Source organism: Mycobacterium sp. NGS54 (assembly GCF_059812465.1).
In genome coordinates, this window is the sequence record NZ_JCALCS010000002.1 from 625,542 (window position 1) to 733,496 (window position 107,955).

General features: G+C 69.5%; 119 protein-coding genes, 1 pseudogene and 1 riboswitch (2 of these 121 running past the window's edge). Of the genes and pseudogenes, 47 read left to right on the forward strand and 73 right to left on the reverse strand.

What is annotated here, in order from left to right; translation table 11 throughout:
* Positions 1-39: the 5' end (the start) of a hypothetical protein gene (locus AC5Y5E_RS07645; RefSeq protein ID WP_499902373.1), read on the reverse strand. The gene continues 111 nt to the left of window position 1, outside the view; the window shows 39 of its 150 coding nt (coding positions 1-39); the start codon lies at positions 37-39; the stop codon falls past the left edge of the window.
* Between the two features lie 54 nt (positions 40-93).
* Here AC5Y5E_RS07645 and AC5Y5E_RS07650 point away from each other — a divergent pair, with 54 nt between their 5' ends.
* Positions 94-291 (forward strand): helix-turn-helix domain-containing protein, encoded by a 198-nt coding sequence (locus tag AC5Y5E_RS07650; protein ID WP_499902374.1) that lies wholly within the window; start codon positions 94-96, stop codon positions 289-291.
* Here the strand turns inward: AC5Y5E_RS07650 and AC5Y5E_RS07655 are convergent.
* The 4 genes from AC5Y5E_RS07655 to AC5Y5E_RS07670 all read right to left on the reverse strand — a co-directional run bounded on the left by AC5Y5E_RS07655 (position 236) and on the right by AC5Y5E_RS07670 (position 3,596).
* Positions 236-1,414, reverse strand: coding sequence for a tyrosine-type recombinase/integrase (locus AC5Y5E_RS07655; protein ID WP_499902375.1), 1,179 nt, complete (start codon positions 1,412-1,414; stop codon positions 236-238). The two genes, AC5Y5E_RS07650 and AC5Y5E_RS07655, sit on opposite strands and share 56 nt — an antisense overlap.
* A gap of 296 nt (positions 1,415-1,710) precedes the next feature.
* The gene (locus tag AC5Y5E_RS07660) at positions 1,711-2,571 is read right to left on the reverse strand and encodes a zeta toxin family protein (RefSeq protein ID WP_499902376.1); all 861 of its coding nucleotides are present in this window, start codon (positions 2,569-2,571) and stop codon (positions 1,711-1,713) included.
* A gap of 61 nt (positions 2,572-2,632) precedes the next feature.
* Complete coding sequence (locus AC5Y5E_RS07665; RefSeq protein ID WP_499902377.1) at positions 2,633-3,085, reverse strand: hypothetical protein; 453 nt, start codon at positions 3,083-3,085, stop codon at positions 2,633-2,635.
* Positions 3,086-3,254: 169 nt separating this feature from the next.
* Positions 3,255-3,596 carry a hypothetical protein gene (locus AC5Y5E_RS07670; protein ID WP_499902378.1) on the reverse strand — a complete coding sequence of 114 codons (342 nt, stop codon included), beginning with the start codon at positions 3,594-3,596 and terminating at the stop codon, positions 3,255-3,257.
* A 171-nt stretch (positions 3,597-3,767) separates the two neighbouring features.
* On the opposite strand from AC5Y5E_RS07670, the gene AC5Y5E_RS07675 reads away from it, so the two are divergent.
* Positions 3,768-4,157: an Rv1352/Rv1906c domain-containing protein gene (locus AC5Y5E_RS07675; protein ID WP_499902379.1), complete on the forward strand. Its 390-nt coding sequence runs from the start codon at positions 3,768-3,770 to the stop codon at positions 4,155-4,157.
* Between the two features lie 21 nt (positions 4,158-4,178).
* Here AC5Y5E_RS07675 and AC5Y5E_RS07680 read toward each other — a convergent pair whose 3' ends face one another.
* The 6 genes from AC5Y5E_RS07680 to AC5Y5E_RS07705 all read right to left on the reverse strand — a co-directional run bounded on the left by AC5Y5E_RS07680 (position 4,179) and on the right by AC5Y5E_RS07705 (position 7,540).
* Positions 4,179-4,463 (reverse strand): hypothetical protein, encoded by a 285-nt coding sequence (locus AC5Y5E_RS07680; protein ID WP_499902380.1) that lies wholly within the window; start codon positions 4,461-4,463, stop codon positions 4,179-4,181.
* Between the two features lie 76 nt (positions 4,464-4,539).
* Positions 4,540-5,040, reverse strand: coding sequence for an Rv2253 family sensor-like surface protein (locus AC5Y5E_RS07685; protein ID WP_499902381.1), 501 nt, complete (start codon positions 5,038-5,040; stop codon positions 4,540-4,542).
* A 96-nt stretch (positions 5,041-5,136) separates the two neighbouring features.
* Positions 5,137-5,484 carry a DUF732 domain-containing protein gene (locus AC5Y5E_RS07690; protein ID WP_499902382.1) on the reverse strand — a complete coding sequence of 116 codons (348 nt, stop codon included), beginning with the start codon at positions 5,482-5,484 and terminating at the stop codon, positions 5,137-5,139.
* Between the two features lie 108 nt (positions 5,485-5,592).
* Positions 5,593-5,895 (reverse strand): hypothetical protein, encoded by a 303-nt coding sequence (locus AC5Y5E_RS07695; protein WP_499902383.1) that lies wholly within the window; start codon positions 5,893-5,895, stop codon positions 5,593-5,595.
* 138 nt (positions 5,896-6,033) lie between these two features.
* Entirely contained in the window at positions 6,034-6,321 is a 288-nt protein-coding gene (locus AC5Y5E_RS07700; protein WP_499902384.1) for a hypothetical protein, read from the reverse strand.
* A gap of 52 nt (positions 6,322-6,373) precedes the next feature.
* A complete protein-coding gene (locus tag AC5Y5E_RS07705) occupies positions 6,374-7,540 on the reverse strand; it encodes a glycosyltransferase (protein ID WP_499902385.1) in 1,167 nt (388 codons plus the stop codon).
* A gap of 50 nt (positions 7,541-7,590) precedes the next feature.
* On the opposite strand from AC5Y5E_RS07705, the gene AC5Y5E_RS07710 reads away from it, so the two are divergent.
* The gene (locus AC5Y5E_RS07710; protein WP_499902386.1) at positions 7,591-8,511 is read left to right on the forward strand and encodes a cation diffusion facilitator family transporter; all 921 of its coding nucleotides are present in this window, start codon (positions 7,591-7,593) and stop codon (positions 8,509-8,511) included.
* On the opposite strand, the gene AC5Y5E_RS07715 is transcribed toward AC5Y5E_RS07710, so the two are convergent.
* The 4 genes from AC5Y5E_RS07715 to AC5Y5E_RS07730 all read right to left on the reverse strand — a co-directional run bounded on the left by AC5Y5E_RS07715 (position 8,508) and on the right by AC5Y5E_RS07730 (position 11,565).
* A complete protein-coding gene (locus tag AC5Y5E_RS07715; protein WP_499902387.1) occupies positions 8,508-9,458 on the reverse strand; it encodes an alpha/beta fold hydrolase in 951 nt (316 codons plus the stop codon). The two genes, AC5Y5E_RS07710 and AC5Y5E_RS07715, sit on opposite strands and share 4 nt — an antisense overlap.
* An 8-nt stretch (positions 9,459-9,466) precedes the next feature.
* Positions 9,467-10,114 carry a hypothetical protein gene (locus tag AC5Y5E_RS07720; RefSeq protein WP_499902388.1) on the reverse strand — a complete coding sequence of 216 codons (648 nt, stop codon included), beginning with the start codon at positions 10,112-10,114 and terminating at the stop codon, positions 9,467-9,469.
* 124 nt (positions 10,115-10,238) lie between these two features.
* Positions 10,239-10,598 (reverse strand): DUF732 domain-containing protein, encoded by a 360-nt coding sequence (locus AC5Y5E_RS07725; protein ID WP_499902389.1) that lies wholly within the window; start codon positions 10,596-10,598, stop codon positions 10,239-10,241.
* A gap of 49 nt (positions 10,599-10,647) precedes the next feature.
* Positions 10,648-11,565, reverse strand: a complete 918-nt coding sequence (locus AC5Y5E_RS07730) for a cytochrome c oxidase assembly protein (protein WP_499902390.1) — start codon at positions 11,563-11,565, stop codon at positions 10,648-10,650.
* 399 nt (positions 11,566-11,964) lie between these two features.
* Here AC5Y5E_RS07730 and AC5Y5E_RS07735 point away from each other — a divergent pair, with 399 nt between their 5' ends.
* From AC5Y5E_RS07735 to AC5Y5E_RS07745, 3 genes are all read left to right on the forward strand, one after another.
* Positions 11,965-12,483, forward strand: coding sequence for a DUF5994 family protein (locus AC5Y5E_RS07735; RefSeq protein WP_499902391.1), 519 nt, complete (start codon positions 11,965-11,967; stop codon positions 12,481-12,483).
* Positions 12,480-12,677, forward strand: coding sequence for a hypothetical protein (locus AC5Y5E_RS07740; RefSeq protein WP_499902392.1), 198 nt, complete (start codon positions 12,480-12,482; stop codon positions 12,675-12,677). Before AC5Y5E_RS07735 ends, AC5Y5E_RS07740 begins: the two co-directional genes overlap by 4 nt.
* Before the next feature lie 355 nt (positions 12,678-13,032).
* Entirely contained in the window at positions 13,033-13,836 is an 804-nt protein-coding gene (locus AC5Y5E_RS07745; protein WP_499902393.1) for a transglutaminase-like domain-containing protein, read from the forward strand.
* Positions 13,837-13,906: 70 nt separating this feature from the next.
* On the opposite strand, the gene AC5Y5E_RS07750 is transcribed toward AC5Y5E_RS07745, so the two are convergent.
* The 3 genes from AC5Y5E_RS07750 to AC5Y5E_RS07760 form a co-directional block, all read right to left on the reverse strand.
* On the reverse strand, positions 13,907-15,541 hold the full coding sequence (locus tag AC5Y5E_RS07750; protein WP_499902394.1) for a fatty acyl-AMP ligase: 1,635 nt from the start codon (positions 15,539-15,541) through the stop codon (positions 13,907-13,909).
* A gap of 233 nt (positions 15,542-15,774) precedes the next feature.
* Positions 15,775-17,265 (reverse strand): alanine/glycine:cation symporter family protein, encoded by a 1,491-nt coding sequence (locus AC5Y5E_RS07755; RefSeq protein ID WP_499902395.1) that lies wholly within the window; start codon positions 17,263-17,265, stop codon positions 15,775-15,777.
* Positions 17,266-17,368: 103 nt separating this feature from the next.
* Complete coding sequence (locus tag AC5Y5E_RS07760; protein WP_499902396.1) at positions 17,369-17,698, reverse strand: DUF732 domain-containing protein; 330 nt, start codon at positions 17,696-17,698, stop codon at positions 17,369-17,371.
* A 106-nt stretch (positions 17,699-17,804) separates the two neighbouring features.
* Between AC5Y5E_RS07760 and AC5Y5E_RS07765 the strand changes: the two genes are divergently transcribed.
* The 3 genes from AC5Y5E_RS07765 to AC5Y5E_RS07775 are packed head-to-tail and all read left to right on the forward strand — an operon-like array spanning position 17,805 to position 19,582.
* Positions 17,805-18,542 (forward strand): Clp protease N-terminal domain-containing protein, encoded by a 738-nt coding sequence (locus AC5Y5E_RS07765; RefSeq protein ID WP_499902397.1) that lies wholly within the window; start codon positions 17,805-17,807, stop codon positions 18,540-18,542.
* A 21-nt stretch (positions 18,543-18,563) separates the two neighbouring features.
* Complete coding sequence (locus AC5Y5E_RS07770; RefSeq protein WP_499902398.1) at positions 18,564-19,073, forward strand: hypothetical protein; 510 nt, start codon at positions 18,564-18,566, stop codon at positions 19,071-19,073.
* The gene (locus AC5Y5E_RS07775) at positions 19,061-19,582 is read left to right on the forward strand and encodes a GNAT family N-acetyltransferase (protein WP_499902399.1); all 522 of its coding nucleotides are present in this window, start codon (positions 19,061-19,063) and stop codon (positions 19,580-19,582) included. Before AC5Y5E_RS07770 ends, AC5Y5E_RS07775 begins: the two co-directional genes overlap by 13 nt.
* On the opposite strand, the gene zapE is transcribed toward AC5Y5E_RS07775, so the two are convergent.
* Positions 19,539-20,615, reverse strand: coding sequence for a cell division protein ZapE (gene zapE / locus AC5Y5E_RS07780; protein ID WP_499902400.1), 1,077 nt, complete (start codon positions 20,613-20,615; stop codon positions 19,539-19,541). The two genes, AC5Y5E_RS07775 and zapE, sit on opposite strands and share 44 nt — an antisense overlap.
* On the opposite strand from zapE, the gene AC5Y5E_RS07785 reads away from it, so the two are divergent.
* The 4 genes from AC5Y5E_RS07785 to msrB are packed head-to-tail and all read left to right on the forward strand — an operon-like array spanning position 20,614 to position 24,659.
* Complete coding sequence (locus AC5Y5E_RS07785) at positions 20,614-21,369, forward strand: pyrimidine reductase family protein (protein WP_499902401.1); 756 nt, start codon at positions 20,614-20,616, stop codon at positions 21,367-21,369. The genes zapE and AC5Y5E_RS07785 overlap by 2 nt on opposite strands.
* Positions 21,366-22,943: an alpha/beta fold hydrolase gene (locus tag AC5Y5E_RS07790; protein ID WP_499902632.1), complete on the forward strand. Its 1,578-nt coding sequence runs from the start codon at positions 21,366-21,368 to the stop codon at positions 22,941-22,943. Before AC5Y5E_RS07785 ends, AC5Y5E_RS07790 begins: the two co-directional genes overlap by 4 nt.
* 4 nt (positions 22,944-22,947) lie before the next feature.
* Entirely contained in the window at positions 22,948-24,252 is a 1,305-nt protein-coding gene (gene aftC / locus AC5Y5E_RS07795) for an arabinofuranan 3-O-arabinosyltransferase (RefSeq protein ID WP_499902402.1), read from the forward strand.
* Positions 24,249-24,659: a peptide-methionine (R)-S-oxide reductase MsrB gene (gene msrB / locus AC5Y5E_RS07800; protein ID WP_067006504.1), complete on the forward strand. Its 411-nt coding sequence runs from the start codon at positions 24,249-24,251 to the stop codon at positions 24,657-24,659. Before aftC ends, msrB begins: the two co-directional genes overlap by 4 nt.
* Before the next feature lie 169 nt (positions 24,660-24,828).
* Here msrB and AC5Y5E_RS07805 read toward each other — a convergent pair whose 3' ends face one another.
* Positions 24,829-26,319 (reverse strand): PE family protein, encoded by a 1,491-nt coding sequence (locus AC5Y5E_RS07805; RefSeq protein WP_499902403.1) that lies wholly within the window; start codon positions 26,317-26,319, stop codon positions 24,829-24,831.
* A 198-nt stretch (positions 26,320-26,517) separates the two neighbouring features.
* Here AC5Y5E_RS07805 and AC5Y5E_RS07810 point away from each other — a divergent pair, with 198 nt between their 5' ends.
* A complete protein-coding gene (locus AC5Y5E_RS07810; protein ID WP_499902404.1) occupies positions 26,518-27,798 on the forward strand; it encodes an amidohydrolase family protein in 1,281 nt (426 codons plus the stop codon).
* On the opposite strand, the gene AC5Y5E_RS07815 is transcribed toward AC5Y5E_RS07810, so the two are convergent.
* The 4 genes from AC5Y5E_RS07815 to hemE all read right to left on the reverse strand — a co-directional run bounded on the left by AC5Y5E_RS07815 (position 27,795) and on the right by hemE (position 31,755).
* Positions 27,795-28,544 carry a class I SAM-dependent methyltransferase gene (locus AC5Y5E_RS07815; protein WP_499902405.1) on the reverse strand — a complete coding sequence of 250 codons (750 nt, stop codon included), beginning with the start codon at positions 28,542-28,544 and terminating at the stop codon, positions 27,795-27,797. The genes AC5Y5E_RS07810 and AC5Y5E_RS07815 overlap by 4 nt on opposite strands.
* 81 nt (positions 28,545-28,625) lie before the next feature.
* On the reverse strand, positions 28,626-29,321 hold the full coding sequence (gene hemQ, locus AC5Y5E_RS07820) for a hydrogen peroxide-dependent heme synthase (protein WP_499902406.1): 696 nt from the start codon (positions 29,319-29,321) through the stop codon (positions 28,626-28,628).
* Positions 29,322-29,326: 5 nt separating this feature from the next.
* On the reverse strand, positions 29,327-30,685 hold the full coding sequence (locus AC5Y5E_RS07825; protein ID WP_499902407.1) for a protoporphyrinogen oxidase: 1,359 nt from the start codon (positions 30,683-30,685) through the stop codon (positions 29,327-29,329).
* On the reverse strand, positions 30,682-31,755 hold the full coding sequence (gene hemE / locus AC5Y5E_RS07830) for a uroporphyrinogen decarboxylase (RefSeq protein WP_499902408.1): 1,074 nt from the start codon (positions 31,753-31,755) through the stop codon (positions 30,682-30,684). The genes AC5Y5E_RS07825 and hemE overlap by 4 nt, the downstream gene beginning before the upstream one ends.
* Positions 31,756-31,812: 57 nt before the next feature.
* Here hemE and AC5Y5E_RS07835 point away from each other — a divergent pair, with 57 nt between their 5' ends.
* From AC5Y5E_RS07835 to AC5Y5E_RS07845, 3 genes are all read left to right on the forward strand, one after another.
* Positions 31,813-32,619, forward strand: coding sequence for an enoyl-CoA hydratase/isomerase family protein (locus AC5Y5E_RS07835; RefSeq protein ID WP_499902409.1), 807 nt, complete (start codon positions 31,813-31,815; stop codon positions 32,617-32,619).
* Positions 32,620-32,717: 98 nt separating this feature from the next.
* Entirely contained in the window at positions 32,718-33,320 is a 603-nt protein-coding gene (locus tag AC5Y5E_RS07840) for a DUF3000 domain-containing protein (RefSeq protein WP_499902410.1), read from the forward strand.
* Position 33,321: 1 nt separating this feature from the next.
* Positions 33,322-34,605: an HRDC domain-containing protein gene (locus AC5Y5E_RS07845; protein WP_499902411.1), complete on the forward strand. Its 1,284-nt coding sequence runs from the start codon at positions 33,322-33,324 to the stop codon at positions 34,603-34,605.
* 15 nt (positions 34,606-34,620) lie between these two features.
* Here the strand turns inward: AC5Y5E_RS07845 and dxs are convergent, their stop codons facing one another.
* Positions 34,621-36,546: a 1-deoxy-D-xylulose-5-phosphate synthase gene (gene dxs / locus AC5Y5E_RS07850; protein ID WP_499902412.1), complete on the reverse strand. Its 1,926-nt coding sequence runs from the start codon at positions 36,544-36,546 to the stop codon at positions 34,621-34,623.
* Between the two features lie 53 nt (positions 36,547-36,599).
* Between dxs and AC5Y5E_RS07855 the strand changes: the two genes are divergently transcribed.
* Positions 36,600-37,043: a CBS domain-containing protein gene (locus tag AC5Y5E_RS07855; protein ID WP_499902413.1), complete on the forward strand. Its 444-nt coding sequence runs from the start codon at positions 36,600-36,602 to the stop codon at positions 37,041-37,043.
* Between the two features lie 24 nt (positions 37,044-37,067).
* Positions 37,068-38,357: an ArsB/NhaD family transporter gene (locus tag AC5Y5E_RS07860; RefSeq protein WP_499902414.1), complete on the forward strand. Its 1,290-nt coding sequence runs from the start codon at positions 37,068-37,070 to the stop codon at positions 38,355-38,357.
* An 81-nt stretch (positions 38,358-38,438) separates the two neighbouring features.
* On the opposite strand, the gene AC5Y5E_RS07865 is transcribed toward AC5Y5E_RS07860, so the two are convergent.
* The gene (locus AC5Y5E_RS07865) at positions 38,439-39,665 is read right to left on the reverse strand and encodes a class I SAM-dependent RNA methyltransferase (RefSeq protein ID WP_499902633.1); all 1,227 of its coding nucleotides are present in this window, start codon (positions 39,663-39,665) and stop codon (positions 38,439-38,441) included.
* A complete protein-coding gene (locus AC5Y5E_RS07870) occupies positions 39,662-41,656 on the reverse strand; it encodes an APC family permease (RefSeq protein WP_499902415.1) in 1,995 nt (664 codons plus the stop codon). The genes AC5Y5E_RS07865 and AC5Y5E_RS07870 overlap by 4 nt, the downstream gene beginning before the upstream one ends.
* 90 nt (positions 41,657-41,746) lie before the next feature.
* Between AC5Y5E_RS07870 and AC5Y5E_RS07875 the strand changes: the two genes are divergently transcribed.
* The gene (locus AC5Y5E_RS07875; RefSeq protein WP_499902416.1) at positions 41,747-42,430 is read left to right on the forward strand and encodes a potassium channel family protein; all 684 of its coding nucleotides are present in this window, start codon (positions 41,747-41,749) and stop codon (positions 42,428-42,430) included.
* The gene (locus AC5Y5E_RS07880; RefSeq protein ID WP_499902417.1) at positions 42,427-43,101 is read left to right on the forward strand and encodes a potassium channel family protein; all 675 of its coding nucleotides are present in this window, start codon (positions 42,427-42,429) and stop codon (positions 43,099-43,101) included. The genes AC5Y5E_RS07875 and AC5Y5E_RS07880 overlap by 4 nt, the downstream gene beginning before the upstream one ends.
* A gap of 139 nt (positions 43,102-43,240) precedes the next feature.
* On the opposite strand, the gene AC5Y5E_RS07885 is transcribed toward AC5Y5E_RS07880, so the two are convergent.
* On the reverse strand, positions 43,241-43,870 hold the full coding sequence (locus tag AC5Y5E_RS07885; protein ID WP_499902418.1) for a DUF3159 domain-containing protein: 630 nt from the start codon (positions 43,868-43,870) through the stop codon (positions 43,241-43,243).
* On the reverse strand, positions 43,867-44,235 hold the full coding sequence (locus AC5Y5E_RS07890; RefSeq protein ID WP_499879717.1) for an OB-fold nucleic acid binding domain-containing protein: 369 nt from the start codon (positions 44,233-44,235) through the stop codon (positions 43,867-43,869). Before AC5Y5E_RS07890 ends, AC5Y5E_RS07885 begins: the two co-directional genes overlap by 4 nt.
* Before the next feature lie 135 nt (positions 44,236-44,370).
* Here AC5Y5E_RS07890 and AC5Y5E_RS07895 point away from each other — a divergent pair, with 135 nt between their 5' ends.
* Positions 44,371-45,069: an alpha/beta hydrolase gene (locus AC5Y5E_RS07895; RefSeq protein WP_499902419.1), complete on the forward strand. Its 699-nt coding sequence runs from the start codon at positions 44,371-44,373 to the stop codon at positions 45,067-45,069.
* A gap of 58 nt (positions 45,070-45,127) precedes the next feature.
* Here the strand turns inward: AC5Y5E_RS07895 and AC5Y5E_RS07900 are convergent, their stop codons facing one another.
* A complete protein-coding gene (locus AC5Y5E_RS07900; protein ID WP_499902420.1) occupies positions 45,128-45,859 on the reverse strand; it encodes a DUF3710 domain-containing protein in 732 nt (243 codons plus the stop codon).
* Complete coding sequence (gene dut, locus AC5Y5E_RS07905; protein ID WP_499902421.1) at positions 45,859-46,323, reverse strand: dUTP diphosphatase; 465 nt, start codon at positions 46,321-46,323, stop codon at positions 45,859-45,861. The genes AC5Y5E_RS07900 and dut overlap by 1 nt, the downstream gene beginning before the upstream one ends.
* 25 nt (positions 46,324-46,348) lie before the next feature.
* Between dut and AC5Y5E_RS07910 the strand changes: the two genes are divergently transcribed.
* Positions 46,349-46,834, forward strand: a complete 486-nt coding sequence (locus AC5Y5E_RS07910) for a DUF3093 domain-containing protein (protein ID WP_499902422.1) — start codon at positions 46,349-46,351, stop codon at positions 46,832-46,834.
* 4 nt (positions 46,835-46,838) lie between these two features.
* On the opposite strand, the gene AC5Y5E_RS07915 is transcribed toward AC5Y5E_RS07910, so the two are convergent.
* Entirely contained in the window at positions 46,839-47,141 is a 303-nt protein-coding gene (locus AC5Y5E_RS07915) for a DUF4193 domain-containing protein (RefSeq protein ID WP_003919098.1), read from the reverse strand.
* 171 nt (positions 47,142-47,312) lie between these two features.
* On the opposite strand from AC5Y5E_RS07915, the gene cei reads away from it, so the two are divergent.
* Positions 47,313-47,963 (forward strand): envelope integrity protein Cei, encoded by a 651-nt coding sequence (gene cei / locus AC5Y5E_RS07920; RefSeq protein ID WP_499902423.1) that lies wholly within the window; start codon positions 47,313-47,315, stop codon positions 47,961-47,963.
* Positions 47,964-47,968: 5 nt separating this feature from the next.
* Here cei and AC5Y5E_RS07925 read toward each other — a convergent pair whose 3' ends face one another.
* On the reverse strand, positions 47,969-48,847 hold the full coding sequence (locus AC5Y5E_RS07925) for an inositol monophosphatase family protein (RefSeq protein ID WP_499902424.1): 879 nt from the start codon (positions 48,845-48,847) through the stop codon (positions 47,969-47,971).
* Positions 48,848-48,950: 103 nt separating this feature from the next.
* Here AC5Y5E_RS07925 and ppgK point away from each other — a divergent pair, with 103 nt between their 5' ends.
* Positions 48,951-49,757, forward strand: a complete 807-nt coding sequence (gene ppgK, locus AC5Y5E_RS07930; protein ID WP_499902425.1) for a polyphosphate--glucose phosphotransferase — start codon at positions 48,951-48,953, stop codon at positions 49,755-49,757.
* 178 nt (positions 49,758-49,935) lie between these two features.
* Entirely contained in the window at positions 49,936-51,477 is a 1,542-nt protein-coding gene (locus tag AC5Y5E_RS07935) for an RNA polymerase sigma factor (protein ID WP_499902426.1), read from the forward strand.
* On the opposite strand, the gene AC5Y5E_RS07940 is transcribed toward AC5Y5E_RS07935, so the two are convergent.
* From AC5Y5E_RS07940 to AC5Y5E_RS07950, 3 genes are read right to left on the reverse strand one after another with little or no spacing between them, the layout of a single operon-like run.
* Positions 51,474-54,119: an FAD/NAD(P)-binding protein gene (locus AC5Y5E_RS07940; protein ID WP_499902427.1), complete on the reverse strand. Its 2,646-nt coding sequence runs from the start codon at positions 54,117-54,119 to the stop codon at positions 51,474-51,476. The two genes, AC5Y5E_RS07935 and AC5Y5E_RS07940, sit on opposite strands and share 4 nt — an antisense overlap.
* A gap of 28 nt (positions 54,120-54,147) precedes the next feature.
* Positions 54,148-54,570 (reverse strand): nuclear transport factor 2 family protein, encoded by a 423-nt coding sequence (locus tag AC5Y5E_RS07945; RefSeq protein ID WP_499902428.1) that lies wholly within the window; start codon positions 54,568-54,570, stop codon positions 54,148-54,150.
* A complete protein-coding gene (locus AC5Y5E_RS07950; RefSeq protein ID WP_499902429.1) occupies positions 54,567-54,719 on the reverse strand; it encodes a hypothetical protein in 153 nt (50 codons plus the stop codon). The genes AC5Y5E_RS07945 and AC5Y5E_RS07950 overlap by 4 nt, the downstream gene beginning before the upstream one ends.
* A gap of 74 nt (positions 54,720-54,793) precedes the next feature.
* Here AC5Y5E_RS07950 and AC5Y5E_RS07955 point away from each other — a divergent pair, with 74 nt between their 5' ends.
* A complete protein-coding gene (locus AC5Y5E_RS07955) occupies positions 54,794-55,216 on the forward strand; it encodes a RidA family protein (RefSeq protein ID WP_499902430.1) in 423 nt (140 codons plus the stop codon).
* Here AC5Y5E_RS07955 and AC5Y5E_RS07960 read toward each other — a convergent pair.
* A complete protein-coding gene (locus tag AC5Y5E_RS07960) occupies positions 55,156-55,536 on the reverse strand; it encodes a DUF952 domain-containing protein (protein WP_499902431.1) in 381 nt (126 codons plus the stop codon). The two genes, AC5Y5E_RS07955 and AC5Y5E_RS07960, sit on opposite strands and share 61 nt — an antisense overlap.
* A 108-nt stretch (positions 55,537-55,644) precedes the next feature.
* Between AC5Y5E_RS07960 and AC5Y5E_RS07965 the strand changes: the two genes are divergently transcribed.
* Both AC5Y5E_RS07965 and AC5Y5E_RS07970 read left to right on the forward strand, forming a co-directional pair.
* On the forward strand, positions 55,645-55,830 hold the full coding sequence (locus AC5Y5E_RS07965; protein WP_067006660.1) for a DUF7455 domain-containing protein: 186 nt from the start codon (positions 55,645-55,647) through the stop codon (positions 55,828-55,830).
* A 65-nt stretch (positions 55,831-55,895) separates the two neighbouring features.
* Positions 55,896-56,882 carry a YihY/virulence factor BrkB family protein gene (locus AC5Y5E_RS07970; protein WP_499902432.1) on the forward strand — a complete coding sequence of 329 codons (987 nt, stop codon included), beginning with the start codon at positions 55,896-55,898 and terminating at the stop codon, positions 56,880-56,882.
* Here AC5Y5E_RS07970 and AC5Y5E_RS07975 read toward each other — a convergent pair whose 3' ends face one another.
* The gene (locus AC5Y5E_RS07975) at positions 56,883-57,122 is read right to left on the reverse strand and encodes a DUF3039 domain-containing protein (RefSeq protein ID WP_067156931.1); all 240 of its coding nucleotides are present in this window, start codon (positions 57,120-57,122) and stop codon (positions 56,883-56,885) included.
* A gap of 45 nt (positions 57,123-57,167) precedes the next feature.
* On the opposite strand from AC5Y5E_RS07975, the gene AC5Y5E_RS07980 reads away from it, so the two are divergent.
* From AC5Y5E_RS07980 to AC5Y5E_RS07990, 3 genes and pseudogenes are all read left to right on the forward strand, one after another.
* Positions 57,168-57,569, forward strand: coding sequence for a DUF3099 domain-containing protein (locus tag AC5Y5E_RS07980; RefSeq protein ID WP_499902433.1), 402 nt, complete (start codon positions 57,168-57,170; stop codon positions 57,567-57,569).
* Positions 57,570-57,715: 146 nt separating this feature from the next.
* A pseudogene (locus tag AC5Y5E_RS07985) lies at positions 57,716-58,678 on the forward strand (sigma-70 family RNA polymerase sigma factor); the annotation flags it as partial.
* A gap of 138 nt (positions 58,679-58,816) precedes the next feature.
* Positions 58,817-59,512, forward strand: a complete 696-nt coding sequence (locus AC5Y5E_RS07990; RefSeq protein ID WP_499902434.1) for an iron-dependent transcriptional repressor DtxR — start codon at positions 58,817-58,819, stop codon at positions 59,510-59,512.
* A 29-nt stretch (positions 59,513-59,541) separates the two neighbouring features.
* Here AC5Y5E_RS07990 and AC5Y5E_RS07995 read toward each other — a convergent pair whose 3' ends face one another.
* Positions 59,542-60,597, reverse strand: coding sequence for a DUF4192 domain-containing protein (locus AC5Y5E_RS07995; protein ID WP_499902435.1), 1,056 nt, complete (start codon positions 60,595-60,597; stop codon positions 59,542-59,544).
* Between the two features lie 114 nt (positions 60,598-60,711).
* Between AC5Y5E_RS07995 and sthA the strand changes: the two genes are divergently transcribed.
* On the forward strand, positions 60,712-62,118 hold the full coding sequence (gene sthA / locus AC5Y5E_RS08000) for a Si-specific NAD(P)(+) transhydrogenase (protein WP_499902634.1): 1,407 nt from the start codon (positions 60,712-60,714) through the stop codon (positions 62,116-62,118).
* A gap of 1 nt (position 62,119) precedes the next feature.
* On the opposite strand, the gene AC5Y5E_RS08005 is transcribed toward sthA, so the two are convergent.
* Positions 62,120-62,947, reverse strand: a complete 828-nt coding sequence (locus AC5Y5E_RS08005) for a trypsin-like serine peptidase (protein ID WP_499902436.1) — start codon at positions 62,945-62,947, stop codon at positions 62,120-62,122.
* A 215-nt stretch (positions 62,948-63,162) separates the two neighbouring features.
* Here AC5Y5E_RS08005 and AC5Y5E_RS08010 point away from each other — a divergent pair, with 215 nt between their 5' ends.
* From AC5Y5E_RS08010 to AC5Y5E_RS08020, 3 genes are read left to right on the forward strand one after another with little or no spacing between them, the layout of a single operon-like run.
* Positions 63,163-64,134 (forward strand): proteasome assembly chaperone family protein, encoded by a 972-nt coding sequence (locus AC5Y5E_RS08010; protein ID WP_499902437.1) that lies wholly within the window; start codon positions 63,163-63,165, stop codon positions 64,132-64,134.
* 46 nt (positions 64,135-64,180) lie between these two features.
* Positions 64,181-65,212, forward strand: coding sequence for an alpha/beta fold hydrolase (locus AC5Y5E_RS08015; protein WP_499902438.1), 1,032 nt, complete (start codon positions 64,181-64,183; stop codon positions 65,210-65,212).
* 33 nt (positions 65,213-65,245) lie between these two features.
* A complete protein-coding gene (locus tag AC5Y5E_RS08020; RefSeq protein ID WP_499902439.1) occupies positions 65,246-65,941 on the forward strand; it encodes a PhzF family phenazine biosynthesis protein in 696 nt (231 codons plus the stop codon).
* A gap of 2 nt (positions 65,942-65,943) precedes the next feature.
* On the opposite strand, the gene AC5Y5E_RS08025 is transcribed toward AC5Y5E_RS08020, so the two are convergent.
* The 3 genes from AC5Y5E_RS08025 to AC5Y5E_RS08035 form a co-directional block, all read right to left on the reverse strand.
* Complete coding sequence (locus tag AC5Y5E_RS08025; protein WP_499902440.1) at positions 65,944-66,429, reverse strand: peroxynitrite isomerase; 486 nt, start codon at positions 66,427-66,429, stop codon at positions 65,944-65,946.
* Positions 66,430-66,439: 10 nt separating this feature from the next.
* A complete protein-coding gene (nrdR, locus tag AC5Y5E_RS08030; RefSeq protein ID WP_067156947.1) occupies positions 66,440-66,919 on the reverse strand; it encodes a transcriptional regulator NrdR in 480 nt (159 codons plus the stop codon).
* Between the two features lie 66 nt (positions 66,920-66,985).
* Positions 66,986-67,480, reverse strand: coding sequence for a LysM peptidoglycan-binding domain-containing protein (locus AC5Y5E_RS08035; RefSeq protein ID WP_499902441.1), 495 nt, complete (start codon positions 67,478-67,480; stop codon positions 66,986-66,988).
* A gap of 303 nt (positions 67,481-67,783) precedes the next feature.
* On the opposite strand from AC5Y5E_RS08035, the gene lexA reads away from it, so the two are divergent.
* Complete coding sequence (gene lexA, locus AC5Y5E_RS08040) at positions 67,784-68,470, forward strand: transcriptional repressor LexA (protein ID WP_499902442.1); 687 nt, start codon at positions 67,784-67,786, stop codon at positions 68,468-68,470.
* 8 nt (positions 68,471-68,478) lie between these two features.
* Here the strand turns inward: lexA and AC5Y5E_RS08045 are convergent, their stop codons facing one another.
* From AC5Y5E_RS08045 to AC5Y5E_RS08075, 7 genes are all read right to left on the reverse strand, one after another.
* Positions 68,479-70,692 (reverse strand): LGFP repeat-containing protein, encoded by a 2,214-nt coding sequence (locus tag AC5Y5E_RS08045; protein WP_499902443.1) that lies wholly within the window; start codon positions 70,690-70,692, stop codon positions 68,479-68,481.
* Positions 70,693-71,072: 380 nt separating this feature from the next.
* On the reverse strand, positions 71,073-72,233 hold the full coding sequence (locus AC5Y5E_RS08050; protein ID WP_499902444.1) for an acyl-CoA dehydrogenase family protein: 1,161 nt from the start codon (positions 72,231-72,233) through the stop codon (positions 71,073-71,075).
* 100 nt (positions 72,234-72,333) lie between these two features.
* Positions 72,334-73,761 carry a GTPase HflX gene (gene hflX, locus AC5Y5E_RS08055; protein ID WP_499902445.1) on the reverse strand — a complete coding sequence of 476 codons (1,428 nt, stop codon included), beginning with the start codon at positions 73,759-73,761 and terminating at the stop codon, positions 72,334-72,336.
* A gap of 46 nt (positions 73,762-73,807) precedes the next feature.
* Positions 73,808-74,680, reverse strand: a complete 873-nt coding sequence (gene dapF, locus AC5Y5E_RS08060; protein ID WP_499902446.1) for a diaminopimelate epimerase — start codon at positions 74,678-74,680, stop codon at positions 73,808-73,810.
* A 5-nt stretch (positions 74,681-74,685) separates the two neighbouring features.
* Complete coding sequence (gene miaA / locus AC5Y5E_RS08065; protein WP_499902447.1) at positions 74,686-75,606, reverse strand: tRNA (adenosine(37)-N6)-dimethylallyltransferase MiaA; 921 nt, start codon at positions 75,604-75,606, stop codon at positions 74,686-74,688.
* Complete coding sequence (locus AC5Y5E_RS08070) at positions 75,603-76,286, reverse strand: class III extradiol ring-cleavage dioxygenase family protein (RefSeq protein WP_499902448.1); 684 nt, start codon at positions 76,284-76,286, stop codon at positions 75,603-75,605. The genes miaA and AC5Y5E_RS08070 overlap by 4 nt, the downstream gene beginning before the upstream one ends.
* Positions 76,287-76,306: 20 nt before the next feature.
* Positions 76,307-77,260 carry a DMT family transporter gene (locus AC5Y5E_RS08075; protein WP_499902449.1) on the reverse strand — a complete coding sequence of 318 codons (954 nt, stop codon included), beginning with the start codon at positions 77,258-77,260 and terminating at the stop codon, positions 76,307-76,309.
* A gap of 446 nt (positions 77,261-77,706) precedes the next feature.
* Here AC5Y5E_RS08075 and AC5Y5E_RS08080 point away from each other — a divergent pair, with 446 nt between their 5' ends.
* Positions 77,707-79,038 carry a DUF349 domain-containing protein gene (locus tag AC5Y5E_RS08080; protein ID WP_499902450.1) on the forward strand — a complete coding sequence of 444 codons (1,332 nt, stop codon included), beginning with the start codon at positions 77,707-77,709 and terminating at the stop codon, positions 79,036-79,038.
* Here the strand turns inward: AC5Y5E_RS08080 and AC5Y5E_RS08085 are convergent.
* Genes AC5Y5E_RS08085 through recA form a run of 4 tightly spaced genes read right to left on the reverse strand, consistent with a single transcriptional unit; the run spans position 79,035 to position 82,708 of the window.
* Positions 79,035-79,649 (reverse strand): Rv2732c family membrane protein, encoded by a 615-nt coding sequence (locus tag AC5Y5E_RS08085; protein WP_499902451.1) that lies wholly within the window; start codon positions 79,647-79,649, stop codon positions 79,035-79,037. The genes AC5Y5E_RS08080 and AC5Y5E_RS08085 overlap by 4 nt on opposite strands.
* Complete coding sequence (miaB, locus tag AC5Y5E_RS08090; protein ID WP_499902452.1) at positions 79,637-81,127, reverse strand: tRNA (N6-isopentenyl adenosine(37)-C2)-methylthiotransferase MiaB; 1,491 nt, start codon at positions 81,125-81,127, stop codon at positions 79,637-79,639. Before miaB ends, AC5Y5E_RS08085 begins: the two co-directional genes overlap by 13 nt.
* A gap of 44 nt (positions 81,128-81,171) precedes the next feature.
* On the reverse strand, positions 81,172-81,687 hold the full coding sequence (recX, locus tag AC5Y5E_RS08095) for a recombination regulator RecX (RefSeq protein WP_499902635.1): 516 nt from the start codon (positions 81,685-81,687) through the stop codon (positions 81,172-81,174).
* Positions 81,659-82,708, reverse strand: a complete 1,050-nt coding sequence (recA, locus tag AC5Y5E_RS08100; RefSeq protein ID WP_499902453.1) for a recombinase RecA — start codon at positions 82,706-82,708, stop codon at positions 81,659-81,661. Before recA ends, recX begins: the two co-directional genes overlap by 29 nt.
* Positions 82,709-82,873: 165 nt before the next feature.
* A riboswitch (cobalamin riboswitch) is annotated at positions 82,874-83,004 on the forward strand.
* A gap of 40 nt (positions 83,005-83,044) precedes the next feature.
* Here recA and AC5Y5E_RS08105 point away from each other — a divergent pair.
* The gene (locus AC5Y5E_RS08105) at positions 83,045-83,722 is read left to right on the forward strand and encodes a (2Fe-2S)-binding protein (RefSeq protein WP_499902454.1); all 678 of its coding nucleotides are present in this window, start codon (positions 83,045-83,047) and stop codon (positions 83,720-83,722) included.
* A 102-nt stretch (positions 83,723-83,824) separates the two neighbouring features.
* Here AC5Y5E_RS08105 and AC5Y5E_RS08110 read toward each other — a convergent pair whose 3' ends face one another.
* The gene (locus AC5Y5E_RS08110; RefSeq protein ID WP_499902455.1) at positions 83,825-84,019 is read right to left on the reverse strand and encodes a DUF3046 domain-containing protein; all 195 of its coding nucleotides are present in this window, start codon (positions 84,017-84,019) and stop codon (positions 83,825-83,827) included.
* A gap of 23 nt (positions 84,020-84,042) precedes the next feature.
* Positions 84,043-85,209: a glycosyltransferase gene (locus AC5Y5E_RS08115; protein ID WP_499902456.1), complete on the reverse strand. Its 1,167-nt coding sequence runs from the start codon at positions 85,207-85,209 to the stop codon at positions 84,043-84,045.
* Between the two features lie 63 nt (positions 85,210-85,272).
* Between AC5Y5E_RS08115 and AC5Y5E_RS08120 the strand changes: the two genes are divergently transcribed.
* Positions 85,273-85,704: a limonene-1,2-epoxide hydrolase gene (locus AC5Y5E_RS08120; protein WP_499902457.1), complete on the forward strand. Its 432-nt coding sequence runs from the start codon at positions 85,273-85,275 to the stop codon at positions 85,702-85,704.
* Between the two features lie 2 nt (positions 85,705-85,706).
* On the forward strand, positions 85,707-86,102 hold the full coding sequence (locus tag AC5Y5E_RS08125) for a DUF5313 domain-containing protein (RefSeq protein WP_499902458.1): 396 nt from the start codon (positions 85,707-85,709) through the stop codon (positions 86,100-86,102).
* On the opposite strand, the gene pspM is transcribed toward AC5Y5E_RS08125, so the two are convergent.
* From pspM to pgsA, 4 genes are all read right to left on the reverse strand, one after another.
* Complete coding sequence (gene pspM, locus AC5Y5E_RS08130; RefSeq protein WP_499902459.1) at positions 86,099-86,911, reverse strand: phage shock envelope stress response protein PspM; 813 nt, start codon at positions 86,909-86,911, stop codon at positions 86,099-86,101. The genes AC5Y5E_RS08125 and pspM overlap by 4 nt on opposite strands.
* Positions 86,912-86,929: 18 nt before the next feature.
* Positions 86,930-87,748 carry a phage shock protein PspA gene (pspA, locus tag AC5Y5E_RS08135; protein ID WP_499902460.1) on the reverse strand — a complete coding sequence of 273 codons (819 nt, stop codon included), beginning with the start codon at positions 87,746-87,748 and terminating at the stop codon, positions 86,930-86,932.
* Positions 87,749-87,866: 118 nt separating this feature from the next.
* Positions 87,867-88,205, reverse strand: coding sequence for a transcriptional regulator ClgR (gene clgR / locus AC5Y5E_RS08140; protein ID WP_499902461.1), 339 nt, complete (start codon positions 88,203-88,205; stop codon positions 87,867-87,869).
* Positions 88,206-88,306: 101 nt separating this feature from the next.
* Positions 88,307-88,879 carry a CDP-diacylglycerol--glycerol-3-phosphate 3-phosphatidyltransferase gene (gene pgsA / locus AC5Y5E_RS08145; protein ID WP_499902636.1) on the reverse strand — a complete coding sequence of 191 codons (573 nt, stop codon included), beginning with the start codon at positions 88,877-88,879 and terminating at the stop codon, positions 88,307-88,309.
* A gap of 83 nt (positions 88,880-88,962) precedes the next feature.
* Between pgsA and AC5Y5E_RS08150 the strand changes: the two genes are divergently transcribed.
* Positions 88,963-89,481 carry an amino-acid N-acetyltransferase gene (locus AC5Y5E_RS08150; RefSeq protein ID WP_499902462.1) on the forward strand — a complete coding sequence of 173 codons (519 nt, stop codon included), beginning with the start codon at positions 88,963-88,965 and terminating at the stop codon, positions 89,479-89,481.
* A gap of 3 nt (positions 89,482-89,484) precedes the next feature.
* On the opposite strand, the gene AC5Y5E_RS08155 is transcribed toward AC5Y5E_RS08150, so the two are convergent.
* Positions 89,485-91,980, reverse strand: coding sequence for a DNA translocase FtsK (locus AC5Y5E_RS08155; RefSeq protein WP_499902463.1), 2,496 nt, complete (start codon positions 91,978-91,980; stop codon positions 89,485-89,487).
* A gap of 157 nt (positions 91,981-92,137) precedes the next feature.
* On the opposite strand from AC5Y5E_RS08155, the gene AC5Y5E_RS08160 reads away from it, so the two are divergent.
* From AC5Y5E_RS08160 to AC5Y5E_RS08170, 3 genes are read left to right on the forward strand one after another with little or no spacing between them, the layout of a single operon-like run.
* Complete coding sequence (locus AC5Y5E_RS08160; protein WP_499902464.1) at positions 92,138-92,452, forward strand: putative quinol monooxygenase; 315 nt, start codon at positions 92,138-92,140, stop codon at positions 92,450-92,452.
* Positions 92,449-93,273, forward strand: a complete 825-nt coding sequence (locus AC5Y5E_RS08165; protein WP_499902465.1) for a mycofactocin-coupled SDR family oxidoreductase — start codon at positions 92,449-92,451, stop codon at positions 93,271-93,273. Before AC5Y5E_RS08160 ends, AC5Y5E_RS08165 begins: the two co-directional genes overlap by 4 nt.
* 3 nt (positions 93,274-93,276) lie before the next feature.
* Positions 93,277-94,149 (forward strand): SAM-dependent methyltransferase, encoded by an 873-nt coding sequence (locus tag AC5Y5E_RS08170; protein ID WP_499902466.1) that lies wholly within the window; start codon positions 93,277-93,279, stop codon positions 94,147-94,149.
* On the opposite strand, the gene AC5Y5E_RS08175 is transcribed toward AC5Y5E_RS08170, so the two are convergent.
* From AC5Y5E_RS08175 to AC5Y5E_RS08215, 9 genes are all read right to left on the reverse strand, one after another.
* Entirely contained in the window at positions 94,146-95,822 is a 1,677-nt protein-coding gene (locus tag AC5Y5E_RS08175; protein WP_499902467.1) for a ribonuclease J, read from the reverse strand. The two genes, AC5Y5E_RS08170 and AC5Y5E_RS08175, sit on opposite strands and share 4 nt — an antisense overlap.
* 7 nt (positions 95,823-95,829) lie before the next feature.
* Positions 95,830-96,732, reverse strand: a complete 903-nt coding sequence (gene dapA / locus AC5Y5E_RS08180; RefSeq protein WP_499902468.1) for a 4-hydroxy-tetrahydrodipicolinate synthase — start codon at positions 96,730-96,732, stop codon at positions 95,830-95,832.
* A 48-nt stretch (positions 96,733-96,780) separates the two neighbouring features.
* Positions 96,781-97,533 (reverse strand): FAD-dependent thymidylate synthase, encoded by a 753-nt coding sequence (thyX, locus tag AC5Y5E_RS08185; RefSeq protein ID WP_499902469.1) that lies wholly within the window; start codon positions 97,531-97,533, stop codon positions 96,781-96,783.
* A gap of 86 nt (positions 97,534-97,619) precedes the next feature.
* Positions 97,620-98,675 carry a restriction endonuclease subunit S gene (locus AC5Y5E_RS08190; protein ID WP_499902470.1) on the reverse strand — a complete coding sequence of 352 codons (1,056 nt, stop codon included), beginning with the start codon at positions 98,673-98,675 and terminating at the stop codon, positions 97,620-97,622.
* Entirely contained in the window at positions 98,675-100,024 is a 1,350-nt protein-coding gene (locus AC5Y5E_RS08195) for an N-6 DNA methylase family protein (protein ID WP_499902471.1), read from the reverse strand. Before AC5Y5E_RS08195 ends, AC5Y5E_RS08190 begins: the two co-directional genes overlap by 1 nt.
* Positions 100,024-101,250, reverse strand: coding sequence for a winged helix-turn-helix domain-containing protein (locus AC5Y5E_RS08200; RefSeq protein ID WP_499902637.1), 1,227 nt, complete (start codon positions 101,248-101,250; stop codon positions 100,024-100,026). Before AC5Y5E_RS08200 ends, AC5Y5E_RS08195 begins: the two co-directional genes overlap by 1 nt.
* Positions 101,251-101,309: 59 nt before the next feature.
* Positions 101,310-102,011 (reverse strand): cell division protein DivIVA, encoded by a 702-nt coding sequence (locus AC5Y5E_RS08205; protein ID WP_499902638.1) that lies wholly within the window; start codon positions 102,009-102,011, stop codon positions 101,310-101,312.
* Between the two features lie 112 nt (positions 102,012-102,123).
* Positions 102,124-102,609, reverse strand: coding sequence for a dihydrofolate reductase (locus AC5Y5E_RS08210; protein ID WP_499902472.1), 486 nt, complete (start codon positions 102,607-102,609; stop codon positions 102,124-102,126).
* A gap of 7 nt (positions 102,610-102,616) precedes the next feature.
* A complete protein-coding gene (locus AC5Y5E_RS08215; protein ID WP_499902473.1) occupies positions 102,617-103,417 on the reverse strand; it encodes a thymidylate synthase in 801 nt (266 codons plus the stop codon).
* A gap of 42 nt (positions 103,418-103,459) precedes the next feature.
* Here AC5Y5E_RS08215 and AC5Y5E_RS08220 point away from each other — a divergent pair, with 42 nt between their 5' ends.
* A complete protein-coding gene (locus AC5Y5E_RS08220) occupies positions 103,460-104,215 on the forward strand; it encodes a dienelactone hydrolase family protein (RefSeq protein ID WP_499902474.1) in 756 nt (251 codons plus the stop codon).
* Here AC5Y5E_RS08220 and AC5Y5E_RS08225 read toward each other — a convergent pair.
* Entirely contained in the window at positions 104,204-105,448 is a 1,245-nt protein-coding gene (locus tag AC5Y5E_RS08225; RefSeq protein WP_499902475.1) for a glycosyltransferase, read from the reverse strand. The two genes, AC5Y5E_RS08220 and AC5Y5E_RS08225, sit on opposite strands and share 12 nt — an antisense overlap.
* Before the next feature lie 572 nt (positions 105,449-106,020).
* Between AC5Y5E_RS08225 and AC5Y5E_RS08230 the strand changes: the two genes are divergently transcribed.
* A complete protein-coding gene (locus tag AC5Y5E_RS08230; RefSeq protein WP_499902476.1) occupies positions 106,021-106,416 on the forward strand; it encodes a PAS domain S-box protein in 396 nt (131 codons plus the stop codon).
* Here the strand turns inward: AC5Y5E_RS08230 and AC5Y5E_RS08235 are convergent.
* The gene (locus AC5Y5E_RS08235; protein WP_499902477.1) at positions 106,371-107,462 is read right to left on the reverse strand and encodes an acyl-CoA dehydrogenase family protein; all 1,092 of its coding nucleotides are present in this window, start codon (positions 107,460-107,462) and stop codon (positions 106,371-106,373) included. The genes AC5Y5E_RS08230 and AC5Y5E_RS08235 overlap by 46 nt on opposite strands.
* Positions 107,459-107,955 carry the 3' portion of an acyl-CoA dehydrogenase family protein gene (locus AC5Y5E_RS08240; protein ID WP_499902478.1) on the reverse strand. Its footprint extends 697 nt past the window's final position, so 497 of the gene's 1,194 nt are visible here — the last part of the coding sequence; the start codon falls outside the window, past its right edge; the stop codon is at positions 107,459-107,461. The genes AC5Y5E_RS08235 and AC5Y5E_RS08240 overlap by 4 nt, the downstream gene beginning before the upstream one ends.

Consider the following 107,955-nt stretch of genomic DNA (forward strand, 5'->3'; position numbering starts at 1 on the left):
CTCGGATAAGGCTTGCTGCACCCACTCTTCGTCGGTCATGCCCAACCCCCAGTCTGTGAAATAGAAGCGGCAAATCTCCGGACAATAAGGTTCATGACGACACGCGACGCGCCACAACTGCCCAGACACCCAACCATTCAACAGAGCGCCGAGTGGCTTGGGGTCAACCCGAGGACCATCCGCCGCTACATCAGCCAGGGAAGGGTCCGGGCATACAGGGTAGGCCCGCGTCTAATCAGGGTGGAGCGGGAGTCTCTGCTGAAGCTGGCGCGGCCGGTCGGGACCTGGTAGCGGCAAGCTTTGATAACGCTTCCGCAATCGCCTTGTCCCGGCCCTGGGCGGCGTGTTGATACCGCATCGCTGCCTGGGGGGTGGAGTGGCCCAACCGCGCCATCAGCTCGGCCAGGGTCGCCCCCGTCTGTGCGGCCATCACAGATCCGCTGTGCCTCAGGTCGTGCCAGCGGCCCGGCCACTTGGCCTTCGCCCGAGCCTTGTAGAAGTGCCGATACAGGGTGGAGGGTTGTAGGTGGCCGCCCTTCTTCGCCGGGAACAGCAACGCATTCTGTTCTGGCGCAACGTGCTTGGCAAGGTGGTCTGTGATGGCGGGGATGATATGCGGCGGAATTGCCACGTCCCGCTTGCCTGCCTCGCTCTTCGGATCGCCCACCTTCCAACCTTTATCGACGCGTACCGCCGCGCGCCGCACATGGACCACTCCGTCTTCCAGGTCACAATCGCGGCGCTGAAGCTCGACCAGCTCACCGAATCTCAATGCGAGCCAGGAGGCGAGTAGCACCATCAGTTGCAAGTTCTCGGGCATTTCCTGGGCCATCGTCTCGATCTGGTCCAGAGTCGCCGGCTTCGGCTTGATAGTTCTTGTCGCGCTCCCCGCTCCCCTGATGACGCACGGGTTGCTGTCGATGATTCGGTCTCTTGTCCTGGCGGTTTCCATGATCGTCTTTAGCAGGCTGTAGCAGTGCGCCCGCATCGTCGGATGGTCGACAAGCGTCTTGGCATACCACCTGTCCACGGAGCCCATGCCAATCCCACGAAGGGCTTTGTTACCGAAAGTCGGATAGATATGGTCGGCAAGGATCGCTTCATAGTGCGCCCTGGTCCTGGGCTTAAGCGGGCGCCCCTTGACGGTTCGCGTTTCCAACCACTTTTCCGCGTACTGACGGAACTTGATCTCCGCCTTGCGCTTCGCCGCCTTCTGCTCCTTGGTGGCGGGGGGAGACCACAAGTCTCTGTCGATCTCCCTGCGCCGGTCGGCAAGCCATGCTTCGGCATCCTCGCGGGCATCGAACGTTTCGGGGGCCTTGTGGAGTTGATCGTCTGGCCCGATGTAGGAGGCCTGATACCTGCCCGATGGCTGGCACTGACGAATCCGGCCAAACCCGCGCCTGCGTCTCACCCATGCAATATACATGCAATATGTGTGTCTTGGTGTGCCCTCTTGTGGCGCTTGCTGTCCGATGATACTGTTTAATGTATGGGCTGTTAAACAGCATATTTATGCAGTTCAGGACGTTACTCGGAGAGCATCACTGATACAAGTTCAATCCCAGTATCGCGCACCAGAGTTTTTGCATTTCAAACCTGGTATCTAGTGGAGCTACATACGAGTCACGTGCCAACTACGTGCCAATAAGGGACTGCGATCCGGAGGACGCAGCACGGGCACTCAACATCGCCGCGATGGGGTCTAGATCAGGTCAATTTGTGTGCACACGATGGTCCGGCGCCGGCCAGAATCGCTTTGTGGTTCTTGAGGATTGACCCGCAGACAATGCATATGGCTCCGAGCGGAGCGCCAGTCCAGGGCTCTACGTTGCCACCGGCTGTGATACCAGCCCGATACTCTGTTCCGTTCGCGGCTCGACTGACGATCAAAACGTTTGCCTCGATTCCAGCATCGTTTGCGTTGTCGTAGAGCTTTCGAGCATTTGCCGCGCATGTGGAGGCCGTGTGCGCACCTCTGTAGAAACCGTCGACCGCAGATTCCGAGAGAAAGCGACCTCCTAGTTCAATGCCGAATTCGGTGCGTTTCGTCTGCCGCGCGGCCCACCAACGGTCTTTGGATTGCTCGACGGCGACGCTGCGGGAAACCTCGACGTCCAGGATGGTGAGTTGTTCGTAATCATTGACGGCCAGTTCATCGACATGGCTAGCGGTGAGCGGGTCCCAGGACAGAGTTCCCTCCATCACGAAGTTTTCGCCGATTCGCATTGACATGTCGCGAACAATGTCAGCGGCGTCAGTGGACGCTCTGTGTACCCAACCTGACAGCTCGGCGGGACTCACCGAATTGCCGTCTGCCAGAACGTGTTGATGACGTATATCGAGGAGGCCTCTCGTTTCCAGCTGCGCCAGAAGAATGTCTTTGATCTTGTCGGGGTCGATACGTCGGTAGCCAGCGGCAATGGCGCCTAGCGCAAAGGACTTTCCCGCTCCCGGCACACCTGCCGTGATTATCGCCGCGCGACCGCCGATGAGCGCATCGGGGCTTAGCGCTCGATAGTCGTACGCGACTTGGTCGACGAGTCGATCGTCGTCCAAATAGTCCCGCACAGCGCTAGGCGCAGCAGCAAGCGACCCTCCGATATGGAGGGCCGTGAGCTGGGAGTGGACCTTATTCCGAAGGCGGCGGTTTGACAGCGGCGCTGACATTCTCGTATTCCTCGTCGCTGAGTAGTCCGAGTCGATGAGCAGTTCTGACCTGAGTCCACGTTCCGGGCACAGAACCCTCGTGAGGGTACGGTGCGAACTCGGTGAAGGTGTAGTCGATCTTGCGAAGCTGTTCGACTAACTCTTCGCGAGATATCTGCTTGAGCGTGGCACGCAGAATGATTTCCTCAGGGGTTTCCGCAGCGCCGAGCGAACGCGCCCCGTGTAGCAGGCGTCCCACACGCGGCTGCGTCGTGCCAAGAATGTCGGCAATTTCTCGCTGCGTCATGCCTGCTTGCTTGAGCTGAGCGGCATTGCGCATTTCTTCAAAACGGTACAGGCGTTCCTGGGCCTGGCGAGTCCTCGCCTGCTGGGCGATATCTTCGACGGTACTTTCAGTACGTTCGGCGGTTGTCATTCTCCGCTCCTCTCCCTGATACGCAGCGTATCATCCTTTGATACGTCGTGTATCCGCTCGCTCATCTTGCGGACAGTACAGGGGTGGGCCATGCGCGACACCACAGTTAGGACGCCGTTGCGGTATTCGTCGCTCGCCTCCGGATCGGGACTAGCCGCCCGGGAGTACCTCAGGGTGCCTTGGTGAGCCGGAAGCTCAAGTTATATGACTGGGCCGCGTGCTCACAGACAGGCTGCGTTTGAATGACTTGGACCGTGCCCACAAGCGTGTTCGGATCCCACGTGTAGTGCACGTTCGCCGCGTTGCCTTCGGTAACACCGCCCCTACACACAATGTCCTGGGTGCTGTCGAGTGCCCATTGACCATCCACTAACATCGCCCGGCCGTTGATGCCGGACGCCGGGCTCGACATGTCGGCGCATCCGTCACCGCACGGAGTGAAGTACCAATTTTCGGTAAAAGCGCGGCCGCCCGCGGGATCGGTGGTGGTCTTGATGTAGTGGCCGCTCATCACGGGGGCAGCGGACGCGGGAGCGGCCGCCCCGACAGCTACGGCGGCGAAGGTGGCCGCGGTGGCAAAACTTCGGGCGGCGGGTAGATCAGCCCTCGACACGCGTTTAGCTTGACACCACCACCAGCGCCTGCACTGGAGGTCCGAGCATCCGATGCTTACCCTCCTTCAATGCACGGCAAGCACATCGCGATCGCGGGCGCGGCGATAGTTCTCGCGGGTTGCGGCGGGTCGGGCAAGACGGCAACGACGGTGACGTCCGCGGTCGAAATCACGAAAACCGTCACCGTGACCGCTCCACCGCCACCGTTCGCCCCCAGGACCGTCATCGAAACCGACGGCACCTATCGGGTCGGCATCGACATCGTGGCGGGCACCTATCGCTCCGGCGGTCCCAGCCCCGAGGGAGGATCCGACTGCTATTGGGCGCGGCTGAGCAGTCTCAATGCAACCCACATCATCGATAGCGACATCGGCACCGGTCCTCAGGTGGTGATGATCGCGCCGACCGACAAGGCATTCCTGACGAGGAGCTGCCAAACCTGGCACAAGACAGACTGATTGGCTCTCAGCGCGTCGCGACTACGGATTCTCCTCGATTACGCACTGCACAATCGTGGCGGCGGTCTGCTGGTCGAATCCCATCTGCGCAACCTTCTGGGCTTCCGCGTCGGGGGAAACGCCAGATTTGAGGTCCTGCTCAATAACTCCGGCGCGCTGGAAGTTTTGTGGGTCCGGTTCACTCAGCGGGAGTTGCTTGATGCCCGCGACGCAACGATTGAATCCGCTGATGTCGGCGTGGGCGGGCGACGCCCCGAGCAGCGCAATAGCCGTGCCGGCCGCCGCAGCGAAATAGGTGAAACGCATGGTCGCATAGTATCGCCGAGCATGCCGGACGCAAAGGACTAAACGAATTGAATTGCAGCGCAATAGCTTAGGCAATTCACACCCGTTCGGCCTTCATGTCCATGTCGATGGTGCCCTGGCACGCGCCGCTGAGGATCTCGGTGTGCATGACGCCGGAAAGCGACCCGTCGGATTGGGGCGTGTAGCGCACGGTGGAGTGGGCCGGATTCCATTGAATGCTGGTGTCGGGCATCATGCAGTCCCACTGGAAATCGCTGACTTGCGTCCAGGACGACCCGTCCCAGGTGAATTGGACCGGTTGCGGAACCGTCGGGTTGCTCGGCGGCGGGCCGCTGACGATCGTGGCGACGCACTTTCCGCCGGTGCAGCTCGAGCGGAACCCGTAGGTGTCGGTGTGCTGCACCTCGGGGTCCCCGACGGCCATGCTGGTGCCGGCCTTCGGACCGACCATGAACGTGATCGCGTACGTGCCGTTCCAGGACGCGGCATCGCCGGACGCGGGCGGCGCAAGCGGCATGGCAATGACAAGCGGCGCGGCGCACAACCCCACGAAGCAGCGGCGACCGTTTGGGGCCATTGGCTTCTCCTCTCAGTCCGCGACAACTGCGGAACTAGAGCGAAGTGCGTATACCCCTTCTATACCCTTATTCCACGCCGGAAAAGGGACGGGGTATCAGCAATGAGCGGCCCAGCACTGCTGCAGCGGGCAATAGGTTGCGTGCGCGATTCTCACCATTGAGCCGATCTCCCCGAGCGTGACGTTCCTCGGGTCCAAGGTGGAGTGAATGTTTTGCGCGATCTGGTCGTAGGTCCAGCCCCACCCGAGATCGTCGCAGATGAGCCGCCCCATCGCGGTGAGGGCCTCGGCGTGGTCGGGCGGCCAGCTGAAGCCGGCCCCGCGCAGTTGGGCGAGGTACGCGTCGTCGGCGGGATCGGCGTTCGCGATCGCAGCGCCGGAAATCAAGGCGGCGCCGGTCATGACTGGAATGGCCAGCATCGCCAGCCAGCGAGGTGCGGACATTTGCTGCGCTCTCTTTCTCCTCGGCGTTGAGGGGGCCGTAGAAGAATAGAGACAGCCGGCAAAAAGCAGATTATGCCCAGCTGAATAGTCGGCTTTTCGGGCGATTATCTACGCGGCGTGGGGGTGATGCGGCAGCGCTTGCGTCGGAGCCTCGTTCGCGTCGTATTGGCCGAACCACTCCAAACGAAGCTGAGTCACTGGAGTCGCGGGCGCGTCGTGCCGCTCGAAGCGGCGCTCGATTTTCCGGTAGATCCACGCGACCGCGGTCAGCATCGCGACCGCGGCAACCAGGACGGCAACGGCGTCGCCGAAGGCGATCAGGAGGATGACGCCGCCGAAGACCCAGAACGCGGCGGCCTCCAGGTCGCGGTTGCCGTGGTGTCCATTGATCGCGCTCGTAATGTGCCGCATGTCCGCCTCGCTCCGATTCGGGTCGCCGTCTGATGAGACAACCGCCCCGTGCAACACCGGAGCGACGGCAAGGCTGCCCGAATCCGCGGCAATCGTGACCGACGTCACGAGGCGGGGCCACTCAGATGAAAACGACGCCTATTCGTCGCCCTCGTCTTCGTGGTCTTCTTCGCCGAGATCGTCGTCGTCTTCGTAGTCCTCGTCGTCTTCGTCGTCGAACACGTCGAGTTCAAGGTCGAGGGGGTCGTCGCCGTACGGGTCGACCACGTACTGCTGCCAGTAGCCCGGGGCGAAATAGATCTTGTCGGCGTGGTCGGCGTCGTCGCCGACCTCGACCATCAGGATTCCGTCTTTGATGTCGTAACCGAATGCGTTGGGGTATTGGACACCGCCGTCGGCGGTTCGAATGTGAACGTCATATGCCACGAGCCGAAGCTTACGGAGTCGACGGCTGTGGTGGCGGGTCAGGCGGCGGGTGCTACCCGCAACTCGAGGCGGCGTCTTCCAGCAGACCGGCGGCGCGGGCGACGCTTTCGGCCGACGTGGCCATCCGGGCGGCGACGTCCCGGGCGCGCAGGGCGTAGTCCGGGGCGAGAATAGACCGCAGGTCGGCAACCAGCGTTTCCCGGTTCGTCATCGAAAGCTGACGCGCGACACCGACTTTCAGCCGTTCGATGCCGGCCGCCCACAGCGGCTGATCGAGCCAGAGCCACAGGACCACCGCCGGGATGCCGGCCCGCAGCCCCGCGGCCGTCACACCGGCGCCGCCATGGTGCACGACGGCGCGGCACGCCGGCAGCACGACGGCATGGTTCACCGCGTCCACGATCTTGACGTGATCGGAGCGCGGCAAATCGGCAAAGTCGTTGGGACCACTGCAAATCAGCGCCCGCTCCCCCAGCCGCGCGCAGGCCGTATCGATCATGGCGACCAGCTCCGCCGGGGCCGAGACCGGCGTGCTGCCCAGGCCGAAGCAGATCGGCGGCGTCCCGGCGGCGATCCACTCCAACGCCTCGTCGTCGGCCGGAGCCGGCAACTCGAGCGTCAGCGCGCCGACGAAGGGCCGCCGGCCGTCCGGCTCGACCCAGTCGGCGGCCGGACCGGGCAAGCAGAGCTCGTCGTAGGCCTGGATCTCCAGCGACGTCGGTGCGGTCCCTTCCGGCAACCCGACCTCCCGGCGCTGGGCCGCCGCGATGTCCTTGACCATGTTCGAATACAGCACCCCGGTGGAGAACACCCGCGTCGGGAAGAGATGCAGCGCGGCCAGCGGAATGCCGCGATGCTCCGCGACGGTGGCGGCCAGCTCCTGCTCGTTGAAGCCGGCCACCAGCAGGTCGGCGTCCTTCGCGAGCGACGTCAGCGTGGCGGTCTTGTCCGCCCAGACCCGGGTGAGTTGGTCCATGACCTCGGGCAACGCGGCGAACGGGTTGTCGACGCGGCGCACGAAATTCGCGGCCGAGTCCATCCGCTCCCGCGTATCCGGTCCGTAGGCGACCGCGGTCAGCCCCGCCGACGCGACGAAGCCGACCTTGTCGGGCGGCACCGCCATGCGAACGTCGTGGCCCCGGCGCAGCATTTCGCGCGCCGCCGCCACGCAGGGCTCGACATCGCCCCGGCTTCCGTAGCCCACCACCACGACCTTCACGGACGGAACCTAACCCACGCCGTAGGCGGCAAGCTCGTAGCCTTGGCGGTATGCACGTGATCAACGGAGTCCGCGACCCGGCGGCGAGCTTCCCTCTGGAGATCCTGGCCGACGACGCGGGCGAGCGCCGCCAGGCCAACCGCGCCGTCGCCGTCAGCGCGGTCGGATTGGCGCTGACCGGCCTTGTCGAACTGGCCATCGCGCTGGTGTCCGGGTCGGTGGCGTTGCTCGGCGACGCGCTGCACAACCTGTCGGATGTTTCGACCAGCGCGCTGGTGTTCGTCGGTTTCCGGGCGTCCCGCAAGCTGCCCACCGAGCGCTATCCCTACGGCTATGAGCGCGCCGAGGACCTCGCCGGAATCGGTGTGGCCCTGGTGATTTGGGGCAGCGCCGCGGTCGCCGGGTTCGAAAGCGTCACGAAGCTGCTCCGCCACGGCGGGACCGGACACCTGGGCTGGGGCATCGCCGCCGCGGCGGTGGGCATCGCGGGCAATCAGCTGGTGGCCCGCTACAAGCTGGTGGTGGGCCGGCGGATCCGCTCGGCGACCATGGTGGCCGACGCCAAGCATTCCTGGCTCGACGCGTTGTCCTCGGCGGGCGCGATGCTGGGGCTGATCGGAGTGGCGCTGGGCTGGGGCTGGGCGGACGCGGTCGCCGGGATCGTCGTCACGGCGTTCATCTGCCACGTCGGCTGGGAGGTGACCGCCGACATCGCGCACCGGCTGCTCGACGGCGTCGACCCGGAAATCATCACGACGGCCGAGACCGCAGCCGCCGCGGTTCCGGGCGTCATGCACGCCCACGCCCGGGCCCGCTGGACCGGGCGCACCCTGCGGGTCGAGGTGGAAGGCTTCCTGGACCCGAAAACCCCACTGGCGGAAGCCGATCGGATCGGTCGCAGCGTGGCCGCGGCGCTGATGCCGCAGATCCCCGAGATGCACAGCTTCAGCTGGACCGCGCGGGCCGCCTAAACGCGTTGCGCCGGAAACGATTCGACGACCTTGATCAGTTCGTCGGGCGCTTCCCAGTTCAGCAGGTGTCCCGCGCCGGGCACGGTGACGAGCCGCGCGCCGGGAATGCCCTCGGCGAGCCGGCGCGAATGACTCGTCGGCGTCGTGCGATCCGCGGAGCCGACCATCACGGCGGTCGGTACTGCGATCTCGCCCAGCCGTGGGTAGCGATCCTCCTGTGAGAAGGCCCGCACGATCGGCAGCAGCGGCCCGTGTTCGTCCAGGTGTTGGTTGAAGAAGTCGATGAACACCGAGATCATCGCCGGTGACGGGCGCGCGCCGCACTGCGCGGCACCGAACAGCGTCCCAATGGTCTCGTTGCGCATCAGCCGTTGCAGGATGCCGTATTGCAGCAGCGGGATCTGCAGCCGCTTCTGCGGCGCCCCGTCCAGGATGCGGCCCGCCCAGGTGGCGAACAGCACCAGCCCGCGCAGCCGCGGCGCCACGTCGGCGTGGTCGAGCACGGCGCGGATGGTGACGAATCCGCCCATCGAGTGCCCGACGAGCACGCCGTCGCGAACGTCGAAGTGCTGCAGGACCGCGGCGAGGTCGGCCGCCATGGGCTCCGACCCGATGCCGTCGGAGCCGAGCGTGGAGCGCCCGTGGCCGCGTTGGTCGAACGCGATGACGCGAAATCCTCTGGCCTGCAGCTCATCCCACACGAAATTCCATTCGAGGACCCGCGCGGTGTAGCCGTGGACGAGGATCACCGGCGGCCCCTGCCCCGCGACGAGCGCGTGCAGCACCGTCCCGTCGGGTCGGGCGATCCGGACGGGCTCGCCATCCTGCTCGGCGAGAAGCCGTTCGCGCGGGTACGGATCCGGGTTGCGCGCTATCCGCGCGGCCATCGCCCGCGCGGCGCCCCAACCCAGCAACCCGGCCGCGCCCAGCGCGGTCCCGGCGCGCAAACCGGTCCTCACGACGGCCGGGCGGCGCAGCAGTCGGGCATTCCGCTCTTGATCGCGGCATCCTGCTTCTTGGCGAGATCGAGAACGAAGTCCGATTGCAGCGGATCGTTGGGCCCGCTCTCGAACTCGAGGACCGCAAAGACTTTGCCCTCGGTGAACATCACGATCGCCTTCGACTTGGCGCCGTCCGGCGACGGCCCCACGGCGATCTGGCCGCCCGTTCCCACGTCGGCCGGCGCCGGCGCCGCCTTCACGCTCAGCTCCTGGATGCCCTTACCGCTCTGGTCGAGCGCCTGCGACGCGGCGGCGGCATCGGGATAGATGTAGATCGTGTCGTCGACCTTGCGGGTGCCGGCCTGGTTCATGAACACGCCCTCGGTTCCCCCCGGGTTGGGAACGGGCAAGGTCTGAGACAGGGTGAAGGTGTCGCCCGGCACGACGATGTCGGTCGGCTTGATCAGCATGTTGCTGTAGTCGGAGGGCTGGACGGTCGGGCTGCTCGATGTCGCCGCGGTCGAGGTCGACGTCGCGGACGACATGGTGGACGACGCGGATGACGACGGGCCGGACGACTTGTTGCCGCCACATCCTGTCGCCGCGGCGCCAACCACCAACGCGCTCGCGGCCAGGCCGGCCGCCACCACCGATACCTTCATTCCCATTGGCTCCTTACGGTGCTGCCGATCTTTCGCGCAACATAGCCGATGCCAAGCGGGTTCGCGCAGTGGAACGTCCAAGAACCCGGCAATCGGTGCGAGACTCCGGGCGGTTTAGCCGGGGTTAGTCGCCGACCGCGCCCTCGGGCTTGGGGCCCCGGCCCTCGCCGGTGATGTACTTGGGGCAGTAGGCGCCGAGCGCGATCACCGTGAATTTGGCCGCGCCGTTGCCGGTAAACCCGTTGCGCTGCTGAAGGTTTCCGATGATCTCGTCCTCGGTCGACCCGGTGTCCTCCAGCTGGCACAGCGTCTTGGCGGCCGAAATCGCGGCGTTCGGGTCCTGGTAGGTGATGCCGGCGAACTTGAGCGCGGACAGGAAGTCGGCGTCGGTGGCGGGATCGGTGGCGGCGTCGGGGTCGGCGTACGCCGGCGCGGCCAGGCCGAGCACGGCGACCACGGTTGCCATCCCCCACAGCAGTCTCATGACGCCGCCATCGTGCCAGACCCGCGCCCTTCCCGCATCCCCGGCCGACCTAGCGGTGCCGGAATCGCTCGCGCAGTTGGGGATCGTTTTCCCACCACAATCCCGACGGCGCGGCGCTCTCGGTTTCGGTCGCGTCCAACTCGGCGTCGACGGCGGCCGCGTGCGTCTTCTCGTCCCGGGACAGCGCGCGCATCAGCAGCAGCACGAACGGCCACCCGACCAGGTCCCCGAGAATCCACAGAACACCGGCGCCGATCGTCTGGTCGAGCCGCTGATCGGGCCCCCACGATCGGTGCAATTCCGCGTAGTACGCCGCGCCGATCAACGAGCCCTGCCAGATGACCAACCCCAGCACCCCGTCACCCAGGGCTTCGACGACCGTGATCAGCAACGAGATGGCCTGCGAATACCTGCGGGGAACGGGATCCGCTTGCAGTCGGGCGTAGAAATAGCCAAAACCGATCGCCACCAACAGGATTCGCGTGGGTGCGCCGACCCACTCGTTCTGCAGGGACGCGGTGTACCAGGGCGTCAGGTAGAGCAGCCAGGGTGTGCCCAGCATCGCCAGCGATGTGGTCAGCGGGTGCGCGAGCACCCGCGCGAGCCGCGTCGCCAGTAGCCCGTCGATGCGGTCGCGCCCGGCCGCAGCGAGCGCGTCACGCAGCACGGTGACCGGCTTGGCCTGCGCGATGAAGAAGGGCACGACGTACAGCAACAGCAGCACTTGCAGCGCCCGCATCCAGAACAGGGCGTAGGCGTACGCGCCGATCGCGCTCATCGTCGCCAGCGCCCACAGCGCCGCGCCGGCCGCGAAGCAACCGGCCTGCGCCGGTCGGACCGATCGCCCGCGCCGGTAACACCAGGCGTACGCGGCGCCCACCAGCACGATCACCGCCGCCGAGGCAAGGTCCACATGCCAGGTCTGGGCCAGGGCGGACCACGTCAGCGGTCCAGGATCGACGCGCATGGCCTCTTAGCCTATTGCCGCCCGCCCGCCTGGCGGCGCCCCGCCCGTCGCGAACGCCGTCTTGCTCGGGCTGCGGGCAGTTTTCCCGGCGTTCCCCAGCACCTCGGAGGCGTACGATCAACACACTGGGGCCATCCGGACCCAGTCATCAAAGGGTTAGTAATGCCGGCATTTCCGAAGAAGCGGGCAGTCAAGCGGGCCAAGGCAAGCGCGCATGGTCGACTGTCAACCCGCCTTGCATCCGGAACCGTTGATATACAACACCTTTGACGAGGCTTTGCACCCCTTCGGGATGCGAGGTGCATCGGGTCGGTGGTATGTCGCGCGCGACCATCTGAGATCGCGCCGTCGCCGATTCGGCTAAGTTGGCCGGTTCGCGGCCAAGACGGGATCGTCGCTATGACACGACACGAAGGCCGCGCGGTTTCCGGCGGCCACCGCGCAGGACCGGAGAACACGCCGCGGCTGCGTATGAAGCCGAAGGCGCGGCCGACCGGGCACGTCGACGGGGCATGGTGGCCGCACACCGATGATCTGCAAAACGAACTGCCTGATCTGTTGGCGGTGCTGTCGGTGCGACTGGGCTCCGTTGCGCGGGTCATGTACGACCTCTCCGCATGGGCGAAGGCGCCGACACGGCTCACGACCGGTGGACGATCCGTCCGACTCGACGGCTTCGGTTACCAACCGGCCAACACCCTCGAAGTGGTCGGGCTCGGCCGCGAGAGGATCCTCCTGATGGTGGTGCCCCCGAGCACTGATCCAGACGTCGCACACAAGGCGATGATGACAGCGGCGGCGCCGGACAACGCTTCCACGGTCGGCGACATGCTCGGGATCAGCGACGGCGGCCAAGCAGCGCCGGTCGCGGCTTACCGACCGGCATTTCACCGGCGTGTCCGGAGCTTTCGGGCATGACGGTCACCGTGGCGCTGCCCGGCGGGGGGAGCGACAAGTACATGCGGTTCGGTGACGTGTACGTCGAGCACAGCAACGGCACGCTCGACGTCTTCCGGGTCGGCGCCAAGGACGCATACAGCTACGCCTGCGGTGAGTGGACCGACGTGGAGGGCGACCGGAAGAGGATCAAGAGGCGCAGTTTCTGGAGTTGATCAACGCCGCCCGTGGTTTCGCGAGACGTCTTACCAGCGGCTCACGTGTAGATTGATTGGTAAGCCGTTCGTTTTCGCGCTGCCACCGTCCACATTTTTGTGTGTAGATGCAGCTCACGAATCGATCGCCCGAACCAATTTGAGGACCACGCATACATGAATTCGTCCGATTTGTTTTCACACCGCTACGAGCCCGAGGTCGTGTCCGACACCCCTCGCGACTCGGAACCGGTGCAACTTCCCACCTTCTCCGACCGCCCCAAGAGCGATTCCTCGGCTACGCCACCGTCGTAAAAGGCGCGGCGCCGCGCTTGGCCGCGACCGAGGGTTGACTGTCAGGCGACAGGAGGGACAGATGAGACGAGAGGTCGCCGCTGAACTCGAGGTCGAGATCACCGCGCCGACGACCTTGGAGTTCCAGATCGCCGTTGCACCGCATCCCAACACCGAGGTGTCCGAGTCGATGTCATTTGTCTTGGATGGAAATCTTCTGCGGCCGTTGGAGATCAGCGGTGTGCATGGTAACCGCATCCACAAGCTGGACGTCCCTGTGGGTAAACTCAAGGTCGACTACGCGGCCACGATCGTTGGGCAAACCGACCCGGCACCGGTGACCGAGTATGACCTATCGATGTACCTGCGTCCGAGCCGCTACGCCGAGTGCGACAAGTTTTTCGGTTTCGCCGCAACCGAATTCGGCAGTTATATCGATTCGACGACCCTGTTGGAGAAGGTTTCCCTTTGGGTCGGCAGCCGGCTGAACTATGTACCAGGCTCGAGTGACGCCATCGACGGCGCGGTGGATACGTTGCTCTCGGGTGCCGGCGTATGTCGAGACTTCGCGCATCTCGTGGTGGCGCTGTTACGGGCTGTCAAGGTGCCGGCCCGCGTTGTTTCGGTGTATGCGCCCGGCTTGTACCCGATGGACTTTCATGCGGTAGCCGAGGCGTTCGTCGAGGGCCACTGGCGAGTGGTTGACGGCACTCTCTTGGCGCCGAGGCAAAGCCTCGTGCGCATCGCCACTGGACGCGATGCCGCCGACATCGCCTTCCTCGACAACCACAACGGCGCGATCACACTGGACAAATTGGTGGTGACCGCGGTCGTTGACGGCGACCTGCCCAGGGACTCGATCGGCCAGCTGGTGTCGATCCGCTGAAGGCGGGCCTCGTCGTTGCGAAAGCTGTCGTGGGTGCCGAAATACGCGCCCTGCGACGGGATGCGCCGATTCAGCTGACGAGGCCCAGCGCATGGGCGCGCCGCAGCTTGCCCGACGGGGTTTTCGGGATCATCCCGGGCTGCAGCACCACCACGTTTCGGGGGCGGACATCGACCTCGGCGAACACCTCGTGCGCCACCTGGCGCTCGATGCGGCGCACTTGCGCCTGGTCGTCGCACTCCTTGGATTCCACCGCCACCGCGAACGTCTCCCGCGATTGCCCGGCGTCGAGGCGCACCGCGACCGAACAGCCCGGCCGCACCCCGGCCACCCGGCAGGCGGCGCGCTCGATGTCGGTCGGGTAGATGTTGCGGCCAGCCATGATGATCACGTCCTTGAGCCGCCCGCACACCACGACATTGCCGTCCTCGGTGAGATAGCCCAGGTCGCCGGTGTCATACCAGCCCCGCTCATCCTGCGCGGCGATGAACCCGGCCACCGTGGTGTAGCCATCGGTCACAGGCTCGCCGCGCACCTCGATGACGCCGACGCCGCGCGGCGGCAGCACGCTCCCTTCCTCGTCGAGGATCCGCAGCTCCAGCCCCTCCAGCGGCCGGCCCAGTGAGACGAGCCGGCGGGTATGTCCCCTGCTCGCAGGGACGGCGCGGTGCAGGATGGCCAGCAGGTCGGCGTCCACCTCGTCGACGAGCATGCCCCCGCCGCACGCGGAGAACGACACCGCAACCGTCGTCTCGGCCATGCCGTAGGCGGGGATGATCGCCTCGGGCTTCAACCCGAACGGCGCCCCGGCCACGCAGAGGTCCTCGACGTCGAGCGGATCTACCTGTTCGGCGCCCGAGAGCGCCCACCGCAGCGAGGACAGGTCGAAGTCCCCGGGCGTCGCCTGTCGGCGTAACCGCTTGGCCAACAGGTTGTACGCGAAGTTGGGCGCGGCGGTCATGGTGCCCTTGTATTTGTCAATCAGCTTGGCCCACAACAACGTATCGCGCAGGAAGTCCATCGGCGTGACCTTTACCAGCTCGGCGCCGACGTACATCGGCACCGTCAGATAGCCGGTCATGCCCATGTCGTGGAAGCACGGCAGCCAGCTCACGATCACGTCGTTATCGAGGTCGAAGTTGCACCCGACCATCATGGCTTCCGCATTGGCGACGATATTGGCGTGCGTGATCTGAACCGCCTTGGGCGATCCCGTCGAGCCCGATGTCAGCTGCATCAGCGCCACATCGCCGTCGCAGGTGTCGACGGGCCCGATGGGGGCGCTCGCAAGCAGCGTCTCGACGGTGAGCACCGTCACACCGAGGCCCGACAGCACCGGCGCGGCGGCCATGAACGGCTCCGAGATGACAACGGCTTTCGCCGACATCATGTCGATGACGCCGGTTGTCTCCTCGGCCCAACGTGCCAGGTCGGTGCGCGGGGTGGGCTGATGCAACATGGTCACACTGGCGCCGCGCATCCAGATGCCTTGCGCGGTGGGCGCGATCTCGACCGGTGCGCCCGCCAGCACGGCGACGGCGTCGCCGGGCCCGATGCCCGCCGCCGCCAGCCCACCCGCCACCCGGCGAGCCCGCGCGTGCACTTCTGCCCAGGTATGCCGGGCGGGCGCATGCGGCTCGCCGGTGACCATCCCCTTGGGGCTTGACCGCGCGTTTTCGTACATCGTCTCGGTAAATCGGCTCACGGCGATCCTTTGGCTTAGGTGTTTGCGGGCGCGCTAGGGGTTTTTGAAGCCGCTGGGGTTCGGCCGTCGTCGAGCACTGGTCGGCGTCGACGATGACGTCGGGAGCACTAAACCCTTCGTATTCAGCCCAGATGGCAGGTCAGACGGGCTGACTGTATCGAGCCAATGCCCCGCGCACCGCGGAGCGCGCGGAACTCGGTACAGATCGTGACAATTGGGCCGAAGCGGCGACGCTACGCCGCCGGCCGGCTCAGCCGCAACGAGTCGGGCAGCGCACCGACCTGCCGGCGCTCGGGGGCTTCCCAGATGTCGCCGGGCAGAACGCCGGGCAGCCCGGCCTCGCTGGCGATGAAGACGGGATGGTCGCCGCGCATGGACTGGCGGTGAAAGTCGTGCACCGTCGCGAACGCCCACTTGCTCAGCAGGCAGATCGCGACCAGGTTGGCAATGGCCATCAGCGCCATCGTCAGATCCGCGAACGCCCACACCAGCTTGAGCTGAGCCATCGCTCCGAACACGATCGCCCCCAGCGTCACGACTTTCAACGCGTTGGTCGCCAGGTGCCGGCCCCCCAGGAAGAACAGGTTGGCCTCGGCGCACACGTAATTGCTGAGCACCGAGGCGAATCCGAACACACATACCACGGCGGTCATCACCACGGTGGTCCACGATCCGAGGCCGGCGGCGATCGCCGACTGCGTCAGGCTGGCACCCGCGACCGAGCCGGTGTGAGCCGGATCGTAAACGCCGGGACCCGCCATGAGCACGATGAACGCCGTCGCCGTGCAGATCACTATGGTGTCGACGAAAACGGCGAGCGACTGAATCAGACCCTGCTCCACCGGATGTGACACCGTCGCGGCGCCCGCGATGTTGGGCGAACTGCCCATCCCCGCCTCGCAGGCGAACAGGCCGCGCTTGACCCCGGTCAGCATGGCCGTCGCGATGCCGCCGGCGAAACCGCCCGCCAGCTGCCTGATTCCGAATGCGCCGCCGACGATCTCCTCGAGGACGGCCGGCAGCGCGGAGATGTTGACGGCCACGATCGCCAACGCCAGGAACGCGTACGTGAGCGCAGCAGCCGGGATGACCCATTCCGCGAACTTGGCGACGCTGCGCACCCCGCCGAAGAGGACCGCCGCTGCCAGCACGGCCAACCCCATTGTGGTCCAACCGATATCGACGCCATGCGACGACTTCAGCACCCCGCTGATCGCGTTGGTCTCCACCATGTTGAACGCTGTCGAGAACGTGACCACGAGCAGCACGGCGAAGAAGACGCCGCCCGTCCGGGAATGCAGGCCGCGCTGGATGTAGAAGGCGGGGCCGCCCCGGAAGGCGCCGTCGTCCGAGCGGACCTTGAAGACCTGGGCGAGGGTGGCCTCGATCAGCGCGGTCGCCATGCCGACCCCGGCCACCACCCACATCCAAAAGATCGCGCCCGGGCCGCCAACGGTGAGCGCGATCGCGACGCCGGCGATGTTTCCGGTGCCCACCCGGGACGCGAGGCCGACGCAGAAGGCCTGAAAAGACGAGATCCCACCGTCTTGGCGGTGGGACCTGCGGAGCTGGCGAACCATGCGCCCGAAGTACCGGATCTGAATGAATCGAGTGCGCACCGTGAAGTAAATGCCGACACCGATGAGCAGGTAAACCAGGACGTGACAACTCAGGGCATTGCTCAGCGGCTCGATCAACCGTGCCTGAACGAAGTCCAAATCCATCCCCAACCTGGGCCGTTTGTCCGCAGCAGCGTAAACGCGAAATGTTGAGGACAGGTTTCGTTAACCGGCCGTTGGCCGGCGTGTTTGTAAAAATCCAGTGACGCTAGCCGCCGCTGACCTTGCCGCCGCTGGCCGCAAGCGTTTGCGGGCAGTACACGTTGGCCGCGATCGCGCTGAACCGGGCCGCGTTGTCCCCGTGCAGCCCGGGGTTCTGAGCCTGGACCGTCTTGATGACGTCCGCCATCTGCGTCCCCTTGCCCATCGCGTCGCACACCCACCTTCCGGCCCCGATCGCCGGCCCCGGGTCGGGGAAGGTGATGCCGACCGCGCGCAGCGAGACGAGGAACGCGTCGTCAGTGCTGTCCGCCCGCGCGGGCCCCGCCATGCCGACCAAGGCGGCAAGGCTCGTCAACGTCAAGAGCAGCGGTTTCACGGCCCTGATCGTGCCAGAGCGAATCGACGGCCGCACCCTAAATCGCGAATTGCCTGCGTCAACCCAGGGTTGACAGCATCGCCTTCGTCAACCTACTGTTGACGGCATGTCCGAGCCGACCCCGATCGCCTATCCCGTCCGACTCGACGAACTGATCAACGCCATCAAACGGGTGCACCCGGACGTGCTGGACCAGCTCGCCGACGCCGTCCTGGCCGCCGAGCACCTGGGCGAGGTCGCCGACCACCTGATCGGGCACTTCGTCGATCAGGCCCGCCGCTCCGGAGCCTCCTGGACCGACATCGGCAAGAGCATGGGCGTCACCAAACAGGCCGCCCAGAAGCGGTTCGTCCCGCGCGCCGAGCCCACCACCCTGGACCCCGAGCAGGGCTTCGGGCGGTTCACGCCGCGGGCCCGCGGCGCGGTGGTGGCGGCCCAGAACGCCGCGCACGAAGCCGGCAACGGCGAGATCACCCCCGACCACCTGCTGCTCGGTCTGCTCACCGACCCGGCCGCCCTGGCGACGGTGCTGCTGAAACGGCAGCAGGTGGAGGCCGACACGATCCGGGCCGCCGTCAGCCTGCCCCCGGCGGCCGGCGAACCCCCCGAGCTCATCCCGTTCAGCGGCCCGGCGCGCAAGGCGCTTGAGCTGACCTTCCGCGAAGCACTTCGGTTGGGCCACAACTACATTGGCACCGAACACCTGCTGCTGGCGCTGCTCGAACTCGAGGACGGCGCAGGGCCGCTGCACCGGTGCGGCGTCGACAAGGACCGCGTGGAGGCGGATCTGGTCGACGCGCTGGAGTCGCTGAGCGCCGGAACCGACCCCTCCCGTTCGACATAGACCCTGTGCGATCATGCGAGGATGCATCGCTGGCTGATCGCCCTGTCCGTGTTGATCGTCGCGGCCGCGAGCGTTTCGGCGCCGCGCGCGTGGGCGTCCGATGCGCCGATCGGTCACATCGGTGACACCCTGCGGGTGGACACCGGCAAGTACATCGCCGACATCACGGTCAGCAGCGTGGCCCCGTGCGACCCGCCGCCGGGATTCGGCTACACCCGCGAGGGCGTTCCGATCAAGAGCTTTCCGGGCAGCACCGTCGACCGCGCCGACGTGACGGTCCGCGCGGTCCGGGTGCCCAATCCGTTCATCATGGCGACCGAGTTCAGCTTCGACGGCGTGACCCCGTTCGCCGACGCCTACAAGCCGCGCGCGTCCGATGCGCCCGACGCGCTGGACAACGTGCTCGTCAACGCGCCGAACGGGGCGATCGTGCGCGGCGCGGTGTATTGGGACGCCTACCGCGACCCGGTCTCCACCGTCGTCCTGCTGGACAAGAAGACGGGCTATCACCTCGCGCAGTGGAATCTTTGACGCTCGCGACGGGTAGTGTCGACGCCGGGGACCTGGCTGCCGTTGCCGCACAAACCTTTCCGCTGGCCTGCCCGCCCTCGACGGCTGCCGAAGACATCGCGTCGTTCATCGAGACCAACCTGTCGGCCGAGCGCTTCGCGCAGTACCTGGCCGACCCGCGCCGCGCGATCCTCACCGCCGCACGCGACGGCCGAATCCTCGGCTACGCCATGGTCATTCGCGACGCCGACGACGACGCCGCCGAGCTGTCGAAGATCTACGTGCTGGCGGACCACCACGGCTCCGGCGTGTCGGCGGCGCTGATGGACCTCGCCGTTGCCACCGCGCAGAAGTGGCACGTGCGCCGCGTGTGGCTGGGCGTCAACCAGGCGAACCAACGCGCGCAACGCTTTTATGCCAAGCACGGCTTCACGGTCACCGGCACCAGGACGTTTCGAGTGGGCGCCCGCCTCGAAAACGATTACGTCATGGTTCGCGAGCTTGGGTCAGCGCCACCAGCCGCGACGTAGCCCGCAGGTACTTCTTTCGATAGCCACCGGCCAGCATCTCCTCGCCGAAGACGGTGTCCAGCCTCGCACCGGAGGCGACCACCGGGATGCCGGCGTCGTAGAGCCGGTCGGTCAGCGACACCAGCCTCAGGGCGACGTTCTGGTCGTCGATGCGGTGCACGCCGGTCAGGAAGACCGCCGTCACGCCCTCGATCAGCGTCAGGTACCGCGACGGGTGCATGGTGGACAGGTGCGCGCACAGCGCGTCGAAGTCGTCGAGCGTCGCCCCGTCGACGGCCGCGGCGCGCGCGGCGACCTCCTCGTCCGACGGCGGCGGCGGCACCGGGGGCAGGCCGCGGTGCCGGTAGTCGGGCCCGTCTATCCGCACGGTGGTGAAAATGCTTGCCAGCGTGTTGATTTCGCGCAGGAAGTCCTGCGCGGCGAAGCGACCCTCGCCGAGCTGCTCGGGCAGGGTGTTCGAGGTGGCGGCGATCGACACCCCCCGCTCCACCAACGAGGACAGCAGCCGCGAGATCAGGGTGGTGTTGCCGGGGTCGTCGAGCTCGAACTCGTCGATGCACACCGCGGTGTAACCGGCCAGCATCTCGATGCATTCGGCGAAGCCGAACACCCCGGCGAGCTGGGTGAGCTCGCCAAAGGTGGCGAACGCCTTGGGAGTTGGCGGTTCGGGTCCGCTGCCGGGCAGCTGGTAGTAGGCCGAGGCGAGCAGGTGCGTCTTGCCCACGCCGAAGCCGCCGTCCAGGTACAGCCCGACGCCGGGTGACACGGCCCGCTTGCCCAACAGTTTTCGCCGGCCGGCCCGGCGCTCCACGGCCTGCCGGCAGAAGTCCCGGCAGGCCGCGACGGCGGCGGCCTGGCTCGGTTCGGCCGGGTCCGGGCGATACGTCGCGAAGCTCACGTCGGCGAACGTTGGCGGCGGCCGCAATTGGGCGATCAGCCGCTCCGGCGACGCGGTCGGATGCCGATCCACCAGATGCCCCACGCGGCCCCCCTGCATGCAGGAACTGTAGCGGCGTGCTGCAATCAAACTCATGCCCGAGACCGCGCTGACGCTGCTCGGCTCGGCGCGGGAAATCGACGACGCCGAACTCGCCCGGCTCTACGGTTATCCGGAGCGCGACGGCACCTGCGTGCGGGCGAATTTCATCACCAGCGTGGACGGCGGCGCCACCGCCGACGGCAGCAGCGGCACCATGGGCGGGCCGGGCGACCGGCACATCTTTAACCTGCTGCGCGAACTGGCCGACGTGATCGTCGTCGGCGCGGGCACGGTGCGCATCGAGGGCTACTCCGGCGCGCACCTGGCCGTCGCGCAGCGCCAGGGGCGGCAGGCCCGCGGGCAGAGCGAGGTCCCGCAGCTGGCGATCGTCACCAAGTCGGGCCGCCTCGACCGGGACATGGCGGTGTTCACCCGCACCGAGGTGCCGCCGCTGGTGCTCACCTGCGCCGCGGCGGCCGCGGAGACCAGCCGGCGGCTCGGCGACCTGTGCGAGGTCCTCGACTGCTCAGGCGGCGATCCCGGGCAAGTCGACGAGGCCGCCCTGCTGGCCGGCCTGGCGGCGCGGGGCATGCGCCGCGTGCTGACCGAGGGCGGCCCGATGCTGCTCGGCGCGTTCGTCGACCGCGGCCTGCTCGACGAGCTGTGCCTGACCATCGCGCCCTACCTGGTCGGCGGCCTGGCCCGGCGCATCGCGACGGGCCCCGGCCAGGTGCTGACCCACATGCGCCGCGCCCACCTCCTCACCGACGACGCCGGCTACCTTTACGCCCGCTACGTCAAGGCATAGCTACTGTTGTCGGCATGAGTCGGCAGATCGCGTCCGCCACGATCCTGGTGGCGGTGACCGCGCTCGTCGCCGGCTGCGTTCCCGGCCTGGGCGCGGACCCGCGCTTCGCCACCAATTCCGGCGCCCGGCCGCAGGGCGCGGCCACCACGAAACCCCCGCCGGCCGGCCCGCCGCGGATCGCCGCGCCCAAGAACGACCTGTCATGGCGCGACTGCACGGCGAAGGTGTTCGGCGACGCGGCCGTGCCCGCGGCGCCGGACGTGCAGCTGGACTGCGCGACCTACGACGCCGACCTCGACCCCGTCAACGGTGGGTCGGGGACGCTCAGCATCGGCGTGGTCCGCGCCCGCTCCTCCAAGACGCCGCACGACGCCGGTCCCCTCGTCTTCACCACCGGCTCGGACCTGCCGTCCTCGACGCAGTTGCCGGCCTGGCTCGCCCGGGGCGGCGCCGACGTGCTGCAAACCCACCCGATCGTGGCCGTCGACCGCCGCGGCATGGGGATGTCGAGCCCGATCGACTGCCGCGACCAGCTCGACCGCCAGGCGATGCGCGACCAGGCGCAGTTCCAGAACGGCGACGACCCGGTCGCCAACCTGTCCGACATCTCCAACACCGCCACCACCAACTGCACCGACGCCATCGCCCCGGGCTCCTCGGCCTACGACAACTCGCACGCCGCCTCCGACATCGAGCGCCTGCGCAGCCTGTGGGACGTGCCCGCCGTCGCGCTGGTCGGGATCGGCAACGGCGCGCAGGTCGCGCTGGCCTACGCCGCGTCGCGGCCCGACCGGGTCGCAAGGCTGATCCTCGACTCCCCAATTGCCTTGGGCGTCAACGCCGAAGCCGCCGCCGAGCAACGGGTCAAGGGCCAGCAGGCCGCGCTCGACGCGTTCGCCGCCCAGTGCGTCGCCGTCAACTGCGCGCTGGGCCCGGACCCCAAGGGCGCCATCAGCGCGATGCTGGCCGACGCCCGCGCGGGCAAGGGCCCCGGCGGCGCGCCGGTGTCCGCGGTGGCCAACGCGATCACCGTCGCGCTGGGCTTCCCCTCCGGAGGACGCGTCGGCGCCACGCAGGCCCTGGCCAACGCGCTGGCGGCCGCCCGCTCCGGGGACGCCAACCAGCTGAACAACCTGATCGGCCACGCGTACTCCCTCACCGACTCGGACGGCCAGTTCGTCAACTCCTGCAGCGATGCCATCAACCGGCCGACCCCGGACCGGGTGCGCGAACTGGTGGTGGCGTGGGCGAAGCTCTATCCCCAATTCGGTACGGTCGCCGCGCTCGGCTTGGTGAAATGCGTGCACTGGCCCACCATTCCGCCGCCCGCGCCGCCCAAGGACCTCAAGGTCGACGTCCTGTTGGCGGGCGTGCAGAACGATCCGATCGTCGGCAACGAGGGCACGGCCGCGACGGCGGCGATGATCATCAACGCCAACGCGGCCAGCAAGCGGGTGATGTGGCAGGGCATCGGCCACGGCGCCAGCATCTATTCGCCCTGCGCGGTCCCGCCGCTGATCGGCTATCTCAACAGCGGCAAACTGCCCGGGACCGACACCTACTGTCCCGCCTGATACTTTGCGCTTCGTGACGGCAGCTGACTCGACCCGAACCGGCCTGCGCGACTGCCTGCTGGCCGCGTTCCGTCCCCGCACCGGCGCACCGAGCACCGCGACCGTCGTGCGGTCGGTGTTGTGGCCGTTGGCCATCATGTCGGTGCTGCACCGCAGCATCGTGCTCACGCTCAACGGCAACATCACCGACGACTTCAAGCCGGTCTACCGGGCGGTGCTGAACTTCCGGCGGGGCTGGGACATCTACAACGAGCACTTCGACTACGTCGACCCGCACTACCTGTACCCGCCCGGCGGCACGCTGTTGATGGCGCCCTTCGGCTACCTGTCCTTCACGCCGTCGCGGTATCTGTTCATCCTGATCAACACCGTCGCGATCCTGCTCGCGTGGTATCTGCTCCTGCGGCTGTTCAACTACACGCTGTCCTCGGTCGCCGCCCCCGCGCTGCTGCTCGCTATGTTCTGCACGGAATCCGTGACCAGCACGCTGGTGTTCACCAACATCAACGGCTGCGTGCTGCTGGCCGAGGTGCTGTTCCTGCGGTGGCTGCTGGACGGCCGGGTGGGCCATCAGTGGTGGGCGGGTGTCGCCATCGGGCTGACGCTGACGCTCAAACCCGTGCTCGCGCCGCTGCTGTTGCTGCCGCTGCTGAACCGCCAGTGGCGGGCGCTGGTGCCCGCGGTCGTCGTCCCGCTCGTCATCAACGCCGCGGCGTGGCCGTTGGTCAGCGACCCGATGGACTTCGTCACCCGCACGCTTCCCTACATCGGCGGAGTGCGGGACTACTTCAACAGCTCGATCGAGGGCAACGGCGTGTACTTCGGGCTGCCCACCTGGCTGATCGTGTTCCTGCGGCTCCTGTTCGTCGTGCTCGCGATCGGCGCGCTGTGGCTGCTGTACCGCTACTACCGGACCCGGGACCCGCGGTTCTGGTACACCAACTCGTCGGGCGTGCTGCTGCTGTGTTCGTGGCTGGTGCTGCCGCTGGCCCAGGGCTACTACTCGATGATGCTGTTCCCGTTCCTGATGACGGTGGTGCTGCAGAACTCGCTGATCCGCAACTGGCCGGCCTGGCTGGGTGTCTACGGCTTCCTGGCGCTGGACGACTGGCTGATCTACCAACACATGCGCTACGGCCGCGCGCTGCACTACCTCAAGATCACCTACGGCTGGTCGCTGCTGCTGATCGTGGTGTTCACAGTGCTCTACTTCCGTTACCTGGACGCCAAGGCCGAAAACAGGCTGGACGAGGGCATCGATCCGGCGTGGCTGTCTGGCGACCGCGAGCGCGCTAGCGTGGAGGCATGACGAGTCCGAAGGTGCAACTCTCCGACGACGAGTGGCGCCGAAAGCTGAACCCGCAGGAGTTCGAGGTGCTGCGCCGCGCCGGCACCGAGCGCCCGTTCACCGGCGAATACACCGACACCAAGACCGAAGGCATCTACCAATGCCGGGCCTGCGGCGCCGAATTGTTCCGCAGCACAGAGAAATTCGAGTCGCATTGCGGCTGGCCGTCGTTCTTCGACCCGGCGAACTCCGACGCGGTGATCCTGCGCCCCGACCATTCGATGGGGACGACGCGCACCGAGGTGCTGTGCGCGAACTGCCACAGCCACCTGGGCCATGTGTTCGCCGGCGAGGGCTATCCGACGCCGACGGATCAGCGGTACTGCATCAACTCGATCTCGCTGAGGTTGGTGCCGACGGGCGCGTAATTGTCACAAGAATCCTGGGATGTGCCGACGTGCCCGCCTCTGAGCGACAACGCCATGTGCCGCGCGGCACCACGCCAGTCGCTATGAGGCGGGCAGGAAGTCAACCCCAACTGTCCGGTGACAAAACTGACGGGTGAGGCGTGAATCGCCGGGCCGGCGCGCCCGGCGCCTAGACCCCGTCCATCCCGGGCTGGCCGAACAGGCTGCCGCCCGCGCCTCCGGTGCCGGGCGTGCCCGGAGTGGGACCGCCCCCGGCGCTGCCGCCGTTGCCGCCGTTGCCGACCAGCACGGCGACGCCGCCGTTACCGCCGTTGCCCCCGGTGACCAGGCCCTCCCCGCCGGCGCCGCCGACCCCGCCGTTGCCGATCGGCCCGGCGGTGCCGCCGACCCCGCCGTTCCCGCCGGTCGTGTAGCCGAACCCGCCGATGCCGCCGGCCCCGCCGGAGCCGTTGAATCCGGCGCCGTTGCCGCCCGCCCCGCCGTCGCCGCCGGTGGTGTGGCCGACGCCGCCGCGGCCGCCGGCCCCGCCGGCGCCCTGGTAGGGGTTGGAGTTGCCGCCGGCGCCGCCGTTCCCGCCGTGTCCGATGACGCCCGTGCCGCCCGCGCCGCCCAGCCCGCCGTTGCCGGAGACGCCGCCCGCGGTGCCGCCGTTACCGCCGTTGCCGCCGTTGCCCCCGACGCCGGTGCCGCCGGCGCCGCCGATGCCCCCGCCGCCCTCGAACGGGCCGCCGGTGCCGCCGGTGCCGCCGTTACCGCCGTCGCCCGTGCTGCCGGTGCCCCCGGGGCCGCCGGGCCCGCCGTTGCCCCACAGGAGGCTGCCGCCGCCGGCGCCGCCGTTGCCACCGGTTCCGCCGTCCCCGCCGGGGCCGCCGAACCCGCCGGAACCCAGCAGCCCGCCGGTCCCGCCGGCGCCCCCGGTCCCTCCTGTTCCGTTGGGCCCCGCGGGACCGCCGGCGCCACCGGCGCTGCCATGCGTCTGATCGGGTCCGCCGAAGCCGAGCAGCCCGCCGGACCCGCCGGGCCCGCCGTTACCTCCTTGGAGGAGCCCGTACCCGCCGGTGCCGCCGGTGCCGCCGCCGCCGAACAGCAGCCCGGGCCCGCCGGCCCCGCCGTTACCGCCGGCGCCCGTCGGGCTGGGGCCGCCGGCGCCGCCCGGGCCGCCCACGCCGAACAATCCGGCCGCCCCGCCGTTGCCCCCCGGCGCTCCGGGGGCGGTGCTGTTCCCGCCGGCCCCGCCGTTACCGACCAACAGCCCGCCGGGCCCGCCGGGCTGCCCGATCCCGTTGACGGTGCCGCCGTTGGCGCCGTTGCCGATCAGCGGGCGCCCCAGCAGCGCCAGCGTGGGCGCATTGACGGCGTCGAGCAGACTGTCCTGCACGTTGGCAGCCTCGGCGCCGGCGTACGCGGCCATGCCCGACGTCACGTTCTGCACGAATTGCGCGTGAAAGGCGGCGACCTGGGAGCTCAGCGCCTGGTATTCCTGCCCTTGGGCGGAGAACAGCTCCGCGACCGCGGCCGACACCTGATCGGCTCCCGCCGCGACCACGCCCGTCGTGGCGGCCGCCGCGGCCGAGTTGGCCGCGCTGATCGCCGAACCGATGCCCGCCAGATCGTTGGCCGCGGCCATCACCGCGTCTGGAGCCGCGATCACGAACGACATGGGATACCTCCGCAATTCGATGCGCCATGACCAACAGGTCATCTCCCCCGGCGCCGGCTACCAGCGAACGCAGCCTACGCGCTCCGGCGGCGCGACATGCGGGTTTGGCGCGCAGATCGAGCTCGACGAACGCTTTCGCCACTGTGCCCGGTGAGGTACCGTTGCGCCAACGGTAAGGGAATCGGGAAGTGGGCGAACATGATCAAAGACGACATGATCCTGATCAGCGTCGACGACCACATCGTCGAACCGCCGGACATGTTCTTCAATCACCTGCCCAAGAAGTACGCCGACGAGGCGCCACGGTTGGTGCACAACGCAGATGGCAGCGATAGCTGGCAATTCCGCGATGTGGTGATTCCCAACGTGGCGCTCAATTCGGTGGCGGGCCGGCCGAAGGAGGAGTACGGCCTCGAACCGCAGGGTCTCGACGAGATCCGGCCGGGGTGCTGGCAAGTCGACGAGCGGGTCAAGGACATGAACGCGGGCGGGATTTTCGCCTCGATCTGCTTTCCGACGTTTCCCGGGTTCGCCGGCCGGCTGTTCGCCACCGAGGACCACGACTTCGGCTTGGCCCTGTTGCGGGCCTACAACGATTGGCACGTCGAGGAGTGGTGCGGGGCGTACCCGGCACGGTTCATCCCGATGTGCCTGCCGGTGATCTGGGACGCCGAGGCATGCGCGGCCGAGGTGCGGCGCAACGCCAATCGTGGCGTGCACGCGCTGACCTTCAGCGAAAACCCTTCGGTGCTGGGCTATCCCAGCTTCCACGACGACTACTGGACGCCGCTGTGGAAAGCCTTGGTGGACACCGACACGGTGATGAACGTGCACATCGGCTCATCGGGAAAGCTCGCCGTCACCGCGCCCGACGCGCCGATGGACGTGATGATCACGCTGCAGCCGATGAACATCGTGCAAGCCGCCGCGGATCTGCTGTGGTCGGCGCCGATCAAGAAGTATCCGGGCCTCAAGATCGCCCTGAGCGAGGGCGGCACCGGGTGGATCCCGTACTTCCTGGAGCGCGCCGACCGCACCTACGAGATGCACTCGGCGTGGACGCACCAGGACTTCGGCGGCAAGCTGCCCAGCGAGGTGTTCCGCGAGCACTTCTTGACGTGCTTCATCAGCGACCACGTCGGAGTCCAGCTGCGCCACCAGATCGGCATCGACAACATCGCGTGGGAGGCCGACTATCCGCACAGCGACTCGATGTGGCCCGGCGCGCCCGAGGAACTCTGGGATGTGCTGCGCCAGCACGACGTCGCGGACACCGACATCAACAAGATGACCCACGAAAACGCCATGCGCTGGTACTCATTCGACCCGTTCGCCGACCATCCGCGCGAACAGGCCACGGTGGGCGCGCTGCGGCGGGCGGCCGAAGGCCATGACGTGTCGATCAGGGCGCTGAGCCATCACCAGAAGGGCGAGCGGGTTGCCAACGCCCTGGCCGACGCGACGCGCGGCAACAGTTAGTCGACGCGGGTGGCGTGCACTTCCCAGAACGGCGCGTGCACCTGGCCGCCCTGCAGCCACGGCTGCACCGCGCGGAAGCAGTCCATCATGGTCTTCGTCTGTTCGGCCGCGTGGGGATTGCGCGCGGCCATCATTTCGAGCGTCTCGATGCTCATGTTGACCCGGTACGTCGTCGGGCCGAGGTAGGTGATCTCCCAGCCGCCGACCGGCAGCACATCGCGAAAGTCGGCCTCCGACAACGACCGTGGCATCTTGACGCCATTGACGTTGCCCTCGCCGAACTCGAACATGTACAGCCGCGCGCCCGGCTTGGTCGCCCGGTGCAGCGCCCGGGCGTAGGACTTCTGCAGCTCGGGCTCGGTGCTGAAGGTGTGGTAGAAGGCGCAGTCGACGACGGTGTCGAAGCGGCCGTCGAACCCGTCCAGTCTCGTGGCGTCGGCCACCTCGAAATTGACTGACACGCCGGCCTTCTGCGCGTTGGCCCGGGCGCGCTCGATCGCGCCGGCCGACCCGTCGATGCCGGTCGCCGAGTATCCCTTGGCGGCGTAGTAGATCGCGTGGTGGCCCGGGCCGGTGCCCGGGTCAAGCACCTCACCCTTGATGGCGCCCAGCGCGACGAGCTGCTGCACCACCGGCTGCGGGCCACCGATGTCCCACGGCGTGGCGGCCGGCAGTCCGTTCGACAGCCGGTCGTCGCGGTACATCTCCTCGAAGCGGGTGGGATCGGTCGGGTCGAACGTGGTCATTTGGCGCCGCTCCTCCTCATCGCTTCGCTCTGCATCGTCGCCGGCGCAGTAGTCATGTGTCCCCCTCGATTTCGGCTTAACTCAAGGCAAAGCGTTCACCAACTGCTCGACCGGCACGCGCGGCCCGGTGAAGAACGGCGTCTCCGCCCGGGTGTGCCGGCGGGCGTCGGTGGCGCGCAACTCGCGCATCAGGTCCACGATCCGGTCGAGCTCGGGGGCCTCGAACGCGAGGATCCATTCGTAGTCGCCCAGCGCGAACGCCGGCACGGTGTTGGCGCGGACGTCCTTGTACTCGCGGGCGGCCATGCCGTGTTCGGCGAGCATCCGGCGCCGTTCCTCGTCGGGCAGCAGGTACCACTCGTAGGACCGCACGAACGGATACACGCAGATGTAGGCGCCGGGCTCCTCGCCGGCCAGGAACGCCGGGATGTGGCTCTTGTTGAACTCCGCGGGGCGATGCAGCGCGACGCTGCTCCACACCGGCGCGCAGGCCCGGCCCAGGGCGGTGGTGCGGCGGAAGTCGGCGTAGGTCGCCTGCAGCGCTTCGACGCGTTCGGCGTGGGTCCAGATCATGAAGTCGGCGTCGGCGCGCAGGCCCGCCACGTCGTACAGGCCGCGCACCACGACGCCGCGTTCCTCCTGCAGCTTGAAAAACGTCGTCGCGTCGTCAATTACGGCGTCGCGCTCAGTGCCCAGCTCGCCCGGCCGCACCGAGAACACCGAGAACATCAGGTAGCGAAGCTGCGAGTTCAGGGCGTCGTAATCGAGTTTGGCCATGACTCCTATCGTGCCACTGCCGTCCGCAGTGCCTCGACCGCCCGGCCCGCCGCCCCGACGCACGCCGGCACGCCGATGCCGTCGAGGTAGCTGCCGGCCACGGCGAGGGTCGGCGGCAGGCCGGCGCGCACCTCGGCGACCACCTCGGCGTGGCCGGGGCCGTACTGCGGCATGGCGTCGATCCAGCGCTGGACGCGGGCATCGACGGGGTCGACCGTCAGCCCGAACACGTCGACCAGGTCGCTCAGCGCCCAGCCCAGCAATTCGTCATCGGGGGTGCCGGCCGCCACGTCGTCGCCGAACCGCCCGAACGACAGCCGCAGCAGCTGGGTGTCGCCGCGCGTGCCCCACTTGCGCGACGAGAGCGTGATCGCCTTGGCGCGCAAGGATTCTCCGCTGGCAACCAGGACCCCGGAGCAGTTCGGGAACGGGATATCGGCGGGCACGGCCAGGGCCACCACCGCCGACGACGCGCTCGTGATCCGCCGCGCCGCGGCGGCGCTGCGCGGGGCGATCTCGTCGAGCAGGGCCGCCAGCCGCGGCGCCGGAATGGCCAGGATCACCGCGTCGGCGTGCCGGCGGGTGCCGGTGTCGTCGAGCAGCGACCAGCCCGCCTCGGCGGCGGGGTCGAGGCGTTCCACCGCGGCCCGGACCCAGCGCGGCCGGGCACGCCCGACGAGCTCGTCGACCAGCACCCGGTAACCGCCGTCGATCGCCCCGAACACCGGCGCGCCGGTGGCCGGCGGCAGCGCCTGCCGGACGGCGTCGGTCAGGCTGGCGGCGCCCCGGTCGAGCGCCGCCGCCACGCCGGGGGCGGCCGCGCGCAGGCCGATCGTCGCCGCGGAGCCGGCGTACACCCCGCTCAGCAGCGGATCCACCGACCGCGCCACCACCTGCGCGCCGAACCGGTCGCCGACCAAGTCGGCCACCGCGGGATCGCCGCCGGGCTGCCATGCCAGCGGGCGGGTCGGCTCGGCGTCGATGCGCGCCAACGTCGCCTCGTCGACCAACCCGGCCAGCGAGGCCGCCGACGACGGGATGCCCACCACCGTCCCGGCGGGCAGGGGGTGCAGCTGGTGGCCGCTGTAGATCAGCGGCCGGGCGCCGGTGGTGCCGATTTGGCGCCCGGACAGGCCGAGCTCGGCCAGCAGCGCCGGCATCTCGGGGCGGCGCAGCACGAACGCCTCGGCGCCCAGGTCCATCGGCCGACCGCCCACCCGTTCGGTGCGCAGGATGCCGCCGAGCCGGTCGGCGGGATCGAACAGCGTGATGGTCGCGTCGTCACCGGCGGCCGCGCGCAGCCGATACGCCGCCGTCAGACCCGAAATCCCCCCGCCCACAACACAATACGAGCGCGTGGTCATAGCGAGTGGACCAGCGCGACCAGGTCGGTCAGCACGCCGGGGTCGGTCTCGGGCAGCACCCCGTGCCCGAGGTTGAAGACGTGGCCGGCCGCGCCGGCGTCCACGGCGCGGCGCCCGTCGTCGACGACGGCCCGCGCCGCGCGTTCGGCCACCGGCCAGCCCGCCAGCAGCACCACCGGGTCGAGGTTGCCCTGCAGCGCCGTGCCGGGTTCGACCCGGGCGGCGGCGTCGGCCAGCGAGGTCCGCCAGTCCACCCCGACGACCGTGGACTGGCCGGGTTTCATGCCGCACTTCAGCGCCGCGGACATGGCGCCCAGCAATTCGGCGGTCCCGACCCCGAAGTGGGTCATCGGCACGCCGTATTCGGACAGCTCCGCGAAAACCCTTGAGCTGTGCGGCAGCACGTACCGGCGGTAGTCGGCCAGCGACAGCGTCCCCGCCCACGAGTCGAACACCTGGATCGCGTCCACGCCGGCCTCGACTTGCCCGCGCAGGAACGCGACGGTGAGGTCGGCGAGCTTCGACATCAGCGCGTGCCAGCTGGCCGGTTCGGCCAGCATCATCGCCTTGGTGCGCGCGTGGTTACGGCTGGGGCCGCCCTCGACGAGATAGGACGCCAGCGTGAACGGCGCCCCGGCGAAACCGATCAGCGGGACCTCGCCCAGCTCGCCGACGAGCAGCGAAACCGCCTCGCAGATCGGCCGGATCGCTTCGGGGTCAAGGGGTTTGAACTCGTCGATGTCGGCGTCGGTGCGGATCGGGTGCGCGATCACCGGACCGACGTCGGCGACGATGTCCAGCTCGATGCCCGCGGCCCGCAGCGGTACCACGATGTCGGAGAACAGGATCGCCGCGTCGACGCCGTGGCGGCGTATCGGCTGCAGCGTGATCTCGGCCGCCACCTCGGGCTCGAAGCAGGCCGCCAGCATGCTGTGCCGTTCGCGCAGCGCGCGGTACTCGGGCAGCGAGCGACCGGCCTGCCGCATGAACCACACCGGCACCCGGCTGGGCTTGCGCCCGGTGACGGCGGCTAGGTACGGCGACTCGGGGAGGTCGCGACGCGTATTCATCGGCTCCAATGCTGCCACGACGGCCCGCGGGCATCGCCGCTGCGTAACATCACGCCAATGCCGATCAGTTACGACGAGTTCCCCAGCCTGCGCTGCGAACCCAGCGAGAGCGGCGTGCTGTCCCTGGTTCTCGACGCACCGGGGCTGAATTCGGTCGGGCCCCAGATGCACCGCGACCTGGCCGACATCTGGCCGGTGATCGACCGCGACCCCGCCGTGCGCGTCGTGCTGGTCCGCGGCGAGGGCAGGGCGTTCTCCTCGGGCGGCAGCTTCGACCTGATCGACGAGACCATGAGCGACTACCAGGGCCGGATCCGCATCATGCGCGAGGCCCGCGACATGGTGCTCAACATGGTCAACTTCGACAAGCCGGTGGTCTCGGCGATCCGCGGGCCCGCCGTCGGCGCCGGCCTGGTGGTTGCGCTGCTCGCCGACATCTCGGTGGCCGGCCGGACCGCAAAGCTGATCGACGGGCACACCAAGCTCGGGGTGGCCGCCGGCGACCACGCCGCGATCTGCTGGCCGCTGCTGGTCGGCATGGCCAAGGCCAAGTACTACCTGCTGACCTGCGAGACGTTGCTCGGCGAGGAGGCCGAGCGCATCGGCCTGGTCTCCACCTGCGTCGACGACGATGACGTCCTGGCCACCGCGACCCGCCTGGCCGAGGACCTGGCCCGCGGCGCGCAGGACGCGATCCGCTGGACCAAGCACAGCCTCAACCACTGGTATCGCATGTTCGGGCCGGCCTTCGAAACGTCGCTTGGCCTGGAATTCCTCAGTTTCAGCGGGCCCGACGTCCGGGAGGGCCTCGCCGCCCACCGCGAGAAGCGCCCCGCCCGATTCACCGGGGGAACAACGCCCTGATCAGGCACGACGTCCTTGGAGGGGCCGCGAAAACCCCTGGTAACGGGTTGGTCGCGACGGGCGCGAAACTCGGCGCGCCTGTTTTCCCGTGTCGGGTGATGGGTCTAGCGTCGAACGCTGTGAGCTCGACTGAACCGGCCCCATTCCGCGAGGCGGTCGCGGCGATGAACGCCGTCAGTGTGCGGCCGGAGATCGAGCTGGGCCCGATCCGTCCACCGCAGCGCCTGGCGCCCTTCAGCTACGCCCTGGGCGCCGAGGTCAAGCACCCCGACCTCGAAATCGTCCCGGAGCGATCCGAGGGCGACGCGTTCGGCCGGCTGATCCTGCTCTACGACCCGGACGGCGCCGACGCGTGGGACGGGACGATCCGGCTGGTCGCCTACATCCAGGCCGACCTGGATCCCAGCGAGGCCGTCGATCCGCTGCTGCCGGAGGTGGCGTGGAGCTGGCTGGTCGACGCGCTGGAGTCGCGGCTCGAGCACACCACGGCCCTCGGCGGCACCGTCACCGCCACCACCTCGGTGCGCTACGGCGACATCTCCGGACCGCCGCGGGCCCACCAGCTGGAGCTGCGGGCGTCGTGGACGGCCACGACCCCGGACGTCGGGGCGCACGTCGAGGCGTTCTGCGAGGTGCTCGAGCACGCCGCGGGCCTGCCGCCGTCGGGAGTCACCAGCCTGAGCTCCCGCTCACGCGCCTGACATGGGCGAACCGGGGCCCCCCGGGGCCGATAGCACCGCGCCCGAAGCCACCCCTGAAGCCACCCCGCTACTGCGCCCGGCCGAGGGGGTTCCCGATCTGGCGGTGAGCGTCCGGCAGATCGAGGCGGCGGCGCAACTCCTGGACCGCGGGCGCGGGCCGTTCGCGGTGGACGCCGAGCGGGCGTCGGGCTTCCGCTACTCCAACCGGGCCTACCTGATCCAGATCCGGCGCGCCGGGGCCGGCACCGTGCTCATCGACCCGGTCAGCCACGGCGGCGACCCGCTGACCGCGCTGCGGCCGGTCGCCGACGTGCTGGGCACCGACGAGTGGATCCTGCACTCCGCGGATCAGGACCTGCCGTGCCTGGCCGAGGTGGGCATGCGGCCGCCGGCGCTCTACGACACCGAGCTCGCCGGGCGGCTGGCCGGCTTCGACCGGGTGAACCTGGCGACCATGGTGGAGCGGCTGCTGGGGCTCGGGCTGGTCAAGGGCCACGGCGCGGCCGACTGGTCCAAGCGCCCGCTGCCCGGCGAGTGGCTGAACTACGCGGCGCTGGACGTGGAATTGCTGATCGAGCTGCGCGCGGCGATCTCCGGCGTGCTCGATGAGCAGGGCAAAACCGGTTGGGCCGCAGAGGAATTCGACTATCTGCGAGATGTGGGCGCCCGGGACGCCGCCCCGGTGGTGAAGCGGGACCGCTGGCGCCGAACGTCGGGCATCCATCGGGTGCGCGACCGGCGGGGCCTGGCGGCGGTCCGCGAATTGTGGACGACGCGTGACCGGATCGCGCAGCGCCGCGACATCGCGCCGCGGCGGGTGCTGCCGGATTCGGCGATCATCGACGCCGCGCTGGCCAACCCGAAGACCGTCGAGGACCTCGTCGCGTTGCCGGTGTTCGGTGGGCGCAACCAGCGCCGCAGCGCCGAGGTCTGGCTGGCGGCGCTGGAAGCGGCCCGGCAGACCCAGGACCCGCCCGACGAGGCCGAGGCGCCCAACGGGCCGCCGCCGCCGTCGCGGTGGAGCCGGCGCAAGCCGGAGGCCGCGGCGCGGCTGGAGGCGGCCCGGGCCGCGCTGGGCGAAGTGTCGGAGCGGGTAGACGTCCCGACGGAAAACCTGGTCGCACCGGACCTGGTGCGACGGCTGTGCTGGGACTGGGAACCGGCGCCCGACCCGGACGAGGCGGTCGACGCGTTTCTGCGCGCCGGGCAGGCGCGAGCGTGGCAGCGAGAACTCGTCGACCCGGTGTTGGCGCGGGCGCTGCAGCCGCCGGAAGACGCCGATTAGCGGCGCCCGCCGCCACTAGTCGAGGTGTTCGCGGATCTCCGCTTCGGTGACGCTGCTGCCCAGCGCCGCGACCCAACCGGTGATGCGGCGGGCGATGTCCTGGTCGGTCAGCCCGAAATCGGCGAGCACCTCGCCGCGCGAGGCGTGCTCGTAGAACCGCTGCGGCAACCCGACGTCGCGGCAGGGCGTGTCGATCTCCGCGCGGCGCAGCGCGGCCGACACCGCCGATCCCACGCCGCCGTTGACGCCGTTGTCCTCGCACGTGACGACCAGCTTGTGTTGCGCCGCCAGTTCGACGACGCCGTCGGACACCGGCAGCACCCAGCGCGGGTCGATCACCGTCACGCCGATGCCCTGGTTGTGCAGCCGCTTGGCCACCTCCAGCGCCATCGGCACGAACGCACCGACGCCGACGAGCAGCACGTCGTGGTTCAACCCGGGGGCGGGCACCGCGAGCACATCGATACCGGAGACCCCACCGCCCTCGCGTCTCAGGGCCGGAATGTCTTCGCCCACATCGCCTTTGGGGAAGCGGAGTGCCGTCGGACCGTCGTCGATATCGAGGGCCTCGCCCAGCTCTTCGCGCAGCCGGGTGGCGTCGCGGGGCGCGGCCACCCGGATGCCGGGCACGATGTTCAGCATCGACAGGTCCCACATGCCGTTGTGGCTGGCGCCGTCGGAACCGGTGATCCCGGCACGGTCGAGCACCATGGTGACGGGCAGCTTGTGCAGCGCCACGTCCATCATGATCTGGTCGAAGGCGCGGTTGAGGAACGTCGAGTAGATGGCCACCACCGGGTGCATGCCACCCATCGCCAGGCCGGCCGCCGACGTCATCGCGTGCTGCTCGGCGATGCCGACGTCGAACAGGCGATCCGGGAACTGCTGGCCGAACGCCGTCAGCCCGGTGGGGCCGGGCATCGCCGCGGTGATCGCCACGATGTCGCGGCGCTTGCGGGCGTAGCCGATGAGCGCGTCGGAGAAGGTCGCCGTCCAGCCCGGGCCGGCGATCTTGGTGGCCTGGCCGGTGGCCGGGTCGATCACGCCGCACGAGTGCATCTGCTCGGCCTCGTCGTCCTCGGCCGGCGCGTACCCCATGCCCTTGCGCGTGACGACGTGCACGATCACCGGTCGCCCGAAGCCGCGGGCGTGCCGCAGCGCCATCTCGACGGCGTGTTCGTCGTGGCCGTCGACCGGGCCGACGTACTTCAGTCCCAGATCGGTGAACATCAGCTGCGGCGACAGCGAGTCCTTGATGCCCGCCTTGACGCTGTGCATGAAGCGGTAGGCGATCTTGCCGAACAGCGGCATGGAGCGCACGACCTCGCGGCCCTTTTCCAGCACCTGCTCGTAGGCGGGCTGCAGCCGCAGCGAAGCCAGGTGGTCGGCGACGCCGCCGATGGTGGGCGCGTAGCTGCGGCCGTTGTCGTTGACGACGATGATCACCGGGCGGTGCGAGGCGGCGATGTTGTTCAGCGCCTCCCAGCACATGCCGCCGGTGAGCGCGCCGTCGCCGACGACGGCCACCACGTGCCGGTTGCGGTGCCCGCTCAGCTCGAACGCCTTGGCCAGGCCGTCGGCGTACGACAGCGCGGCGCTGGCGTGGCTGGACTCGACCCAGTCGTGTTCGCTCTCGGCGCGCGACGGGTACCCCGACAGCCCGCCTTTTTTGCGCAGGCTCTCGAAGTCGCTGGCGCGCCCGGTCAGCATCTTGTGCACGTAGGCCTGGTGGCCGGTATCGAAGATGATCGGGTCGTGCGGCGAGTCGAATACGCGGTGCAGCGCCAGCGTCAGCTCGACGACGCCGAGGTTGGGCCCGAGATGCCCCCCGGTCGCAGCGACCTTGTGGATCAGGAACTGGCGAATCTCGGCTGCCAGGTCGCGGAGCTGCTGTTGGGAGAGGTACTGCAGATCAGCGGGCCCGCGGATCTGTTCCAGCATCCCGTCAGTCTACGCAGGCACGGCCGGATCACTACCCGACTATTGTTTGCCCTATGCGCGCCGCGGAACTCGCCGAGGACTTCCCGGTCGTGACGGTCGACTCCGACGCCATCGACGCCGCCCGCCTGCTCGCCGAGCACAGGCTGCCCGGGATCGTCGTCACCGACGCGTCCGGCAAGCCCTCCGCGGTGCTGCCGGCCTCCCAGGTGGTGCGGTTCATCGTCCCGAAATACGTGCAGGACGACCCGTCACTGGCCGGCGTGCTCAACGAGTCCATGGCCGACCGGGCCGCCGACAAGCTGGGCGGGAAGACGGTCGGGGACATGTTGCCCGACCACCTGACCGATGTGCCGTGGGCGCACGCGGACGACACGATCATCGAGGTGGCCGCCATGATGGCCCGGCTGCGCAGCCCGCTGATCGCCGTGGTCAAAGACGAGACACTGGTCGGCGTCATCACCGCATCGCGTCTATTGGCCGCCGCACTCAAACACTGAAACCTTGAGCACACAGGACATTCGATGAGCGTCGTCGCGGTCGTCGTGTTCGTCGTCGCCTACGTGCTGATCGCCAGCGACCGCGTCAACAAGACCCTGGTCGCGCTCACCGGCGCCGCGATCGTCGTCGCGATGCCGATCATCAACTCCGACGACGTCTTCTACTCCCACGAGACCGGAATCGATTGGGACGTCATCTTTTTGCTGCTGGGCATGATGATCATCGTCAGCGTGCTGCGGCAAACCGGTGTGTTCGAGTACGTCGCGATCTGGTCGGCCAAGCGGGCCCGCGGCTCCCCGCTGCGCGTGATGATCCTGCTGGTGCTGGTGACCGCGATCGCGTCGGCCCTGCTCGACAACGTCACCACGGTGCTGCTGATCGCCCCGGTGACTCTGCTGGTGTGTGACCGGCTGGCGATCAACGCGGCGCCGTTCCTGATGGCCGAGGCGTTCGCGTCGAACATCGGCGGCACGGCGACCCTGATCGGCGACCCGCCGAATATCATCATCGCCAGCAAGGCCGGCCTGAGCTTCAACGACTTCCTCATCCACCTGGCGCCGATCGTGATCATCGTGATGGCCGTCCTGATCGCGTTGCTGCCGCGGCTGTTTCGCGGTTCGTTCGCCGTCGACCCCGAGCGGGTCGCCGACGTCATGTCGCTGGAAGAGAAGGAGGCGATTCGCGATCGCCGGCTGCTCATCGCCTGCGGGGTGGTGTTGGTGGCGGTGTTCGCGGCGTTCATCGGCCACTCGGCGCTGCACATGGAACCGTCCATCGTCGCGCTGCTGGGCGCCGGCATCCTGATCGTGGTGTCGCGGCTGGAACATTCCGACTACCTGTCCAACGTCGAGTGGGAGACACTGCTGTTTTTCGCCGGCCTGTTCGTCATGGTCGGCGCGCTGGTGAAGACGGGCGTCGTCAAGCAGCTGGCGCACCTGGCGATCACCGCGACCGGCGGCAACACCCTGTTGGCCACCATGGTGATTCTGGTTGCGTCGCTCGTCATCAGCGGCGTCGTCAACAACGTGCCGTACGCCGCGACGATGGCCCCCATCGTCGCCGACCTGGTGCCGGCGCTGGGAGACCACGTCAACCCCGGGGTGCTGTGGTGGGCGCTTGCGATCGGTACCGATTTCGGCGGCAACCTGACCGCCGTCGGCGCCAGCGCCAACGTCATCGTGCTCGGGCTCGCCGCGCGCGCCGACAATCCCATCTCGTTTTGGGAATTCACCCGCAAGGGCGCGATCGTCACGGCGATCTCGGCCGCGCTGTCCGGGCTGTACCTGTGGCTGCGGTATTTCGTGCTGGCCTGAGCCCGGGCCCCCGCCGAGACTGCGTGCAGATCGCCCGAAACGCCGTGCGGCACGCTCTGAGCGCAGTCTCGATGCGGAAAATTAACGCGTCAGCAGCGCCACGCTCTCGGTGTGGTGGGTCAGCGGGAACGCGTCGAACACCCTGATCTGCTCGACGGCATAGCCGTGGCCGCGGTAGAGGCCGATATCGCGCGCGAAAGACGCTGCCTCGCAGCCGATGTGAACGACGCGCGGGACCCCGGCCGCGGCCAGCAGGTCGATGACCTCGCGCCCGGCGCCGGCCCGCGGCGGATCCAGCACCGCGACGTCGGCTTTCGAGACGCTCGCGCCCCGCGTGGTCAGCGCCCGGCGGACCGAGTCGGTGACGACGTCGACCTGCGGCAGGTCGCCCAGCGCGGTTCGCGCGGCCCGCGTCGCCGAGCGCGAGGTGTCGACGGTCATGACGCGCCCCGACTCCCCCACCGCATCGGCGAGCACGGCGGCGAACACGCCGGCGCCGCCGTAGAGGTCCCAGACAGTCATGCCAGCGGCGGGTTGCGCCCAGTCCGCGATCAGGGCGCTGTAGACCTCGGCCGCGTCCCGGTGCGCCTGCCAGAACGCGGTGACCGGCACCCGCCAGGTGCGCCCGCCCACCCGCTGCACCGCCTCGTAGCCACCCTCCGAGACCGCGGTCGCGGTCTGCCCGCCCTGGCGAAGGGTGCGCACCACGTGGCGCTGGCCGTCGTCGTCGACGGCCACGTGCAGCTGCGCGCCCGCGGGCCAATCGGCACCGGACGAATCATGAGCCAGCCCGTCCAGCATCCCCGGCGGTAGCTGCGCGCAGCGCAGGTCGGACACCAGCTCGTCGCTGTGGTACCGGTGGAAGCCGGGCCGGCGATCCGCGCCCACGTCCAGCCGGACCCGGGTGCGCCAACCGCTGGGGCCGCAGTCCGACAGCGGCTCGGCGCCCGCCTCCGCGCCGCTCCATTGGTGGCCGCCCAGCCGCTGCAACTGATTGGCCACCACGTGCGCCTTGAGCCCGCGGGCTGCCGCCGGCGCGGCGAACGCCAGGTCGCAGCAACCGGCGCCGCCGACCCCGGCGATGGGGCACATCGACTCGACCCGATCGGCCGACGGCTCGATCACCTCGACTGCCTCTGCGTGCCAATAGGATCCGCGCTCGGCGGTGACGCGCGCCCGCACCCGTTCGCCGGGCAGTGCGTAGCGGACGAACACCACCCGGCCCTCGTGGTGCGCCACGCAACTGCCCCCGTTGGCCGGGGCGCCGGTCACCAGCGTCAGTGTGTTGGGCTTCAACGCAGTGCTCAGTCGAAGATTCCGCGTCGGGCGTCGCCGGGTGCCGCGTGCGGCTGGAGGGCCTTGAGCCGCTCCGACGAATTCAATTGCCACGGAACGGAAGTCACCATAACGTTGGGCATGAACAGCAACCGGCCCTTGAGCCGCAGCGCGCTCTGGTTGTGCAGCACCTGCTCCCACCAGTGGCCCACCACGTACTCGGGGATGAACACCGTCACCACGGTGCGCGGGGAGTCCTTGCTGATCCGTTTGACGTAATCCAGTATCGGGCGGGTGATTTCGCGATACGGCGAGGCGATGACCTTGAGCGGCACACTGATATCGCTTTCCTCCCACCTGTGCACCAGGTCGCGGGTTTCCGCGTCGTCGACGCTGACCGTCAGGGCCTCGAGCGTGTCCGGGCGGGTGGCGCGCGCGTAGGCCAGCGCGCGCAGCGTCGGCAGGTGCAGCTTGGACACCAGCACCAGCGCGTGGTTGCGGCTGGGCAGGACGACGTCGTGCTGGGCGGCCTCCTGCTCCTCCAGCTCCCGGCTGACGGTGTGGTAGTGCTTGCGGATCAGCTTCATGATGATGAAGAGCAAACTCATCGCGAAGAGCGCGATCCAGGCGCCGGCGACAAACTTGGTCACCAAAACGACCAACAACACCGCGCCGGTGGCGATCAATCCGACCGTATTGACCACCCGGGAGCGCATCATCTTGCGCCGCGCACGCGGGTCGGTCTCGGTGCGCAGCAGCCGGGTCCAATGGCGGACCATGCCGATCTGGCTCAGCGTGAAAGAAATGAACACGCCGACGATGTAAAGCTGGATCAGCGCGCTGAGCTCGGCGCGGAACGCGATGATCGCCAGCAGGGCGGCCCCGGACAGGAACAGGATTCCGTTGGAGAACGCCAACCTGTCTCCGCGCGTGTGCAACTGGCGCGGCAGGTAGCTGTGCTGCGCCAGGATCGACCCAAGCACCGGGAATCCATTGAATGCGGTGTTGGCCGCCAGCACCAGAATCAGCGCGGTCACAGCCGCGATCAGCAGGAAGCCGATGTGAAAGCTCCCGAACACCACCTGCGCGAGCTGCGCGACGAGAGTCTTCTGGTAATAGTGCGGCGGCGTTCCCGCCAGCTGCCTGGCGGGATCGTCGACGACTTGGACACCAGTCTTCTTGGCCAGCAGGATCATGCCCATAAACAGGCTCACCGCGATTGCGCCGAGCATCAGCAGTGTGGTGGCGGCGTTGCGCGACTTGGGTTTCTGAAACGCCGGCACCCCGTTACTGATCGCCTCCACACCGGTCAGCGCCGCGCAGCCCGAGGAGAACGACCGCGCCACTAGGAACGCCAAGGCGAAACCGATGATCTGGCCGTGCTCGGCATGCATCTGGAAACCCGCTGATTCGGCCCGCAGCGGATCACCGAGTACGAAAGCCCGGAACAGTCCCCAGCCGATCATGACAGTCAAACCGACGATGAACGCGTAGGTCGGAATGGCGAATGCCAATCCGGACTCGCGGACGCCGCGCAGGTTCATCGCCATCACCAACAGGATGGCCGCCACGCAGAACCACACTTTGTGTTCGGCCACGATCGGGATGGCCGAGCCGATGTTGGACATCGCTGAGGCGGTCGAAACGGCAACGGTGAGAACGTAATCCACCAATAGGGCACTGGCGACCACCAGGCCGGCGGTGTCGCCGAGGTTGGTGGTGACCACCTCGTAGTCGCCCCCGCCCGACGGGTAGGCGTGCACGTTCTGCCGGTAGCTGGCCACCACGACCAGCATGACTGCGGCCACGGCGAGACCGATCCACGGCGCCAGCGCATACGCGGACAGGCCGGCAACCGAGAGCATCAGGAAGATTTCCTCGGGGGCGTAGGCCACCGAGGACAGCGCGTCGGAGGCGAACACCGGCAAGGCGATCCGCTTGGGCAGCAGTGTGTGACTCAGCCGGTCGCTGCGAAACGGCCGGCCGATGAGCAACCGGCGTGCAGCGGTCGAAAGTTTGGACACGAGAGCCAAGAGTAAGCCCACCAGAGCTTGCTAGCGTTTCGTAGGCAACAATGTTCTCCGACGGGCGGGACCCAGCCGAGAGGACCTCAAGTGCGCGTGGTTGTGATGGGTTGCGGCCGGGTGGGCTCTTCGCTGGCCGACGGCCTGTCCCGGATCGGCCACGACGTGGCGGTGATCGACCGCGACAGCACCGCCTTCAACCGGCTCAGCCCCGAGTTCGCGGGCGAGCGGGTGCTGGGCCAGGGCTTCGACCGCGACGTGCTGCTGAGCGCGGGCGTCGAGGGGGCCGACGCATTCGCCGCGGTGTCCTCCGGGGACAACTCCAACATCATCTCGGCCCGGCTGGCCCGGGAGACGTTCGGCGTCCAGCGCGTCGTCGCCCGCATCTACGACGCCAAGCGCGCCGAGGTCTACGAGCGCCTCGGCATCCCGACGATCGCCACCGTGCCCTGGACCACCGACCGCCTGCTCCACCTGCTCACCCGGGAAGGCGAGATGACCAAGTGGCGTGACCCGACCGGCACGGTCGCCGTCGCCGAGGTCGAGTTGCACGAGGACTGGGTGGGGCACCGGGCCACCGAGCTCGAGCAGGCCACCGGCGGCCGGGTCGCGTTCCTGATCCGGTTCGGCACCGGGGTGCTGCCCGAGCCGAAGACCGTCATCCAGGCCGGCGATCAGGTTTACCTCGCGGCGATTTCCGGTCGCGCGGCCGAGGCGGTGGCCATCGCGGCGCTGCCCCCCAGTGAGGACCTCGACGCGGGAGCCCACAAATGAAAGTGGCAGTCGCCGGAGCCGGCGCGGTCGGCCGGTCGGTCACCCGCGAACTGTTAGAGAACAACCACGACGTGACGCTGATCGAACGCAACCCCGAGCACGTCGACGTCGACGCGATCCCGGCCGCGCACTGGCGCCTCGGCGACGCCTGCGAACTGAGCCTGCTGCAGTCGGTGCACCTGGAGGATTTCGACGTCGTCGTCGCCGCGACCGGCGATGACAAGGTCAACGTGGTGCTGTCCCTGTTGGCCAAGACGGAGTTCGCCGTGCCACGGGTGGTGGCCCGGGTCAACGACCCGCGCAACGAATGGCTGTTCACCGACGCCTGGGGCGTGGACGTGGCGGTGTCCACGCCGCGGATGCTGGCGTCGCTGATCGAGGAGGCCGTGGCCGTCGGTGATCTGGTGCGGCTCATGGAATTCCGCCGGGGTCAGGCCAACCTGGTCGAGATCACCCTGCCCGACGACACGCCGTGGGGCGGCAAGCCGGTGCGCCGGCTGCAGCTGCCGCGCGACGTGGCGCTGGTGACGATCCTGCGCGGCCCGCGGGTCATCGTGCCGGAAGCCGACGAGCCGCTCGAGGGCGGCGACGAACTGCTCTTCGTCGCGGTCACCGAGGCCGAGGAGGACCTGCAGAAGTTGCTGCTGCCGGAAGCGGCGCCGGGCGACTAGTCGGCCAGGTTTCCGCGCTTTGCGTGTGCCGTGGCGGTTTTCGGCGTGCGTTCAGGGCGGGATTTCGCCGATTTTTGCGCCCAGGGCTCACACACAATGCCCACGATTCACACTCAACGCGCGCTCCCCGCGCGACTGGTCAGTCGACCGCGGTCTCGGCTTCCTCACGGGCCGGCAGGGCACGCTGCGCGGCCTTGATCGCCGCGTACGTCGCCAGCGCGGCCAGCACCGTCAGCGGCCAGCCCATCGCGATCCGCGCCACCCCGAGCCAACCGGTCTGGTCGGCGTCGTAGAGCAGCCGCTGGACCACGAAGCGCGCCGCGAACACCAGAGTCCAGCACAGCGTGGCGATGTCGAACGCGTACACGGCCCGCGACACGGCGCGCCAGCCCCGGTCACGGCCGGTGGCCCAGCTCCACGCGTAGCCGACGAGAGGCCGGCGGATCAGCACCGAGCCCGCGAAAGCCACCGCCCACAACAACGACATCCAGATGCCCAGCAGGAAATAGCCCTTGGACTGCCCCACCAGGTAGGCGATCAGCGCGCAGATGGCGACGCCGAAGAACCCCGAAAACGCCGGCTGGGTCGATTCCCGCCGGATGAGCCGCCACACCAACACCAGTACCGCCACGCCGAGCGCTGACGCGATGGCGGCCAACAAGCCGGAAAGGCTGGACACCGCCACGAATACGACCACCGGCAGCGACGAGTAGATGACGCCGCTCACCCCGCCGACCTGGTCCAGCAAGCGTTCGCTGGAAAGGGTCACCGCTGAATTTCGTAGTGCGGGTTGTAGATGGCCTTGGTCCCGTTCTCGAGCTTGCCCAGCCGGCCCCGCACCCGAAGCGTGCGGCCGGAGTCGATGCCGGGGATGCGGCGTTGCCCCAACCACACCAGGGCGACCGTGTCGGTGCCGTCGAACAGTTCCGCGCGGACCCCGCCGGAACAACCCTTGCCGTTCGTTTCCACGCTGCGCAACGTGCCGATCATGGTGACCTCCTGGCCACGCTCGCAATCGATCGCACGCTGCGCGCCGGCGCTGTCGACTTCGCCCGACAGCTCTTCGGAGTCACGTTGCTCCGGGTCCTCCGTCAATCGACGGGTGAGCCGGCGTAGATACCCTTGGGCCCCCATGGCCCCTCCTGACAGTGGTGATAAAGCCTCGGCGCTTCTCTATGCCAACGGACACCGTAGACCTCTTGGTTCCCCGGCGCCAACCGAACGAAACGTGATGTTGGACGCTCTGTGACGGCCGGGCAATATCGAAGGGTGACTGTCGATCTGCGCGGTGTCGCGACGGTGTTGTTGCCCGGAACCGGCTCCGACGACGACTACGTCCACCGGGCGTTTTCCGGCCCGTTGCGCGAGATCGGCGCAACGCTGGTGGCCCCGCCGCCGCGCCCGCAGGGATTGGTCGAGGGCTACCTGCGCGCGCTGGACGACGCCGCCCGGGACGGCCCGATCGGCGTCGGCGGTGTCTCGATCGGCGCGGCCGTGGCGACCGCGTGGGCGCTCGCCCATCCCGGGCGCACGGTCGCCGTGCTGGCCGCGCTGCCCGCCTGGGCGGGCGCCCCGGACGACGCGCCGGCGGCGCTGGCGGCGCGGCATTCGGCGGCGCAGCTGCGGGCCGACGGATTGGCGGCGACGACGGCGCAGATGCGGGCGTCCAGTCCGCCGTGGTTGGCCGACGAGCTGACCCGGTCGTGGCGCGCCCAATGGCCGCAATTGCCCGACGCCATGGACGAGGCGGCGGCCTACGTCGCGCCCAGTTGCGCCGACCTGGCCCGGCTGACCACGCCGCTGGCGGTGGCCGCGGCGATCGACGACCCGATCCACCCGCTGCAGGTGGCCGTCGACTGGGTGGCCGCGGCGCCGCGCGCGGCCCTGTGGACCGTGACGCTGGATCAGATGGGCACGGACACCGCCGCGCTGGGCGCCGCCTGCCTGGCCGCGCTGGCCAGCCTGTAGTCGGATGGTGGCGACCCGCTTCGCCCGGCTACGCCGCGCTTGCGATCGCCACTAAGCCTTACCCGCCGGTCGTCGTGCGCAGCTGCTGCATCGCCGAGCCCTCGGCGCTGCGGCGCGCGGCCGGTTCGTCGGACGGCTGCGGCTGCTCCTGGGCCTGCTGCTGCTGCGCGGCGGCGGCCGCCCGCAGCTGTTCGGCCATCGGCTCGGGCAGCTGCACGGGCAACGGGGTCCGCACCGGCAGCGGTGTGTCGCCGCGGCGAACCACGGTGTCCGCCAACGCCGTTCGTGCCTCTTGCTCCAGCGCTTCCATGGTCTCGTGCGAACCGTTGACGACACAGCGGATCATCCAGCGGTAGCCGTCGACCCCGATGAAGCGCACCACGCCCGAGGCGGTGCCGACCACCTCCCGGCCCCACGGGCCGTCCTTGATGCTGACCTTCGCCGAGTCCTTGCGCAGCGACTCGGCCAGCTCACCGGCCACCTCGCGCCACAGCCCGCCCGTCTTCGGGGCCGCGTAGGCGGCGATCGTGAACCGGCCGTTGGCCGTGACGACCCACACCGCGCTGGGCACGCCGGTCTCGGTCAGCTCGACCTGCAGCTGGCCGGCCTCCGGCATGGGAATGAGCACCGAACCCAGGTCGAGGCGGGCCAGCTCGGCGACCGCGGGGTCGTCGAAGTCGTCGATGTCGAACGGGCCCTCGAGCTCTTCCTCGAACTGTTCGTCGACCGGCTCGGCGACGACGTCCGCCTGGGCCGCCGACTCGTCGTTGTCTGATCTTCTAGCTGCCATCACAAACTCGCATGTCCGCCGGAGGAACCGTGGCCACCGTCGCCACGGGATGTTTCGGCCAGCCCGGCCTCGTCGAACGACGACACCTCGACCAGCTCGACCAATTCGACCCGCTGCACCAGCAATTGGGCGATCCGGTCGCCGCGGTGCACCATGATCGGCTCGGCAGGGTCGAGATTGATCAGCGCGACCTTGACCTCGCCGCGATAGCCGGCGTCGATGGTACCCGGGCTGTTGACGATCGAAAGCCCAACCCGCGCAGCCAATCCGGAGCGTGGGTGCACCAAGCCCACCATGCCGAACGGAATGGCGACGGCCACGCCCGTTCGCACCAACGCGCGCTGCCCGGGGTCGAGCTTCACGTCTTCCGCGCTGTACAGATCGACGCCGGCGTCGCCGTGGTGGGCGCGGCTGGGCAGCGGAAGCTCGGGATCAAGGCGGACGATGGCCAGACTGGTCGACACGGGGCCACAGACTACCCTTGACCGCGTGTCTGCCACGCGCGTCGCGCCGCACAGTGTGCGATATCGCGAACGACTTTGGGTGCCATGGTGGTGGTGGCCACTGGCGTTCGGGCTGGCGGCGCTCATCGCGTTCGAAGTCAACCTCGGGGTTCGGTCCCTGCCCGACTGGCTGCCGTACGCAACGCTGTTCGTGGTCGCGGCCGGGACCCTGCTGTGGCTGGGCCGGGTCGAGATCCGTGTCACCGCGGACCCCGCCGCCCCGGGCGGCGTCGAACTGTGGGCCGGCGAGGCGCACCTGCCGGTCAACGTGATCGCCCGCTCCGCGCAGATCGCCCCCGCGGCGAAATCCGCAGCCCTCGGCCGGCAGCTCGATCCGGCGGCCTTCGTGCTGCACCGGGCATGGGTCGGCCCGATGGTTCTGGTGGTCCTCGATGACCCAGACGATCCGACGCCGTACTGGCTGGTGAGCTGCCGTCACCCGGAGCGGGTGCTGTCGGCATTGCGTAGCTGACCGATCAGGCTGCGCAGTCGGTACAGATCATCACGCCGTTCTTCTCGCTGGCGAGACGGCTGCGGTGTTGAACCAGAAAGCAGCTCGAGCAGGTGAACTCGTCGGCCTGCTTCGGAATGACGCGTACGGACAGCTCCTCACCGGACAGGTCGGCGCCGGGAAGCTCGAAAGATTCGGCGGATTCGGATTCGTCGACGTCGACCACGGCCGAGGCCGCCTCGTTCCGTCGCGCTTTGAGCTCCTCCAGCGAGTCTTCCGAAACGTCGTCTGTCTCGGTGCGCCTCGGAGCGTCATAGTCGGTAGGCATCGTCTCGTCCCCTCGCAGCCCTCTCGTACCTCAAGCAACGCTTTGTACCAGCGTCGAACGCATCCACCAAACGATTCGTGCCCGTATCACGTGCCATTAACGTGTGATTTACGTCACAACCCCGGATTGACCCTTGTCTTGAGTCCTAAACGGTGCAGTTAGAGTTCCCCTGTGGTCGCGCAAATCACCGAGGGTACCGCTTTTGACAAGCATGGACGTCCCTTTCGGCGCCGCAACCCCCGGCCCGCCATCGTCGTGGTGGCGCTGCTGGTGGTGGCCACCGCCGTGGTGTGGACGGTGGCGCTGACGCGACCGGCGAAGGTGCACGAGGCCGTGGTGTGCAACCCGCCGCCGCAGCCGCCCGGGTCGGCGGCGCCCCAACTCGGGGAGCAGGTGTCACGCAGCGCCATGGCCGACGTCAACCCGGCCAAGCTCGGCGACACCAAGGTCCGCGTCCTCAACGCCAGCGGCCGCGGCGGCCAGGCCGGTGACGTCGCCGGCGCGATGAAGGACCTGGGCTTCGCCCAGCCGACCGCCGCCAACGACCCCCTCTACGCCGGCACCCGGCTCAACTGCGTGGGCCAGATCCGCTTCGGCACCGCCGGACAGGCGAGCGCGGCCGCGGTGTGGCTGGTGGCGCCGTGCGCCGAGCTGTTCAACGACAACCGCGCCGACGACTCCGTCGACCTGTCCCTCGGCACCGAGTTCGGCGCGCTGGCCCACAACGACAACATCGACGCGGTGCTGGCCAGCCTGCGCCCGGGCGCCACCGAGCCGTCGGATCCCGCACTGCTGCAAAAGATTCACGCCAGCAGCTGCTGATCCCTTCAGTCCGGCAGCGGCGCCAGGCCGCCGCAACGTTCCAACGCGGCCAGCAGCTCGTCGGCGATTCCGGGGGCGGCGGCCACCACCAGTGCCTCCGCGCCGTTGGGCTCCGGCACCAGGACGCGGGCGCCCGCCTCGGCCGCGATCAGCGCGCCCGCCGCGCGGTCCCACACCTGCAGCCCGTGCTCGTAGAAGGCGTCCAGCCGGCCCGCCGCGACCATGCACAAGTCCAGCGCCGCCGAACCGATGCGGCGCACGTCGCGCACCGCCGGCAAAATGTGCGCTAGTAGCGCCGCCTGGCTGGCCCGGCGCCGCCGCGAATAGCCAAACCCGGTGCCCAGCAACGCCATCGACAACTCGCCGACGGCGGAGCAGCGCAGCGGGCGCGTCTCGCCGCCATCGGTGACGTGCGCGCCAAGGCCGGTCGCCGCGGAGTAGACGCGCCCGGCGACGACGTCGGCGACCGCCCCCGCCACCGACACGCCGTCGATCTGCGCGCCCACCGACACCGCGTAGGCGGGGATGCCGTAGACGAAATTCACTGTGCCGTCGATGGGATCGAGCACCCAGGTGACCGTGCCGGGCGGCGCGGCATCGGCGGGCCCGCCGCCCTCCTCCCCGAGGATCGGGTCCCCGGGCCGCCGCTGCGCCAAGCGATCCCGCAGCAGCCGCTCGGTCTCGGTGTCGACGACGGTCACCGGATCGGTCGGGGTGGTCTTCGACCGCACCGCGCCGCTGCCCGCCCCGGACCCGCCGGGCGCCGACGGCCCGAACACCTCGGCGCGGCGGCGACGGACGAACTCGGCGGCCTCGGCGGCCAACTTTTCCGCCACCGAACGCAGCTGCCCGGGCTCGGCCCGCTCGTCATTGCCTTGCGTCACCCAGCCATCGCATCACAGACGCCACGGCCGCGCGCAGACCCCCAGCCGGGGTATCCGTGGAGCTAAGGTGATCGGACAGGCCAAGTCTCGCCGAGGAGTTTCGATGACCAGCACCGACTCGATCACTGGCGCGCCACCCGACGCGGCCACCGGCAAGCCGCAGCGCCGGGGCTTCGGCGTCGACGTCGGCGGCAGCGGCATCAAGGGCGGCATCGTCGACATGGACACCGGGCTGCTGATCGGCGAACGCATCAAGGTGCTGACCCCGCAACCGGCGACGCCGCCGGCGGTCGCCAAGGCCATCGCCGAGGTCGTCAACGGGTTCGGCTGGACCGGGCCCCTGGGGGTGACCTATCCCGGCGTCGTCACCCACGGCGTCGTCCAGACGGCGGCCAACGTCGACAAGTCATGGATCGGCACCAACGCCCGGGACATCATCAGCGCCGAACTGAACGGCCAGGACGTCACGATCCTCAACGACGCCGATGCCGCCGGGCTGGCCGAGCAGCACTACGGGGCGGGCCGGGACAAGGCCGGGGTGGTCGTGTTGCTGACCTTCGGGACGGGTATCGGGTCGGCTCTCATCCACAACGGGATCCTGATTCCCAACACCGAGTTCGGCCACCTCGAGGTGGGCGGCAAGGAGGCCGAGCAGCGGGCGGCGTCGTCGGTCAAGGAGCGCAACGGCTGGAGCTACGAAAAGTGGACCCAGCAGGTCACACGGGTGCTGGTGGCCATCGAGAACGCGATCTGGCCGGATTTGTTCATCGCGGGCGGCGGCATCAGCCGCAAGGCCGACAAATGGCTGCCGCTGCTGCAAAATCGCACCCCGGTGGTGGCCGCAGCCCTGCAAAACACCGCCGGCATCGTGGGCGCGGCGATGGCCTCGACCTCGGACGTGACGCACTGAATTTTGCCCGGTAGGCCGGTGGGAGCGCGCGCTGTCGTTACAATGGTGCTCGGCGACCGCCCGACTGAAAGCGTGCGAGCACTCACGCTGATCTCCAACGCCGACATTCGACATAGCAGACACTTTCGGTTAACCATGCCCAGACCCACCGAAAGTGCGTCCGACCGAAGGGGTGTACGTGGCAGCGACCAAGGCAAGCCCGGCGACCGATGAGCCGGTGAAACGCACCGCCACGAAGTCTCCGTCGTCCCCCGCCAAGCGACCGCCGGCGAAGGCCGCCAACGGCGCCGCCGCCCCGGCCAAGCGGGCCGCCAAGGCCGCGCCGGGGGCCACCAAATCCGCCCGGGGCCACGAGGCTGAAGCGGCCGCCGAGGCCCCAAAGAAAACCCGCTCCGCGGCCAAGGGCGCCAAGGCGCCGGCCGGCCGCGGCACGAAGGCGGCGTCCAAGGCCGGCCCGGGTGCCGACGAGCTCGACACCGACGGCGCCCAGGTGGAGGTCGAGGATCTCGACGCCGAGCCGGATCTCGAGGTCGAGCCCGGTGAGGACCTGGACATCGACCTGAATCTCGACGACCTCGAGGTCGACGAAGCCGCCGACGGCGAAGACGCCGACATCGAGGCGGACGACCCCGAGGAGGGCGAGGACGCCGCGGCCGCGCCCGCCGCGAAGACCAAGGCCGCCCCCGCCGAGGAGGAGATCGCCGAGCCCTCCGAAAAGGACAAGGCTTCCGGCGATTTCGTCTGGGACGAGGACGAATCCGAGGCGCTGCGGCAGGCCCGCAAGGACGCCGAACTCACCGCCTCCGCGGACTCGGTTCGCGCCTACCTCAAGCAGATCGGCAAGGTGGCGCTGCTCAACGCGGAGGAAGAGGTCGAGCTCGCGAAGCGGATCGAGGCCGGCCTGTACGCCACGCAGCTGATGACCGAGCACGCCGAGCGCGGCGACAAGCTGCCCGCCGCCCAGCGTCGCGACATGATGTGGATCTGCCGCGACGGCGACCGCGCGAAAAACCATCTGCTGGAAGCGAACCTGCGCCTGGTGGTGTCGCTGGCCAAGCGCTACACGGGCCGCGGGATGGCGTTCCTCGACCTCATCCAGGAAGGCAACCTGGGCCTCATCCGCGCGGTCGAGAAGTTCGACTACACAAAGGGATACAAGTTCTCCACCTACGCCACGTGGTGGATCCGCCAGGCGATCACCCGGGCGATGGCCGACCAGGCGCGCACCATCCGCATCCCGGTCCACATGGTCGAGGTGATCAACAAGCTGGGCCGCATCCAGCGCGAGCTGCTTCAGGACCTGGGCCGCGAGCCCACGCCCGAAGAGCTGGCCAAGGAGATGGACATCACGCCCGAGAAGGTGCTCGAGATCCAGCAATACGCGCGCGAGCCGATTTCGCTGGACCAGACCATCGGCGACGAGGGCGACAGCCAGCTCGGCGACTTCATCGAGGACAGCGAGGCGGTGGTGGCCGTCGACGCGGTGTCGTTCACGCTGCTGCAGGACCAGCTGCAGTCGGTGCTGGAGACGCTGTCCGAGCGCGAAGCCGGCGTAGTACGGCTGCGCTTCGGGCTCACCGACGGCCAGCCGCGCACCCTGGACGAGATCGGGCAGGTGTACGGCGTGACCCGCGAGCGCATCCGCCAGATCGAGTCCAAGACGATGTCAAAACTGCGCCACCCCAGCCGTTCCCAGGTGTTGCGCGACTACCTCGACTAGTTGACGGCACCACGGGTCACCGGCGGGCCGGGCGCGGCGCGATGCCGCGACAACAAGCGCGCCGCTTGACCCGGCGCACCGAGCTGGAGCATCGCGGCCAACGCCGTTTCGAGCACCACTTCTTGCTGCACCCGGCTACCCCCGATCGACGGGAGCCCGGGCAGCGATTCCAGGAGATAGTCGAGCGCGGCGCGTGGCTCGCCCTCGGTCAAGGCGATCAGGCCTTCGCCGATGAGGCGCAGGGTCGTTGCCTGCGCGTCGGTCGCGCCCGGAACGTCGATCGCGCGGATCGCGGCCGGGTCGTTCGCGGCGGCCAGCACCAGCAGCGCGTGAAACGCGATGAACGGCGTCTGCGGCGAGTACGCGAGCGAGCCGGCCTCGGCGAGCACCGCCATCGGGTCGGGCGGGGTAACCCAGTCCGGATGCAGGCGCGCGCGCCATGCCAGCGAACCGGCGTCGACGAGACAACGAACGTCCTTGGAGTGCGGCGGCGCGAGAAACGCGGCGTACCGGCGCGCCGCGGCGGCCGCGTCGCCCATCGCCAGCTCGTGCAGCGCAGCGTGCCACTGAAAGTGCGGGACATAGCGCTGGGTGCGACCCTCGCCCGCGATCCAGGCCGTCAGCCACTTCAACCCGGCGCCGTGCGCGTCGGTCTCGTAGTGCACGTGGGACAGCGCGTGCGCGGCGTTGCCGTTGCCCGGATCTAGTTCGAGCGCGGCGTCGGCCAAATCGGCCGCGTCATACCAGAGGCCCTGCTCCGTCCGCCCGTAGGCGCGCAAGCCGAGATACCACGGCGCCTCGCCGTGCACGCCGGTGAAGCGCTCGACGTACTGCCACGCGTCCGGCAACGCGTCGCCGGCGCCCGCGAACGCGATCGACGGCGCCAGCACGAGCAACGCGACCGCGTCGTCCGGCACGCGGTCGAGGTGATCGATGAGTGCGTCGGTGCCCGCGGCGTTGCCTTTCTCGCACCACGTGGCGATGGCTTCGACGTGGCTGCGGTCCTCGTCGCTGCCGTGGGCGAGCGCCGCGCGCGCCCGGGCGAGGTGGCCGGTGACCGCGTCGGGACCGCCCGCGCGGTCGGGCCGTTCGGTGGCGATCATCGCGAGGGCGACGTGCGCACGCGCGTGGCGAGGATCCTCGGCGACCGCGGCGGCGAAGGCCGCCGACGCGCCGTCCTGGACCGCGAGCAGGCGACGCACCCCCTCCGCGTACAAGGCCTGCGCGCCAACCAATTGGGGCGCGGCCCTGATCAGACGGGGTGCCCGGACCGGACGGTCGCGGGTGTCGCCGGCGAGCAGCTGCCCGATGGCGGCCGCCTGGGCTCGGATTTCGGGGATCGCGGTGGTCTCCCACTCCTCGCCCTGGCGGATCGAGCCCAGGCACACGATGCCCGGGACCGTCGCCCCGGCCCCGTCGATGAGGTGGCCGTCGGGGTCGAGGCGCACTCCGACGCCGGACGGGTGCGGCGACGCGACGTTGGTGCCCAACAGGTTCGCCCAGAGCGGGGAGCGTTGCAGGGAGCGCCGATCCCACGCCGCGCCCGTGGCGACGACGACTGCGTCACCGCGGCGGCGCACCGAACGCCAACTTGTCGTCACGACCAGTTCAACGCCGTCGCCGCGCAGCGAGACGTCGGCGACGTCGCCCGCGTCGATGATCAGTTGGCCGTTGTTGATCGCGGCGTAGATCGCGGCGGCGATCGTGGGCGGCATGCGATGGCGCAGGACCTCCCAACCGCGCAAGTCCTCACGCAGGAACCGGCGTTGGTCCTCCCACCCCAACGATCGCCACAGCCGCACTGTGCGCGGCCGCACCGCGTCGACCACTTGTCGCCAGTCGCAACCGGTTTCGCGCGCGTGCGCGAGATCCGCGCCAAGCGCGGCGCGCAACTCGTCGAGCGAGACCTCGGCGCCGAGCGCGTCGAGGTTCGGCACTTCCGTCGGCGGCCCGGTGTCGCGGAATCGCCGCGGGAGCGCCCCGTGACGCGACAGCAACGTGACGGCGGCGCCGCGCGCGATGAGGTGCAGCGCGACGTCGACGGCCGTGAGTCCCGACCCGACCACCAAGACGCTCGCGGGACGGCGCGCACCGAGGGCGGCGAGCGCGCCGGGCGCCCACGGATCCACCACGACCCTGCCGTCGGCGGCCGAGTCCGCGCCCAAGGCCAACACCGGGGCGAAGGCACGTTCCAGCGACTCGGGCATGCCGCCCGCGGGCCGCCCGGTCGCGAGCACGACGGCATCGGCGGGCAGCGAACGCCCGTCGTTCAGCTTGACGTGCGTGGGCGCGCCCGGCTCCAACCCGACGACCTCGGCGATCTCGATCCGCACGTCGGCGGTCGCGAGCTGTTCTCGCAGGTAGCGGCCGTACGCGAGGCGCGGCGCGAAGCCCTCGACCGGCGTGACGGCCCGCTCGTCGAGCCAGCGGCAAAAGTGATCGGGATCGTCCGGCCAGGCGGACATGCGCTGGGCGGGCACGTTCAACAAGTGGGTCGGGTCGTCGGTGCCGTACGCCGCACCGGTGCCGGGACGGCCCGACGCGTCGATCAGCGTGATCTGCGCGTCGGGTTTACTGCGGCGCAGCTGAACCGCGGCGAGCACACCGGCGGCGCCCCCACCCACGATCGCGACACGCATCATGGCGGAATGCTATATCGGCCGTCACCGGTTAATCGCGGTTCGGACGGAGTCGCTCCAGCGCACCGCTGGGGTCGTAGTACAACTCCTGGCGGGCTATCCGGCCGTCGCGGTAGCGGTAGCGGACCGCGTACGTCGAGCGCAGCCGTTCGTCGCCCACGGTCCAGTCGAACCGCACCAACACAAACGCGGCGTCCGCGCCGGGCGTGATGGCGTAATCGATTGCCTCGTAATGGATTTCCGCGCAGTCGCGAATGGTGAGCCCGATGAACTCGAGCGTGCGCTCGACGCCGTCGATTCGTTCGGGCCAGTCGAAGAGGCGCACCGTCGGGCTCACGTACACCACGTCGGGCTGGTAGAGGTCCCGCGCCGACGACAGATCGTGGGCGGCGAACGCCCGCGCGAAGCGAGCCTCCTGCGCGACGAGCGCGTCCTCCGAGATGCCGGGCGTCATCTGATCACTCCTAACCCGTGCACGGTCGCGCCCGCGGAATTTCGCGCGGTGATCGAAAATGCTTGCGCCATGCGGATTCCGACGTTCGGCGTGCCGATGTTGACCCGGGTCACCGGGCCCTGTTGCTCATCCGCGACCGCTTTTCCCACACAGCACACCTACCACCGGCGGTTGCGCGCGTAAAGCCTTTGGTGGCCAAGCCAATCGCGCGTACCGTGACCGCATGCCAACCAACCGCACAATCGTGTCGTCCGGCTCCGAGTTCGAGTCGGCGGTCGGGTATTCGCGCGCGGTGCGCGTCGGGCCGCACGTGGCGGTGGCCGGAACGACCGGCACCGGACCGGCCGGTGACGTCGCCGCCCAGGCCCGAGACGCTCTGCGGCGCATCGAGATTGCGCTGGGGCAGGCGGGCGCCGCGCTCACCGACGTGGTGCGCACCCGCGTCTACCTGACCGACATTTCGCGCTGGCGTGAGGTCGCGTCGGTGCACGCACAGGTCTTCGGCGAGATCCGTCCGGTGGCGACCATGGTCGAGGTTTCGGCGCTGATCGCGCCCGAGCTGCTGGTGGAGATCGAGGCCGACGCCTACGTCGAACCGGCAGGCCGCGCGACCGGCGCGAAGGTGCCGTCGGGCCCGGGCGGATAGGCGGTGACCGCGATCACAGCCCCGACCGGCAGTGGCCCGTACAGATGCGGGAACAGCATGGACTCCGGATCCGTCGCCACCCCGGGCTCCCAGCGCACCGGCGAGCCCAGCCGGGCCGGGTCGATCTGCAGCAGGACCAGGTCGTCGCGGCCGCGGTAGAGCCGGTTGGCCGGCAGATGCACCTGCTCGGGCACCGACAGATGGACGAACACCGACCCGTCCGGGCCCGGCGCGTCGGGCGAAATCCCCCCTCGATCGCGGGCGCGGGACCACTCCTCGCGGCCGCACAGGTGCACCAGGACGCCGGCGGGGACGGTCACAGTCGGTCAGCTTAAAACCCGTGAGAAACGACACACCCGACAACGATCGGGGAACAAGGCGAAAACGCCACACGTCTGAGACAGTGAATGAACGAGAACGGAGAAGCCATGCACGCAACTCTGACCAGTCCCGAGCTCACCAGAGCGGACCGCTGCGACCGCTGCGGTGCCGCTGCTCGAGTCCGCGCCAAGCTGCCTTCCGGACTTGAGCTTCTCTTCTGCCAGCACCACGCGAACCAGCACCAGTCGAAGCTGACCGAGCAGGACGCCGTGCTGGAGGTCAGCGAAAGCTAGTCCAGCCGAACTCACCCCTGGGCAATGTGGGCTGCGCGGGCGGTCATCGGTAATGCTGGACCGGTATGAGCGTCCAAGCCGCACGGCCGTCCCGCCACCATGTCTGGCAAATCAGCCTTAGAGCCCTGGCCAAAAGCTGGGACGACTCCATTTTCTCCGAGTCGGCCCAGGCGGGATTCTGGTCGGCGCTTTCCACACCGCCCCTGCTGTTGGGAATGCTCGGCAGCCTGGCCTACGTCGCGCCGCTGTTCGGGAAGGACACGCTGTCCGCGATCGAGAAAAGCATTATCTCCACCGCGCACAGCTTCTTCTCGCCGAGCGTCGTCAACGAGATCATCGAGCCCACCATCCGCGACATCACCGCCAACGCGCGCGGCGAGGTGGTGTCGCTCGGTTTCTTGATCTCGCTGTGGGCCGGATCGTCGGCGATCTCGTCGTTCGTCGACGCCGTGGTGGAGGCCCACGACCAGACCCCGCTGCGACACCCGGTGCGGCAGCGTTTCTTCTCGCTGTTCCTCTACATGGTGATGCTGGTGTTCGCGGTCGTGGCCGCGCCGGTGATGGTGGTGGGACCGCGCAAGGTCAGCGAACACATCCCGGTCGGCCTGTCCAACGTCCTGCGCTACGGCTACTACCCGGCGCTGATCCTGGGCCTGATGATCGGGATCATGCTGCTGTACCGGGTGGCGCTGCCGGTGCCGCTGCCGAGTCATCGGCTGGTGCTGGGCGCCATCCTGGCCACGGCGGTGTTCCTGATCGCGACGCTGGGCCTGCGCTTTTACCTGAGGTGGATCACCAGCACCGGCTACACGTACGGCGCGCTGTCGACGCCGATCGCGTTTCTGCTGTTCGCGTTCTTCGGCGGTTTCGCGATCATGCTCGGGGCCGAGCTCAACGCCGCCATCCAGGAGGAGTTCCCCGCGCCGAGGACCCATGCCCATCGGCTGCGCAACTGGCTGCTGACCCGCCGGCCCGGACCGAAGCGGATTGCGGATTTGCCCGCGGCGCGGGTAACGCCGCCCGACGTGGCGACGGCCGAGCCGCCGGCCTGATCAGTCCTTCTTGAGGTGCTCGTAGATCCGCTTGCACTCCGGGCAGACCGGGGAGCCGGGCTTGGCCGCCCGCGTGACGGGAAACACCTCGCCGCACAGGGCCACCACGTGGTTGCCCATGACCGCGCTCTCGGCGATCTTGTCCTTCTTGACGTAGTGGAAGTACTTCGGGGTATCGCTGCCGGTCCCGTCGTCGACGCGTTCGTCGGTCTCGGTGCGTTCGATCGTCTGGGTCTGCATGCCTCACATTGTGCCCCCTGACTCGCCGGTACCGGAATCGGTTGGTTGTGGGACAGTGGACATATGAAGCGCGGCGAAGAGCCAGGGTTCGACGGCTTCGACGACACCAGCCGCCCCGTCTTGATCACCTCGGCCGCACCCTCGTACGAGGAGGAGCATCGCGCCCGGGTGCGGAAATACCTGACCCTGATGGCGTTTCGGATTCCGGCGCTCATCCTGGCCGCGGTCGCGTACGGTGCCTGGCACAACGGATTGATCTCGCTGCTCATCGTGGCGGCCTCGGTGCCGTTGCCGTGGATGGCGGTGCTGATCGCCAACGACCGGCCGCCGCGCCGCAAGGATGAGCCCAGGCGGTTCGAGCAGGAGCGGCGGCGCACTCCCCTGTTCCCGACGGCGGAGCACCCCGCGCTCGAGCCGCGGCGACCGCGCCGCGACGGTTCCGGCTAAGCGTCCGCGCGGCGCACTTCTCAGGACATTCTCAGGTCGTCGGCACATCTGTGCACGTCAAGGCGTGTGAGATCGCAACTTGGCGGGAACTCCCAGGGCGGATCCATCGTTGGACTTCTTGACAGTGCAAAGCCGAACGGGAGGTCGCTATGGCGAACGCCAGCACAAGCAGGATCGACGGCGATCTGGATGCTCAAAGCCCCGCAGCGGACCTGGTGCGCGTGTATCTCAATGGCATCGGTAAGACGGCGCTGCTGAACGCGGCGGGCGAGGTCGAGCTGGCCAAGCGAATCGAGGCCGGCCTGTACGCCGAGCATCTGCTGGAGACTCGTAAGCGCCTTGGCGAGAACCGCAAACGGGACCTGGAGGCCGTCGCGCGCGATGGCCAGGCGGCGCGCCGCCACCTGCTGGAAGCGAACCTGCGCCTGGTGGTTTCGCTGGCCAAGCGCTACACGGGTCGGGGGATGCCGCTGCTGGACCTCATCCAGGAGGGCAACCTGGGTCTGATCCGCGCAATGGAGAAGTTCGACTACACAAAGGGATTCAAGTTCTCCACCTACGCCACCTGGTGGATCCGCCAGGCCATCACCCGCGGCATGGCCGACCAGAGCCGCACCATCCGGCTGCCGGTCCACCTCGTCGAGCAGGTCAACAAGCTGGCGCGGATCAAGCGGGAGATGCACCAGAACCTGGGACGTGAGGCCACCGACGAGGAGCTCGCCGCCGAATCCGGCATCCCGGTCGAGAAGATCAACGACCTGCTCGAGCACAGCCGCGACCCGGTGAGCCTGGACATGCCCGTCGGCTCCGAGGAAGAGGCCCCGCTGGGCGACTTCATCGAGGACGCCGAGGCGATGTCCGCGGAGAACGCGGTGATCGCCGAGCTGCTGCACACCGACATCCGCAGTGTGCTGGCCACTCTCGACGAGCGCGAGCACCAGGTCATCCGGCTGCGCTTCGGCCTGGATGACGGCCAGCCGCGCACGCTGGATCAGATCGGCAAGCTGTTCGGGCTGTCCCGCGAGCGGGTCCGCCAGATCGAGCGTGACGTGATGTCCAAGCTGCGCAACGGCGAGCGCGCCGATCGGCTTCGGTCGTACGCCAGCTGATACCCCCAGAGCTAATAGCAAGTCGGTATGCCCGTCGCGGGAGCGGCGGGCATACTGCTTGCCGGGGACATCCGCAAGAGGCGTTGGACCCATTCGTGCAGCTGGCCAAGTAGACTCAGCGTCAATGGAGGGTGCTGGATGAACGAGCTGGTTGATACCACCGAGATGTACCTGCGGACCATCTACGACCTGGAGGAAGAGGGCGTGACGCCGCTGCGCGCCCGGATCGCCGAACGCCTCGAACAAAGCGGTCCGACCGTCAGCCAGACCGTGTCCCGCATGGAGCGCGACGGATTGCTCCACGTCGCCGGCGACCGCCACCTGGAACTCACCGACAAGGGCCGGGCGCTGGCCATCGCCGTGATGCGCAAGCACCGCCTCGCCGAACGATTGCTCGTCGACGTCATCGGCGTCCCCTGGGAAGAGGTGCACGCCGAGGCGTGCCGCTGGGAGCACGTGATGAGCGAGGAGGTCGAACGGCGGCTCGTGAAGGTGCTCAACAACCCGACCACCTCCCCGTTCGGCAACCCGATTCCGGGCCTGCTGGACCTGGGCGTGGGACCCGACTCCGGCGCCGACGGGGTCAGTCTCGTCCGGTTGACCGAGCTGCCCGCCGGATCGCCGGTGGCGGTGGTCGTCCGGCAACTCACCGAACACGTCCAGGGCGACATCGATCTGATCACCCGCCTCAAGGACGCCGGCGTGGTTCCCAACGCACGCGTCACCGTCGAGACCAGCCCGTCCGGCGGCGGGGTCACCATCCTCATCCCGGGCCACGAGAACGTCACCCTGCCGCACGAGATGGCGCACGCCGTCAAAGTCGAGAAGGTCTGAGCGCCTAGCCCGATGGTGGTGACCCGCCACTAGCCCGCCCGGCGCCCGAACGCCCGTCGCGGCGGCAGCCGCACGCCCAGCTGCTTGGCCAGCCGGTAGCCGGTGGCCGCCAGGTCCCGGATGTCGCTCGGCTTCATCCCGGACTGCAACGCCTGATCCAGCATGCCCGCCATCCGGTGGCCGGGGTCGCAACGCAGCGCGGCCTCCAGCGACACACCGGCGAGCGGGCCGTCGCCGCGGACGTACGCGCTGAACGCGAGCAGCACCAGCGCCTCGACGCGCCAGGGCGGCGGCAGGCAGCGGGCCAGCAGCGCCCACAGCGACTCGGCCTCGTCCGCCCGCTCGCCGACCGCCAGGGCATACAGCGTGTCGCGCACCTGCACATCGCTCAGCGCGCAGCCCAACGCCGCGAGCTGGGCGCGCGACGGCATCTCGCCGGCGGCGACGCGCCGCGCGACCGCCATGGCGCGGCGCACGTCACGGCGGGCACAGGCCACGGGATCGTCGCGCTGCGCCGCCTCCCGCTTGGCCGCCTGTCGCCGGACCGCGTCGGCCAACCCGGCGCTGCGCGCCGCGTCGGGCGCGATGACGGCCTGCAGGTCGGCGCGCCGGGCGTAGAGTCGCCGGCCGTCCAGCACCGCCGCCGCGGCCAACGGCGACGCGGAGGGGTCGTCGACCGGGCCGCCGGCGCCGCAGCCGTCCACGCATTGCCAGCGCCCGCCCCGGGCCACCCGATCCACCACGTGCGCGGCATACAGTTGAATCCCCCGCTGCGCCAACGCCTCTGCGAGCTCCCCGCACAACAGCCGGTATTCCTCGTTGCAGCTCGGACAATGCGCGCCGTCCGCGTCGACGATCACCGCGATCGCCGCCTCCGGCCGCGCCGCGCCGGCGACCTCGGCCAGGTGCCCGACGCGCTCGACGAGATGCTGAGAGAGATCGACCCGCATCACCGATCCCAGTTCGCCCTGTTCCAGGGACACCAGGACCAATGAATTCTCCGGAACGAAGCCGAGAACGGCCGGTAGCGCGGCGATCAGCGCTCCGGGGCGATTGAGCTTGAAATCAGGTTGATGCGTCGTCATGGGCACCAACGCTGACCGCCGGCACCGTCACAGCGTGCCCGCGCAACGGGATCGCGCCGCTCGTCTGTGGAGAAAGTCTGGACTGTGGGCCTTATCGTCTATGCCATGGGTTCGATGCAGGAGTACGACATCGTCGTCATCGGTTCGGGACCGGGCGGCCAGAAGGCCGCCATCGCCTCGGCCAAGCTAGGCAAATCGGTCGCCATCATCGAACGCGGCCGAATGCTTGGCGGTGTCTGCGTCAACACGGGCACGATCCCGTCAAAGACGTTGCGCGAGGCGGTGCTTTACCTCACCGGGATGAACCAGCGCGAGCTCTACGGGGCCAGCTACCGCGTCAAGGACCGGATCACCCCGGCCGACCTGCTGGCGCGCACGCAGCACGTGATCGGCAAGGAAGTCGACGTGGTGCGCAACCAGTTGATGCGCAACCGGATCGACCTGCTGGTCGGTCACGGCCGCTTCGTCGACCCGCACACCGTCGTCGTGGAGGACCCGGGCCGCCGCGAGATGACCACTGTCAGCGGCGAATACATCGTCATCGCCACCGGCACCCGGCCGGCGCGGCCGTCCGGCGTCGAGTTCGACGAGGACCGGGTGCTCGACTCCGACGGGATCCTCGATCTCAAGACGCTGCCGGGCTCGATGGTCGTCGTCGGCGCCGGCGTGATCGGCATCGAGTACGCGTCCATGTTCGCCGCCCTGGGCACCAAGGTCACGGTCGTCGAAAAGCGCGACGACATGCTGGACTTCTGCGACCCCGAGGTGGTCGAGGCGCTCAAATTCCACCTGCGCGACCTGGCGGTGACGTTCCGGTTCGGCGAGGAGGTCACCGCCGTCGACGTCGGGGCCGCGGGCACGGTCACCACGCTGGCCAGCGGCAAGCAGATTCCCGCCGAGACCGTCATGTACTCCGCCGGGCGCCAGGGCCAGACCGATCACCTGGACCTGCAAAACGCGGGCCTCGAGGTCGAGGGGCGGGGCCGGATCTGGGTCGACGACAAGTTCCGGACCAAGGTCGAGCACATCTACGCCGTGGGCGACGTCATCGGATTCCCCGCCCTGGCCGCGACCTCGATGGAACAGGGCCGGCTGGCCGCCTACCACGCGTTCGGGGAAGCCTGCGACGGCATCACCGACCTGCAGCCCATCGGCATCTACTCGATCCCCGAGATCTCCTACGTCGGGGCCACCGAGGTGGAGCTGACCAAGAACTCGATCCCCTACGAGGTGGGGGTGGCGCGGTACAAGGAGCTGGCCCGCGGCCAGATCGCCGGCGACTCGTACGGCATGCTCAAGCTGCTGGTGTCGACCGACGACCGCAAGCTGCTCGGGGTGCACATCTTCGGCACCAGCGCCACCGAGATGGTGCACATCGGGCAGGCCGTGATGGGCTGCGGCGGAACGGTCGACTACCTGGTCGACGCGGTGTTCAACTATCCGACGTTCTCGGAGGCCTACAAGGTGGCCGCGCTGGACGTGACCAACAAGATGCGCGCGCTGTCCCAGTTCCGCCGCTGATCTAACAGCTGTCGTCGAGGTCGCCCGGCACCCGGTCGCCGGGGCCGCCGGCCTCGGCGCGGGCCAGCAATTGCGCGGTTTGGGCGTCGAACGGCGCCGAGTACGACACGTTCGCCGCGCACCCGCCGCGCTCGAAACCGCCGATCAGGCCGGTGAGCGTGGTGCCGCTCACCCACGGCGCGCCGCTGGTGCCGTCCACCAGCCCCTCGCACGCCAGCGACGGAAAACCGGTGTCGTTGAGCGACGTGCTGGCCTGGCAGCCGATCGGCGAGCCGCCCACCCCGGCCGCGTACCCGAGCACGGTGACACGGCTACCGGGAGGCGGCGCGACGCCCAGCGTCAGCGCCAGCCCGACGTACGACTCGACCGAGGCGCCGGCGTTGTTGCTGACCCGCGCGATCGCGTAGTCCGCGTGCGGATCCTTGCCGGCGATCCAGCGCGGGTCGAGGTAGACGGCGTCGGCCTTCCACACATCGGTGGGAGCGGGCGCGCCGTCACCGGCGAGGCCGGGAACGAAGGTCATCTTGGCGGCACCGGCCAGGCAGTGCGCCGCGGTGATCATCAGATTGCCGGTGGCCGAATGGATGACGGAACCCGTGCAGACGTGCAGGGGGCCGTCGTTGATGAAGATCGCGCCGACCCGCCGGTCCGGGTCCACCGGACCCGCGACCGCCTTCTGCTGGGGCTGGCTGAGCCGCTGGACCAGCGGCCCGGTGGCCACGGGAACGGACACGACCGGGCGCGCCGCAGGCTCGGCCGGCCGGGTGCACGACGTCAACAACGTCAGCAGGCCGACCCCCGAGCACAGCAACAGCGTCCGTATGCGCATTTCGTGTCCATCATGCCTGACCACGGGGTGTCGAGCAGACCACATCCCTTCCCCGCGCGCCGCCGTGTTTGCCGGCCGACATGCGGATCCGGTTCGCGGGTTGGCGAGTTCCGGGGTGAAGACTGCAGGGTGTTAGCTGTTGCATTGTTGGTGCCCGCCGATTCGGGGGACACTGGTCAGGGCATGCTGGAAAAGCCCCCGAAAGGAGGAACCCGATGGCCCACGATCAAAACCACGGCGACAAGTACGACCAGCCTGGACAGTCCGGCATGTACGAGCTGGAATTCCCGGCGCCCCAGTTGTCGGCGGCCGACGGCCGTGGCCCGGTTTTGGTGCACGCCTTGGAGGGTTTCTCCGACGCCGGCCACGCGATACGGCTGGCCGCCACCCACCTGAAGGCCGCGCTGGACACCGAGCTGGTCGCGTCGTTCGCGATCGACGAATTGCTGGATTACCGCTCGCGGCGGCCGCTGATGACGTTCAAGACCGATCACTTCACCAACTACGACGACCCGGAGCTGAGCCTGTACGCCCTGCGCGACAGCGTCGGCACCCCGTTTCTGCTGCTGGCCGGCATGGAACCGGACCTGAAGTGGGAGCGTTTCATCACCGCGGTGCGCCTGCTGGCCGACCGGCTGGGCGTGCGGCGCACGATCGGCCTGGGCACCGTCCCGATGGCGGTCCCGCACACGCGGCCGATCACGATGACGGCGCATTCCAACGACAAGGAACTGATCGCCGATTTCCAGCCGTGGATCTCGGAGATCCAGGTCCCCGGCAGCGCGTCCAACCTGCTGGAATATCGGATGGCCCAACACGGGCACGAGGTCGTCGGCTTCACCGTGCACGTCCCGCACTACCTGACGCAGACCGACTATCCGGCCGCCGCGCAGGCGCTGCTCGAGCAGGTGGCCAAGAGCGGATCGCTGGAGCTTCCGCTGTCGGCGCTGACCGAGGCCGCGGCGGAGATTCGCGCCAAGATCGACGAGCAGGTGCAGGCGAGCGCGGAGGTGGCTCAAGTGGTGGCCGCGCTCGAGCGCCAGTACGATGCGTTCATCGACGCTCAGGAGAACAGATCGTTACTAACCCACGACGAGGATCTCCCCAGCGGCGACGAGCTTGGCGCAGAGTTCGAGCGATTCCTTGCCCAGCAGGCGGAGAAGAAGAACGACGACGACCAGGCGTGAGGTTTCGAAACGCCCATAGCCCGGGCCGACACCAAGGTTGGCGGAGATGACCGAGCGGAAGCGCAAGAGCAACCTTCGCCCAGTGCGTGAAGTCACCGCGCCCACGCTCGAGTTCCGCACCATCCACGGCTACCAGCGGGCCTACCGGATCGCCGGTTCCGGGCCGGCGATCTTGCTGCTCCACGGCATCGGCGACAACTCCACCACCTGGAACACGGTGCAGGCCAAGCTCGCACAGCGATTCACGGTCATCGCCCCCGACCTGCTGGGCCACGGCAAATCCGACAAACCGCGCGCCGACTACTCGGCGGCCGCCTACGCGAACGGGATGCGCGACCTGCTGTCCGTGCTCGACATCGAGCGGGTGACGATCATCGGCCATTCGCTGGGCGGCGGGGTGGCCATGCAATTCGCCTACCAGTTCCCGCATTTGGTCGACCGGCTGATCCTGGTCGCCGCGGGCGGCGTCACCAAGGATGTCAACGTCGTCTTCCGGCTGGCGTCGTTGCCGATGGGCAGCGAGGCGCTGGCGCTGTTGCGGTTGCCCCTGGTGCTACCGGCGGTTCAGCTGGCGGGGAAGCTGGCGGGGCTGGCGATCGGGTCGACCGCGCTGGGCCACGACCTGCCCAACGTGCTGCGCATCCTCGACGACCTGCCGGAGCCGACGGCCTCGGCGGCGTTCAGCCGCACCCTGCGGGCGGTGGTGGACTGGCGCGGGCAGATCGTGACGATGCTGGATCGATGTTATTTGACCGAGGCCATCCCCGTGCAGATCGTCTGGGGCACCAAGGATGTGGTGGTCCCAGTCCGGCACGCCTGGATGGCGCACGCGGCGATGCCCGGCTCCCGGCTCGAGATTTTCGAAGGCTCGGGCCACTTTCCGTTCCACGACGACCCGGCGCGCTTCATCGATGTCGTCGAGCGCTTCATCGACACCACCGAGCCCTCCCAATACGACCAGGGCGCCCTTCGCCAGTTGCTCCGCACCGGGGGCGGCGCGAACACGGTCACCGGCCCGGCCGACACCCGCGTCGCCGTCCTGAACGCCATGGGCTCCGACGAACGCAGCGCCACCTGATAATCCCTTTGACCCGGGCCGTACAGTCGGGACATGGGCATCGACGTGACGGTGTTGCGCGTCTTCACCGACTCGGACGGGAATTTCGGTAACCGGCTCGGTGTGGTCTTGGAACGCTCGGGCGCTCGGGTGGCACCGGCGGACCGGCAGCGGCTGGCGACCCAATTGGGCTACGCCGAAACGGTATTCATCGATCTCCCGGCCGCCGGCTCGGCCACCGCGCACATGCGGATCTTCACGCCGCGCGCCGAGCTGCCGTTCGCCGGGCACCCGACCGTCGGCGCGGCGTGGTGGCTACACGACAACGGTTGGCCGATCAAGACGCTGCAGGTGCCGGCGGGGCTCGTGCAGGTGAGCTACCGGGACGACGTGATCGGCGTCAGCGCCCGCTCGGAATGGGCGCCGGAAGTGGCGATCCACGAATTCGATTCGGCCGACGACGTTCTCGCCGCCGACCCCGCGGATTTTCCGGACGACGCCGCGCACTACCTGTGGGCGTGGGTCGATCAAGCCGCCGGGGCTTTGCGCACGCGCGGGTTCTTCGCGAACCTCGGCGTGCCGGAGGACGAGGCGACCGGCTCGGCGGCGATGCGGCTCACCGACTACCTCAGCCGCGACCTGCGCATCACCCAGGGCAAGGGCTCGGTCATCGAAACCGCGTGGAACGCGGAGGGCTGGGTCGGGGTGGCCGGGCGCGTCGTCAACGACGGCGTCCGACAGGTCGATTGAGTTCAGGGCTGGCGGTGCAGCACGGCCACCAGGTGGTCCTGCAGGGGTTGTCCCACGCCACCCATGCGCAGCGTGTAGGACAGCTCGTCGCCGTCGATGCGCAGCGAACGGCCAAGGGCGGTCACTTCTTTGGCGCTCGGGGCCAGCCCGATCGCGGTGCTGGACAGCTCCACGTCGATGCGGCCGCCGGTCAGCGTGTACGTGCCGGTCTCGATCTCGGTGATGCCGTTCGGGTGGGCGACGATCAGCTCGACGGCGCCCGGGCGGGGCACGCGGAAATATCCCGTTTCGCCGTGCAAGGGCCTGCCGTCGGCCACCGCCTTGGTCTTTTGCGAGTAGGTCAGGAACGGCTTGCCGACGTGGGCGAACACGACTTCCTCGACATACTCGAACGGCTGGATGGTCGGGTAGAAGCCTGAGCCGCGGCCGGCCCAGGTCCCCAGCAGCGGTGCCAGCGCCTCCAGATCGGGATGCAAGTCAGGCGGCATGACCGCTAGCCTAGCGAGTGGCCGGCTCCGGATCCGTCGGCGCGTTGCGGTGCGCGCGCAGCGCCTCGATCTCGCGCTCGAAGTCCTCGGCGGACGAAAACGACCGGTACACCGAGGCGAACCGCAGGTAAGCCACCTCGTCGAGGTCGCGCAGCGGGCCGAGGATGGCCAGGCCGACCTCGTGGCTGGGCACCTCCGGCGACCCGGCGGCGCGCACCGTGTCTTCGACTTGCTGGGCAAGCAGATTCAGCGCGTCGTCGTCGACCTGGCGGCCCTGGCAGGCCCGCCGAACGCCGCTGACCACCTTCTCCCTACTGAAGGGCTCAGTGACGCCGCTGCGTTTGACCACGGCCAACACCGCCGTCTCGACGGTGGTGAAGCGCCGCCCGCACTCGGGGCACGACCGGCGGCGCCGGATCGCCTGGCCCTCATCGGTTTCCCGCGAGTCGATCACCCGGGAATCCGGATGGCGGCAGAACGGACAGTGCATGACCGCTCCTTCGCCGTGCTCACCTGCGGGCCCGCAGAACACTCCGAGCGTACCCGCTTCGCGGGCTCAGCCGACCGGTGCGATCAGCGTCTGGCCCGCGGCCAGCGCGGGCGAGTTCAGGTCGTTGAGCTCGCGGATGCGATCGGCGACCTGGCGGGCCGGCGCGTCGGGCGCCACCCGGTGAGCGACGTCCTGCAGCGACTCGCCGGGCTCAACCCGCACGACGGCCAACCGATCGGGCACCGCGGCGGCCGATCCCGGCGAGTCGCCGTTGACCGCCTGCCCGAAGTTGGCGACCAGGCCCAGCCACAGCGTGATGACCCCGGCGACCAGCGCCAGCCCCAGCGTCGTCGCCAACGTGACGGGACGCCGGCGGTGCGGGGCGACCGACATCGCGACGCCGGTGCCGTGGTAGCGCAGCGGCGCGCCCGCCGGCCTCGCCGGGCCGGGGCGGCGGGAACGGGTCAGGCCGTCCCGGCCGGGACGAAGCGCCGGCACCGGTCCGTTGACCGGGCGCCGAACGCTGCTGGTACGCGGCGAGACGGTGTAGGTGATTGTCATCTTGCGTTCCTCCGGTCAGGTTGTTCTCGCTCGTGTGTTCGACTATATCGCTCGTGTGTTCGATATCCGAACATTTGAGCGAAGCGTGTCGAGCAAGCAAAACGCTAGACCGCACCACCGACAAATTCGGATGCGCGACCTCTGACATGCAGCACAGGTACCCATTCCTCGCGAAAGTTACACGCATGTGATTCAGCAGCTATAGGGTCTTGACGCCCCTGCCCTAAGGGTCTTTCGACCCCCGGCGACACGCCAGTCGAACACATGTTTGATTCTTGGCCGCCCTCCCGCTACATTCGGTGCATGAGCGACAGCAACGACACTCCCTCGATCGGCTCATCCGTTGATTCATCGCTGACCGAACGGCAGCGCACCATCCTGAACGTCATCCGCGAGTCGGTCACCAGCCGCGGCTACCCGCCGAGCATCAGGGAAATCGGCGACGCCGTCGGCCTGACGTCGACGTCGTCGGTGGCCCACCAGCTGCGCACCCTGGAGCGCAAGGGCTACCTGCGCCGCGACCCGAACCGGCCGCGGGCCGTGGACGTGCGCGGCAGCGAGGAGACCACCGAGGCGGCGCCCGTCACCGACGTCGCCGGTTCGGACGCGTTGCCCGAACCCAGTTACGTCCCGGTGCTTGGGCGCATCGCGGCCGGTGGGCCGATCCTCGCCGAGGAGGCCGTCGAGGACGTCTTCCCGCTGCCCCGTGAGCTGGTCGGCGAGGGCACGCTGTTCCTGCTCAAGGTGGTGGGCGACTCGATGGTCGAGGCCGCGATCTGCGACGGCGACTGGGTGGTGGTGCGCCAGCAGCACGTCGCCGACAACGGTGACATCGTCGCCGCCATGATCGACGGCGAGGCCACCGTGAAGACGTTCAAGCGCGCGGGCGGTCAGGTGTGGCTGATGCCGCACAACCCGGCGTTCGATCCGATACCGGGCAACGACGCGACCGTGCTCGGCAAGGTCGTCACGGTGATCCGCAAGGTCTAGCGACCTGCTCAGTCGGCCTTGATGAAGCCGTTGGTCTGCGCGACTTCCTCACTGGCCAACCAGATTTCGGCCAGCGTGTCGTGGTAGAGCGCGCTGCCCGGGGTGTAATACAGCCCGGAACGGGCGCTGGCCTTGATCGGGTAACCGTCCGGCGCCTGGTAAGGATCGTCCAGCGGCAGGTGGATCGTCGGGCGGCCGCCGACGACGGGCGCGGCTGGCGCCCCTACGGCCGCGTCGGGGGCCGATTCCGGCGGCTCCTCCTCGTCCGTCTCCGCGTGGTGGCGCCCGGCTCGGGCGCCCGCGCCGGCGGCTAGCGCCTCCGCGGCCGCCGCGGCGTCGGCGGCGTCGACATCCTCGGGTTCGGCCTCCAGGTAGTCGGTGTCCGGTTCCCCGGCGACCGGCACGTCGCCGATGTACGCGGCCTCCGGAGGGGTGCGCGGAACCGCGACGTCCGGATAGCCGGGGTCGGCGTACTCGTCCTCCTCGTAGCCGGTCACGTATTCGGTGCCCGGGTAGTCGGCATCCTCACCGGCGACTTCGGGGTAACCGGCCTCCGCCTCGGGGACGTCGTCGTAGCCGGCCTCCGCCAGCCCGGCTCCCGAGACGAGCGGGATGGAATCGGTGTCCACCGCGTCGGGGTCCTCGTCCTCCTCGAAGGCCCCGGCGTCAGCCAGGCGCGTCCAGCTGACTCGCGGCGCCGGCCCGGCGTCGTCCGGCGGCTCATGCTCGGGTGACTCCGCGCCGAGCGGGGCGTAGTCGGGGGAAAGCTCGGCGTCGTCGTGGCCCCAGTGCCCGTCGGCGGGGGCCTCGTAGCCGGCGGCGACCAAGTCGCGCTCGGACTCGTAGGTTGCGGTGTCGCCGGCGCGGCGCCGACGCCGACGCCGGCGCCAGGCGAAGGCCAGCAGCACCGCCAGCAGGATCAGCACCAGCACCGGGATCGCGGCGAGCAGCCACCACCACTGCCAGGTGAACTTCTTGGCGTGCGAGGGCATCGCCACGGTGCTCGGCTGGTTCTGCCCGGACACCTGCAGGCCGGACAGCAAGGGGGCCAGGTTCGACGGGTCGGTGGCGAAGGAGTTCTTCGCCCGGTTCCAGGAGATCTTGCCGCCGGTGAACTGCTGCGAAATCACGTCGCCGTCCACCGCCTGGTCGCCGACCGGGGCGCCCAGCTTGCCGCTGGGCCCGCGCAGCTTGTCCCACGCGGCCTTCATCGCGCCGCGCACGACGAACGCGCCGTGATCGGAGGTCCAGAAGATCACCGGCCGATCGGCGGCGGCGAACGTGGCGATCCGGCTGGACGGCCCGATGCCGCCGTCGGCCTCGTTGGCGGTGGGGAAACCGAGGTCGCTGCCGGCCGGGCCGCCCAGCGACTCGTACTTGGCGAGGATGTCGGTCTCGAGTGCGTTCGCGCCGGTGGCCGGGTTGAAGAACACCTTGCCGCCGGCGAAGTTCTGGGCGACCCCGTCACCGCCGATCGGATACGACCCGCCCTGCTTGGCGCCCAGCGGGCCACCGGCCCCGCCGGCCGCGCGCCAGGCCATGTTGATGGCCGCGTTGGGATCGATGGCCACCTGCAGGCCCTTGAGCTGGTCGGCCAGCGCCGCCGGGTTGGTGGTGAACTCCTTGGACTTCCGGTTCCAGGAGATCTCGCCGCCGCTGAACTTCTGGGAGGTGACCTCACCGGCGTAGCTTTCGTCGCCGACCGGCGCCCCGAGCACGCCGCCGGAGCTGCCGAGCTTGTCCCAGGCGGCGTTCAGCGCGCCGCGCACCACGAACGCGCCGTGGTCGGACGTCCAGAAGATCACCGGCTTGTCGCTGGCGGAGAAGGTGGCCACGCGGCTGTCCGGTCCGGCCAGGCCGGGCACCTCGTTGATAGTGGGGAATCCCAGATCGCTGCCGGCGGGGCCGCCGAGCGACTCGTATTTGTCCAGGATGGGCCCGTAAACGAACTTGGCGCCGGTGTCGGTGGTGTAGAACATCTTGCCGCCGTCGAAGTCCAGCGCGAATCCGTCGCCGGCGGGGTACACGTCGCCCTTGCGGGGGCCGAGCGGTGAGGTGTCGCCGCCGGCCTTCTCCCAGGCGGCCATCATGGCGGCCTCCGCGTCGCCGATAGGAGACGCCGAAGCGGCGGGGGCCAGCAGTGCGGCCGCCGTCACCATGGTCGCCACGCCGACCAGCGCGCGCCCGATCAGCTTGCGCATTCGACCTCTCTGCCCGTTCACCAAGCCTCCCAGGCCCGTATACCTGGCCCTGCCGCACCTGCGGACCCGTGACGCACCGCGTTTTCGCCGGGCTCGCATAACTTTGCCCTTGCCGGGGAGAAATGCGAAGTCAAATTACAAAAATTGCGAAAACGGAGACCGCGCCGATGTCGAAATGATGCGAGACCATGCCCGTACCGCGACCGACCACGGCTTCCGGCGCCGGGATCGCCCGCGTGGCGATGTGTGACTACGCACTCGGTATACGAGAAACACATGTGCCGACGGTACGTGAGGCCATTAGCTGGTGGTCAATCTACCCGGCCAATAGACCAATTGAGCCATTCGTCGGGGCCAACCCGGTGCCCGCGCCTGTAGTCCTTGCGCGGCAACCGGATTGCTCAGACGCCGAGGCTGCGGCCGATGATCTCCTTCATGATCTCGGTCGTGCCGCCGTAGATCGTCTGCACCCGCGCGTCGAGATAGGCTCGGGCGACGGGATATTCGCGCATGTAGCCGTAGCCGCCGTGCAGCTGCAGGCAGCGGTCTATCAGGTGCACCTGCTTCTCGGTGGAATACCACTTGGCCATCGCGGCCTGCTCGGCCGTCAGCTTCCCGTCCAGGTGCAGGCGGACGAATTCGTCGACCATGATGCGCACCACGGTGGCCTCGGTGGCCAGCTCGGCGAGCAGGAACCGGCTGTTCTGGAAACTGCCGATGGGCTTGCCAAAGGCCTTGCGCTCCTTGGTGTATTGCAGCGTCTGCTCCAGCACGCCTTCCATCGCCGCCGCGGCCATGACCGCGATGTTGATCCGTTCCTGCGGCAGGTTCTGCATGAGGTAGATGAACCCCATGCCCTCCTCGCCGAGCAGGTTCTCGGCCGGCACCTTGACGTCGCTGAACGACAGCTCGGCGGTGTCCTGCGCGTCCAGGCCGATCTTGTCCAGGTGGCGGCCCCGTTCGAAGCCCTCCATGCCGCGCTCGACGGCCAGCAGGCTGAAACCTTGCGCGCCCTTCTCGGGATCGGTCTGGGCGACCACGATCACCAGGTCGGAGTTGATCCCGTTGGTAATGAACGTCTTTGACCCGTTCAGCACGTAGTGATCGCCCTGCTTGACCGCGCGGGTCTTGATGCCCTGCAGGTCGCTGCCCGTTCCCGGCTCGGTCATCGCGATCGCCGTGATCATCTCCCCGGTGCAGAACTTGGGCAGCCAGCGCTGCTTCTGCTCTTCGTTGGCCAGCTTCAGCAGGTACGGCGCGATGATGTCGTTGTGTAGCCCGAAGCCGATCCCGCTGTAGCGCCCGAGGGTGGTCTCCTCGGTGATGATCGTGTTGTAGCGGAAGTCGGGGTTGCCGCCGCCGCCGTATTCCTCGGGCACGGCCATCCCCAGGAAGCCCTGCTTGCCGGCCTCGAGCCACACGCCGCGGTCGACGATCTTCGCCTTCTCCCATTCGTCGTGGTAGGGCGCCACGTGGCGATCGAGGAACGCGCGATAGGACTCTCGGAACAAATCGTGCTCGGGCTCGAAAAGAGTGCGCTCGTACTTGATGGCACCGCTCATGGATGACCTCCGCTGACCTCCGATGGGACTCTGCCGCCCAAGATATACCAACCAGCCGGTTGGTCGGCGCCGGGTGCGGTCTCGGCGCGCAGGTGGCGGGCTAGTCGGCGGAGAACTCGCGCAGGCTGGCGGCCAGCGCGACGGGAACGCGGGCGCGGATGCGGGTGCCGTCGGCGTTGTGCTCCTCCTGCTGGACGCGCCCGCCGGCGTGCAGCCGGGCGACCAGGTCGCCGCGGTCGTACGGGATCACGACGTCGACGGCGGTGTCGGTGGGGGCCGCCAGTTCGGTCATCCGCCGCCGCAGGTCATCGATGCCCTCGCCGGTGTGCGCGGACACGAACACCGCCCCGGGCAGCGCGTGCCGGAGCTTGGCCAGCGTCAGGTCGCTCGCGGCGTCCACCTTGTTGACCACCAGCAGCTCGGGCGGCGTGTCGCCATGATGGTCGGCGACGACTTCCGAGATCACCTGGCGGACCGCGTTGATCTGGGCGATCGGGTTGACGTCGGACCCGTCCACCACATGCACCAGCAGGTCGGCGTCGACGACCTCCTCCAGGGTGGAGCGGAACGCCTCGACCAGCTGGGTGGGCAGGTGCCGAACGAAGCCGACGGTGTCCGTGAGCACCGCGGGCCGGCCGTCCGCCAGTTCGGCGCGCCGGGTGGTGGGTTCGAGGGTGGCGAACAGCGCGTCCTGCACCAGCACCCCGGCCCCGGTCAGCGCGTTGAGCAGGCTGGATTTGCCGGCGTTGGTGTATCCGACGATGGCGATCGACGGGACGTCGCTCGCCAGCCGGCGGCTGCGCTGGGTGTCGCGGGCCTGCTTCATGTCCTTGATCTCGCGGCGCAGCTTGCTCATCCGTTCGCGGATGCGGCGGCGGTCGGTCTCGATCTTGGTCTCACCGGGACCGCGCAGCCCCACGCCGCCGCCGCTGCCGCCGGCGCGGCCGCCGGCCTGCCGTGACATCGACTCACCCCAGCCGCGCAGCCGGGGCAGCATGTACTCCATCTGGGCCAGCGACACCTGGGCTTTGCCCTCCCGGCTGGTGGCGTGCTGGGCGAAGATGTCCAGGATCAGCGCGGTGCGATCGATGACCTTGACCTTGACGGCCTTTTCCAGCGCCGTCAGCTGCGCCGGAGACAGCTCGCCGTCGCAGATGACGGTGTCGGCGCCGGTCGCCAGGACCACCTCGCGCAGCTCGGCGGCCTTGCCGGACCCGATGTAGGTCGACGGGTCGGGCCGGTCGCGGCGCTGAATCAGGCCCTCGAGCACCTGCGAGCCGGCGGTCTCGGCCAGCGCCGCCAGCTCGGCCATGCTGGCCTGGTTGTCGGCGGCGCTGCCCTCGGTCCACACGCCGACCAACACGACGCGCTCGAGGCGCAACTGGCGGTACTCGACCTCGGAGACGTCGGCGAGTTCGGTGGACAGCCCGGCGACCCGGCGCAGCGCCGATCGGTCTTCGAGGGCGAGTTCGCCCGCACTGGGCTCGAGATCCGGCTGATCGTGAAAGGGAGTTTCTGGATTCGTCATAGGCAATTAGCAATAGTGCCCGCTAAATCGGTGCGGCGCACCTGGTTTAACGCGCCTGGGCGCGCCACCATTCCTCGCTGATCTCGCCGCGGGCCACCAGCACCGACGGGCCGCGCAAGTAGCTGGTGGCGTCGGTGACGGTGACGACGACGTCGCCGCCGGGCACCCGCACGGTGAGCGTCCCGGTGTCGTCGCCGCAGTCGGCCAGCGCGGCGACGGCGGCCGCGACCGTGCCGGTGCCGCACGAGCGGGTCTCGCCCACCCCGCGCTCGTGGACGCGCATCTGGACGAGTCCCCCGACGGGCGCGGTGAGGACCTCGACGTTGACCCCGTCGGGGAACTGGGCGCGGTCGAACTGCACCGGCGCGCCGACGTCGAGCGCGGCCAGCGCGTCGGCGTCGAGCTGCGGGTCGACGCAGGCCAGGTGCGGGTTGCCGACGTCGACCGCCAGGCCCGAGAACCGCCGGCCGCCGATGACGGCCTCGCCGGCACCGAGCCGGTTGGCCTTGCCCATGTCGACGGTCACATCGGCGTTCGTGTCGCCCGCGTGATGCAGGGTGACCGGGCGCGCGCCGGCCAGCGACCCGACGACGAACTCGTCGCGGGATTCCAGGCCGGCGGCCCGCAGGTAGTGCGCGAACACCCGTACCCCGTTGCCGCACATCTGCGCGGTCGATCCGTCGGCGTTGCGGTAGTCCATGTACCAGTCGCCGGCGGCGACGCCGTCGGGCAGGCGCTCGAGCACGTCGGCCGCCAGCGCGGCGCCCGCGGTGGTGATGCGCAGCACCCCGTCGGCGCCCAGCCCGCGGCGCCGGTCGCAGAGCGCGGCCACCCGGGCGGCGGACAGCGTCAGCCCGGCATCGAGGTCGGGCAGCAGCAGGAAGTCGTTCTGCGTGCCGTGGCCCTTGGCGAAGTACACGAAGATCAGGGTACTTGCCGCCAGGCGCGCAACGCGGCGTCGATGAGGGCTTGGCGGTCCGCGGCGTCCAGCCAATGCACCCGGTGGTCCCGGCGGAACCAGGACCGCTGCCGTCGCACGTAGCGCCGGGTGCCCACGAACGTCTGCTCGCGCGCGTCGCGCAGCTGTTCTTCTGAGCCGCCGGCGTCGAGCGCCGCCAGCACCTGCGCATAGCCCAGGGCGCGCGAGGCGGTGACCCCGTCGCGCAGGCCGTCGCCCAGCAGGCCGCGGACCTCGTCGACCAGGCCCCGCTCGAACATCGCGTCGGTGCGGCGGGCCAATCTCTCGTCCAGAAGCGTTGTTTCGCAATCTAATCCGATGATTGCGGTGTCCCAGCGCGGGGAGCCGATGCGCGGCGCCGAGGCGGCAAACGGCTGCCCGGTGAGCTCGACGACCTCCAGGGCGCGCACGGTGCGCCGGCCGTCGGTCGGCAGGATCGCCGCGGCCGCCGCCGGGTCGCGGCGGGCCAGCTCCGCGTGCAGCTCCCCCACCCCCACCTCGGCGAGCCGGCGTTCCCACCGGGCCCGCACCTCGGGATCGGTCGCAGGGAACGACCAGTCGTCGAGCAGGGATTGCAGGTAGAGCATCGAGCCGCCGACGATCACCGGGACCGCGCCCCGGGCGGCGATCGCCTCGATGTCCGCGGCGGCGTCGCGCTGATAGCGCGCGACGGTGGCCGTCTCGGTGACGTGCAGGACGTCGAGCTGATGGTGGGGAATTCCGCGGCGCTCCTCGGCGGGCAGCTTGGCGGTGCCGATGTCCATGCCGCGGTACAGCTGCATGGCGTCGGCGTTCACGATCTCGCCGCCGACCCGCTCGGCGACGTCCAAGCCCAGCTGCGACTTGCCGGTCCCGGTGGGCCCGAGGATCGCGAGCGGCCGGCTCATGGCTGCCAGAAACCGGCGAAATAGCCCACGCCGTAGGGCGCACCCCGGTAGAGCTCTTTGGCCGACCGCGGCCCCGCATCGGTGAGGCCGGCCAACACTCCGAACGCGACCCGCCCGAGGATTTGCGGCGGCAGCCCGGCCAGCGCGGCGGCGTCGCCGTTGGCCAGCGCGTCGTCCAGGGCCAGTTGCGCGGCGGCGTCCTCCGGGTGATGGCCGCCGGGGGCGGCCGGTGTCAGCGTGTTCGCGCCGTCGGCCACCACCAGGACGCCGACGGGATCGGGGTCCCGGTCGATCTCCGCGCGCAGCTGCGCGCCTCGGGCCAGCGCGGTGTCGGCGTCGTGGTCGTGGCGGTAGACGCGAACCTGCGCGGCGGCGTCGGGCCGGGCCTGGCCACGCACCCAGCCGGCCAGCAGCGCGCACGCGGGCAAGTCGGCGGGCCGGTGCGCCTGCGGGGACAGCCGCACCGGCACGTCCACACCGAAGCCGGCGAAGGTGCCGCTGGATTCGGGGCCGGCGACCTCGTCGGCCCGGCCGGTTCCGATGGCGACCCAGCGCGGTGGCAACAACGCGGCCGCGGCCAGCGCCGCCGCGGTCAGGTCGGCCACCTCGGCGGCGGCCGCTCCGGCCAGCTCGGGAACGAGCACCGGCGCAGCGGGAACGATCGCGATGGCGCTCAGCACGCCACCACACTAACGAGGTGTTATGTGACCGTCGGGCTGCTCTCCGCCGCCGGCGGCGGGGCGTCGTGCGCGGCCAGCGCCTCTTGCGCCTCGACGACGTCTCGCCCGGCCTCCGCCGCGATCGAGGCGGCCTCCCCCCGTGCCAGGGCGACCGTCGCGATGATCACCAACGCCACCGCCGACACCAGCACGAACGCGGCGGGGCCCTCGGTGTACAGCGTCTCGCCGAGCACCGTGACCCCGAGCACGCCCGCCACCACCGGCTTACACACCGTCATCGTCGGCAACGACGCCGTCAGCGCGCCCGCGCGGAAGGCGGACTGCTGAAACACCATTCCGCACAGGGCGGTTGCCAGCCACGGATAGAACTCCGGCGCGGTCAGCACCGCGCCCGGGCCCTCCTCGGCCACCTCGACGACGCCCTTGGTCAGCACCGCGAACAGCGCCAGCGAGGAACCCGCGACCACGGCCAATAGCACCGCCGCGACCGGACGCCCCCTGAAGACCCGCGCCGCCAGCACGCACGCCACCAGCGTGGGGCCCATCACCGCGGCCACGATGAGCCACGTCGACAGCGGCGCCCGCTGGTTGCCGGCCGTCGGGTCCCCGACGATGATCACCACCGCCAACGCCGCGGCCAGCACCATCGCCCAGACCCACTCCCAGCGGGTCACGCGTTGTTTGGTCAGGCGCGCGTAGATCGGCAGCGCGAACAGCAGCGCGGTCACCTGCAGCGACGTCACGAGGACCACCGACCCCCAGGCCAGCGCGCCGGCCTGCAGGCTGTAGTTGGTGATCGCCGCCAGGCCGCCGAGCCACCACCGCTTGTCGCGCAACGACATGCGGAACAGCTCGAGGTGGCCGACCTCCTCGTCGGTGATCTCGTGCGCGGATCGCTGCCGGATCACATCGCCGACCGCCGAGGCCAGCGCGGCGCACAACGCGATCAGCGCGGCGACGTCAACTTTCGTCATGGGGACCCCTCACCAGCGTTCCGCCCGAAAGCTGTATGTACACGTGCCGTTCCCTAACAGTTCAACGACCACTGTAGTGGGGCACGCCGGGGTCTCGACCCCAACGAACCCCGGCGATCCGTCGTTGCACCGCTTGGGCCGTCGCGATAACGACATCGGCTTGGGGTCACGGTACCGGTCCGGGCGCCGCCGCCAAATGACCGCAGCGCCGGTGGAATCGAACCGTTATCCCCCGCCCGAGGGGGTGGTGCGCGGGCCCGCGGCGGCACTTGGGAAGCTGGCCGACGCGGGCGATGACCGGGCGGCGCCAAAACAGTAGGCGCGCTTCGCCCGCCAAGCTGCTTGAATACTGTTGGAACCGGTCAAGAGCGTCAGGGAGCCGCCACGCGCGGCAGGCGCGCGGCACACCACCGCGCGAAGGTTGCAGAAGGGTTGGTGACGAGCGCATGACCTCCGAAGAGCCCAGCAGCAACGCCTCACCCAAGCCGGTGCCGCGCCCGGGTCCGCGTCCCGGACCCCGGCCGGTGAGCACGGGGCCGCGGCCCGCCGCGGTGGCTGCTCATCCGGCCAGCGATCCGCACCGGTTCGGGCGCGTCGACGACGACGGCACCGTCTGGCTCATCAGCGCGGCCGGCGAGCGCATCGTCGGCTCCTGGCAGGCCGGCGACCGCGAGGCCGCCTTCGCCCACTTCGGCCGGCGCTTCGACGACCTGGCCACCGAGGTCACCCTGATGGAGGAGCGGCTGGCGTCGGGCAGCGGGGACGCCCGCAAGATCAGGGCGCACGCGTCCACGCTGTCCGAGAACTTGCCGACCGCGAGCGTCCTGGGCGACGTCGACGGGCTCGCGGCCCGGTTGGCCGGCCTCGTCGAGCACGCCGACGTGACCATCGCCGAGGGCCGCTCGAAGCGCGAGGAGCACCGGGCCGCCCAGACCGCCCGCAAGGAGGCCCTGGCCGCCGAGGCCGAGGACCTGGCCGCCAACGCGACGCAGTGGAAGGCCGCCGGCGACCGGCTGCGCGCCATCCTCGACGAGTGGAAGACGATCACCGGCCTGGACCGCAAGGTCGACGACGCGCTGTGGAAGCGCTATTCGGCCGCGCGGGACACCTTCAACCGGCGGCGCGGATCCCATTTCGCCGAGCTGGACCGGGAGCGGTCGGGGGTCCGGCAGTCCAAGGAGCGGCTCTGCGAGCGCGCCGAGGAGCTGTCCGATTCGACGGACTGGACCGCTACCAGCGCCGAGTTCCGCAAGCTGCTCATCGAGTGGAAGGCGGCCGGGCGGGCGACCAGGGAAGTCGACGATGCCCTGTGGCGGCGCTTCAAGGCGGCCCAGGACTGCTTCTTCACCGCCCGCAATGCCGCGACGGCGGAAAAGGATGCCGAATTCCGCGCCAACGCCACCGCCAAGGAGGCGCTGCTGGCCGAGGCGGAGAAGATCGACACCGGCAACCTCGACGCGGCCCGGGCGGCGCTGCGGTCCATCGCCGACAAGTGGGACGCCATCGGAAAGGTGCCGCGGGAACGCTCCGCCGAGCTGGAGCGCCGCCTGCGCGCGGTGGAGAAGAAGGTGCGCGACGCCGGCGACGCGGATTGGTCCGACCCGCAGGCGCAGGCCCGCGCCGAACAGTTCCGCACCCGCGCCGAGCAATACGAACAGCAGGCCCAGAAGGCCGCGGCGGCCGGGCGGACCAAGGAGGCCGACGAGGCCAGGGCCAACGCCGAACAGTGGCGGCAGTGGGCCGACGCGGCCGCCGAGGCGCTGACGCGCCGGTCCTAGCCCGCGGGCTTCGGCGGCGTCCCGGTGTCGGGGTCGTCGGCCTTGTCGAGGGTGTCCAGCAGGGTCATCGACTGCTGCTCGGCGCCGACCCGGCGCCGCTGCTCCTCGGCGGCCAGGTGCACGATTGTGCGCGCCCAGACCAACCGGGCCCAGTGAAACGTCAACACCATCACGGTGATCCACGCGACGATCAACCCCACACCCGGGCCGGGATGCCCGGCGGTGACGGTCTGGCGCGACCAGACGGCCAACAGGCCCGCGCCGGACGCGATCGCCGAGCCCGCCAGCGCGATCCACGCCAGCGCCCAGCGCCGCGTCATCAGCGCCAGCATCGAAAAGCCCACGCCGAACACCAGCGCCAGCCAGGCGAACACGCGCGACGGCAGGGCCACCGCGGCGGCGCCGGCGCCGTGGCTGGAGAACAGCACGTCCCATCCACGCACGTGCCCGGTGTGCGGCAGGATGAACGAGCCCAGCAGCACGAAGACCAGGATCGCGACCACCAAAGTCCTTGGGCCGGGCTCGATCTCGCCGGCCACCCGGCGTTCGGCCGCCTCGATTTCCGTCCGCAGCGCGTCGATGTCGGTGTGTTCTTTCTTCATCGGGTGCATCCCAGGGGTTCGAGCGGTTCGGAGCCGGGCCCGACGGCCGGCATGCCCAGGCCGATCGTGCGCGGGCGCCGGCCGGCGGCGTGGGCGTCGCCGGCCCGGGTGCGGCGGTGGGCCAGGATGCCGTCGTCGGCGATGAGGTGGTGGGGCGCGGCCCCGGTGACTTCCGCGGTGACGATGTCGCCGGGGCGCACCGCATCGTTCGACGCGAAGTGCACCAGTCGGCCGTCGCGCGCGCGGCCGGTCATGCGCGCCGTGCGGGCGTCCTTGCGCCCTTCGCCGGTGGCGACCAGCAATTCGACGGTCTGCCCGATCAGCGCGCGGTTGCCCTCCAGTGAGATCTGCTCCTGCACCTCGACCAGCCGCTCGTAGCGTTCCTGCACAACGGCTTTCGGTAGCTGCCCGTCGAACTCGGCGGCGGGGGTGCCGGGCCGCTTGGAGTACTGGAAGGTGAACGCCGCCGCGAAGCGGGCCTGGCGCACGACGTCGAGGGTGGCGGTGAAGTCCTCTTCGGTCTCGCCGGGAAACCCGACGATCAGGTCCGTGGTGATCGCCGCGTGAGGCATGGCCGCCCGAACGCGCTCGATGATGCCCAGGTACCGATCGGCGCGGTACGACCGGCGCATCGCGCGCAGCACCCGGTCGGATCCCGACTGCAGCGGCATGTGCAGGGCCGGACACACGTTGGGTGTCTGCGCCATCGCCTCGATGACGTCGTCGGTGAACTCGGCCGGGTGCGGCGAGGTGAACCGCACGCGCTCCAGCCCGTCGATGCGCCCGCAGGCCCGCAGCAACTCGGCGAAGGCGCCGCGATCGCGGGGCAGCGTCGGGTCGGCGAAGGAAACGCCGTAGGCGTTGACGTTCTGGCCCAGCAGGGTGATTTCGAGCACGCCGTCGTCCACCAGCGATTGCACCTCGGCGAGGATGTCGGCCGGGCTGCGGTCGACCTCCTTGCCGCGCAGCGACGGCACGATGCAGAAGGTGCAGGTGTTGTTGCATCCGACGGAGATGGAAACCCAAGCGGCGTAGGCGGATTCGCGGGCGCTGGGCAGCGACGACGGGAACTGCTGCAGCGTCTCGGCGATCTCCACCTGCGCCACCTTGTTGTGGCGGGCGCGGTCGAGCAGCGTCGGCAGCGACCCGATGTTGTGCGTGCCGAAGACGACGTCCACCCAGGGCGCCTTGCGCAGCAGCGCGTCGCGGTCCTTTTGGGCCAGGCAGCCCCCGACGGCAATCTGCATGTCGGGGTTGCCGCGCTTTCGCGGCGCCAGGTGGCTGAGGTTGCCGTACAGCTTGTTGTCGGCGTTCTCCCGCACGGCGCAGGTGTTGAAGACCACCACGTCGGCGTCGGCACCGTCGGCCGCCCGCCGGTAGCCGGCGGCCTCCAGCAGGCCCGCCAGCCGCTCGGAGTCGTGGACGTTCATCTGGCAGCCGTAGGTGCGCACCTGGTAGGTGCGCGCGGGGGCCAGCGTCGACGTCACGGGGCCATGGTACGGCGACCGGGGCGTACGGAATTAACCCGCAGCTAGACGCGCCTGCGCTCCCGCTCGGCGGCCAGTTCGGCGAGCACGACCTCGCACGCCAGGTTCTGGGCGTAGCCGCGGCGGGCCAGCATCCCCACCAGCCGGCGACTCAGCCGCGCGTCGTCGTCGCGCAGCGTCTCCCGCCGCAGCTTGGCCCGCACTAGCTGCTCGGCGCGGTCCCGCTCGGCGCCGGCGTCGATCCCGCCCAGCGCGGTGCTGATCACCTCGTTGTCGACGCCCTTGGTGCGCAGCTCGGCGGCCAGGGCGCGCCTGCTCTTTCCCGCGTGGGCGTGCCGGGACTGCACCCACTGCGCAGCGAAGTCGGCGTCGTCGACCAGCCCCACCGCGGCCAGCCGGTCGAGCACGCGCTCCCGCACGTCGTCGGGGTATCCGCGTTTGGACAGCTGACCGGACAGCTCGGCGCGGGTGCGCGATCTCGTGGTGAGCAGGCGCAGGCACAACGCCCGCGCCTGCTCCTCGCGGGAGGGTTCAGAAGTCGACGGGAGCGGGGAGGACATCGCCGGAGGGGTCATCGGTCACCACCGCACCAATGCCGAGCTTTTCCTTGATCTTCTTTTCGATCTCGTTGGCGATGTCGCCGTTCTCCACCAAGAAGTTTCGGACGTTCTCCTTGCCCTGGCCGAGCTGTTCGCCCTCGTAGGTGAACCATGAACCGGACTTGCGGATGAAGCCCTGGTCCACGCCCATGTCGATCAGCGAGCCCTCCCGGCTGATGCCCCTGCCGTAGAGGATGTCGAACTCGGCCTGCTTGAACGGCGGCGCCACCTTGTTCTTGACGACCTTGACCCGGGTGCGGTTACCGACCGCGTCGGTGCCGTCCTTGAGCGTCTCGATGCGGCGCACATCCATGCGCACCGACGCGTAGAACTTCAAAGCCTTTCCGCCCGTGGTGGTTTCGGGGCTGCCGAACATCACACCGATCTTCTCGCGGAGCTGATTGATGAAGATCGCGGTGGTTCCCGAGTTGTTGAGCGCGCCGGTCATTTTCCGCAGCGCCTGGCTCATCAGCCGGGCCTGCAGGCCGACATGGCTGTCGCCCATCTCGCCTTCGAGCTCCGCGCGCGGCACCAGCGCGGCCACCGAGTCGATGACCAGGATGTCCAGCGCGCCGGAGCGGATCAGCATGTCGGCGATCTCCAGGGCCTGCTCCCCGGTGTCGGGCTGGCTGACCAGCAGCGAATCGGTGTCGACGCCGAGCTTCTTGGCGTAATCCGGGTCCAGCGCGTGCTCGGCGTCGATGAACGCCGCGACGCCGCCGGCGGCCTGGGCGTTTGCCACGGCGTGCAGTGCGACGGTGGTTTTACCCGAGGACTCCGGGCCGTAGATCTCCACCACCCGGCCCCGGGGCAGGCCGCCGATGCCCAGGGCCACGTCCAGTGCGATGGATCCGGTCGGGATGATCGAGATCGGTTGACGCGTCTCGTCGCCGAGACGCATCACCGAACCTTTGCCGTAGCTCTTCTCGATCTGGGCCATCGCCAGCTCGAGGGCCTTCTCGCGGTCGGGGGCTTGCGCCATGATGCCTCTTCCTATCGTCGGTGTGTCGGTGACCGGTATCGGTCGGTTGGCCGTGACCCTAGGCGCGGGGTCCGACAAGTCTCCGAACGCTCACCACAGTAGCCGAACACGTGTTCGATTCAAGGAGACACGCCGGGCGCGGCGAACGGCGTGTGGCAACATTTGCTACCGAAAGGCGCTGACGGGGCTGACAACCTGAGGAAACCGGTGCGAATCCGGTGCGGTCCCGCCACTGTGACCGGGACGGGCATGCCCCGACCCGAGAGCCAGATACTCACCGTCAGCGCTTCCTCACCAGAACCGGGGCGGATTTCCCCTTAAGAGGATTGGTTGCGCATGGACATTTCTGCTGAGCTGGCCGAAATATCTTCCTACAAAAGGTTTTTCACGTTCACGGTCGGTGGTGACGCGGCCGGGTGGCATCCGGTCGGGCAGTCCTACGCCGACGGTTTCGCCGATCTGATCGACGCCACCGCGCGGCGGTACCACACGTCGGACCTGCGGATCGCCGCCTCGCTGGTGCACCTCGGCCACGCCACCCGGTTGTGGTCGCCCGTGCTGGCGTGCGCGCTGGGCCACGGCGTCGTCCCGGACCTCAAGGACCTGCAGCGCTCCGATGACGGGGCGCAGCTGCGGATCCCCGAGCCCATCGGCCGGGCGGTCGACCGCCCGTCGGCGAAGTCGCTGTATCGCGTGGTGGTCAAAGGGCACATGAACCCGTTCGCCGCGGGACTGCGCGTCAAGCTGGCGCCCGCGCTGCTGGCCGGCAACATCGCGTCCGCGTTGGTCGGGGCGTCCCGGGCGCTGCTCGTCGCACGCCCGGACCTGCGGCCCTCGATCGTCGCGATGACGGAGTCGCTGCTGGACAGCGGCATGCTGGCCGGCTCCGGTGTGGTCAGCGGCCCGCATCTCGGGTTCCGGCGCCACAGCTGCTGCCTGTTCTACCGGGTGCCGGGGCGGTCCGTGTGCGGCGATTGCGTGTTTCGGCGGGACCGGCGGACCGGGCGGAAATGAGTGTGCACTCAGGGCTTTGACTGTGCGTCCAGGGCGGTAAAAATGCCCGGATCGCGCCACCGGCGCACACTCAAAGCCACCAGCTCACACTCGATGGTTAGCTCACCACTGGTCGCGCGGCACGTCGAAGTCGACGCACAGGGCGCGCCAGACGTCGCGCGGGTCGACCCCGTCCTCGATCGCCTGGGCGGCGGTGCGGCCGCCGAACCCGGTCAGCACGTGATCCGCCAGCACCGACGCCCCGTAGGTGGACCCGAACCGCAACACAACCCGCTCGTTGAACTCCGTCAGCCGCACGCCCGCCAACATACCCAGAGCCGCTACCCGGCAAGCGCCAGCGCCTGGTGGCACACCCGCACCGGGTCGGCGACGTCGGCGACACCGGCTGCGGCCTGCCGCGCCGCCTCGCGGTAGCCGGGCGACGACAGCACCTCGCCGACCGCGGCGACCAGCGCGTCGGCGGTCAGCGGCCGGATCAGCCGTCCGCTCCCCTGGCGCACCACCCGGTTGGCCATCTCCCACTGGTCCCCGCCGCCGGGGACGACGACCAGCGGCACGCCGGCCAGCAGCGTCTTGGCCACGATCCCGTGGCCGCCGCCGCAGATCATCAGGTCGGCGTGCGTCAACAGGTCCGACTGGCGCCCCAGTCCGGCCACCGCGTACGGCGGCAGCGTCAACTGGGCCCCGCCCAGCCGCGAGACCACCAGGCGCGATCCCGCGGGCAGCGTCTCCCCGGGTCTCAGGCATTCCAGCGCGGTTTCGGCCAGGCCCGACGTGCCGGTCGACGCGGTCGACGGCGCGACCACCACCACCGGCCCTTTGCCGGGCGGGACCTCGAGCACCCGGTCGGTGGGCTCGAAGTGCAACGGCCCCACGACGACGGCTTCCTCCGGCCAGTCCGGACGCGGCACCTCCAGCGCCGGCAGCGTGGCGATGAGGCGCCGCAGGGGGCCGGGGTCGACGGCGGGCAGCCCGATCTCGAGCCGGGCGGCGGCGCGCTGCTTGATGCCGGCGCGCCAGGACCGCCCCGTCAGCGCCCGCATGGTCGCGTCGCGCAGCCGGCCGCGAAATCCGGTGCCGGGCGCGAGCCCGCTGCCGATCGGCGGCAAGCCCTTCGACGGCAGGTACAGCGGATGCGGGTCGAGCTCGATCCACGGGATCCCCAACAGCTCGGCGGCCATCCCGCCGCCCGCGGTGATGACGTCCGAGACCACCAGGTCGGGCGCCAGCTCGCGCAGCGCCGGCACGTTGAGCACGGCCATCCGCGCCGCGCGCCGGTGGATTCGGGCCCCGGCGTCGAGGTCCTCGTCGGTGGCCGTCAGCCCGTCCAACTCGGCGGCCTCGATGCCGGCCGCGTGGGCGGCGCCGGTCCATTCCGCGCCGGTGAACAGGACGGGCTCGTCGCCCGCCTCGGCGAACCGTTGGCACAGCGCGATCGCGGGGAACGAGTGCCCGGGATCCGGCCCGGCAACGACGGCGATGCGCATCGACCCCACCCTGCCACAGCGCCGGGCCGCCACGCATAACCGCGGTCGCATAGGCTGGCGGCCATGACCGAGCTGACTGACACAGGCGTCGCGAACACCCGCACGGTCGAGGGTTTCCTGAACGCGCTTCAAGATTCGGACCTGGAGGCCGCCGAGGCCGCGCTGGACGACAACCTCGTCTACGAGAACGTCGGCCTGCCGACGATCCGCGGCCGCGCCCGGGCGATCAAGCTGTTCCGCGCGATGGAGGGCCGCGGGGCGTTCGAGGTCAAGATCCACCGCATCGCCGCCGACGGCGCCGCGGTGCTCACCGAACGCACCGACGCGCTGATCGTCGGCCCGCTGCGGCTGCAGTTCTGGGTCTGCGGCGTCTTCGAGGTGCACGACGGGCGAATCACGCTGTGGCGGGACTACTTCGACTTCTTCGACATGTTCAAGGCGACGCTGCGTGGCGTGGCGGCGCTGGTCGTGCCCTCGCTGAAGGCCTCGTTCTGACGATGGGTGACGGCGCGGCCCGCAGCAGGCCGAACGCGTGGCAACTCGTCCGGTATTGCGCGGGCGCGCGGCTGCCCGATTCCATGCGCGACTGGGTACGAAACGACTTGGCCGGCAAGGGCGCAACCCGCCGGATGATGCTTCGCGTCGCGATTCCGGCGGTCCTGGTGCTGGCGCCGTTCTGGTTGATCCCGACGACGCTGGACGTCCACCTGAGCATGACGCTGCCGATTCTCATTCCGTTCGTGTACTTTTCGCACGCGCTCAACAAGGTGTGGCGCCGTCACATGCTGGCGGTGCACGGCCTGGACCCCGAGCTCGTCGACGAGCTGGCTCGCAAGCGCGACGCCCACATCCACCAGGCGTACATCGACCGCTACGGACCGCGACCCGACTAGCGCCGGGGCAACCCGCCCAGCTCGTCGAACGCCTGCGCCCACCCGAGCAGGCGATCGGTCGCGCCCACCAGCTCGTCGCGGTAGCGCTGCCGCGTCGGGGCGGCCCCGGTGTCGCCGTTCGCCGACGACACCAATTGCGCTGCGGCGGTGACCATTTCGTTGTACTGGCGCACGCCGGCGCTCAGCTGCGCGGTGTACGCGTTGATGGTGGGCGCCAGGTACGGCTGCGACGACTCGGCGTACTGCGCCGCCCGCTCCATCGACACCACCTCGGCAGCGGTGGCCGCCATCGCCGCCGACGTCTTGCGGGCCGCGGCGGTCAAATCACCGATCTCGTCGGCCGGCAGCATGGCGCCGCGCTCGATCACCCCCAGCAGCGAGAAGAACCCCCGCTCGGAGGCGCCCAGCGCGTACATCGCGGGCCGGGCGGCGGAACCGGGCGGCGGCAGCCGGCGGGTGTTGGCGGGCCGCTGCGCCGGCAGCGGCTCCGCGCGCAGCCAGCGGTAGCGGAGCAGCAGCAGCGTCGCCGGGATCGCCAGCACCACCGCGATGGCGCCGGTGATCTGCAGCAGCAACACGAACCAGCCCCACGCCGCCAGCACCCCGGTCACCACGATCCAAAACAGGCAGCCGACGCCGAAAATCACGCCCCAGCGCAGCGCCCGCCGACGGCGGCGCAGCAGCCGGGCCCGCGGATCGCTTGCGGCGCTGATCTTTTGGGCCACGAAGCCGGAAACGTCGGCGGCGGTGTCCAATCCGCGCTGCACCACCGCCCGCCATGGCGCGCGCTGCGTCGCTTTCACCGCCATCGCGAACCGTCCAAGGCGTTACTGACCAAAGGGTTTCTCGGCGACCTGGCTGCCGGCGGTCTCGGCGGGCGCCGGAGTGGCCCCGGCGGCGGGCGTCCCACCGGCCGGCAGGGCGTCGCCGCGCATCGACGCGCGGATCTGCTCGAGCCGGGAATGGCCGGCCATCTGAATGCCGGCCTGCTCGACCTCGAGCATGCGGCCCTGCACGGACCCCTGGGCGAGTTCGGCCGACCCGATCGCGTTGGCGTAGCGGCGTTCGATCTTCTCGCGGACCTCGTCGAGGTTCGGGGTGGTGCCCGGGGCGGCGATCTCGCTCATCGACCGCAGCGACGCGCTGACCTGCTCCTGCATCTTGGCCTGCTCGAGCTGGCTGAGCAGCTTGGTGCGCTCGGCGATCTTCTGCTGCAGCACCATCGAGTTCTGTTCGACGGCCTTCTTGGCCTGGGCCGCGGCGGACAACGCCTGGTCGTGCAGCGTCTTGAGGTCCTCAACGCTCTGCTCGGCGGTCACCAGCTGCGCCGCGAACGCCTCGGCGGCGTTGTTGTACTCGGTGGCCTTGGCGGCATCGCCCGCGGCGGTGGCCTGGTCGGCCAGCGTCAGCGCCTGGCGCACATTGACCTGCAGCTTCTCGATGTCGGCCAGCTGCCGGTTGAGCCGCATCTCGAGCTGGCGCTGGTTACCGATCACCTGCGCCGCCTGCTGGGTCAGCGCCTGGTGCTGGCGCTGCGCCTCCTCGATGGCCTGCTGGATCTGCACTTTGGGGTCGGCGTGCTCGTCAATCTTGGCGTTGAACAGCGCCATGAGATATTTCCACGCCTTGACGAACGGATTGGCCATCAGTCAGCTCCACCTTCGCTTCTCGTATGCCGGGCAAGCGCCCTGCCGCTCAATTTAGTGGGTCGGCGACGATCGCCCCACCCCTGACGCGGGATCGGCCCCCGTGGCGCGTTCGGGCCTAGGCCACGGCCAGCGAGGCCACCGGCGGAATGACGACCTTGGTGCTGGCGTCGATGGTGGCGCCGCTGGCGCCGGCGGTCGCCGCGCTGTAAGCCGCGCGTTCCTCGGTCGCCATCCGCTCCCCTGCCCCGGTCAGGACCGCCGACAGCGGGACTTCAAGGGCGTCGCAGATCGCGTTGAGTAGCTCGCTGGACGGCTCCTTGCGGCCGCGCTCCACCTCCGACAGGTATCCGAGGCTCACCCGCGCCGAATCAGACACCTCCCGCAGCGTGCGGCCCTGCGACGTCCTGGCCCGGCGCAACACGTCGCCGATGACCTCGCGCATCAATGGCGGCATCCCGCCCTCCTTCGTCCAGTCAGCCCTGCCCGGCACGAAAAAAGACCCATTCGGCAGGCGCTCATAAGGGTCAACGCGGGCAGGGGTGGCCTGGTTCCCGTTCAGCCGGTCGTCTCGCGAACTCGCCTGACGGTCCTGATCGTCCCGGCCACGTAGTCGATGCCGGTGACCACCGTGAGCACGATCGCGATGCCCATCACCACCGCCGCCGCCACCCGGAACGGCCCCGTCAGCGGGAGCACGAACAGGCCGATCGCCAGCGCCTGGACCACCGTCTTGAGCTTGCCGCCCCAGCTCGCCGGGATGACCCCGCGGCGGATCACGGCCAGCCGCAGCAGCGTGACCGCCACCTCGCGGGCCATGATCACCACCGTGACCCACCACGGCAGGTCGCCCAGCATCGACAGCGCGATCAGCGCCGACCCGATCAGGGCCTTGTCCGCGATCGGATCGACGAAGGCGCCGAACTCGGTCGCCATTCCGTAGTTGCGGGCCAGCAGGCCGTCGAACCGGTCGGTCAGGCAAGCGACCGCGAAAATCACGAAAGCGACTATGCGCCCGACGATTTGGTGGCCGTCCCCGGTGAACAACGCGAACAGGAAAATGGGAACCAGCACCAGCCGCAGCAGGGTCAGGACGTTGGCGAGGTTGGCGATGCGGGCACGGCCAGCCATTCCGGACGTTTCAGGCTGTGCCGACACGGCATAAGAATAGCGGTTGACCAGCGCGCCCTTCGCCGTTGCCGATACTGTTACCCGTGACCGAAAGCTCACGCGACCGCTTGCCCGTGGTCCGGCGCGCGCGAACGTCGGACGTTCCCGCCATCAAACACCTCGTCGACACCTACGCCGGGCGCATCCTGCTGGAAAAGAACCTGGTGACGCTCTACGAGGCCGTCCAGGAGTTCTGGGTCGCCGAAGACCCCGCCGGCAAGGTGGTCGGCTGCGGGGCGCTGCACGTGCTGTGGTCGGACCTCGGCGAGATCCGCACCGTCGCCGTGGACCCGGCGGTGACCGGCCAGGGCATCGGCCACGCGATCGTCGACCGGCTGCTCGAGGTCGCCCGCGAGCTGCAGCTGGAGCGGCTGTTCGTGCTGACCTTCGAGACCGAGTTCTTCGGCCGGCACGGCTTCACGGAGATCGAGGGCACGCCCGTCACCGCCGAGGTGTACGAGGAGATGTGCCGCTCCTACGACATCGGTGTCGCCGAGTTCCTGGACCTGAGCTACGTCAAACCCAACATCCTGGGCAACTCCCGGATGCTGCGGGTGCTTTGAGGGCTACTCGCCGGGGTCGCCGCCGTCGGCGTCGCTGCCTCCGCGAATCAACGCCAGCGTCCCGGCCAGCTCGTCGGGCTTGACGAGCACGTCGCGCGCCTTGGAGCCCTCGGACGGCCCGACGATGCCGCGGGTCTCCATCAGGTCCATCAGCCGGCCGGCCTTGGCGAAGCCGACGCGCAGCTTGCGCTGCAGCATCGAGGTGGAGCCGAACTGGCTGGACACCACGAGCTCGACGGCCTGCAGGAACAGGTCCATGTCGTCGCCGATGTCGGGGTCGACGTCGGTGCGCTCGCTGGTGGTCTTGGCGGTGGTGACACCCTCGGTGTATTCGGGTTCGGCCTGGTCCTTGCAGGCGCTGACGACGGCGTGGATCTCGTCGTCGGTGATGAAGGCGCCCTGCAGCCGGACCGTCTTGTTGGCGCCCATCGGCAGGAACAGGGCGTCGCCCATGCCGATCAGCTTCTCCGCGCCGGCCTGGTCCAGGATCACCCGGCTGTCGGTGAGCGACGACGTCGCGAACGCCAGCCGCGACGGCACGTTGGTTTTGATCAGGCCGGTGACGACGTCGACGGACGGGCGCTGGGTGGCCAGCACCAGGTGGATGCCCGCGGCGCGGGCCTTCTGGGTGATCCGCACGATGGCGTCCTCGACGTCGCGCGGCGCGGTCATCATCAGGTCGGCCAGCTCGTCGACGATCGCCACGACGTATGGGTAGGGCCGGTATTCGCGCTGGCTGCCGAGAGGGGCCGTGATCGCGCCGGAGCGCACCTTCGCGTTGAAGTCGTCGATGTGGCGCACCCGGGAGGCCTGCATGTCCTGGTAGCGCTGCTCCATCTCCTCGACCAGCCACGCCAGCGCGGCCGCCGCCTTCTTCGGCTGGGTGATGATCGGGGTGATCAGGTGCGGAATGCCTTCGTACGGCGTGAGTTCCACCATCTTCGGGTCGATCAGGATCATCCTGACCTCCTCGGGGGTGGCCCGGGTGAGCAGCGACACCAGCATGGAGTTCACGAAGCTGGACTTGCCGGATCCGGTGGAGCCGGCGACCAGCAGGTGCGGCATCTTGGCCAGGTTGGCCGAGATCATCTCGCCCTCGATGTCCTTGCCCAGCCCGATCACCAGCGGGTGATGGTCGCGCCGGGTGGACGGATCGGTGAGCACGTCGGCCAGCCGCACCATCTCCCGGTCGGTGTTGGGCACCTCGATGCCGACGGCGGACTTGCCGGGGATCGGGGCCAGCATCCGGACGCTCTCGGTGGCCACCGCGTAGGCGATGTTCTTCTGCAGCGCGGTGATCTTCTCCACCTTCACGCCGGGGCCCAGCTCGACCTCGTAGCGGGTGACGGTGGGTCCGCGGGTGCAGCCGGTGACCGCGGCGTCGACCTTGAACTGGTTGAGCACCTCGCTGATGGCGTCGGCCATCAGGTTGTTGGCGGCGCTGCGCTTCTTGGGCGGGTCGCCGGCGATCAGCAGGCTCAGCGCCGGCAGCGTGTACGGTCCCTCGACCACCCGGTCCACGACCAGCGGTTCCGGCTTCTTGGTGCGACGACGGCTTCGTCCGGGTTCCGGGATGGTGGGCGTGTCGTCCGCGATCGGCTCGTCGGCGGCGGCCGGCGCGGCGGCGGCCGACGGCCACGCCTGCGGCTCCGGTTCGGGGGACTCGTCGTAGTAGCCGTCGGAGAAGTCGTCGCGGGTCCGGTCGCTGTCGACCTCGTCGTCGAACTCGTCCGCGTAGTCGTAGGCGACGTCGTCGTCGCCGAGCAGCCGGCCGCCGAACATGCCGCGCACCACGTCGGGCACCTCGCGGATCGTGGTGCCGGTCAGCAACAGCAGCCCGAACATGAAGCCGATGAACAACAGCGGCGCGGCGATAAAGGGCGTCAGCCCGTCCGACAGCGGCCCGCCGATGGCGAAACCGATGAATCCCGCCGCGCGGCGGCGCAATTCGGGGTCTTCCGGCGAACCGGACCACAGGTGGCGCAGGCCGAGCGCCGAGAGGGCCAGCAGGCTGCCGCCCAGGATGAGCCGCGGCCGCGCGTCGGGGTTGGGCTGGGTCCGCATCAGCGTCACCGCCACCGCGGCGGCGACCACCGGCAGCGCCAGCACGCCCGAGCCGATGAAGGTCCGCAGCAGCGTGTCGACCCACGCGCCGACCGGCCGGGCGGCGTGGAACCAGGAGCTCGCGGCGACCACGACGGAGACGCCGAGCAGCACCAGCGCGATCCCGTCGCGGCGGTGTCCGGGATCGATGTCGCGGGCCCGCCCGATGGAGCGCGCCGCGCCGCCGGTGCCCCGGGCCGCCATCAGCCAGGTGGCGCGCATGGCGCGGCCGCAGGTCAGCCCCGTGGCCACCAGCAACGACTGATTGCGGCGTTTGGCGGGCCTGCTGGCCTTCTTGCGGGGCGCTGCCGGGCGCGCACTTCGTGACCTCCCCCGCGAAGTGGCCTTTGACCTGCTCGTTCGGGCTCCGGAGCGGGCGGCGGTCTTACTTGGCATGGGGCTCAGGGTAGTCGCAAATACCTCATCTACACCACCCGCCACACTGGTAACCGCCGCCCGGCCAGGGATGCATGGGATCGGTCGTGGGTAGGGTGGCTGGCGGTGACGTACGTCATGCCGTCACCCACCCCTCAAGCGCCCAGGAGGCCCGAGCATGCCCGTCGTCGTCGTCGCCACCATGACCGTCAAACCCGAATCGGTCGACACCGTCCGCGACATCCTGACCACCGCGGTCTCGGAAGTGCACGAGGAGCCCGGCTGCCAGCTCTACTCCCTGCACCAGGCCGGCGAGACCTTCGTCTTCGTCGAGCAGTGGGCCGACGACGAGGCCCTCAAGACGCACAGCACCGCCCCGGCGATCACCAAGTTGTTCGCGGCGGCCGGCGAGCACCTCGCCGGGGCGCCGGACATCAAGATGCTGCAGCCGGTCCCCGCGGGCGACCCGGAGAAGGGGCAGCTGCGCGCGTGAGTGGTCCCGGCCCGCTTCAAGGAAAAGTCGCGCTGATCACCGGGGCCGCCCGCGGCCAGGGCCGCGCGCACGCGGTCCGGCTGGGCTCCGAGGGCGCGGACATCATCGCCGTCGACCTGTGCGAGCAGATCGCCAGCGTGCCGTATCCCCTCGCCACCCCCGAGGACCTGGCGGCCACCGTCAAACTCGTCGAGGACACCGGCGCCCGCATCGTGGCCAAGCAGGCCGATGTCCGCGACCGGGAATCGCTTTCGGCCGCGGTGCGGGCCGGCATCGACGAGTTCGGCCGGCTGGACATCGTCGTGGCCAACGCCGGGATCGCGCCGATGGCATCCGGCGACGACGGCTGGCGCGACGTCATCGACGTCAACCTCACCGGCGTGTACAACACGATCAAGGTCGCGATACCGACCATGGTCAAACAGGGCGGCGGCGGGTCGATCGTGCTGATCAGTTCGGCCGCCGGGCTGGCCGGGGTGGGCAGTCCCGACGCCGGCTCCGTCGGCTATGCCGCCGCCAAGCACGGCGTGGTCGGGTTGATGCGGGTATACGCGAATCTGCTTGCGGGCCAAAACATCCGGGTGAACTCGATCCACCCGACCGGCGTCGAAACCCCGATGATCAACAACGAGTTCACCCGGGAGTGGCTCGCCAAGATGGCCGCCCAGACCGACCAGCCGCGCAGCCTGGGCAACGCGCTGCCGGTGGAAGTGCTGCAGGCCGAGGACATCGCCAACGCGGTGGCGTGGCTGGTCTCCGACCAGGCCCGCTACATCACCGGCGTCACGCTGCCCGTCGATGCGGGCTTCTTGAACAAGTAGCCCATGGCGCGAAATCCCGCGGCGCAGACGGCGTTCGGCCCGATGGTGTTGGCCGCCGTCGAGCACAACGAGCCGCCCGGGCGTCGCCTGGTGGACGACGACCTCGCGGAACTGTTCCTGCCGGGCCCGTTGCGACTGCTCGCCGGCACCACGCGGTGGGGTCCGGCGCGCCGGCTGATGATCCGCGGGTCGGAGTTCACCGGCCCCGGGCTATGGGCGAATCTGGCCTGCCGCAAGCGCTTCATCGACGACAAGATCTCGGGGGCGCGCGACGATATCGACGCCGTGGGGATCCTCGGGGCCGGGCTGGACACGCTGGCCTACCGGCTGTCCCGGCGGGCCCGCATCCCGGTCTTCGAGGTGGACCTGCCGGTCAACATCGCGCGCAAGGCCAAGACGGTGCGTCGGGCGCTCGGCGAGCCGCCGCTGTCGGTTCGGTTGGTGGCGCTGGACTTCGAGCGCGACGACCTGCTCACCTCGTTGGCCGAGCACGGCTACCGCACCGATTACCGGGCCTTCTTCGTCTGGGAGGGCGTCACCCAGTACCTCACCGAGGACGGGGTCCGGCGAACCCTGGAGGGGCTGCGCGCCGCCGCGCCGGGCAGCCGGCTCGTGTTCACCTATGTCCGGCGGGACTTCATCGACGGCCGCAACCGGTACGGCACCCGCACGCTGTACCGCAACGTCCGCGAGCGTCACCAGCTGTGGCACTTCGGCCTGGAGCCCGACGAGGTCGCCGGGTTCATCGGCGAATACGGCTGGCGGCTGGTGGAGCAGGCCGGTCCCGACGAGCTGGTGGCGCGCTACGTGCGGCCCGCCGGGCGCGAGCTCGGGGCCTCGCAGCTGGAATGGTCGGCGTACGCGGAGAAGCTTTAGACCTCGATGACCGTCGGCACGATCATCGGCTGGCGGCGGTAGGTCTCGCCGACCCACTTGCCGACCGTGCGGCGCACGCCCTGGGCGATGCGAACCGGGTCGGTCACGTTGTCGGCGGCCAGCGCCTCCAGCTCCGCCTCGACCTTGCGCACCGCGGGCTCGAGCGCCTTGGGGTCTTCGGAGAAGCCGCGCGAAAGCAGTTGCGGCACAGCGGCGAGACGCCCGGTGCCGCGCTGCACCACCACGATCACCGCGACGAACCCCGACGACAGGATGAGCCGCTCGCCCAGGGTGATGTCGCCGACGTCGCCGGTGATCAACCCGTCGACGAACATCTTGCCCACCGGCACGGCGCCGGAGATCGTGGCCTTGCCGGCCATCAGGTCGACGCTGACGCCGTTCTCCGCCAACAGGATCGAGTCCTCGGGCACCCCTGCGCGCGCCGCCAGCTTGGCGTTGGCGCGCAGCATCCGCCAGGTGCCGTGCACCGGCATCACGTTGCGCGGCCGCACGCCGTTGTAGAGGAAGAGCAGCTCGCCCGAGTACGCGTGACCGGAAACATGAACGCGCACTTGCTGGTTGGTGACGACGCGGGCGCCGATCTTGGCCAGCTCGTCGATGACGCCGTACACCGCCTCCTCGTTACCGGGAATCAGCGACGACGACAGGATCACCAGGTCCTCGGACGTCAGGGTGATGCTGCGGTGCTCGCCGCGCGACATCCGGGACAGCGCCGACATCGGTTCGCCCTGGGTGCCGGTGGTGATCAGCACCACCCGCTCGGGCGCCATCATCTCGGCGGCGGAGATGTCGATCAGGTCGGAATCGTCCACGCGCAGGAAACCCAGCTCGCGGGCGATGCCCATGTTGCGCACCATCGAGCGCCCGACGAACGACACCCGCCGGCCCAAAGCCACTGCGGCGTCGATGATCTGCTGCACCCGGTCCACGTTGGAGGCGAAGCACGCCACGATCACCCGGCCGTCGGCGCCCCGGATCAGCCGGTGCAGCGTCGGGCCCACCTCGCTCTCCGAGGGGCCGACACCCGGGATCTCCGAGTTCGTCGAGTCGCACAGGAACAGGTCCACGCCCGCGTCGCCCAGCCGGGACATACCGGGCAGGTCGGTGGGCCGGCCGTCGAGCGGCAGCTGGTCGAGCTTGATGTCGCCGGTGTGCAGCACGGTCCCGGCGCCGGTGTGCACGGCGATGGCCAGGGCGTCGGGGATGGAGTGGTTGACGGCGAAGTATTGGCACTGGAATACGCCGTGCGTGCTGCGCTGCCCCTCGCTGACCTCGACGAAGACCGGCTTGATGCGGTGCTCGCGGCATTTGGCGGCGACCAGCGCCAGGGTGAACTTCGAACCGACGACCGGGATGTCGGGGCGCAGCCTGAGCAGGAACGGGATCGCCCCGATGTGGTCCTCGTGCGCGTGGGTGAGCACCAGCGCCTCGATGTCCTCGAGGCGGTCCTCGATGTGGCGCAGGTCGGGCAGGATCAGGTCGACGCCGGGCTCGTCGTGGGTGGGGAACATCACCCCGCAGTCGATGATCAGCAGCCGGCCCAGGTGCTCGAAAACCGTCATGTTGCGGCCGATTTCGCTGATGCCGCCCAATGCGGTGACCCGCAACCCGCCCGGAGCCAGGGGACCCGGTGGGGCGAGTTCCTCGTTCACGTCCGATTCACCTGAGCACCGAGGCCGCGCGCATGTCGGCGGCCAGCGCCGCGATCTGGTCCGCCGTGGCCGGCATCTGCGGCAGCCGGGGATCACCGACGTCGATGCCCTGCAGGCGCAGACCCGCCTTGGACATGGTCACCCCGCCGAGGCGGGCCATGGCGTTGCACAGCGGGGCGAGGCCAACGTTGATCTTGCGGGCGGTCGCCATGTCGCCGGAGCCGAAGGCGGACAACAACTCCCGCAGCTGTCCGGCGGCCACGTGCGAGATCACGCTGATGAAGCCGGTGGCGCCCATGGCCAGCCACGGCAGGTTCAGCGCGTCGTCGCCGGAGTAGTAGGCCAGCCCGGTTTCGGCGATGATCTGGCCGCCGCTGTGCAGGTCGGCCTTGGCGTCCTTGATCCCGACGATGTTCGGATGCGAGGCCAGCGCGTGGATGGTCTCGGTCTGGATCGGTATCACCGAGCGGGGCGGGATGTCGTAGAGCAGCACCGGAAGCTCGGTCGCGTCGGCGACAGCGGTGAAGTGCGCGATCAGCCCGCTCTGCGGCGGCTTCGAGTAGTACGGCGTGACGACCAGTAACGCGTGGGCGCCCTCGGCCGCGCAGGCCTTGGCCAGCCGGACGCTGTGAGCCGTGTCATAGGTGCCGGCGCCGGCGACGACGCGGGCCCGGTCGCCCACCGCCTCCAGCACGACGCGCAACAGCTCGAGTTTCTCGTCGTCGGTGGTGGTCGGCGACTCGCCGGTGGTCCCGGAGACCACCAGGCCGTCGCACCCCGCGTCCACCAGGTGGTTTGCCAGCTGCGCGGCGGCGGCGGTGTCCAGGGCGCCGTCGGCGGCGAACGGCGTCACCATCGCGGTCAGCAGCGTTCCCAACCGGGCGGGGGCGTCGAATCCGACGGTGCTCACGGTCTTCAGGTTACCTGGCGGTACCAAACGCAATTAGCCGCCGCGCGGTCAGGCCTCGGTCGCGAGCGGGCTGGTGGCGACCTCGGTGCCGTCGGCCAGGGTGGAGACCTCGAAGTCGGCGAACACCGCGGGCGCCACCCCGACCAGCTGGCGCAGGCACTCGATGGCCAGGCGCCGGATTTCCACGTCGGCGTGCTCGCTGGCGCGCATGGCGATGAAGTGCCGCCACGCGCGATAGTTGCCGGTCACGACGATGCGGGTCTCGGTGGCGTTGGGCAGCACCGCCCGGGCGGCCTGGCGCGCCTGCTTGCGGCGCAGGATCGCGCTGGGCTGGTCGGCGAACTTGGCCTCCAACTTGGCCAGCAGCTCGGCGTAGGTGGCGCGGCTGGCGTCGGCGGCGGCGGTCAGGATCTGCTGCAGTTCGGGGTCGTCGTCCATGCCCGGCGGGACGACGACGCGCGATTCCCCCTCCGGCACATAGCGTTGCGACAGCTGCGAGTAGGAAAAGTGCCGGTGCCGGATCAGCTCGTGGGTGCAGGATCGCGAGATGCCGGTGATGTAGAACGACACGCTGGCGTGCTCGAGCACCGAAAAGTGCCCGACGTCGATGATGTGCCCGATGTAGCCCGCGTTGGTGGCCGTCTTGGGGTTGGGCTTCGACCAGCTCTGATAGCAGGCTCGGCCGGCGAATTCGGTGAGCGCGGGGCCGCCGTCCGCGTCGGTGGTCCAGGGCACGTCCGGCGGCGCCAGGAACTCCGTCTTGGCGATCAGTTGCACGCGCAGCGGCGCGGTCTCGGCCACGGCGCCCACCTTATCGCTGGGCGCGCCGGGTCTGCGCTCAGCGCGTGTTTTGGGCCCGATCGGGCGCGCTGAGCACAGTTTCGGCGCTAGAGCGGGGCAATCGCGAGCTCGCCCGATATCAGCAGCGGCAGCAGGGCGTCGCGGAACGCGGCCAACCGCACGGATTCCGTGCGGCGCGCGTGACACAGCGCGCCAAGGCCGGTGATCGTTCCAGCAGCCGCGGGCGCCAGGCGCCGGACGTCGCGGACCGGCACTTGGAGCAGCTCGCTCGGTTGGACGCGCTGGTGGCTGCCCGACGTCCCGGCGGCCCGCCGCTGCAACGTCGCGATGACGTCGGGTTGCCGCAGCACAGCCCACAGCGCCGACGTGTCGACGCCGACGGGCCGCAGCACGACGAACTCCGTGCTGGCCAAAGCCATTTGCCAGGGCAGGGCCGGCACGTTCCAGACGCGCGGAATCCGGGGGTTCAGCTTCGCGACCAAGACGCACGGCTCCGCCAGGACGAGCTTGGCGCTCTTCACGCATTCCCCGGCGACGAGCCGGGGTTTCGCGCCGTCGTCGAACGCCGGCAGGCTGAAGTGGGCGACCACGTCGTCGAACGCGGGCGGGCCGAGTGATTCCGTCGACCGGCCGGCCAGGTCGGCGAGCGGCACGCGTTCGCCGACCGATTCCACGGTGGCGAGCATCAGGCCTTCGGCGGCGGCGATCACGCGTTCGTTGGCGGCGATCTTGTCGTCGACGGCGCCGAGCAGCCCGGCGATCCGGCGGCGCTGCGGCGCCGCGACGGTCGAGACGGGCACCTCACGCAGGATCGTCTGGTTGAGCAGCGGCTGTCCCGATCCGGCCCGGCGCCCGTTGAGGCCGCAGGTGTGCAGCGCGTAATACCAATACCGCGTCTCCGCCGGGTCCTTGGCCCGGCACACCAGCGCGTTGTCGGTGACCCAGACGTCGGAATCGCAGTACCGCAGGCTGCCGCAATACGATCCGACGCGCCCGAGCACGATCAGCGGACCGGCCGCATTGCATTGCGCCGCATAGCCGATCACCCCGTTGGCGCCGTACACGCGGAAGCGGCCGTGCGGGGTTCGGGCCGGCGCGCTGGTCCCGTTGCTGAAGTCGAGGTGGTCGCCCAGCGTCGCCATCACCGCAGGCGCCCCAACTGCTCGCGCACCACCCGCTCCAGCCGCGCGGACTCGTCGAGCGCCGCCACCAGGTCGCCGGTCAGCCGGGCGATCCTGGCGTCGAGCGGCTCCGCGTCCTCGTCGGCCGCGGGCGCGCCCACGTAGCGTCCCGGCGTCAGCGCGTAGCCCGCGGCCCGGACGTCGTCCAGCGACGCCGACTTGCAGAAACCCGGAATATCTTGGTAGGCAAGACCTTTGGCGGCGGCGGATTCCGATCCGCACCACGCGTGGTAGGTGTCGCCGATGCGGACGATCTCGTCGTCGGTCAGCACGCGCTCGGTGCGGTCCACCAGGTAGCCGAGGCCGCGGGCGTCGATGAACAGCACCTGGCCTGCGCGGTCGGCCTTGTCGAGCGCGAAGAACCACAGGCACACCGGAATTCCGGTGCTGCGGAACAGCTGCGCGGGCAGCGCCACCATGCACGACACCAGGTCCGCCTGGACGATCCGCGCCCGAATGTCGCCCTCCCCGAGCGTGTTCGACGACATCGAGCCGTTGGCCATCACCACGCCGGCCTTCCCCCCGGGGGCCAGCTTGGACAGGATGTGCTGGATCCAGGCGTAGTTCGCGTTGGTGGCGGGCGGAACGCCGAAGCGCCAGCGCGGGTCCCGTTCGTCACGGGCCCAATCCTTGATGTTGAACGGTGGATTGGCCATCACGTAGTCCATCTGCACGCCGGCGTGCTGGTCACGAACGAACGTGTCGCCCCGGGCGAGGCCCGCGTCGTCGATGCCGTGCACGGCGAGGTTCATCTTGGCCATCCGCCAGGTCTGCTCGATGCTCTCCTGGCCGTAGACGGCGACTTTCGCGGGATCGCCGTCGTGCTCGGCGACGAATTGCTCGGTGCGCACGAACATTCCGCCCGAACCGCAGCACGGGTCGTACACCCGGCCGCTGGACGGTTCGAGCACCTCGACGATCAGCCGCACCACGCTGGGCGGGGTGAAGAATTCGCCGCCGCGCTTCCCCTCCGAGCGGGCGAAGTTGCCCAGGAAGTATTCGTACACATCGCCCGGCAGGTCCCGCGCGGGCCGGCCGTCCCGCGCGCGGTCGAGCAGGCCCACCAGTTCCCCGAGCCGGCGCGGGTCGAGGTCTGCGTAGCGCCGCGCCAGCCCCGCGGCCTCCATCGCGTCGTCGGCGAGCCGGCCGATGTCCGGGGATTTCGCGTTGTCCACCAGGGAGCGCCACTGCGAGCCGGCGACGTGCTGCAGGAACACCAGGCCCAGGATCACGTCCTTGTACTCGCCGGCCGAGACCGACCCGCGCAGTTTTTCGGCGGCCTTCCAGAGCGTGTCCTTGAGCGCCTTCATCAGCCGGCCCGCTTGGCCGCCGCGCGCAGTTCGCCCGCCAGGTCGCCGCGGCCGGAAACGCTGACCCCGCCCAGCCCCAACCAGGACGCCATCGCTGCCAGTTCGCCGGCCAGCGCGTCAGCGACCGCGGCGCGAGGCGCGTCGGGCTCGGCGAACGCGCCCAGCACCCGCAGGGAGTCGGTGGCCCGGTCGGCCTTGAGGTCGACGCGCGCCACCAGCCGGCCGTCCATCAGCAGCGGCCACACGTAGTAGCCGTACCGGCGTTTGGCGGCCGGGGTGTAGATCTCGATGCGGTAATGGAAGTTGAACAGCCGCTCGACGCGGGGCCGAAAGAAGATCAACGGGTCGAACGGGCACAACAGCGCGGTGCCGCGGTCGGAGCGCGGCACCGTCCGGCCCGCCCGCAGGTACGCCGGGGCGGACCAGCCGTCGACGTCGACCCGCTCGATCTCGCCGGCGGCCAGCAGGTCGGCGATCGCGGGCTTGACCTGCTGCGCCGACAGCCGGAAGTAGTCGCGGATGTCGGCCTCGGTGCCCACCCCCAGCGCGCCGGCCGCCCGCAGCGTGAGCTCGCGGACGGCCTCGTCGTCGTCGACCTCGCGGGCCAGCACGCGGTGCGGCAGCACCCGCTCCACCAGGTCGTAGTGGCGGGCGAAGCCCACCCGGGTGGCGGTGGTGAGCGCGCCGGCGGCGAACAGCGCCTCGGCGACCCACTTGGTGTCGCTGCGGGTCCACCAGGTTCCCTTTTTCCGGCGCGGCTCGGCCGCCAGATGCGCCTCGATCTGCCCGGCGGTGCTGGGCCCAAGCTCGGCGACCGCGGCGAGGATGTCCTCGGCGAGTTGGGGATTGGCCTTGACGATGTGGGTGCCCCAGCGGCCGTGGGTGTATTGGCGCATGCGCCAGCGCAGCAGCGGCCAGTCGTCGACGGCCATCAGCGCGGCCTCGTGGGCCCAGTACTCTACGAGCAGCCGCGGCGAGCGCGCCGAATGCGACCAGGCGGCGCGGTCCAGCACGTCGCGGTCGTAGGGCCCGAGCCGGCTGAACACCGGCGCGTAGTGGGCGCGCACCGCCACCGACACCGAATCCAGTTGCAGCACTTGGATTCTCGAGATCAGGCTCTTCAGCTGCGTGCGGGTGACCGGGCCGCTGGGCCGCGGCTCGCTAAACCCTTGTGCCGCAACGGCTAAGCGCCGAGCCTGGGCGGCGGTCAGCTTGCGTTTCCCGATCGGCACGGCGCCGAGAATACCGCGTTTTGGCCACCCTTCGCGGCACCGCTAGCGGGCGTTTACCGCGCGCCGACCTTCTCGCCCAGCGGCACGACGACGCTCGCCTCCGGCAGATCCTTCTGTTCTTGGTGGGCCGCCGCCAGAGCCGCGGGGACGGGCTCCAGATCGCGGTAGACCCGCTCCAGTTGCTCCAGGATCTTGATTCGCTGCTGGCTGGCCTCGTCCGCGGACCGACGGGCCTGCTCGCGATAGTGATCGGCCTCCCGCCGGGCATCGCGCCAGGCCTGCTCGATCGCGCGTTCGGTTTCGTCACGCATGCCGGCCAGTTCGGCCTCGAGCTTCTTCTTCTTTTCGTCGTACTCCGCCTCGAGGGCTTCGCGCCGCGCGGTCAGCTGCGCCATCCGCTCCTCGTGCTCCCGGCGGGAAGCCTCGGCCTCGGCCTCCGCCGACGCGATCAGCGCGTCCGCCTCGGCCCGCGCCTCGGCCTGCAGCTGGGAAACCTCGTCGACCGTGCGCCGCAGCATGTTGGCCATCCGCAGTTGCACCGCGTGGGGCGAGGGCGAGGTGTCGGTGAGGACGGCGACCTCCTTGCGCAGTGCCGCCGCTTCGTCGCCGGCCTGCGTCAGCCGCGCCTCCAGGCTCCTGACGTCGTTGAGCAGCAGCTGCTGCTTGGCGGTCAGCGCCTCGATGGACGCGTCAACCGCCGCCGAATCGTAGCCCCTGAACACACGCGGAAACGTCTTCGCGGGTTCGGTTATCACTGAAAATCCCCCCTTGCTGGACATGCTTTTTCCTAGACCCGTGAGACCGACCCCGAGTACCGAGTATGTCAGGCTCGGCCTGTCACGCGGGCGGCGCCGCCGGCGTGACCCCTCACAGACGACGGTACGTGTGAAACCGGTAGCGCAGCCCCGTGCGGCTGACCTGCCAGTCCCCCGTCACGCCCAACCACGACTCGTCGAGCACCGGGGCCAGCGCGTCGCCGTCGTCGCGCGGCAGGTCGATTTCGACCTCGGTGACCTCGCAGCGGTCGGCCAGCGGCAGCCCGAGCAAATAGATCTGCTCGCCGCCGATCACCCACGCCACCGGCTCGGTGAGCGCCGCCTCCAGCGAATCGAGCACCTCGGCTCCTTCGGCAACGTAATCGGGCCGCCGGGACAGGACGACGTTTCGCCGGCCCGGCAGGGGCCGCACCCGCGCCGGCAGCGACTCCCAGGTCCGACGGCCCATCACCACCGTGTGGCCCATGGTCACCTCTTTGAAGCGGGCCAGGTCCTCGGGCACCCGCCATGGGATGTCCCCGCCGCGCCCGATGACGCCGGACGTCGACTGAGCCCAGACCAGGCCGACGCGTGTCATACGCGCGTCATACCGCGACGGGAGCTTTGATCGCCGGATGCGGATCGTAGTTCTTCACGACGACGTCTTCGAAGGTGTAGTCGAAGATCGAATCCCTATGCGCCAGGGCGAGTTCCGGGTAGGGCCGCGGCTCGCGACCGAGCTGGGTCCGCACCTGTTCGACGTGGTTGTCGTAGATGTGGCAGTCGCCCCCGGTCCACACGAACTCGCCGACCCCGAGGCCGGCCTGGGCGGCCATCATGTGGGTGAGCAGTGCGTAGCTGGCGATGTTGAACGGGACCCCGAGGAACAGGTCGGCGCTGCGCTGGTAGAGCTGGCAGCTCAGCCGCCCGTCGGCCACATAGAACTGGAAGAACGCGTGGCACGGCGGCAGCGCCATCCGCGGGATTTCGCCCACGTTCCACGCCGAGACGATGATGCGCCGGGAATCCGGGTCGCTGCGCAGCAATTCCAGTGCCGCGCTGATCTGGTCGACGTGCTCGCCGGTCGGCGTCGGCCAGGACCGCCACTGCACGCCGTAGATGGGCCCGAGATCGCCTGTCTCGCTTGCCCATTCGTCCCAGATGGTGACGCCGTGCTCCTGCAGCCAGGCGACGTTGGAGTCGCCGCGCAAGAACCACAGCAGCTCGTAGACCACCGATTTGAAGTGCACCTTCTTGGTGGTCAGCAGCGGAAATCCGGCCGACAGGTCATAGCGGATCTGTTGGCCGAACAGGCTGCGGGTGCCGGTGCCGGTGCGATCGGACTTGGCCGCGCCCCGCTCGAGCACCACGCGCAGCAGGTCCTCGTAGGGGGTGGCGATCGGCACGCGGCCAATCTACCTCGCGGGACGGGGAGTAGAACGGATCCCATGCCGAAGATCACCGACAGCGTCAGCACCCCCGACGGCTCCTGCCCGGTCGGACTGTTCACCCCCGAGGGCCCCGATGGCCAGGGGCCCGGTCCCTGGCCAGGAATTGTCATGTACTGCGACGCCGGCGGCGTGCGAGACACTTTCGACGAGATGGCCGCCAAGCTCGCCGGATTCGGCTACGCGGTCTTGCTTCCCGACGTGTACTACCGCAGCGGCGACTGGGCCCCATTCGACATGGCCACCGTCTTCACCGACGAGCAGGAACGCAGGCGCCTTTTCGGGATGATCGGCGGCATCACGCCGGACAAGATGGCCGCCGACGCCGGCGCGTTCTTCGACTACCTGGCCGGCCGTCCCGAGGTATCCGGGGACCGGTTCGGCGTGTGCGGATACTGCATGGGCGGGCGGACGTCGTTGGTGGTGGCCGGCCGCCTGCCGGACCGCGTCGCCGCCGCCGCCTCCTTCCACGGCGGCGGGCTGGTGACCGACGGCGCGGACAGCCCGCACCTGCTGGCCGACCAAATGACCGCGACGGTGTATGTGGGCGGCGCCGAAAACGACGCATCCTTCACCGCCGATCACGCCGAGCAGCTCGACAAGGCGCTGACGGCGGCGGGCGTGGCCCACACCATCGAGTGGTATTCGGCCGCCCACGGGTTCGCGGTCCCGGACAACCCTCCGTACGACCCCGCCGCCGCCGAGCGGCACTGGGCGGCGATGACGGAGGTCTTCGGATCGGCGCTACCGCGATAGGCTGGCGGCCCCTTCCCGGCTGATCGTCTCCAGCAGCAGGGTCGCCGCCACCGCGGCCCCGTCGGTGCGGATCGTGCGGGCCACGGCGCCCGCTCGCGCGCGGACCTCGGGCGCCAGCACCGGCTCGAGCGCCGCCGACAGCGACTCGGCGGTGGGCACCGTTCCCACGTGCGCGGTGCCGATGCCCAGTTCGCCCACCCGTTGGGCCCAATACAACTGGTCGGCGCCCTGCGGCACCACCAACTGAGGGGCGCCCGCGCCGGCGGCCGTGGTCGTGGTGCCCGCGCCGCCGTGGTGCACGACGGCCGCCACGCGCCCGAACAGCGATTGCTGATTGACCTCGCCGACGGCAAAGCAGTCGTCCCCGTCGTCGATCGGTGCCAGGCCCGCCCAGCCCCGGGCGACCACCGCGCGCCGGCCCTGCGCGCGGATCGCCTCGACGGCGGCAAGCGCGATGTCCGCCGGGCCGCGCAGGGGCATGCTGCCGAAGCCCACGTACACCGGCGGCGTGCCGGCGTCCAGGAACTCGACCAGCTCGGCCGGGAGCGGGCGGGTGTCCCGCAGCATCCACGCGCCGGTGTGGACGACGTCGAGGTCCGTCGGCTCCTGCCACGGCCCGAGCGTCGGGTCCGCCGCCAGCCACGGGCGGTCGGTGAGGGCGTGGCCACGGACGTCGCGCACCGGGGGCAGGCCGGCCGCGGCCCGGTGCCGGTTGAGTGTCGGGCCGAAAAGCGCATTCACGTTCTGGGCGTCCAGGTCCCACAGCGTCCGGTGGTCGACCGCGCCCGGCGGCAGCGGCCAGTTCCAGAACGAGGGCGGCCGGTGGTGCGGTGACGGCAGGTTGGTCGGGTGATAGCTCGCGTAAACGTAATGGATGCCCAGCTTTTCGGCCGCCGACCGGGCGCCGGCCGCGGCCGGCAGCAGGCCCGCGGCCACCAGCGCATCACACCCCTGGGCCGCGCCCGCGACGGTGTCGAACTGCGCGGCGATCAACTCGTCGAAGTGCCGCCGCAGGTACGCCTCGGGCACGGGCCCGGCCGCGCACGTCATGGCGCGCACCGATTCACCGAACGCCACCAGCGGCACGCCGAAACCGGCCGCCCGCTCGGCGAACTCGTCGTCGGGCGGCGCGCAGATGCGGACCTCGGCGCCGAGTGCCCGCAGTTGCACCGCGAGGCCCAGCAGCGGCTCGACGCCCCCGCGCGAGTCGTATGTCGACAGCAACACACGCATTCGCTATCCCCATTTCCGCCGGCGGTGACTCGGGAACCGATTGTGCAGCAGCGCCGGACACGGCGAGCCAAACATATGCGCGGGAGGTCTTTGCCGAGCGAAAACATATCTTCGATCGCCCTGAACATAACCCGCCTCGAGCCTCGGCGAGCGCGGAGGCCGGAGTTAGCGATGTCCCCGGCAGGACAGTTGCTGCCGCACCGCGGCGACGATGCCGTGCCCGTCAACGACGTTAGCGAAGGCGAGCTAGAGAGTTTGCTGGATTGACACTATTCCTCATGCACTGACGGATCCGTGGGAACTGCAGCTAATAAATTGCACCAGCAAAACTCCGTCGATAGCTGGTAACCAACGCATTAATTAATTGTGCATGTGACTAATAGCTAATACCGCCAGCGAAATGTAGACAACTAGTGGGGCTTACCATACTATTTGCTGTCAACGCGTTTGGCGTCAGAGCGACGACGGGAGGGTCCATGCTCGCGGAGATTCCCCCAGCCGCCGGCCTTCCACGCAGAGAGCGCCGACGCCCGAGGCCGCCCGGGCAATTGCCGATCGACGAACTTCATCGGATGCCGGCGTTGGTCGTGCTGGACCGGCTACCGGCTCCGGCCCTGGCGGTCGACCGCATGGGGGCCATCCTGTTCGCCAACAGCTCGTTCTGCGACATGGTGGGCTACGCGCCCGACGAACTCGCGTCGATGATCTTCGAAGACGTCTTCTACCGCCTACCGGCCGACGACCACTGGGTCGCGCTGGTCGGCACGGGAGCCAAGCGACTCGTCGAATTGCGGCACCGGGACGGACACTCGGTGTGGGCCAGCATGAGCAAGTCGGCGATGCGCCGCCGCGACGACACCGTCGCGCTGGTCACCTTTCACGACCGCACCGAGGAGCTGTGGCTCACCAGCGATGGCCGGAGTCACGACGACGGCAGGTTCACCAACTTCGCCAACAGGGCGCGGTGACGATACGCCGTGCCGAGCGCCAACTGATCGCTCTTGGCGCGCTTGAGATATAGGTGCGCCGGATACTCCCAGGTCATTCCGATGCCGCCGTGCAGCTGCACGCACTCCTCGGCGGCGTGCACGGCGACGCCGCTGCAGTAGGCCTGCGCGAGCGAGGCTGCGGTGGCGGCGTCGTCATCGCCGCTGGCGCACGTGTCGGCGGCGTGCCTCGCCACCGCCGTCGCCGTGCCGACCTCGAACCAGAGGTCCGCCAGCCGGTGCTTGATCGCCTGGTAGGACCCGATCGCGCGGCCGAACTGCTTGCGCTGCTTGACATACGCCAGCGTGGTGTCGAAACACCACTGGGCCACGCCGTGTTGTTCGGACGCGAGCAGCGCCGCCCCGCTCGCAAGCGCTTCGGCCACCGCGGCGTCCGCCGGCCCGAGCCGTGACGACGTGGCGCCCGAAAAGCGCACGCTCGCGAGCGGTCTCGTCATGTCCAGGGCCAGCACCGGCGAAACCTCCACGCCCGCCGCGGTGCGCGGCACGGTGTGCAGCTCGAGCCCGTCGGAACCGGCCGCCGGCACCACCAGCACGTCGGCCTCGGCGGCGCCCGCGACGCTGCCGACCAGCCCGGTCAGGCCGTCGCCGCCGACGCTCACGCCCGCCACCGGATCGCCCGGCGCGGTGGACAGCGGCACCACCAGCGCCGCGGTGTGCTCGCCGCGGGCCAGCGCCGCCACCGTCTTGGTGTCGCCGGCGCGCAGCAGCGCGACGGTGGCGAGCACCGCGCTGGACAGGAACGGCACCGGCGCCACCGCGCGCCCGATCTCCTCCATGACGACGGCGGCCTCGCGCGCCGACGCGCCGGCGCCGCCCAGGGATTCGGGCACCAGCAGTCCGGCCACGCCGAGGTCGGTGGCCAGCGTCCGCCAGAGGTCCGAAAAGTCTTGTGGCACCGGGTCGTACGCTTTGGCCACCGATTCGGGCGGGCAGCGGTCGGCGAACAGGTGACGAACGCTGTCGCGCAACGCCTCCTCGGTGTCGGAATACAGGAGATCGCTCACCGCGGCAGGTCCTTCCACGCGACGTCCTTGTCCACCCGGTGTTCGCCCGGCAGGCCGAGGATTCGTTCGGAGATGGTGTTGCGCAGGATTTCCGACGTGCCGCCCTCGATCGAGTTGCCCCGCGCCCGCAAGTACCGGTATCCGGGCTCGCGGCCGACCAGGTCCACCGTCTCCGGTCGGCGCATGGTCCAGTCGTCGTAGCGCAGGCCCGCCTCGCCGTGCAGCTCGATCTCGAACCCCGAGATCGCCTGGGCAAGCCGGGCGAAGGCCACCTTCATGCCCGCGCCCTCCGGTCCGGGCTGCCCGGTGCTGGCCTGCTGGCGCGACCGCTCACCCGTCAGCCGCAGGGCCTCGGCGTCGACCCACAGCCGCATCAGCTCGTCGTGCATGGCGGCGTTGCGCAGCGCCGGCTCGTGCCGCCAGGCCGCGGTGACCTTGCCGATGTGACCGCCCTCCCGCGGCATCCCGGCGCGCGTGCCGATGGCGACCCGCT

Excerpts from the sequence above, each read along its gene's own strand:
- recA (WP_499902453.1), bottom strand. The coding sequence starts at position 82,708 with ATGGCGCAAGCCCCCGACCGCGAGAAGGCCCTCGAGCTGGCGATGGCC.
- hflX (WP_499902445.1), bottom strand. The coding sequence starts at position 73,761 with ATGACGAATCCAGAAACTCCCTTTCACGATCAGCCGGATCTCGAGCCC.
- AC5Y5E_RS07675 (WP_499902379.1), top strand. The coding sequence starts at position 3,768 with ATGCACGGCAAGCACATCGCGATCGCGGGCGCGGCGATAGTTCTCGCG.
- AC5Y5E_RS08005 (WP_499902436.1), bottom strand. The coding sequence starts at position 62,947 with ATGCGCATACGGACGCTGTTGCTGTGCTCGGGGGTCGGCCTGCTGACG.
- AC5Y5E_RS08050 (WP_499902444.1), bottom strand. The coding sequence starts at position 72,233 with ATGAGCGGTGCCATCAAGTACGAGCGCACTCTTTTCGAGCCCGAGCAC.
- AC5Y5E_RS07770 (WP_499902398.1), top strand. The coding sequence starts at position 18,564 with ATGCATCGCTGGCTGATCGCCCTGTCCGTGTTGATCGTCGCGGCCGCG.
- AC5Y5E_RS08010 (WP_499902437.1), top strand. The coding sequence starts at position 63,163 with ATGGCCCACGATCAAAACCACGGCGACAAGTACGACCAGCCTGGACAG.
- AC5Y5E_RS08085 (WP_499902451.1), bottom strand. The coding sequence starts at position 79,649 with ATGCACCCGATGAAGAAAGAACACACCGACATCGACGCGCTGCGGACG.
- AC5Y5E_RS08225 (WP_499902475.1), bottom strand. The coding sequence starts at position 105,448 with ATGCGTGTGTTGCTGTCGACATACGACTCGCGCGGGGGCGTCGAGCCG.
- AC5Y5E_RS07890 (WP_499879717.1), bottom strand. The coding sequence starts at position 44,235 with ATGGGGGCCCAAGGGTATCTACGCCGGCTCACCCGTCGATTGACGGAG.
- AC5Y5E_RS08160 (WP_499902464.1), top strand. The coding sequence starts at position 92,138 with ATGCCCGTCGTCGTCGTCGCCACCATGACCGTCAAACCCGAATCGGTC.
- AC5Y5E_RS08125 (WP_499902458.1), top strand. The coding sequence starts at position 85,707 with ATGGGTGACGGCGCGGCCCGCAGCAGGCCGAACGCGTGGCAACTCGTC.
- lexA (WP_499902442.1), top strand. The coding sequence starts at position 67,784 with ATGAGCGACAGCAACGACACTCCCTCGATCGGCTCATCCGTTGATTCA.
- AC5Y5E_RS07720 (WP_499902388.1), bottom strand. The coding sequence starts at position 10,114 with ATGAAGGTATCGGTGGTGGCGGCCGGCCTGGCCGCGAGCGCGTTGGTG.
- AC5Y5E_RS07880 (WP_499902417.1), top strand. The coding sequence starts at position 42,427 with ATGAAAGTGGCAGTCGCCGGAGCCGGCGCGGTCGGCCGGTCGGTCACC.
- AC5Y5E_RS08210 (WP_499902472.1), bottom strand. The coding sequence starts at position 102,609 with ATGACACGCGTCGGCCTGGTCTGGGCTCAGTCGACGTCCGGCGTCATC.
- AC5Y5E_RS07685 (WP_499902381.1), bottom strand. The coding sequence starts at position 5,040 with ATGGCCCCAAACGGTCGCCGCTGCTTCGTGGGGTTGTGCGCCGCGCCG.
- AC5Y5E_RS08020 (WP_499902439.1), top strand. The coding sequence starts at position 65,246 with ATGGGCATCGACGTGACGGTGTTGCGCGTCTTCACCGACTCGGACGGG.
- AC5Y5E_RS07650 (WP_499902374.1), top strand. The coding sequence starts at position 94 with ATGACGACACGCGACGCGCCACAACTGCCCAGACACCCAACCATTCAA.
- AC5Y5E_RS07965 (WP_067006660.1), top strand. The coding sequence starts at position 55,645 with ATGCACGCAACTCTGACCAGTCCCGAGCTCACCAGAGCGGACCGCTGC.
- AC5Y5E_RS07940 (WP_499902427.1), bottom strand. The coding sequence starts at position 54,119 with ATGATGCGTGTCGCGATCGTGGGTGGGGGCGCCGCCGGTGTGCTCGCC.
- AC5Y5E_RS08230 (WP_499902476.1), top strand. The coding sequence starts at position 106,021 with ATGCCGGCGTTGGTCGTGCTGGACCGGCTACCGGCTCCGGCCCTGGCG.
- pgsA (WP_499902636.1), bottom strand. The coding sequence starts at position 88,879 with ATGGCTGGCCGTGCCCGCATCGCCAACCTCGCCAACGTCCTGACCCTG.
- hemQ (WP_499902406.1), bottom strand. The coding sequence starts at position 29,321 with ATGGCCAAACTCGATTACGACGCCCTGAACTCGCAGCTTCGCTACCTG.
- hemE (WP_499902408.1), bottom strand. The coding sequence starts at position 31,755 with ATGAATACGCGTCGCGACCTCCCCGAGTCGCCGTACCTAGCCGCCGTC.
- AC5Y5E_RS07735 (WP_499902391.1), top strand. The coding sequence starts at position 11,965 with ATGACACGACACGAAGGCCGCGCGGTTTCCGGCGGCCACCGCGCAGGA.
- AC5Y5E_RS08105 (WP_499902454.1), top strand. The coding sequence starts at position 83,045 with ATGGACATTTCTGCTGAGCTGGCCGAAATATCTTCCTACAAAAGGTTT.
- AC5Y5E_RS07765 (WP_499902397.1), top strand. The coding sequence starts at position 17,805 with ATGTCCGAGCCGACCCCGATCGCCTATCCCGTCCGACTCGACGAACTG.
- AC5Y5E_RS07955 (WP_499902430.1), top strand. The coding sequence starts at position 54,794 with ATGCCAACCAACCGCACAATCGTGTCGTCCGGCTCCGAGTTCGAGTCG.
- AC5Y5E_RS07665 (WP_499902377.1), bottom strand. The coding sequence starts at position 3,085 with ATGACAACCGCCGAACGTACTGAAAGTACCGTCGAAGATATCGCCCAG.
- clgR (WP_499902461.1), bottom strand. The coding sequence starts at position 88,205 with ATGCCGCCATTGATGCGCGAGGTCATCGGCGACGTGTTGCGCCGGGCC.
- AC5Y5E_RS07840 (WP_499902410.1), top strand. The coding sequence starts at position 32,718 with ATGGGTCTAGCGTCGAACGCTGTGAGCTCGACTGAACCGGCCCCATTC.
- pspM (WP_499902459.1), bottom strand. The coding sequence starts at position 86,911 with ATGGCGGTGAAAGCGACGCAGCGCGCGCCATGGCGGGCGGTGGTGCAG.
- sthA (WP_499902634.1), top strand. The coding sequence starts at position 60,712 with ATGCAGGAGTACGACATCGTCGTCATCGGTTCGGGACCGGGCGGCCAG.
- AC5Y5E_RS07730 (WP_499902390.1), bottom strand. The coding sequence starts at position 11,565 with ATGCGCGTCGATCCTGGACCGCTGACGTGGTCCGCCCTGGCCCAGACC.
- recX (WP_499902635.1), bottom strand. The coding sequence starts at position 81,687 with ATGTCCTCCCCGCTCCCGTCGACTTCTGAACCCTCCCGCGAGGAGCAG.
- AC5Y5E_RS07670 (WP_499902378.1), bottom strand. The coding sequence starts at position 3,596 with ATGAGCGGCCACTACATCAAGACCACCACCGATCCCGCGGGCGGCCGC.
- AC5Y5E_RS07860 (WP_499902414.1), top strand. The coding sequence starts at position 37,068 with ATGAGCGTCGTCGCGGTCGTCGTGTTCGTCGTCGCCTACGTGCTGATC.
- AC5Y5E_RS07855 (WP_499902413.1), top strand. The coding sequence starts at position 36,600 with ATGCGCGCCGCGGAACTCGCCGAGGACTTCCCGGTCGTGACGGTCGAC.
- AC5Y5E_RS07805 (WP_499902403.1), bottom strand. The coding sequence starts at position 26,319 with ATGTCGTTCGTGATCGCGGCTCCAGACGCGGTGATGGCCGCGGCCAAC.
- AC5Y5E_RS08155 (WP_499902463.1), bottom strand. The coding sequence starts at position 91,980 with ATGCCAAGTAAGACCGCCGCCCGCTCCGGAGCCCGAACGAGCAGGTCA.
- AC5Y5E_RS07690 (WP_499902382.1), bottom strand. The coding sequence starts at position 5,484 with ATGTCCGCACCTCGCTGGCTGGCGATGCTGGCCATTCCAGTCATGACC.
- AC5Y5E_RS07900 (WP_499902420.1), bottom strand. The coding sequence starts at position 45,859 with ATGGCAGCTAGAAGATCAGACAACGACGAGTCGGCGGCCCAGGCGGAC.
- AC5Y5E_RS07785 (WP_499902401.1), top strand. The coding sequence starts at position 20,614 with ATGCCCGAGACCGCGCTGACGCTGCTCGGCTCGGCGCGGGAAATCGAC.
- AC5Y5E_RS07845 (WP_499902411.1), top strand. The coding sequence starts at position 33,322 with ATGGGCGAACCGGGGCCCCCCGGGGCCGATAGCACCGCGCCCGAAGCC.
- AC5Y5E_RS07835 (WP_499902409.1), top strand. The coding sequence starts at position 31,813 with ATGCCGATCAGTTACGACGAGTTCCCCAGCCTGCGCTGCGAACCCAGC.
- AC5Y5E_RS08075 (WP_499902449.1), bottom strand. The coding sequence starts at position 77,260 with ATGACGAAAGTTGACGTCGCCGCGCTGATCGCGTTGTGCGCCGCGCTG.
- AC5Y5E_RS07815 (WP_499902405.1), bottom strand. The coding sequence starts at position 28,544 with ATGACCACGTTCGACCCGACCGATCCCACCCGCTTCGAGGAGATGTAC.
- nrdR (WP_067156947.1), bottom strand. The coding sequence starts at position 66,919 with ATGCACTGTCCGTTCTGCCGCCATCCGGATTCCCGGGTGATCGACTCG.
- AC5Y5E_RS08195 (WP_499902471.1), bottom strand. The coding sequence starts at position 100,024 with ATGAAGGCGCTCAAGGACACGCTCTGGAAGGCCGCCGAAAAACTGCGC.
- AC5Y5E_RS07680 (WP_499902380.1), bottom strand. The coding sequence starts at position 4,463 with ATGCGTTTCACCTATTTCGCTGCGGCGGCCGGCACGGCTATTGCGCTG.
- AC5Y5E_RS07945 (WP_499902428.1), bottom strand. The coding sequence starts at position 54,570 with ATGACGCCCGGCATCTCGGAGGACGCGCTCGTCGCGCAGGAGGCTCGC.
- AC5Y5E_RS07710 (WP_499902386.1), top strand. The coding sequence starts at position 7,591 with ATGCACGTGATCAACGGAGTCCGCGACCCGGCGGCGAGCTTCCCTCTG.
- AC5Y5E_RS07695 (WP_499902383.1), bottom strand. The coding sequence starts at position 5,895 with ATGCGGCACATTACGAGCGCGATCAATGGACACCACGGCAACCGCGAC.
- AC5Y5E_RS08120 (WP_499902457.1), top strand. The coding sequence starts at position 85,273 with ATGACCGAGCTGACTGACACAGGCGTCGCGAACACCCGCACGGTCGAG.
- AC5Y5E_RS07975 (WP_067156931.1), bottom strand. The coding sequence starts at position 57,122 with ATGCAGACCCAGACGATCGAACGCACCGAGACCGACGAACGCGTCGAC.
- AC5Y5E_RS07970 (WP_499902432.1), top strand. The coding sequence starts at position 55,896 with ATGAGCGTCCAAGCCGCACGGCCGTCCCGCCACCATGTCTGGCAAATC.
- AC5Y5E_RS07915 (WP_003919098.1), bottom strand. The coding sequence starts at position 47,141 with ATGCCTACCGACTATGACGCTCCGAGGCGCACCGAGACAGACGACGTT.
- AC5Y5E_RS07825 (WP_499902407.1), bottom strand. The coding sequence starts at position 30,685 with ATGACCACGCGCTCGTATTGTGTTGTGGGCGGGGGGATTTCGGGTCTG.
- AC5Y5E_RS08015 (WP_499902438.1), top strand. The coding sequence starts at position 64,181 with ATGACCGAGCGGAAGCGCAAGAGCAACCTTCGCCCAGTGCGTGAAGTC.
- AC5Y5E_RS07725 (WP_499902389.1), bottom strand. The coding sequence starts at position 10,598 with ATGAGACTGCTGTGGGGGATGGCAACCGTGGTCGCCGTGCTCGGCCTG.
- miaA (WP_499902447.1), bottom strand. The coding sequence starts at position 75,606 with ATGAGCCGGCCGCTCGCGATCCTCGGGCCCACCGGGACCGGCAAGTCG.
- AC5Y5E_RS07990 (WP_499902434.1), top strand. The coding sequence starts at position 58,817 with ATGAACGAGCTGGTTGATACCACCGAGATGTACCTGCGGACCATCTAC.
- AC5Y5E_RS08025 (WP_499902440.1), bottom strand. The coding sequence starts at position 66,429 with ATGCCGCCTGACTTGCATCCCGATCTGGAGGCGCTGGCACCGCTGCTG.
- msrB (WP_067006504.1), top strand. The coding sequence starts at position 24,249 with ATGACGAGTCCGAAGGTGCAACTCTCCGACGACGAGTGGCGCCGAAAG.
- AC5Y5E_RS08220 (WP_499902474.1), top strand. The coding sequence starts at position 103,460 with ATGCCGAAGATCACCGACAGCGTCAGCACCCCCGACGGCTCCTGCCCG.
- AC5Y5E_RS08170 (WP_499902466.1), top strand. The coding sequence starts at position 93,277 with ATGGCGCGAAATCCCGCGGCGCAGACGGCGTTCGGCCCGATGGTGTTG.
- ppgK (WP_499902425.1), top strand. The coding sequence starts at position 48,951 with ATGACCAGCACCGACTCGATCACTGGCGCGCCACCCGACGCGGCCACC.
- AC5Y5E_RS08115 (WP_499902456.1), bottom strand. The coding sequence starts at position 85,209 with ATGCGCATCGCCGTCGTTGCCGGGCCGGATCCCGGGCACTCGTTCCCC.
- AC5Y5E_RS07755 (WP_499902395.1), bottom strand. The coding sequence starts at position 17,265 with ATGGATTTGGACTTCGTTCAGGCACGGTTGATCGAGCCGCTGAGCAAT.
- AC5Y5E_RS08035 (WP_499902441.1), bottom strand. The coding sequence starts at position 67,480 with ATGACAATCACCTACACCGTCTCGCCGCGTACCAGCAGCGTTCGGCGC.
- AC5Y5E_RS08190 (WP_499902470.1), bottom strand. The coding sequence starts at position 98,675 with ATGGCGACGCTGGGCGACCACCTCGACTTCAGCAACGGGACCAGCGCG.
- pspA (WP_499902460.1), bottom strand. The coding sequence starts at position 87,748 with ATGGCCAATCCGTTCGTCAAGGCGTGGAAATATCTCATGGCGCTGTTC.
- dxs (WP_499902412.1), bottom strand. The coding sequence starts at position 36,546 with ATGCTGGAACAGATCCGCGGGCCCGCTGATCTGCAGTACCTCTCCCAA.
- AC5Y5E_RS07995 (WP_499902435.1), bottom strand. The coding sequence starts at position 60,597 with ATGACGACGCATCAACCTGATTTCAAGCTCAATCGCCCCGGAGCGCTG.
- zapE (WP_499902400.1), bottom strand. The coding sequence starts at position 20,615 with ATGAGTTTGATTGCAGCACGCCGCTACAGTTCCTGCATGCAGGGGGGC.
- AC5Y5E_RS07810 (WP_499902404.1), top strand. The coding sequence starts at position 26,518 with ATGATCAAAGACGACATGATCCTGATCAGCGTCGACGACCACATCGTC.
- AC5Y5E_RS08080 (WP_499902450.1), top strand. The coding sequence starts at position 77,707 with ATGACCTCCGAAGAGCCCAGCAGCAACGCCTCACCCAAGCCGGTGCCG.
- AC5Y5E_RS07745 (WP_499902393.1), top strand. The coding sequence starts at position 13,033 with ATGAGACGAGAGGTCGCCGCTGAACTCGAGGTCGAGATCACCGCGCCG.
- AC5Y5E_RS07740 (WP_499902392.1), top strand. The coding sequence starts at position 12,480 with ATGACGGTCACCGTGGCGCTGCCCGGCGGGGGGAGCGACAAGTACATG.